The organism is Lacimicrobium alkaliphilum (assembly GCF_002591895.1).
In the GTDB taxonomy this organism is placed as follows: Bacteria; Pseudomonadota; Gammaproteobacteria; order Enterobacterales; family Alteromonadaceae; genus Lacimicrobium; species Lacimicrobium alkaliphilum.
Genome location: NZ_NISX01000009.1, coordinates 57,672 through 173,014, shown reverse-complemented (window position 1 = coordinate 173,014; position 115,343 = coordinate 57,672). Strand labels below are relative to the sequence as shown.

Genomic DNA, 115,343 nt, shown 5'->3' with positions numbered 1-115,343 from the left:
TTTACCTTTTTTGCTGACTATCTGAAATTGCGTCTGGGACTGGACTTTGCTCGTGCCAATGAACTGGAGATTATCGACGGTCGATTGACAGGCCGCGTACAGGGCGAGATCGTCGATGCAACAGTGAAAGCGCAGACACTGGAGGAATTGGCGCAGCGTTTCGGTATTGATAAGCAACAGACGGTCGCCATGGGTGATGGAGCCAATGACCTTAAAATGATGGCACAGGCTGGTTTGGGAGTGGCCTATAAAGCGAAACCTGTGGTGTTAGGTCAGGCTGACGCCGCGATACGTTTTGCGGGTCTGGATGAATTGTTATATTTGCTTGATGATTAAGCAATGTTAGTGTGAATTCAGTTTCTATCAAATCTCTGTACCTGCCGGGTGATAATCATCGCCTGCATCTGTGCCAGCTAAGCGGCCCGGAGTCGAATGGCCAGGCGGTGCTGATGATCCATGGCTCCATGGAAAATGGGCGAATATTTTACAATCATAAGGGTAAAGGGTTCGGCAGTTTTCTGGCTCGTCAGGGCTTCGATGTTTACGTGTTGGATCTTCGTGGACGAGGCTTGAGCGAGCCAGTCATTGGCAAAGGCCATAAGCATGGCCAACATGAATCGATTTGTGAAGATATTCCCCGGGCTATGGCATGGGTAAAATCGCGTACTGAAAAGCCTTTTCATTGTGTAGCGCACTCCTGGGGAGGCGTGATGCTGATGGCGTGCCTTATCCGTCAGCCGCATTGGATTGAGCAGATTGGCAGGCAACTGCTGATTGGCAGCAAACGCACCATCCGTATACACAATCCTGAGCGGTGGTTGAAAATCGACCTGTTCTGGTATCGGCTGGCGCCATTGATCGCACGGCTAAAGGGCTACCTGCCGGTTAAAGCCTTAGGCATAGGAGCTGACAACGAGACGCGGAGTAATCTCAGTGATATTTCTCATTGGGTCAGGTGTGACCAATGGAAAGATCGGTACGATGAGTTTGACTATCACCAGGCCGCACAATCACTGACATTACCGCCAACCTGGTTTATTACAGGTAAAAATGATCAGGCTCTGGGTCACTATCAGGACATGTGTGATTTTGTCCGTGAGCTGGATATGCAGGAGCAGCCCTGTGGCTTAATAGGCAGAAAAACCCGATATCGGCATGATTATGGCCATATCGATATATTAACCCATGAAGATGGCCCACAGGATCACTTCCCTGTACTCAGTCGCTGGTTACACTCTGGTGCGCTGCCTGAGGTTCAGCGGTAGCCCCGGAATGTTGAGCTTTGAGGGAAAGAGGGTATAAACCGTAACGATAGATAGCTTCGCTTGTAACATCTATAATATCTGCCACCGCAGCAATCGCCCACAGTTGTTCTTCGAGCATTTTAGCTTTGTGTACCGCATAGGTGCCTACATAATTCAGTTCAGCGTTGAGTAAGGAGATATCCGGACGGCCTGTGCGCGTAAGGTATAGTCGTATTGCCAGAAATTTCCCCTTGTTGAGTGCATCCCGAATAAACTGGCGTCTTTGCGTATCGTCTCTGAATTGCTGCGCGACTCTGACCTGAATTGCCTTATGAATACTCTCTTGTGAGGGATCAAAGGCGATAAAAAGCTCAAAGCCGGCGGGTTTGTTGTGTGGTCTGAGATGTTTTACGGCCTGTTCTATAAAGCCTTTTCCTTCAACCAACACACTATATAAAGAATACAGGTTTAACTTATGTTGCTCGGCCAGATGAGTAAATAGCGTGTACAGCGAATGATGTGGGCTTGGACAGGTTGTACCTTGCGGTGTTAACTCTATGCCGTCTTTGCGGATAAAAATTGCCATATTGAGGATGTTGGCTGCATAAATATTGCGCAGTGCCTCACCAATGCCCGCCATATCTCGGTCTTCACCCTTACTGCGTAATTTGCGTCTGTTGCTGCGGATCAGGTCATCGAAGAATTTTTTCGCCGTTTCTTCCTGTTCTGCCAGTTTAAGGTGGATCACCTTGGCATCATCACTTATACGCACCACTTCATAGTTGATCCTGCTCAATCCATATTTGTGCATCTGTTTCTGCAGTTTAGGAAACAACAATTGCATCTCTTCACCCATTGCCAGTGGAAAAGGGTTCTGCATTTCTACTTTCAGGCCAGAGGGAGATAAGTCTTCGGTGACGCCGTTTAAGCGCAGTTCTTCAAAACTGAGGGTAACCGGGCTGCGCAGCATAAATCGGGTTTCCCGTCTGAGTTCCTGATAACGAAAGCGATACGGCGTGATTTCAGCAGGATGGCGGTTGCGTGGGTGGCAGAAGACCTGCAGGCCGGATAACTGACCTTTGGCCAGCTTCCGCCGCTGATAGGCCAGAGTGTTCCACTCATTACTGATGTCGGTGAGAAGGGCAATATGCGTCAGGGTTTTCAGTTTTGACATCAGCCTTGCCGAGGGTGGCATATTCATGCGGCGGATTTGATCATTGACAGTATCTGGCAGTGAAAGGGGCGTGTGACACTGTTGTGGGTGCATATCCGTCAGCTGCAGCTTATATACCCGCCAGCTGGCCTTCCGGGAACCATACGCCAGATAGGCCTCTTTAATCTTAGGGTGGGTTTCTAATTCTTCCAGTGTGGCGCTGTAAAAATAAACCCGTCCTTCGGTAGTATGGGTAAACACATACAGGTAAGTGCTTTGTTGTCCCTGAGGCTTTTCCAGTAACCTTTGCAGTCGTTGCCTTGTGAACAGGTAGCCCATGCGTAATGCACCGGTCTCGTCATTCCAGAATTGAATGCTGTCTTTATTACAATCGTTGCTGATCAGGTATCTGGGCGTTAGTTTGTCTTCGTTTTTCTCAATGAACACCGGAACCGAGGTGATATGAGGAATATAGTATTGCTCATATCCTTTGACCATAATGGCCTCGATGGTGTTATCCATATTGACCTTGTAGCGCCTTTTATTGCCCTGAATAAAGCTCTCCAGAAATGAATCAAAGGCCTGTTGTTCTTTATCATAAAGGCGCTTCAGACAAACTCGCTGTTCTTCCCGGCTGCGGTCCACATCTGTCACCAGATAATTGACACTTTCACCACGATGCAGGTCGTATTCTGCTTCAAGTCCCCGGAAATGGAGTTTTAGTTTGTCACCGGGTTTGAGGAGGTGACGTTTACTGACTTTGACCTTTAGCCCACTAATGGAAATATCAACACTCGTGGCATGAATGGACTCATTCAGTTCGGTAAAAGCTTCTACAGGCACCACAAAATTCATTCGTTCTTCACGGCGTTGGTGAACCCCGGAAAAACTGATAATTGGCGCCTGATACTGTTTTTCCGGTGGCAGGGCAGGATCTGCGTCCGGTGCCACCCGTTTTTCCCGTCCCTTCTGATGCATCACCCGAAAATTATTCTCGGTGTTGGTGACAGCCTCATAGACGCCGATGGAATAGCCTCCAAAGCTGCGAACCTGGCGTTCAAAGACCTCAATGGCGACATCATCGAGGAAGTGAGTGATGCCTTCATGTTCGTAGGGGTGGCATTTGCCATCCACCATGCCACGCAGATCTATGGCTCGTTTACTGGGTTTTGACTGACGTTTGAGTTCCATCTTCAGCAGAAAGCGCTTGGATTTAGGGACCGAAGCAGCCACCTGAGACAATATCTGATTGAAAGCCGGCTCTTTTACCACAGGCTTTAGTTGTTCGATGATGTCCTGATATTGCTCTAGTCCCTGACTCATGCTCTGACGACCTGCACTTATTGTTCAATATAATCTGTTATCGGTGTTTACGGGTATTTCTTGCGCCGTTAACGGCGCGATGCTGGTTATTGTTGCAGATTCCGTGCCGTCTGTCCCGCTGGTGATCAACAAGATATACTGTCCTTTTGGATAACCAGAATGGAAAATTTCAGTGGCGAAACGAAAAAGTGCCTTTGTCTGTAATGACTGCGGTTCGGAATACCCCCGTTGGCAGGGCCAGTGTAACGATTGTGGCGCCTGGAACAGTATCTCTGAAATTCTGTTGTCTTCAGGCCACGATAGTCATGAAGCCCGCCGTCGTGGTTATACCGGGCTGGTGACGGCAGAAGTGCAAACATTGGAGAACATTGACCTGCAGGCGTTACCCAGGTTTTCCTCTGGCTTTAAGGAGCTGGACCGGGTTTTAGGCGGCGGTGTTGTGCCGGGATCGGCTATTTTGATCGGTGGTTCTCCCGGAGCCGGCAAGAGTACGTTACTGTTGCAGACTATGTGTAAACTCGCCACCAGCCGGGAGGCGCTCTATGTCACCGGCGAAGAGTCTCTCCAGCAAGTGGCACTGCGCGCGAATCGATTAGGGCTGCCGACGGATAAACTTAAATTGCTGGCCGAAACCAGTATTGAAACAATCTGCGATCTGGCCTTGAAACATAAACCAGAATTGATGGTTATTGATTCTATTCAGGTGATGCACCTTTTGGATATTCAATCTGCACCGGGTAGTGTGTCTCAGGTGCGCGAGGGGGCCGCATATCTGACCCGTTTCGCTAAACAGCATCATATCGCCATGTTGATGGTGGGGCATGTTACTAAAGATGGCTCATTGGCCGGCCCCAAGGTTCTTGAGCACTGTATTGACTGTTCGATGATGCTGGAAGGCGACGGTGACAGCCGTTTTCGCGTGCTCAGAGGGCAGAAAAACCGTTTCGGTGCGGTGAATGAACTGGGGGTGTTTGCAATGACTGACAAAGGCCTGAAGGAAGTCAGTAACCCCTCTGCCATTTTCCTCAGCCGCGAAGATGAACCCTCGCCCGGAAGTCTGGTGATGGTTGTCTGGGAGGGAACACGGCCACTGTTGGTAGAGGTGCAGGCACTGGTTGATTACTCTCAGATGGCTAATCCAAGGCGTCTGGCGGTGGGGCTGGAACAAAACCGTCTGGCTATGCTACTGGCGGTATTACACCGTCATGGCAATGTGCAGATGAATGATCAGGATGTCTTTGTTAACGTAGTAGGCGGCGTCAAAGTTGCCGAGACCAGTGCTGATCTGGCGTTACTGCTGGCGATGATATCCAGTTTCCGTAATCAGGCGCTGCCCAGAGAACTGATTGTATTTGGTGAAGTGGGGCTGGCAGGTGAAATCCGTCCGGTACCTAACGGTGTTGAGCGTTTAAGTGAGGCGGCCAAACACGGCTTTACCCGCGCCATCGTACCCAGTGCTAATCAGCCCAAGCAGTCGATACCGGGAATGAGTGTGATAGGTGTAAAGCGTTTGTCTGAAGCATTGGAGGCGATTTAAAGACAAGTTATCAGGCCTCAGTTGTCAGTATTCAGAGGTAGGCGTATGGATGCGCACCGTCATCCTGACGAAAGTCAGGACCTCTTTCTAACAGCTGTGCCGTTGGTATTAATTATTCGAAGGAGAGGCCAGTTTTTCCAGTTCTCTTTTAAGCAGGGTGTCATCACCAACATTCAGTTCGATCAGGCGACGCAGTCTCGAAGCACTGTCAATATCCAGCATAGTGATTTTAACACCCACTTGCCGGTCATCCTGATGCTTGATCTCACCCTCCATCATCAGGCTGCTGCTGATCCCGGGCAGAGAAGCAACCAATAATACAGATTGATTCTGGTCTGCACAGAAGTCTTCCGGGGCTTCGATTAATACCCCTTTAAGAGAAATATCCAGCAGCCGGCACTGCCATCTCTGGGAGCCTTGCCGGGCTTCCACCGGAGCCGAGAAAGTGATGCGGGTAAACTGACGACGATTTTCTGTATTCATGCGTTAAGCATAGCCTTGTTAGTCAGAAAGTCATACTTTTAATCAGAGCTAATTGTATGATTTCCAGTCAGAATTAGGTAGATGTATTGTATATGGTGCCAACATGTTACGAATCAATCCCGGAGGAGCCCTATGGCCGCAGAAAGACAACTGGTGACGTTAATCAGGCAGATGCAACCGGTGCTCGATTCCCGAACTTTTGTATTTGCCTGCCTGGGAAACGACGGCGTTATACCAGCCGGGCTTAAGCCGCAGATGTTGTTCCGGGAACAGGAAGGACCAACACTGATTACTGAGTTGCGAGAAGCACAGGAACATGGTCTTCGTTATGACTTTGTCAGCCGGATGATTACCCTGAATATCCACTCGGCACTTGATGCTGTCGGCTTTCTGGCATGCATTACCTCTCACCTGGCCAGATCAGATATGGGCGTAAATCCGGTATCTGGATTCTTTCACGATCACTTATTTGTACCTGCAGACAAGGCAGACCTGGCCATGCAGGCACTGGCAGAACTGATTAGTCAACAAACTGACTGAATGAGTTGCCCGGATAACGCCAAGCGACATCCACTGCAAAAAAACTTTCAACCACGAAAAACACGAAAGGCACGAAAAAAGCCATTTACCACAGAGGCACAGAGGGCACAGAGAGGTATAAGGGATTAAACTCTTGATGCCTCTGTGTTCTCCGTGTCTCTGTGGTTAAATTCAGGTACTAAATACTCACTCTGCGATACTGGCGATATTGTGGCGTCCAGAAATTGGCTTCAATTTTGCTACGAAGCATTTCATCGGACATCTCTAGTGCCAGTCCTTGTTCCTGAGCAACTTTACCCACTTCAAAGGCAATATCTTTGCTCAGTTTAAACAATTCTGTCAGTGGGGGCAGCAGCCCTCCCTTGCCGGTGTTAGCCAGTGGTGATGCTGCCGCCAGAGTGGTGCTGGCGGCCATCAGCATTTCATCTGTGATCAACCTTGCTTTGGTGGCGACCACGCCAAGACCAATGCCGGGAAAGATATAACTGTTGTTGCACTGGGTGATGGGGTAGGTTTTACCTTGATATTTCACCGCTTCAAATGGGCTGCCTGTGGCGATGATCACTTCGCCCTCTGTCCACTCGAATACCTGCTCAGGTCTTACTTCTACTTGTCTGGACGGATTGCTTAAAGGGAAGACAATGGGCAGCTCGCAGTGTTGCTTCATGGTTCTGATCACCTGCTCGGTGAACAGTCCGTTCTGGCCCGATACGCCAATTAAAATATCGGGGGTGGCGCAGTGGATCACATCCAGCAAGGAAGCAAATTCACCACTGAAACTCCAGCCACTGATACTGTCTTTGGGCTGACATAATGCCTGCTGAAAATCCCGTAGCCCTTCCATGCCATCCGTCAGCAGGCCATATCTGTCAACCATATATACCTGCCCCCTGGCCTGCTTATCCTCAAGACCTTCGGCGCACATTTGTTGAACGACCTGTTCGGCGATGCCGCAGCCCGCAGATCCAGCACCTACAAACACGACTTTTTGCTCTGACAGTTTTGCACCTTTGGTGCGACATGCGGCCAGCAGGGTACCAACCGTTACAGCGGCGGTACCCTGGATATCATCATTAAAACAACGCACCTGATGACGATAGCGATTCAGAAGAGGGGTGGCATTTTGCTGCGCAAAATCTTCAAACTGGATCATGGCATCGGGCCAACGCCGCTGTACTGCGCGGATGAACTCTTCCACAAAAGCATCATATTCCTGTTGTCCTATACGTTTGTGGCGCGCACCCATGTACATGGGATCATTCAGTAGTTTTTCGTTGTTGGTACCCACATCAAGCATTACCGGTAATGTATAAGCAGGGCTGATACCTCCACAAGCGGTATAGAGTGAGAGTTTGCCGATAGGGATGCCCATTCCGCCAATCCCCTGATCGCCCAGTCCAAGAATGCGCTCGCCGTCGGTTACCACGATAACCTTAACCTTTCCTTTGGTGGCGTTATGCAGGATATCGTCGATATGTTCGCGCTCAGCATAAGAGATGAACAGGCCCCGGGAACTGCGATAAATATCAGAAAATTGTTCACAGGCATCACCCACTGTCGGGGTGTAGATGATAGGCATCATCTCTTCAATATGTTCCTGTACCAGACGATGGAAGAGCGTTTCGTTATTGTCCTGAATGGCACGCAGATAAATATGTTTGTTGATCGGCGTATCAAAGCTTGAGTACTGCATATAAGCACGGCTTACCTGTTCTTCAATACTTTCATAACGAGGCGGTAACAAACCGTTCAGATTAAAAGCCTTGCGTTCATCAGCGCTGAACGCACTGCCTTTATTCAGCAAAGGCGTTTCCAGCAATGAAGGGCCGGCATGGGGAATATACAAAGGGCGTTTTTTTGTTGTCATTGCTTTGAGCCTGCAGATTCAGGAAACTATGGGTGACGATCATCCCTGAAACAGTGGTCGATTTCCAGCACTGGCGACGCACAAAGGTTGTTATTTTTTTACCTTTGCATTTAAACCTTAGTGTAAATGTTGACGACTAACCTACAAAGAACAGAAAAACGAGGCATCTGTAAGTGACGAGATGCCCGGATAACTACAACAGGAATCACTTTCATTGCAAGCACATGGACAACTGATCGAGGCTGGCGAGCAGTTTATTGATAAAGCCGAGCGAGCAACCATTGATGCGGTTAAAGCCGGTGATAAACAGGCTTTCCATAAACTTTATGAAAAGCATGTGGGGCGTGTTTATGCTTTGTGCCTGCGTCTGTGCGGCGATAAGTCACTGGCAGAGGATGCGACGCAGGAGGTGTTTATCCAACTCTGGCGCAAAATCGATAATTATGCCGGTCAGAGCAAATTCACTACATGGCTTCACGGAGTGACATCCAATGTGTGTATTTCCTATATGCGTAAGCAAAAAAGCTGGATAAAGCGACTGTTCAGCCAGGATGAAACCGAACTGGCACAGCAACATGCTGAGCCACAAAGTGACTGGGATCTGGATAAGTACATTCAGCGGTTACCTGAGCGCGCAAGGCAGGTCTTTGTGCTGCATTCCATTGAGGGTTACCGGCATGAAGAGATTGCCGGCATGTTGAATATGGCCGTGGGCTCGAGTAAGGCCCAGTTACATCGTGCCAAACAATTGCTCAAGGAGTGGATTGAAAATGTCTGATCATGATTTTGAATCGAAGTTACAGCAGGGGCTTAATGCACTGCCCAAAGAAAGTGCTCCTGAACGCGATCTCTGGCCCGGTATTGAGCATGCGCTGAATGCAGGGCAAGGCTCACACACGAGCTGGCGTAAGGTGTCCGGTCTGGCGGCGTCGGTAATGCTGGTTGGGCTGCTGGGTTGGTTGTCTCTGAGCCATTGGCAGCAGAGCCACGGTGAGCAGCAATTAGCGACGTTGATGACTACACAGCATCAGCAACAGAAAAACGCCTTATTGGCGACGTATGCAGAACAGCCGGCGCTGACGGATAACTGGCAACAACAACTGGCGGAGCTGGATGAGGCGGCAGGCGCTATAAGAATGGCTCTGGAGCAGGATCCACAGAATATGGCGCTGCTTAAAATGTTGCAGCAGGTACATCAGCAACAAATTGATTTAATTGAACGGGTACATGCACCGAAATATCAGCAGATTTGAGATTTGACGGAGAAATACGATGAAAACTAACATCTTACTGGGTATTGCGCTGCTGTTCACAGCAAACCTTATGGCCTCAGAGACAGTGGATAAACTCCTTGCGGCGGAGTTGAATGGTCGGGTCAGCATTGAACATCATTCCGGTAAGGCGGTGATTCGTACCTGGGACAAACCTGAGGTTAAAGTCACCGGCACACTGGATAGCCGTGCCGAAGGGTTTGTGTTTAAAGGTAAGGGTAATGAGATTCATATTGAAGTAGAAATGCCACGTAGTTATAGCAATGACAGGGATTGGCTGGATTGGGATAAGCAGGAGGATGACCTGGAGATCTACCTGCCAGCAGGTAGTTTTGTGGAGTATGAAAATATCAACGCCGATCTGGATGCCAGGGGCATTCTTGGCGGAGCAGACCTGAGTTCGGTAAACGGTAATATCCGGGTGCAGGATTTACAGGGCAGGATCCGTATCAGTACAGTCAACGGTGAAATACAAAGCGATAACTTAAACGGTGATATTAATCTCGATACGGTTAACGGCAAGATTCGGGACAGGGGGTCGCGCGGCGATGAAATTGTCTATGAATCTGTTAACGGCGATATCTACGCCGACACTCAGGTGCCCAGAGTGAAACTCGAGACAGTAAATGCCGAAAGTGAACTGAGAATGGGTCATACAGAGCAGTTGCGGGTGAGTAATGTTAATGGCGATACCCGTGTCAAATTAGACCTGGCGGAAAAAGGTGAGGTCAATGCCAGCAGTGTCAGTGGCAGTATTGAATTGCGTTTTCAGCACGGCGTTTCTGCGCGTTTTGATATCGAAGGTCACGCTGGTGGCCGATTACGCAATAAGCTGACTGATGACAAACCCGGCAAAGCCAAATATGGCCCCTCCCGCTGGCTTAAATTTAGCACTGAGAAAGGCAGTGGGCGAGTCAGTGTTTCAACGGTAAGCGGCACGGTGCTGTTAGGAAATAACTGAGCAGGCTTTTATGGCGGGTAGTATGTACTGCCCGCCACCGTTCGGTGAATAATGCGATGTTACGCTTTAACCTCGGGGCCGAATCACGCATAATATCAGCTCGTTATATTCAGGAATTCAGCCAGTGAAAGTGGTCTCTCACAAAGAGCGAGACAGTAAAGTCGAGAAGCTCAAGATCCCGCCTCATTCGATGGAGGCCGAGCAGTCGGTGATTGGCAGCATGCTCATCGCGCCGGATTGCTGGGACAGGGTGGCTGAAATCCTGCTTGAGAAAGATTTTTACAATCGTGCTCACCAAACCATTTTTAAATCCATCCTGAAATTACTTTCTGACAGCCAGCCAGTGGACCTGGTCACGGTGTCTGATTTGCTTGAGCAGATGGATGAGCTGGACACTGCTGGTGGCTTTGCCTATTTGGGTGAACTGGCCAAAAATACCCCCAGCGCAGCTAACGTAGTGGCTTATGCCAGAATCATTAAAGAGCGGGCTATCCTGCGAGAGTTGATTGGTGTGGCCCATGAAATTGCTGAAACGGGCTACAACCCGGAAGGGCGTTCCAGCGGGGATGTGCTGGATATGGCCGAAAGCCGGGTGTTTGAAATAGCTGAACAGCGAGCGGGTAACAGTGAAGGGCCGCAGAATATCGAGACGGTAATGACCCATACCGTCGATCGTCTTGAAGCCTTGCTAAAATCAGGCAAAGAAGTGACCGGTGTTTCTACCGGATTTAAGGATTTGGATAAGAAAACCAGCGGCCTGCAACCGTCGGATCTGATTATTGTGGCGGCTCGTCCGTCTATGGGTAAAACCACCTTCGCTATGAATTTGTGCGAGAACGCGATGTTGCTGGAAGATAAGCCGGTACTGGTGTTCAGCCTTGAAATGCCCGCAGAGCAGCTGATGATGCGTATTCTGGCTTCATTGAGCCGGGTTGATCAGACGAAGATCCGTACTGCGCAACTGGATGATGAAGACTGGGCCCGGATCTCCAATACCATGGCTATGCTCAAGGAAAAAGACAACCTGTTTATTGATGACGCCTCCGGGCTTACGCCAATGGAAGTACGCACCCGAGCCCGCAAACTGGCCCGTGAGCGTGGCGGAATTTCGATGATTATGGTGGATTATCTGCAATTGATGCAGGTGCCGGGTCTGAGTGAAAACCGTACCCTGGAAATTGCCGAGATTTCACGTTCTTTAAAATCCCTGGCTAAAGAGCTCAATGTGCCTGTGGTTGCGCTGTCCCAGCTGAACCGGAGTCTGGAACAGCGGGCCGATAAAAGGCCGGTTAATTCGGATCTGCGTGAGTCCGGCTCGATCGAGCAGGATGCCGACTTAATCATGTTTATCTACCGCGACGAGGTGTATAACGAGAACAGTCAGGAAAAAGGTATTGCCGAAATCATTATCGGTAAGCAGCGGAATGGTCCTATTGGCACGTCACGGCTGACCTTTCAGGGCCACTTCTCACGTTTTGATAACTATGCCGGTCCGGCCATCGCCGACGAATACTAAAAGCAAACCACAAAAAGACATCCTCACCGCTGAGTCGCGGAGGGCGCAGAGGATGGAAGGGTTCACTATCTCCGCGGCTCTGCGGTAAATTTACCATTATCAAATGTCACCNGAGGGCGCAGAGGATGGAAGGGTTCACTATCTCCGCGGCTCTGCGGTAAATTTACCATTATCAAATGTCACCGGATGCCCGATAACGGCACTCGGGCATGACTGGTTGTCGCTCCCAAAGACTGTTGTTGGAATCAGTGACTGTGCAATAACACCAGCAGAGCACCATTGCCGCCCCACTCCAGAGTGGCCTGATGAAATGCCAGCACGTCAGGATGCTGCATCAGCCAGTTCGGCACATGGCGTTTAAGCACATGGCCGCCCAGACCATGTACAATACAGACACAACTGCAGTGCTGTTTGCGTGCAGAATACAAAAGGGCTGAAATTTCCAGTTTGGCCTCTTCCCGTTTCAGTCCATGGAGGTCGAGGATCAGATCGGGTGGGTAGTCTCCCCGGCGCAGCCGTTTAACTTCATGATTGTCGACCCCGGGTCTGACATATTTCACCGGTAAATTGGGGTCGAACCAGGCTTCAAAACCATCTGAGAACTGAAAGCTGGCGGCCGCCTGACGGGCAGCCCGTTGCTCAGGCCCATGCTGGTTAGTCCTATTTGATCTAACCTCTTGGGTTTTCTTCTTGCTGGCCGGTGGCAGAGGCTGTATTTTGTCCTGCTTTATGGGCTTCACCTTACCAATATGCTGGCGGAACAGGGTGATATCGTCATCAGCCAGGGGGGACTTTTTCGGCATGATGATCAGGACCTGAACACGGTATATGCAGGGGGCGTGCACAAAGTGGAATTCAACAACCCCTGTGGGGCGTTGCTTTGATGTGTTGTTGCCTGAACGCATTTGCAAGCCACCGTCGTGCAAACGAGTTTCTGAATTACCACTGAACTGGCCATATATTCTGTGTTTAGGTATTCGTATCGGGTAAACTTGCGCCTATGATAACAAACTCTCGGGAACTTGAATGCAAAGCATGACAGAACATGATGAGACAGAGCAGGCAGTGCGGGATCTGCGCACCCTGCTGGATCTGATGCGCTGGTGCGCCAGTCAGTTTAATCAGGCCGGATTGTATTATGGCCATGGTACTGACAATCCATGGGACGAGTCGGTCAGCCTGGTATTGCAAAGCCTGCATCTGCCCCATGACAGTCCGCAGGAGTTGTTCGCTGCGCGACTGACACAGAACGAAAAGACACAGATCGTCAGTCTCGCCCGGCGTCGTGTTAACGAGCGGGTGCCACTGGCCTACCTGACTCATCAAAGCTGGTTTGCCGGTTTGCCTTTTTATGTGGATGAGAGGGTGCTTGTGCCACGTTCGCCCTTTGCCGAGTTGATTCAAGGCCATTTTGCCCCTTATCTGGATTTTGAACCTGACACCATATTAGACATGTGTACCGGCAGTGGCTGTATCGCTATAGCTGCGGCGAATGCTTATATAGACGCCGAGGTGGATGCCGTTGATATCAGCCCGGATGCGCTGGCTGTGGCGGAGATCAATATTCAGGATCACGAACTCAACGATCGGGTTTTTCCTATACAGTCTGATTTGTTTGAGAACTTAAGTGGCCAGTGTTATGACCTGATCATTGCCAATCCGCCTTACGTGGATGCAGACGACATGGCGGATCTGCCTGAGGAATTTCATCATGAACCTCAGTTAGGGCTGGCCGCCGGTGATGACGGTTTGGATCTGGTACACACTCTGCTCAGACAGGGGCCGGACTTTCTTAGTGAGCGTGGCTGGCTGTTTGTGGAGGTGGGAAATTCAATGGTACATGTGCAACAACAGTATCCGGATCTGCCGCTGGTATGGATCGATTTCGAACAAGGTGGGCATGGTATTTTTGCCATCAGTAATCAGGAGCTCAAAGCCTGGTTAAATAGCAATAATGTAAAGTAATCTCTTAATCAGTTAATAGACGGGAATTATGGCCGGTAATCATTTTGGAAAGCTCTTTACGATCACCACATTTGGTGAAAGTCACGGTATTGCCATCGGCGGAGTGGTAGACGGTTGCCCGCCCGGGCTGGAAATCAGCGAAGCTGATTTACAGACCGACCTGGACAGACGTAAACCGGGTACCTCAAGGTATACCACAGCAAGGCGGGAAGCCGATGAAGTGAAGATACTCTCAGGAGTATTTGAGGGCAAAACGACCGGAACCTCAATTGGTCTGCTGATTGAAAATACCGATCAGCGTTCCAAAGACTACTCTAAAATTAAGGACATCTTTCGCCCTGGTCACGCCGATTACACCTACCAGCAAAAATATGGTTTGCGGGATTACCGTGGCGGCGGCCGCTCCAGTGCACGGGAAACAGCAATTCGGGTAGCTGCCGGTGCCATCGCCAAGAAATATCTTAAAGATCGTCTGGGGATAGAGATTCATGGTTATTTGTCCCAGTTAGGCCCCATCGAGCTAGCAGCTAAAGATCTGTCGATTGTTAATGACAATCCTTTTTTCTGTGCCGATGCGGCAAAGCTCGACGAATTAGACGCCTACATGCGTGAACTGAAGAAAACCGGCGACTCCATCGGCGCAAAAGTATCAGTAAGGGCCAGTGCTGTGCCGGTAGGCCTCGGTGAACCCGTATTTGATCGCCTGGATGCGGATATTGCCCATGCAATGATGGGTATCAATGCGGTCAAAGGGGTGGAAATCGGTGATGGTTTTGCCGTGGTTAATCAAAAAGGCAGTGAACACCGCGACGCTATGACCCCCCGGGGATTCAAATCGAACCGCAGTGGTGGTGTGCTGGGCGGTATTTCCAGTGGTCAGGATATTGTTGCCCATCTGGCTTTAAAACCCACATCCAGTATCAGTGTGCCCGGTGAATCGGTGGATATCCATGGTCACAGCGCAGAAGTGGTTACCAAGGGCCGTCATGATCCCTGCGTGGGGATCAGGGCCGTGCCGATTGCTGAGGCTATGCTGGCTCTGGTTTTGATGGATCATTTCCTTCGTCATCGCGGCCAGAATGCTGATGTATCCAGTCCGACACCGGTATTACCCGCTTCAGATTGAGACCCGATATTGCGGCGGTTACAATAGCCGTTTTTGTACTTCATCCACCGTCTCTGAGCTGAACCACCGGGCACAAAGGGCCTCATCAGCTATGCGGTGATGGGTGTCGCTGATGTGACAGAATCAGACAAGAAATAAGGGCAGGGCTTGGCAGTAAAACATCGTTATCAGGATCTTATCCGCCTTTTTGACGGCCAGTTTGCCGCCAGCCATAACACCAGACTACTGAAAGGTGATGATGAGCCTGTTTATCTGCCGGCTGATGAGAGAGTTTCATATCATCGTATTGTTTTTGCCCATGGGTTTTATGCCAGTGCCCTGCATGAAATTGCCCACTGGTGTATTGCCGGCCGCGACAGACGCTTGCTCGAAGATTACGGATACTGGTATTGCCCTGATGGTCGCACTGCAGAGCAGCAGGCTGCATTTGAGCGCGCAGAGGTAAAACCACAGGCAATCGAATGGGCGTTTTGTGTGGCCTCAGCCAAAGGTTTCAGAGTGAGCACGGATAATCTTAACGGGGTGGAGCCCGACAGGGTGGCATTTGGCAACAAGGTTCGGGCTCAGGTTTTGGTGTATCTGGAGCGGGGTTTTCCAAAACGGGCTGGTCAGTTTATTACTGCGTTGCAGGGCTTGTATGATACTCCGGCCCTCAGTCCTGCGAATTTTATCTCTGAGGTCAGTAACGATGTTTAAGCTTGGATTGATCATTAATCCTTATGCCGGTATTGGCGGGGCGTTGGCTTTAAAAGGCAGTGATGGCCCTGAAATCAGACAAAAAGCTCTGGACATGGGCGCCAGACAACTGGCTCCTGAGCGCACAGCGCAGGCGTTGGAGTTATTAAAGCCTTATCAGTCACAGATGAAAATTATTACAGCTGCCGGCGAGATGGGCGAAGACCTGTCGCGACAGATGGGGTTTGATACCGAAGTTTGTTATCGGCCTCCTGCACAGACAGAAGCGGAGGATACTGAGCATACAGCCCGTGAATTGCTAAAACACAACGTGGATCTGTTGTTGTTTGCTGGTGGTGATGGTACCGCGCGCAACATCTGTGCAGTCGTGGATGAGAGCCTTCCGGTACTGGGGATCCCGGCCGGTTGTAAAATCCATTCAGGGGTGTATTGCGTAACCCCTAAAGCTGCCGGTCGGGTGGTGGAAAAGCTGGTTAAAGGTGAGCTGGTCAGCTTGCATCAGGCTGAAGTAATGGATATCGATGAACAGGGGTTCCGCCAGGGCGTAGTTAAAGCCAGGCGTTTTGGTGAGATGCAGGTACCCGCTGAGCTACAGTACGTACAGGCAGTAAAAATGGGCGGTCGTGAATCAGAAGAACTGGTGTTAGATGATATTGCTGCCCATGTTATTGAGCAGATGGACGATGAAATCTATTTGATGGGGTCGGGTTCTACGGTGGCAGCGGTGATGGAGTCCATGGGCCTGGAGAATACACTGTTGGGGGTGGATCTGGTGCAACACCAACAACTGTTGCTGAGTGACGCTACTGCTGAGCAGCTGTTGGAAGCTATAAAAGGCAAGCCAGCGAGGCTGATCATCACCCTGATCGGCGGGCAGGGTCATATATTTGGTCGGGGCAATCAACAACTCAGCAGCGAAGTGATAAGGGCCATTGGTAAAGAAAACATTTTACTGGTGGCGACGAAATCAAAACTGAATGCACTCAATGGCCGACCACTGATTACGGATACCGGGGATCATCTTCTGGACGAGGCGCTTTGTGGCCTGATGCAGGTGATCACCGGTTATCACGATCAGGTGCTCTATCCAGTGCAGATACCACAATAAGCAACACAGAGAAGGAATAAGCAGGAAAGCAGTAATGACAGAAGAACAGTTTGTGCAACATATTGAAGAGATTGAACAACATTTTCATCAAACCATCGCACAGGGGTCAGAGCAGGAGTTATTTATTTCCAGTTATCTGAATGGCCACTTTGATTTGATGGTATCCCGGGCATTGAACATGGGAATTTACAATACCGAAGCGCTGGATCAGGCAATACGACAAAGTCTGCAAAAGGCCTTTGATAACAGTGAACTGGAACCCGATGACCAGCAGCAGGTGATCACTTTGTGGCAGCGCCTGTCTGACAAATAAGGTTCCGGTGTAGCCGGTTAAATCCGGCACTGACCGTTCCTGTTTGTCTCAATACCTTAAATGGGTATCTGATGTAGTTGTTGCCCCAGCATCTCTGCGGTAACCAGCGTGACGCCTTTTTCTGTAACTCTGAAGCCCCGGGCCAGGTCCTCTTCTTTGTTAACCCCCACCTGCGTGTTAGGCGGGATATGCGTGCCGCGGTCGATGATTGCTTTGCGGATATGACAATGCCGGCCAATATCAGCCTCTGGCAGGATGACTGAATCTTCTACCAGCGAATATGAGTGCACATTGACATCGGAAAACAGCAATGAGCGGTTCAACCGTGCACCGGAGATGACACAGCCACCAGAGACCATTGAATCGGTAGCCATACCCACCCGCTCGGCCTCGTTGATCACAAATTTGGCAGGAGGTTGTTGTACCTGATAGGTCATAATCGGCCAGTTATCATCATACAGATTGAGCTCGGGTACCACGGAGATAAGCTCCATATTGGCTTCCCAGAAGGAATCCAGCGTACCCACATCACGCCAATACGCGCGTTTGCCCGTTGTATCTCTGAACGGGAAGGCATGTACCTGACAACTCTCGATAATGGCGGGAATAATATTCTTGCCAAAATCATGTTCTGAATTCGGATCCTTGGCATCACGCACCAGTTGCTCAATAAGAAATTCGGTGTTAAATACATAATTTCCCATGGACGCCAGTGTTTGCGTCGGATCATGGGGTAATGGTGTCGGATGAGCGGGCTTTTCATCAAAACGGCGTATACGGAATTGCTCATCCACTGTCATTACCCCAAAAGCGCCAGCCGCTTCTTCTACCGGCACCTCCATGCAGGAAACGGTCATATCTGCACCGGATTCCACGTGATAGGCGAGCATTTCACCATAATCCATTTTGTAGACATGGTCACCGGAGAGTACCAGAATGTATTTAGGCGCCTGGGCGCGGATAATATCAAGATTCTGAAAAATGGCGTCAGCGGTGCCTTCATACCAGGCTTCCGACGTACGTTGAGAGGCCGGCAAAACATCGACAAATTCACCCATATTCGTATTCAGGTGTGACCAGCCACGCATCAGATGTTTGATTAACGAATGTGCTTTGTACTGAGTTGCGACGCCAATTTTTTTAATCCCGGAGTTGATGCAGTTAGACAAGGGAAAATCGATTATCCGGAACTTGCCGCCGAAGTGCACCGAAGGTTTGGCTCGCCATTCCGTTAACTCGTGAAGTCGCGAGCCCTTACCTCCGGCCAGAATCAAGGCGTAGGTGTCACGGGTAAGACGGCTGATAAAACGCTGATTGTTGTCCGGCATGGTGAAGTTCCTTATTGTGACATTGTTCTACCATTACCAATAAAAAACCGGGCGGGCAAGGAGAATAGTCAACGAAGGTTGTTTTGTCGCTTACCAGTCGAATTGGTGCATTTATTGCAGTGTTCACACCGAACTAAACTTTTAGTCGGAACCTGCGTTATGAAACACTTTGGTTGTCTTATTGCGGCGCTTGCCCTGGTGGCCTGCAGCGCAAAAGTCCCTCCCCGGCAGATTGATGAGCTGGGAAACATTGAACTGCATACCTTTGAGCTTGCACAAGAGTTGTTTGAAAATTTTGAATCCAAATATGCTGCAGCCCACAACTTTAGTTATGCTGTGGCGACCTTTGTACCCGTTGCGGGACTTAAATACCAACCTCGTCAGCAGCATCCATTGATGTTGTTGGGGCATCAGCTTGAGCAGGGTATGATCACCGAAGCCAGTCGGCGTGGTTATAAGCCTCAGGATTTTAAGGTCACCAACGATATAATTGTAGAGCAACAGGCGGACAGAGTGTTGTCGCGTAATGTTGAGCATTTATCTTCCACTCAACGGGTCGATTTTTACATCAGTGGCACCATAGTGGAACAGGCGTCCGGGGCCATTGTAAACGCCCGGATTATTCAGGTGGACAGCAAGGCTGTGGTAGCCGCAGCGACCAAGTTCTTCCCTGAAAATTTGTTCTGGCGTGAGCAAAACGTCACAACCCGCAATGGGATGTTATACCGCCAGGATGCACCGGAGTAATATGATGAACAGAATTACAGTCCTTTTTTCCGTCACTGTGCTGCTATCAGGTTGCGCAAGCTGGTTAGATCAAACTCAGTCGGCACAACAGACGAATACGCCGACTTCCGAACAGGGTCAGCAGGTTAATATTCGCACCTATCAGGGGCCGGAAATGACCCGCAGTGTCGATAAGGATCCTTCATCGTCTCTTTTTGTACGCGAAAGTCAGCCAGGTCTGGACCCCTTCGGTGCCATCAGTGGTGGAGGTTATGCCAACCGGGGGGCACTCTATCAAAGTAAGCCATTGGTTAAACATATTGGTGCCTATGTACAAAATATGACCCAGGATTTGATTTCAAATATGGAGTATCTGTCAGATACAACGCCGGTGGGTATTACGCACTTTGCGTTACTGGACAGTGACCTGCAGCAAACCAATCTGCTTGGTTATCAACTGGCTGAGTCTTTTATTCATGAATTGCATAAATTTCGTATTCCGGTGATCGATTACAAATCTACGGAGTTTATTCGCGTCACGGAACAGGGAGATTTTATTCTGTCGCGGGATTACCTTGAGCTGAAAGAAAAAGCTCCACTGGAATATGTGCTGACCGGAACGCTGTCTAAACATCAGGGAGGCTACCTGGTGAATGCCCGTATTCTTGGAATGCAATCTAAAGCTGTAGTGGCCAGCGCACAGTCGTTGATTCCCTTTTATGTGGTTGATGCATTACTGCCTTCTGATCAGCAATTAACAGATGGTGTGAAGCTGAGACAGGGAGAATAGCTGCGTTACCTTTATCTGTCACCGGGGATAAGCTGGCAGAAAAATGATCGTTAAACTGTTTGACGCATTTCTTTCCGCCACATGAGCCTACCCAGGCTGGCGTATCAGCTCCCGGATTAAAAAACGATTAGGGTTTAATGCGGCCAATGTGCGGCTATCCAGCGGCATCGGCTTGCCGCTGAGCTGGCAAGCCAGAGCCTCTGCCAATATTGGTGCAGTGCACAACCCCCTGGATCCCAGTCCACAAAAAACAAACAAGCCTGGTAAATCTTCAGGCGGTGGATATCTGCTATCTTTATGCCCCTTGCGCAGTTCGGCATAAGATTGACGCTGAGCATTGAAATCCGCTATCGCGCCCATGATCGGAAGATGATCCGGTGTACTCAATCGTATAGATGCCCTGCCATGTTGTATGCCAGTGAGCTGTTGTATCCAGTCACACTCACTCAGGGCTTTGTAATGTGTATTCAGGTTTTGCCGCTTTTCTTCCTCCCGGTAATCCGTATTCAGGTCATTTTTTACATAGGTGGAGCCCAATGCATGATGACCATTCAAGGCCGGTGTCAGATAACCTTTATGGCATAGTACGGTCTTCAGTTCATCAAGGGGAGGCTGAGAAGGAACCGCTTCCACCTGGCCCCGCACAGGTCGCAGAGGAAGCTCTGACAACAGATTGTTGGTGATACTTTGGGCTCCGGTGGCCAGTACCACGCACTCTGACTGGTTTCCGGTGCAGTCCTGCCACTGCAAATACCACTGGCCTTTTTGCCGGGTTACAGAATTCAGTCGCTTTTCAGTATGTATCTGCAGTTTATTGCCACAGGCTTTAAGTAATGTCTGAATCAGACCCTGGGGGTTAATCCAGCCACCTTTGGGTATAAAGAGTCCTGGATAAGTTATAGGCAGGCCGGCGATATCGCTGGCTTCACTGGCGCTGACCGGGCGAATTAATGAGTCTGGCCAATGGTGTCTGGCTGCCAGCTTCTCCAGCCTGGCTTGCTCTTTAGGGTTAAACCCTAGCTGTAGCACACCACAAAACTGATGGGCAAAATCATCGGTTTTGGCCAGGTATCGGTAGAGCCGCTGTGCATAGCCAAAAGCCTGAGCCATAAAATGGCTACTGATATTACCCTCGGTATGCAACTGCGGATAAAAGCCCCCTTGCGGATTACCTGAGGCGTCGCCGGCGAGACGCTCGGTATACAGGGAAACCCGATAGCCCTGGTGACACAATGCATAACAAAGGTTGGCTCCTGCCAGGCCACCACCTACCACGGCTATTTCCTGTGTCTGAAAAGCTCTGCGCTGATACCAGGGCTTGAAAATATCCGGTGCTGGCTTGTGGTTCAATCTGCCTGCGAGCATATCTCGTTTACGGCCAAAGCCAGGGCATTTTCTGACGTCAAATCCAGCTTGTTGCAGACCTCGTCGTACGGCTCCTGCTGCGGTAAATGTGGCGAAAGTACATCCTGGTTTAGCCAGACGCACCATCTGCCGATACAGCTTGTCTGTCCACATGTCCGGGTTCTTGCTCGGGGCGAAACCATCTAAAAACCAGGCGTCGGCCAACCCGGTTTCGGGGCAGTACATATCCGGTAATACGTCTTCAATATCACCGAAATGCAAATCCAGTATCAGCTGGTACTCCCCGGTGTTAAAAACCAAACGATGGCAGCCGGGAGTGAGGTCCGGATAATGCTCAGTTAATTGCTGGCTGAATCGTGCAAGTTGCGGCCATTGCGCCAGGGCCTGTTGCAGGTCGTGTCTGGATAGCGGGTATTTCTCTGTTGAGATAAAGTGTAAGCGCCCGGGGCCCCGTTGTTGCTGGTGACGCAAGCCATCCAGAGCCTGCCAGCAGGTAAGAAAGTTCAGCCCGGTGCCAAAACCGGTTTCCAATACAGTAAAATCGTCATCATCCTGTAACAGACGAAAGCGTCCGGGCATGTCATTTTGGAGCAGAAACACATATTGAGTTTCTTCCAGGCCGTTATAGTCGGAAAAGTAGACATCACCAAAGGCCTCTGCCACCGGGGTTCCGTTGTCGTTATAACTAATTTGTGCGTTTTTAATGGTCATTTAGGCTGACAATTGTGCGTCAAAGGGCGTATTTTATAGTAGTTGAACACGGAATGATAAAGGCAACGATGCAGGTCTGATTCTGAAGTCACTATGATTGAAAGAGCAGACCACTTTGCACGCCAAAATCATTACCATAAGGGCAATTTTTTAAACGCTAAGGTGAAAGCATGAAAAGAGCGGTGATTACAGGACTGGGGATTGTTTCCAGTATTGGTAACGACAAAGATCAGGTTCTGCAGTCCCTGCGCGAGGGAAAAAGCGGTATTCGCTACTCCCAGCAGTTTGCCGATATGGGCTTGCGCAGCCAGGTATGGGGAAATATTGAACTGGATGTAAAAGAACATATCGATCGTAAAGCATTACGCTTTATGGGCGAGGCGGCAGCCTATTCTTATATTGCTATGCAACAGGCCATCGAGGATGCCGGCATTGGCGAAGAGCTGGTGTCTAATGTGCGTACCGGGCTGGTGGCCGGCTCTGGTGGCGCATCATCGAAAAATCAGGTGGAAGCGGCAGACGTCCTTCGTGCCAAAGGTGTTAAACGGGTAGGGCCGTATATGGTGCCACGTACCATGAGCAGCACCGTATCGGCGTGTCTGGCAACTCCGTTTAAGATCAAAGGCATTAATTATTCTATTTCTTCTGCCTGCGCCACCAGTGCTCATTGTATTGGTCATGCGCTGGAGCAGATCCAGCTTGGCAAACAGGATATGGTCTTTGCCGGTGGCGGTGAAGAAGTGGACTGGACCCTGGCCATGCAATTCGACGGAATGGGCGCCTTGTCGACTCGTTATAACGATTCTCCGGATAAAGCGTCGAGAACCTATGATGCCGATCGTGACGGTTTTGTGATCTCTGGTGGCGGCGGCATGGTGATTGTCGAGGAGCTGGAACATGCTCTTGCCCGTGGTGCTAAGATCTATGCTGAAATTATTGGCTACGGCGCTACGTCGGATGGCTATGATATGGTTGCTCCGTCTGGTGAAGGGGCTGTGCGCTGTATGCAACAAGCCATGGAAGGGGTTGAGGATAAGATCGATTATCTCAATACCCACGGTACTTCTACGCCAGTGGGCGATGTCAAAGAGCTGGAAGCGATTCAGCAGGTTTTCGGCGGAAAATCGCCGGCCATAAGCGCCACTAAGGCGATGACCGGCCATGCGCTGGGTGCTGCAGGTGTGCATGAAGCTATTTACAGTATGTTAATGATGGAAAATGGTTTTATTGCGCCTTCGGTAAATGTGCAGAACCTGGATGAAAAAGCAGCAGGGCTGGATATTGTGACTCAGGCCAAAGATGCCCGTATAAACACGGTAATGTCTAACAGCTTTGGCTTTGGTGGCACCAATGCTACGCTGGTAATGCGCCGCTTCGAGAAGTAACTATTCGTTTCTGACCTCTGCCATCGCCAAACCAGCGATGGCAGTGCTGTCTTGCTGTTTGTATATCTGATTATCCTTTTTTATTCTGTTTTTTGTGAACCCGGATACGTTTTTAGCAACGCTGTGCCTGCCAGCGATATAGCAATACCCTTTATGCGAAAGAGCCTTAACGAGCCGGCAACAGCTTTGCCGTTTATCCCAACATGAATTGAAATGCCAGGTATTCAGACCGCCCCTGTTATTGGTGGTCAATACTGTCGATTGGCCTGAAAGGGTATGACGCCCGGCGGGCCCGTTAAATAATGCGACAGAGTAAAGTTGTTAACGGGTAAGTAGTGCTATCAGCTATAGTGAGTGTACCGAACTCTTTCCCCGAGTCAGTATGTCCAAAGTGTATGGTTGTCACTCCGCTGATATTCAGGGTGCTAAACAGTTAACGGTGGATGCGGTTACAGGCATCACCGATATCGTGGAGGCGATGCACCAAACCATTCTCAGTGGCGGCAGAATATCTGGCAGGCCCGGTCACATCCGCGCCCGGGGTATCACGGGCGGGGTGTATAGAAGTGTTCGCAACATTACCCGGTGGGTCGGTAATGGCCTGGATGTACCTCTGATTGCGCTTGCAGGTGTGCTGAAAGAGACGGAATCTTCGCCGCGCCGTGATGTGCTGCTGTCGGCATTAAACGGGGTGCTCGGAGATTACTTGCATGCCAGCAATAATCCGCTGGCTATTTCCATGCAGTTTCGCAGTCAGGGCAAACCTCTGAGCGATAAGCAACTTGCTGAATTCATCCGCCGGAGCAACGGCCGGTTGGCGATCATGATCCATGGTTCGAGCATGAGTGATCTGCAGTGGCACCGCAGGGGGCACAACCATGGCTCACCAGTTAAGTCAGGGGGGACAAGAGCCGGTAATGAGCCCGGTTGCTATATAACGCGGGCCAGTGTTCGGGAGCATTAAATGGGCAGGAATATCATTTCTGCGTGCTGCCATTTTCTGTTGTTGTAGCAGGAACATAGACAGTTCAGGGTTTATCTGCTAGAGTACGCGCTCATTTTTGGGTGCCCTTCGGTCGGCACTCCTGTCTTGTGAATCTTTCCCGCAGACACCTGAATCTCCTGCCTCGGACCGTATCCATGTCACAGACATGAACAGGCAGGTCAAGGATATTATCTCAATGCTATTTAACGAACTCGGCCTTTCGGCTGAACTTTTGCGTGCCGTTTCCGAACAAGGTTATACCCAGCCTACGCCTATTCAGGCTAAAGCCATTCCTGAAATACTCAAAGGTGTCGATGTGCTGGCTGGCGCGCAAACCGGTACCGGTAAAACCGCCGGATTTACCCTGCCATTACTGCATCGACTGAGCGAAACTGCGCCTAAAGGCGGACATCGCCCTGTGCGGGCGCTGGTTTTAACTCCAACCCGTGAACTTGCCGCTCAGGTCAGTGAGAGTGTGCGCGCCTATGGTAAGAATCTGCCACTGAGAAGTGCCGTTATCTTTGGTGGTGTCAGCATTAATCCGCAAATATCTGCGCTGCGTCGCGGTGTGGACATTCTGGTGGCTACACCGGGCAGACTACTTGATCATGTGAGCCAGAAAACGCTGGACTTGTCAAAAGTAGAAATTCTGGTTCTGGATGAAGCGGATCGTATGCTCGATATGGGCTTTATTCATGATATTAAAAAGGTGCTGGCCCTGTTGCCCAAAGCACGTCAGAACCTGCTGTTTTCGGCCACCTTTTCTGATGAAATTAAACGTCTTTCTGACGGTTTGCTAAATAAACCGGTATTGATCGAAGTGGCACGTCGTAATACCGCATCGGAAACGGTGGAACAGGTTATTCACCCGGTGGACAAAGGTAATAAGCGCAAACTGTTATCTTATTTGATCGGCTCTGAAAACTGGCAGCAGGTGCTGGTGTTTACCCGTACCAAACACGGGGCCAATCGCCTGGCTCAGCAACTGGACAAAGATGGTCTCAGTTCGGCAGCTATTCATGGCAATAAGAGTCAGGGCGCCCGCACCCGGGCATTGGCCGACTTTAAATCCGGCAAAGTGCGCGTACTGGTGGCTACAGATATTGCTGCCAGAGGACTGGATATCGATCAGTTACCTCATGTGGTGAACTATGAACTGCCTAATGTGCCGGAAGATTATGTGCACCGTATTGGTCGTACCGGTCGTGCCGGGAATGAAGGTAAGGCCGTGTCTCTGCTGAGTCTGGATGAAAACAAATTGATCCGGGACATTGAGCGTCTGCTTAAACGTCAGCTCCCCAGAGAAGTGGTAGCCGGCTTTGAACCCGATCCTAATGCCAAACCAGAGCCCGAGGTAACCCGCTCTCGCGGCAATCAGGGGCGTAACCGAAATGGTGGCAGAGCCAGTTCCGGCCGTGGCAACGGCAACAGTCCTTATGCTGGCAATGGTCGTGGCCGCAATACTTCCAGACATAGCCGCAGTGCCAACGCTTAGTTAAGCCAGGAAAAATCTTGCCGGGCATTATCTGCCCGGCAACGCCAACTCCCCTGATAATGACTTTGCCTGCGTAGTACATATAAGGCAAAATACGCCGCCCTATTTCCCAAATAAAACTGAAATGAATATTTACTGCGAAGACAGCCTGCTCTATGCCAGAGAGTTTTTCTGTGACTGGGGGGAAGTGCGTCTGTTTAGCGGGCGAACCGTGAAACCTGATGACATTCAGGATGCCGATATTTTGCTGGTGCGCTCAACAACGCAGGTCAATCAGTCTCTGATTGGCGAGTGTAAACAATTGCAGTTTGTAGGCACCGGCACCGCGGGTTTTAATCACCTGGATACGGCATATCTGACAATTCGTGAGCTGCCCTGGTGTGCAGCCCCGGGGTGCAATGCGTTGGCAGTAGCTGAATATGTTGTCAGTGCTTTGTTTTCGCTGGCTGATGAGCAGAACTGGGAACTCAGCGAGAAAACTGTCGGTATTGTCGGTGCGGGCAACGTGGGCACGGCACTTAGCGGCAAACTGGAAGCGTTGGGGATCGAATATCTGTTATGTGATCCGCCGCTGGCTGAGTCTGATGATCCCAGAGACTTTGTGGGCATGCCAGATATTATGGCCTGTGACATTATCAGTTTGCATGTGCCGCTTATTGAATCAGACCCATTTCCAACTATGCATCTGTTTGATGAGCCTTTGCTGGCCAGTCTTGATCCGCAACAGGTACTGATCAACGCCTGCCGTGGGGAAGTGATTAATAACCGGGCATTGCTGGAACTGTGTCGAGACGGATCTTTTCCGATGCTGGTGATGGATGTGTGGGAACATGAACCGGATATCTGCACTGAACTGGTACCTTATACCCAACTCGCTACCGCACATATCGCAGGCCATACGCTTGAGGGGAAAGCCCGGGGTACAGAAATGCTTTATCAACATCTGGCGATGTTGCTGAATAAACCGGTGGCGCATAAACTGGCTGACTTTCTGCCATCGCCTGATGTGGCTGAACTGACACCGGACACTACGCTGGCATCTCAACAGGCGCTGAGTGGACTGGTATTTTCCGTTTACGATATTCGTCGCGATGACGCCCATTTCCGGGCAAACGTTGACTCATCAGAGCAGTTTGAATATACCCGCAAGCACTATGCTATAAGAAGAGAATTTGCTTCAGCTTCAGTTAGCACTGGAAATTCATCGATGACAAAGGCAATCTTAGGCCTCGGATTTTCTGTTAACCCCGCAAAAGGAGAATGACCCGCATGTCCCGTGCTTTTGATGTTGCCGTTTTAGGTGCCACTGGTTTGGTTGGCCAACATATGATTGAAATTCTTGAACAAAGAGATTTTCCAATCAATACACTGTATCCTCTGGCGAGTGCGCGCTCTGCCGGTGGTACGGTGAGTTTCAAGGGCAAAGATGTGCAGGTACAGGATGCTGAGACCTTTGACTGGTCGCAGGTACAGCTTGGCTTTTTTTCTGCTGGTGGCAGTGTTTCTGCGAAATATGCGCCTCTGGCAGCTGAAGCCGGTTGTGTGGTGATCGACAATACCTCTCAGTATCGGTATGAGCCGGATATTCCGCTGGTTGTGCCTGAGGTGAATGCCCACGCCCTGGCGGATTTTCGTAATCGCAATATTATCGCAAATCCTAACTGCTCGACTATTCAGATGCTGGTGGCACTGAAGCCGATTCAGGACGCCGTAGGAATTGACCGTATTAATGTGTCCACTTATCAGTCTGTCTCTGGTGCCGGAAAAACGGCGATGGAAGAGTTGGCACGCCAAACAGCCGACTTGCTAAGTTCTAAAGAAATTACGCCCAGTGCCTTCAGTCGCCAGATTGCTTTTAATGCGATTCCGCAGATTGATGTATTTATGGATAATGACTACACCAAAGAAGAAATGAAGATGCACTGGGAAACCCAGAAGATTATGGGTGATGAGGGGATTCGTGTAAATGCCACTGCTGTCCGGGTGCCAGTGTTCTATGGTCATGGTGAAGCCATCCATCTGGAAACCCGCCAGCCTATTGATATTGAAGAGGTTAAAAACCTGCTGGAGAATTCCCCCGGAATTGTGCTGATGCGCGAGCCTGCTGATTTCCCTACCCAGGTGGGCAATGCCAGCGGTAAAGACGAGGTTTTTGTTGGGCGGGTCCGCCGCGATCTGTCACACCCCAACGGCATTAACTTGTGGGTGGTATCGGACAATGTACGCAAAGGAGCCGCTACGAACAGTGTCCAGATTGCTGAAGTATTGATTCGCGATTATATGTGATCAGTACAACTCACAATCAGCCCGGCGAATGCCGGGCTTTTTTATGTCAGCCGTTCAATGAAAACTTATAATGGCCGATATGCTGGATAACAGGATTTTAACTAATCAATACCCTTGGCTTTATGGATCAGCTAAACCATCTGGTTTATAGTTCCTGTTGGAACGCTATTTGCTGGGTATTGTGAGATAGTCAGGGGAATGTCAGAATCCACAGAAGAAGTATTCGGTACTGGCTTACTTATATAAATTTATAACTGACAAGCCTGGTGACAGGTTTGATTTTCTTTTTCCGGGGCGACAAGGACATCTATGAGAATGCGACAATTGCTGATAGTAGGTTTGGCATGTTACTTGTCGTCTAGCATCCTGTGGGCTTCAGATTTTCAACAGGTCCAGATAAAAGGGCCCAAAGATTCAACCCGGCAATACTCCGGAGTGGAATATGGCCCCATTGAATCCAGTGATACGCTCTGGAGTATCGCCCGCCGTTATCGCCAGAATAATGATCTGAGTATCTATCAGGTGATGGCTGCTATCTACGAATTGAATCCCGGCGCATTTGAGCAACAAAATCTCAATCTTATGGTTGATGGTTCAATGCTTAAACTACCCAGCGAAGCCTATATCCAACGATTTGATCCCGCCGAGGCACAACGTCGCGCAGAAGATGATGAGCGACGCTGGCGTGATGCCAGAGGTAGTGCGGGAGCAGGGAGTACGATAAAGCCGGCCAAACAGGTCGCCAGTACTGATGATTTATCTGCTGCCCGACAGGCGCTGGAAGCGAAACTTACCAACCTGGACCAGCAAAACCGAAATGAATTTGAGCAGCTCAGGCGGCAAATTTCAGCCTCAATTGAATCTGTGCAGGCCTTGCTGGATGACAACGAGCGGGTATATGGACGCCTGGATGCGGTCAATGAGGATATTGAAGAGCTGCGCAACCGTATAGGGCAGGAAGGGGAAATACAGCAGCAAATGGGCCAGTTACTGGCTCTGCAGAATGAGCTGTTGGCACGATCTGAGCAGCAACAGGCGCGGGAACAACAACAGGCCTGGTATGAGCATACAGCACTGAAAATAACTGCGGGGGTCATCCCGTCACTGTTATTACTCGGCGGCTTGTTTATGTGGCTAAGACGCCGACAGTCAGCTCCGGCCTCAGAGCCTGCTGAAGTGAAAAAGGTGGAAACTCCGGCACCTGCTGCACAAGACAATGAAATGGATGACCTCTCCGATGCCCTGACCGACGAGATGTCAGATGATTTTGACGAGCCTGAACAAGACGATGATGATGATCTGTTTGGCGAGGAGCTACTTGATGATGTTCTTACTGATGAGTTGGAAGAGTCGCTGGATGCGGCACTGGAAGATGAATTAGAAAACTTCGACGACTTATCTGATGAAATGCTGGTGCCTGAAGATAAGGAACAACAAGACGCCAGGGAAGACGAGACGGATGACCAGGACGCTCTGAAACAGGATGAACTTGACGACTTGTTTGCTGAGGACAGCGATGAGGATGCCATTGATCTTTCAGAGCTGGATGATGATGAGGAAGACGCCTCTGCCCAAAGCGGGCAAACTCAATCCGAAAGTCAGGACGATGCTGAGCCAGCAGAGGAAGAGGCTGACCTTGATGCGGGCAACGTCAGTGGCGATGAAGATGAAAAACCGGAAATCAGCATTGATGAGTTGCTCGATGAGCCCGTGTCAAAACAGACAGATGAGCCTGAGGATTTTGTTGATAAGCTGGATAAGTCTGAGCAACTCAGTGATGAGCTGGTGGGTGAACTGGATCAGGAAATCACAGCAAAAAATCAGCAGTTGGATCAGCTTACCGATGATCTGCTGGGTGAGCTCGAGCAAGCCGATACAATGCAGGATGAGCTTTCTGACGAGTTGATCGAAGAACTGGATGAAGAAGATCAAGCCCCGCAGCAGCAGGAAGATAGCGATCCTCAGGATAGCATTTCCGATGAACTGCTTGAAGAGCTGGAAGGGGAGAATGTCGAGGATGATTCGGCCTCTTCGGATGCTCAGGATGATCTGAGTGATGAGCTTCTCGATGAACTTGTGGCTGAGGGCAGTATCGATGATGCAGGTGAAGAGCAAGACGAGGCCGATCTTCAGTCTGAGGAAAAAAGTGACAGCCAAGATGCTGCGTCAAAGCCAGATGATGTGGTGAAGGAGCAGGAACCTGTTGAGAAGACTGAGCAGGCCGGAGCTGATAAACAGCAGCAAAGTGAAACAGACAACGGCGATCAGGCTGATGAGGACAGTGACGCTTCTCAGCAGGAACTCGACGCCATGCTCGAAGCGGAATTTGAGCAGAATCAGGAAGAGTTGACTGAGCAGTCCGTCGATGAATTTGATGGGCTTGAGCAATCCTCAGATCAGGATCAGAGCCCAGGTAAGCCGGCTGCCGATGAAGCCGATTCTGATGTCGACACAGCTCAGCACGACAGCAACAGTGATCAGCAAGAAAAGCAGCAGGTCGATGATGAGCTGGAGAAAGAGCTTAATGAGTTACCTGATCTTGGGGACTGGCTGGAAAACCACGAGCAGGGCAAACAGGATAAAGAGCAAGGCGATGATGAGTTGCTTGATGAACTCGAGTCTTCAGATTTCGACGAAATGCTTGAGTCCATGGAGCAGGAAGACGATCAGGAATCAGACCTCGATATTGAAACTCTGCTGAACGAGCAACTGGCTGAACCAGAAGAGCCTAAGCCTCTGGCCGATACAGAAGATGATTTTCTGGATATTGACGCACTGTTGAATGAGAGTGTAGAAGCCGAAGAAGAGGATAATGAGGAAAAGCCGCTGAATCTTGATGCAGCGATGGACGGCTATGCCACTGCCACTGCCGATGAGGATGAGGGAAATGTGGATGTGGACAATGACAACGGCATGGGAGCCAAACTGGACCTGGCCCGTGCGTATCTTGAAATGGATGACAATGAATCTGCTGTAGAGCTGCTGCAACAAGTTGCAGAAAAAGGCGATGAAGAGCAGCAGGAAGAAGCCAAAGGCATACTGGATAAACTGCTGTAATTATCTTCACTGCCAACCGCAAAAAGTCCAAAAGAGCATTTCACCACAGAGACACGGAGAACACAGAAAGAGCAATATCCTGTAGATACCAATTTATTGGACTGCCCCAGGTTAGTTGTTGAATAAATTCGACAACTCCTCGTCTTTACTGTTAATTATGGCATTAAAATTAAACTTGATCTCGCAGAGGCGCTGAGACGGAGGGCTTTATAACCCAAACCCTTTATTTCTCTGCGTCTTTGCGCCTCTGCGAGAGGCTATTTTTAAGTTCGTGAGTTTAGTTGTTTAAAAGCTTTTGACCACGAAAAACACGAAAAAGGTCAAAGTGTTTAACCATTTAAACGCTCTGTTTTCTCCGTGCCTGCGTGGTGAATCTTTAATAGCGGCCTCTCGCATCCTTTTCTGCTTTGGGTATAATCCCACGCAAATTGAATATCAAAGCAGAGCAGCATGCGCATTGCCTTAGGCGTCGAGTACGACGGTTCCGGTTATTATGGCTGGCAGCGGCAACGGGAAGTAAACAGTATTCAGCAGGAGCTGGAAACGGCCCTGAGCCGGATTGCCGATGAAACCATTGAATTACAGTGTGCCGGTCGCACCGACGCGGGCGTGCATGCTACTGGTCAGGTCGTGCACTTCGATGTAGACGCTGAGCGGCCGATACGGGCCTGGACAATGGGAATGAATGCCAATTTGCCGGATAATATTGCGGTAAAATGGGCACAGGAGGTGACAGAAGATTTTCACGCCCGCTTTTCCGCCACGGCCAGACGATACCGATATATTATTTACAATCATGCCCACCGGCCGGGTATTCTGCGTCAGGGAGTAACCCATTATCACCGGCCGCTGGACGTTGACAGGATGCAGCAAGCAGCAAAGTGCTTATCCGGTGAACATGATTTTAGTGCGTTCAGAGCGTCTATCTGTCAGTCTAAATCTCCGTTTCGTCGTGTCAGTCATGTACAAATCTGGCGTCAGGGAGATTACGTGATATTGGAAATCAAGGCGAATGCCTTTTTACATCACATGGTGCGAAATATCACAGGTTCACTGCTGGAAATCGGCAGCTCCCGTAAACCCGTTGAATGGATGGGACAGTTGCTCGAGGGCAAAGACAGGTCAAAAGCGGCAGCGACAGCCAAACCAAATGGCTTATATCTTGTTGAGGTAACTTATCCGGCAACGTTTGAGTTGCCTGATCAGCCGCCTGGTCCGTTATTTCTGCAAGACTGCTAAGACCAGTTTTTTTTCGGTTTACGGCGGATTTATGCTTTAATGGCGCCAATTTGGCGTACAGTCTGTATATAGCAAAAACTACCTGCCGCCGGGTAATCAGTGCTAAATTTAATTTTTTACAGCATTTGAAGGGTCTCCATGAGCTGGATTCAGAAAATACTACCTCGTACCCAGTCGTCATCCGGAAAAGCGAATGTGCCGGAGGGTGTCTGGACCCAATGTAATCAGTGTGGTGCTACGCTTTATCGTCAGGAGCTGGAGCGACAGCTGGAAGTGTGTCCCAAATGTGACAACCACATGCGTATCAGTGCACGCGCCCGTATCAATAGCTTTCTCGATCAGGGCGAACGTGAAGAGCTGGGAGCAGAACTCGAACCTCAGGATATACTGAAATTCAGAGATTCCAAAAAGTATAAAGACAGAATCACTGCGGCGCAGAAGAGCACCAATGAAAAAGACGCTCTGGTAGTGGTCAAGGGAAAACTCAATGGCATGCCCGTAGTGGTGGCGTCCTTTGAGTTTGCCTTTATGGGCGGTTCAATGGCTTCTGTCGTGGGAGCCCGGTTTGTCAAAGCGGTGGAATGCTGTATCGAACATAATATGCCGTTGGTATGCTTTTCTACCAGTGGAGGTGCCCGCATGCAGGAAGCATTGCTGTCGCTGATGCAAATGGCGAAAACCAGTGCGGCATTAGCCAGGCTAAGTGAAAAAGGTTTGCCTTATATTTCAGTACTGACAGACCCAACCATGGGCGGGGTGTCTGCCAGTCTGGCCATGCTGGGTGACGTTAATGTGGCGGAACCTAAGGCTCTGATCGGTTTTGCCGGCCCCAGAGTGATCGAGCAAACGGTACGTGAGACCTTGCCTCCAGGCTTTCAGCGTAGTGAATTTCTGCTCGAAAAAGGGGCTATCGATATGATTGTCGATCGTCGCCAGATGCGCGAGAAACTGTATAGCGTATTGAGCAAGCTGCATCACCAGCATCACTGAGCATGAGCCCATCAGCACCGAATCAGCCGCAGGATCTTCGCGGCTGGTTAACTTACCTTGAGTCTATACATCCTTCCTCTATTGATATGGGGCTGGAGCGCATCCGTCTGGTCTTCGACCGTCTGGCTCTGGATTTCAATCAAACACATATCATCACGGTGGCAGGAACAAATGGCAAAGGCACCACCTGCGCCATGATAGAGCAGGGACTGTTACTGGCCGGAAAATCAACGGCTGTGTACAGTTCACCGCATTTGCTGGATTATCGGGAACGGGTCAGAATTAATAATGCATTGCTCAGTGAGCAAGACCATTGTCTGGCTTTTGCCCGGGTAGAGCAGGCCAGAGGCGATATCAGTCTGACGTATTTTGAGTTTGGCACACTGGCAGCCCTGGTGCTGATTGCGCAATCCCGGCCAGACTATGTGATTCTCGAAGTGGGTCTTGGGGGAAGACTGGATGCGGTCAATATCCTCGATGCCGGAATAGCTGTGATTACTACCATAGGGCTGGATCATCAGGATTATCTGGGTACCGACAGAGAACAGATCGGTGCAGAGAAGGCCGGTATATTACGTCAGGGTTGTGCGGTCGTGATTGGTGAACCAGACCCTCCTCAATCGCTTATCAATGCCGTTGACACGGCTTCGGCAAGGGCGTTTTGGCAGGGCCGGGAATTTTCTTTTCAGATTAACAACAGCGAGTTTGTATGGTGCTCTGATAAAAGGGTAAAGCTGACGGCTTCAATACCCGCAATTCCGCCTGCCAATGCGGCTACAGCACTTCAGGTTCTTGAATTAACCGGGCTGATAGATAATATTGACCTGCCACATCTATTGGCACAGATCAGTTTGCCGGGACGCTGTCAGTTGTTCGCCAGCAGACCGGATGTCCTGTTAGACGTTGCCCATAACCCACAGGCCGTGGCTTTTTTGTGTCAGCAGATCAAGCTACGAAACTGGAAGCGATTGCATCTGGTAGTAGGGATGCTGGCTGACAAAGATATTCAGGGCTGTCTTGAACTGCTTACGGACTTTAATCCGCAGTGGTATCTGGCTGATTTGAGTGGGCCCCGTGCCGCTAAGGCTGAAAAACTTGCCAGTTGTCTTGTGGAGCAACACAATGTATCGACTTATAAGAGTGTGCGCAGAGCGTATCAGCAGGCACGATCTAACGCCGCTGAAGATGACATGATACTGGTATTCGGGTCGTTTCTGACCCTGGCTGAAGTAATGGAGTCGGATGAATGACCGATAGTAAGGAACAAACAACGCAGCGAGGCGGTTCCGCCTTTCAGAACCGGCTTGTGGGGACAGTTATTCTGGTCGCGTTGGCGGTGATTTTTCTGCCAGACATTTTCGATGGCGAAAAGGTCTCTCATCAGGATACCTTTGTGGAACTACCGGAACGACCTGATGCTATGGAGGTTGAGGAACCAGGTTCCTTTCCCCGGGACGAAGTTGCTGGCAGGGTCAGTCGCAAAGTAGAGATTGTCGATGAGGTTGCTCTGGATGATCCTCCCACTGCCGGTGAGCAAGTCGTTGCGCAGCACCAGCCCGAATCTCAGGAGGGAGATCCTCAACAAACGGCCGATCCGGATAGTGCCAGACAAGGAGATTATCCCGTTAAAGATGAGCTTGCGACCGGGCAGGGGGGCTGGGTTATTCAGCTGGGCAGTTTTCGGCATGAAAAAAACGTGGCCGAGTTGATGGCTAAGCTTGAAAATGGTGGTTACCGGGCTTTCAATCGCAAGGTTCAGACCAGTTCCGGTACCCTGACAAAAGTCTTTGTAGGCCCCGATTTGCAGAAAGAGGCATTGCAGCGGCGTTTGTCAGACCTTAATACGCTGACCGGATTAAGAGGCAAAATTACCGCCTTTGAGGTAGATTAGAGAAGCTTCGTTTTTGATCGCGGATAATTGAGATTTTACCGTGGCCTTTTGTTAGAATGCGCCCGGCAATTTTCAATCGAAATACGGCATGAATTGGATCGACTACTGCATTCTCGGCATTATCGCCCTCTCTACTCTGATCAGTCTGGTCAGAGGTTTCGTCAAAGAAGCCATTTCTCTCGCAGTCTGGTTTGCTGCGTTTTTTATCGCCAGTCAGTTTTATCTTGATTTGGGCAGTTATCTGACAAGTTTCTCCGACCCCATGATCCGCAGCGCTGTAGCGATTGCCATACTTTTTGTGGTGACCCTGGTGTTGGGCGGGCTACTTAACTATGTGGTTGGGCAGATGGTGCAATATACAGGTTTATCCGGCACAGACAGAGCATTGGGTGCAGTATTTGGATTATTACGCGGAGTGCTGATTGTCAGTGCACTGCTGTTCTTTATGGACGCCTTTACGGCATTCCCTGATTCAACATGGTGGCAGCAGTCTTTGTTGATCCCGGAATTCAGGGTAGTAATAGAGTGGTTCTTCGAGTATCTCCAGAACCATTCCAGTTTTTTAAACTCTGAAGAGTCTGCAACGGCTCTTTAACTGATAGGTAATTTGCATGTGTGGTATCCTTGGTATCGTAGGTAAAGGCCCGGTAAATCAGGCTTTGTATGATGGTTTAACCGTTTTACAGCATAGAGGACAGGACGCCGCGGGTATTGTCACTGTAGACAATGGCATGTTTCATCTGCGTAAAGCGAATGGCCTGGTGCGAGACGTGTTCCACAGTCGCCATATGCAGCGCCTGACCGGTAACTTTGGCATCGGCCATGCCCGTTATCCAACTGCAGGAACCTCAAGCTCTGCAGAAGCGCAGCCGTTTTATGTGAATTCGCCTTTTGGTATTGCCTTTGCTCACAATGGCAACCTGACCAACGCGCATGAGCTTTCTGAGGAAGTTTTTCGTATTGCACGGCGTCATATCAATACCACTTCAGATTCAGAGCTGCTACTCAATATTTTCGCCCATGAACTGCAATCCATCGCAGGTCTGACGCTCCAGCCAGATGATGTCTTTGAGGCGATCAGTCGGGTGCATAAAAAAATTAAAGGCGCTTACGCCGTTGTGGCCGCTATCATTGGCCATGGTATGGTTGCGTTCCGTGACCCTCACGGTATTCGACCGTTGGCGCTGGGCAAACGCCAGACCGAATCAGGTGATGAGTATATGGTGGCATCGGAGAGTGTGGCTCTGGATGTGGTTGGATTCAGTTTTGTGCGCGATGTGGCACCAGGTGAAGCGATATATGTGACCGAAGATGGAAAACTACACACCAGACAATGTGTTGAAACGCCATCGCATTCGCCGTGTATCTTTGAATTTGTTTATTTCTCACGCCCGGACTCTTTTATTGATGGTATCTCGGTGTATGCTTCCAGGGTGAATATGGGGCGTAAGCTGGGGCAGAAAATAGCTCGTGAATGGGCCGATCTGGATATCGATGTGGTGATCCCTATCCCGGAAACCTCCAATGATATCGCCTTGCAAATCGCCCAGGAGTTGAATCTGCCTTACCGTCAGGGGTTTGTTAAAAACCGTTATATTGGCCGTACTTTTATCATGCCTGGTCAGACCCAGCGCAGAAAGTCGGTGCGACGTAAGCTCAACGCCATTTCTTCAGAATTCGCCGGTAAAAATGTACTGTTAGTAGATGACTCTATTGTGCGGGGAACTACCTCAGAACAGATTATTACCATGGCCAGAGAGTCTGGAGCCAGACGGGTATACTTTGCGTCTGCGGCCCCGGAGATTCGCTTCCCTAATGTATATGGAATTGACATGCCCTCAGTCAATGAACTGATTGCCTATGGCCGGGAAATTGACGAGATTTGTGAGTTGATTAAAGCCGACGGCCTGATTTTCCAGGATATCGAAGATTTAGTGGAAGCAGTCAGAGAAGAGAATCCTAAGATTACCCGTTTTGAAACCTCGGTATTTGACGGTAGCTATATTACCGGTGATGTGGATCAGGAGTACCTGAACAGACTGGATATGTTGCGCAGTGACAATGCCAAACAGATTCCGCAAATGGAGCTGTGCAATCTGGAAATGCACAATATGGACTCGGACTAAAAACGAAAAAATCGCCAGGAGCGATTTTTAACGCCAGTAGTTTAATGGTGGCCCGCAGGGCGCAGGACAGGGATAGTCCGGAGTAAAAGCACGAAATTTTTACCGCCGTTAATACCTCTGTGTTCTCCGTGCCTCTGTGGTTAGTTTTGTCTTTGTGTGTTGTTGGCGGGAATCCCCGTATTTCTTCCAACAAAAAGGCCAGTCTCAGACTGGCCTTTTCAGTAAGATGTTGACCGCTATCCGGCCATATATTGTGGCCCGATACCCATACTCCAGAGGATCACCGAGGCGGCCATAATCACCACCAATAACACGAGGCCACAGGTGACCACCGAGCTGGCGTAAATAAAGCCTTTTTCTTCGGGTATATGCATAATGATGGGCGTACCTGAATAGAGCAGATACACTGAATAGGTCAAGCCTGCCAGCCCCACCAGCATCACAAACCAGAGTACCGGGTACAGTGCCGCAAAACCCACCATAAACAGCGGTGTGGCCGTGTACGCGGCCAATTCCAGTGATTGGGTAAAAGTCGGTTTGGCATCAAAGGTGGTGGCCATCCATTGAATCAGATAGGCCAGCGCCACAACTCCGGCGATCAGGGCAAAGTACATGGCGATGCTCATCATCATGGCACTTTCATGGGTCAGCTTGATCAGATCGCCGACGCCAATACTCCAACCCAGGTGGGCCGCAGAGTAGTAGCTGGTTAATGACGGGATCAGAGCAATAATCAGAATATGTGTCAGGCTATGAGACAGGCTCTCATGGCGCTTTTCAATATCCTGCCATTCTTCTTTGGGGTGGGCATACAGGCCCCACAGGTGGTTTAGTATCATAGTTACCTCTCAAGCGCAGACAGCTGTTTTTAGTTAGCTTGTGCATCAGCACAAGGTTAATAAAATGATACATCAATAACAATAAATTAACACGAGTTTTTGTGTTCGGTCCTGTCTGCGATAAATACGTATCCTGATGCTTTACCCTTGCTGTAGGAAGAGAGATCAGTGTTGGTGATTCTCTGCCTGTAAGGCCCGCCCGTGCTGATCATAAAAACCACTGGCACCTTTTTCTAAGAAGCCCTGATTTATCATTTTGGTCAGGAAAGGATCGGTATGATCATCGCCAATATCGGCAAAATCTGTACTCAGATAGTGGTCGCGTGATGCAAAGAAGGCAGCGATTTTCTCTGGATCAGTATGGGACGTTTTCAGTGTCCAGGTTTCTTCTCTGTCGGCACCTTTTAGTCTGAAGCGTTCGAGCAGTTTCAGTTGTGGCAACCAGGTTAATGAAATCTGTGCGTTTTTGTCATACTGATAATGCTCCTTTATGCCGCAGTCAGTAGTTTGCGAACCGGTTTTGGTGGCGTGTTGCAGCAGGCTGTCTGATATCAGCTGAACGCGATGAGACCAGTCGGTATGACCAGCCTGGCCTGATATGTCGCCTGGCTGATATTCAATGGCACGCTGATGTGCATCAAAATACCGTGTTTTCTTGATAATGCCAGGTTTAGCGGACTCCCAGATTTCGGTAATTTGGGTCTGAGGGTAATAATGAGCAACCTGTTGTCCCTGTCTGACCAGAATCAGCGATGTGCGGGTAGTATTGTCGGTGCGGAGCGTTGTTTCAATCTCGTACTCGGCGTAAACAGTGTTGCTGTTAAGGTTGCAGGTTTCGGCGTCTGACTCTTGGACAAAACCGAGGGTAAGCAGGGTAAAAATGATCAGGTATCGCATATTGTTCTCTTTGATAGTGTGGGCCAGATTAGCCGGGGCCGGAGCCTCAAAGGCTCCTTTCCCGGTGGCAATGGTATTACTTCAGAGCGTTGCTGGCCTGGCCATTCAGATCGGCTGTAAGGTCAAGAATATGATAAATCACATTTTGCTCATTGGTACCATTGACCAGATGGGCACCCGGCCCTTTGGCGTAGATACCCACGTCTTCACCTGAATGGGTTTCAGAGCTTAAAGGAATCAGGGCCTCCTGGTGGTAACCTGGAGTGGTGGTGTCTATATCCGTCAGGTCCTTGCGACCAGCATCCACAGGATAGGCATATCCCTGATCCGCATCGGTCTCGGCACCCAGGTTTCGGTATCCTAACCCATTGGTATAACCCAGAGTGGTATAGGGCAGATCATCTGCCGCCATTGCCGGGCTGTCCTGGCCAATATTTACCACCTTGCCCAGAATCGGGTTGCCACGCTTTGGATAACCGGCGATGGTAAACACATGGCCATGGTCCGCGGTGACAATAATCAGGGTGTCTTCATCATTGCTCAGTTCGTCTGCTACTCTCACCGCCTTGGCCAGTTCAATGGTATCGGTCAGGGCGTTATAGGCATTTCCGGCATGATGGGCATGGTCGATGCGGCCTGACTCGATCATCAGGAAATACCCTTTATTGTTATTATCAAGAATTTTAATCGCCTTTTCGGTCATTTCCGAGAGTGAAGGTTCTCCGGCGATATCATTGCCGCGATCGGCTTCGTACTGCATATGGGACTCATTGAACAGCGCCAGTACCCGTTCTGTTGTCTCGGTATCGATGCCATCAAAACCGGTTTTGTCGTAGACATATCGCCCTTGTGGGTAGAGGGATTGCCATTCTGCAGTCAGATTCCGGTTGTCAGTGCGGTCGCCCTCAACAGCGCTGACGGCATCGGGGCTGTTAAAAGCCATATCTTTAGGCAGGAAGTGGCGGCGGCCGCCACCCATGGTCACCTCAATACCGTCGATATCAATGCCATCAAACCTGGCCTTGAGGTTGTTCTCAAAATGAATCAGCTGTTCGGCAATGTCCTTACAGCCGCCATCAACGGCCTCAGCAGGCATATCAGAGATATCTTCCCAATTACGGTCTGCCGACTTTGCATAAGTCGCAGCCGGAGTGGCGTGGGTGATACGGGCAGTACTGATAACTCCCGTTGATTTGCCCGCTATTTCTGCCAGCTCCAGTGCGGTTACCAGTTCATTGCCGGCGGCACTGCTGCAATCACCACGTGCAATATCCTCGTCGACGCCGATAACACCCACATCGGTTTTTACACCACTCATCATCGCGGTCATGGTACCGGCTGAGTCGGGAGTTTGTGCATCGGTATTGTAGGTTTTCGCCAGCCCGGCGAACGGGAACTGATCAAAGCTCAGTGCATGCTCTTCTCCTGCTTTGCCCTGAAGCTGCCCTTCCAGTATTCTGGCAGCGGTAACCGTTGAAATGCCCATGCCATCTCCGACAAAAAGAATCACATTCTTTGCTTTTCCTTTCAGTGAGGTCAGGGTTTTTTGCAGGTTTTGCTGATTCGTCAGCTTCTCGGTTGTTACCTGACTCTCTCTGCTGCCAGTGGCATCCAGCCAGTTTTGCTTATTCAGTTGTATTTGTGAGGAGGCCTGTGAGAACCAGTCGTTATTGACACTGGTCAGCAATTCTGAGGCTGACAGGCCTGAAACACCCGGTGCACAAACATAGCTGGTATCTGTGACTTCGTCTTCTTCGAGACTACCATTACCATTTCCGTCTATGCCGCTTTGCAGTTTCACGCCACTGTTGGGACAATTGTTGTCACCTTTGGGTAAGTCTGACTGCACGGTAAGGCTGTTTAATCCGTCACTACCGGCACTGCCTGCTGGTCCCTGCTGACCATCGTCACCTTCGAGCATACAACCCGAAAGGCCTAAGATAGCGGTAGTGATCATGCTTAATTTTAAAAGGTTCATCAGAAAATCTCCGCTTATTCTTCTATCAGGCCCAGAGCCTGGTTAATCAAATGAAAGACGAGGTGCTGTTCCATCACGCCTTGTATCAGCTGACTGCCCGGACCTGTACCGTGCAGGGCTATGTCTTCGCCTGAATGAGTCTCTGAGCTTAAAGGTATCAGCGCCTCCTGATGATATCCGGCAGTGGTGGTGTCCACGTTGCTGATATCCATTCGTCCGGCAGCAATATCCATGGCATAGGCTGCATCGGAGTCTGTTTGTTGCCCCAGATCCTGAAACCCGCGTCCATTGGTGTATCCAAGAGTGGTGTAAGGCATACCGTCTGCAGCCATGGCCGGTTCTTCGCTGCCAACATTGACCACTTTGCCAAGAATGGGATTGCCCCGTTTGGGATAGCCGGCAATAGTGAAAACATGACCATGATCAGCGGTAACCAGTATCAGGGTTTCCTCCGGGTTGGTGTTTTCATAGGCAGTTTTGACGGCCTGTTCCAGTGCCAATGTGTCGGCTAAGGCACCATGGGCATTGCCAGCATGATGGGCATGATCGATGCGACCCGATTCTACCATCAGAAAAAAGCCCTTCTGGTTCTGCTCAAGTACCTGTAACGCTTTTTCCGTCATCTGTGCAATGGATGGTTCACCGGCGATATCATTGCCGCGGTCGGCTTCATATTGCATATGGGACTCGTTGAACAAACCGAGGATCTTTGTTGTTGCCGAGGGGTCTATCGCATCAAAACCGGCCTGATCAAAAACATACTGACCTTCAGGGTAGTATTCCTGCCAGGTTGCGGTGAGATCACGTTCATCGGTGCGATCTCCTTCTACTTCACTGACCGCATCCGGGCTGTTAAACGCCGCATCTTTAGGCAAAAAGTGACGACGGCCACCCCCCATGGTGACCTCGATACCATCGACATCGACCCCGCTATAGCGTTGCTCCAGAATGTGTTCGAAATCGATCAACTGGCGCGCAATATCGACACAGCCGCCTGTCACCGCTTCTTCGGGCATATCTGAATTGTCCTCCCAGTTGCGGTCCGCGGATTTAGCATAGGTTGCCGCCGGGGTGGCGTGAGTAATACGGGCGGTGGAAATGATACCCGTTGACAGGCCTTTGATTTCTGCCAGTTCAAGTGCGGTCACCACCTCATTACCAGCCACAGACGAGCAGTCACCGCGCACAACGTCTTCGTCCACGCCGATGACGCCAGCGTCTGTTTTAAGACCTGACATCATCGCGGTCATGGTGCCAGCTGAGTCGGGCGTCTGAGCATCGACATTGTAGGTCTTTACCAGTGCGGTATGCGGAAAACGTTCAAATGACAGGTATTCCTCTTCACCCGGGTTACCGGCCAACTGACCTTTAAATATTCTTGAAGCCGTGAGCGTTGACACTCCCATTCCATCGCCGACAAATAAAATGACATTTTTCGCTTTGAAGCTGTTGCTGACCTGCAGCTTCTTTTCAACATTCTCACGTGCGTCTGTATACCAGGGGCTATTTTCCTGAGCGGCTGGAAGCACATTTGCCTGCAGTCCCCCTGAAACAGCCAGTGCTATCGCACTTAACGCAATTTTCCAATTAGAGTTCATCGTGGTTTCCTTTAGTATCTACTGCCCGACGTGGGTACAGAACAGCCGCCTCTGTATTTATGAACGAGGTGTTTTGCCGGCGCTCTGCAAACCGAAATGGGGCCGTTAATGGCCGATAGTCAGACTAGGAGTGAAAGATGACGAAACCATGAACAAATTAAGGCAAAAGGATTAACTTTTTATGATGTTATGTTGTAACATACCCTTTTGTTTTTGTTAGTAAAATTGTGTTTTTTAGCATCTGCAGCCGAGGTTTTTTTCGCGATAATCTGTGCGGGTTGGTATAAGTCGTTGAGGCAACAGCCCGCTCAATCAGGCTGAAATCCAAGGGGGGCTGAGATAGAATCAGCCTATAACTGATATGAATAAGTGAACCAGGATTTTATGCTCCAACCCGGATGTCAGCCACTATTATCTCCAATACGTCAATTTCTGCATTGTGCCACGCCGCAAGCCTGGATAGAACAGGCAACCCACCCGGTGCATCTTTCCACAATACTCATAGACCACGCTAATTGTGAGCTTAAAGCGGCGCAAACCGCCATGTGGCTGATGCGTACCTATGCCGTCGATCATGCCGGCAGTGAAGCATTGCTGGCCTGGCTTAAACCTTATGAGGATTATGTATACCGGGGCATTGGCACTGCTGACTTTGCAAGAGTACGCTTATCGAAAAAATTGATCGGTAACTCGGATTTTGAATTAGGGGATGAGCTGATCGACAAGATGGTATTGTTGATCAAAGAAGAGTTGCATCACTTCCAGCAAGTGCTTGAAATACTCGCAGAGTACAATATCGACTATGTGAACCTTAGTGCATCTCGTTATGCCAGAGGAATGATGCAGAAGGTGCGCAGCCATGAACCGGCGAAACTGGTGGATAAACTCATCTGTGGCGCCTATATTGAAGCCCGCTCCTGCGAGCGCTTTGCCGCTTTGGTGCCATTCGTAGATAAAACTCTTGGGGAGTTTTACTTGTCTTTACTGCGTTCCGAGGCCCGGCATTTTCAGGACTATCTGAGTCTGGCAGAGAAGGTCTCAGGCGGGAATATTAGTGAGCGGGTGCAGTTATTTGGAGAAACAGAAGCACAGCTGATTTTAAGCCCGGATCCACAACTGCGTTTTCACAGCGGTGTGCCCGACGGCGTCTGACGTTTCCCTGAATACCGGCGGTGATGCTCACCACCGGTAAGGTGAGACCGTGTTATGATTTAACGGGAGATCAGCGCAAGCTCAGCATCACGATTCAGCACTACCCACCATCTGTTACCATAGGTCGTATCCAAACCAACCAGAGGGGTATCCCCGCAGCCGTCTGGCCTGGCTGGCGGTGCAGAGAGTAAATCATCGGTCCAGCCCATCTCTACAATGCACTCTTCTGGTGTCAGGGCCTGCCAGTCTCCTTCAGCGGAGCGCGAGGCCAGGATCAGGTCTTGCGGCTCGAGCGCCTCCGGGCCGGTAAACTGAATGGCATAACTATCCGCTTGCGCATCGCTTATATCCCAGCTCTGAGTGGCCGCTTGCGGTAGCTGAACCGGCGCTTTGGCATTTCCATCGGTTTGTGACATGGGCAGGCCGTTGTCCTGCTGAATATCCTTACGCCCGCCATATGCGCCCTGATAGATACCGGTCTGATTCTGGGTGCCGCTGACAATCAGAATATCTGTCTGAGTCTGCTCTGTGCTCTGTAGCCAGCTCAGCGTAACATGCTCTTTAAGATCGATCGTCGTCTCGGGGATCAGCAGTTCGTCGTTTTCATAATCCGGAACCACTCTCAACGGGCTGTTAAGGTTTGGGTTCCAGCGCTCATGGGGAATATACAGCCACTGATAGGCCAGGCGCATCAGATCATTTAAGCTCTCGGCGCGGCTGATTCCGGGGGTGAAACCCATGTCTCGGGTGCGGCTATCTGTGCGGTTAAAGGTATTATTGATTCCGCCTGCAAGCCTTGCGAAGGACCCGTCATCGGCATAGCAATCGTTACTCATATATTGGTTCTGGAACACCAGTACTGGGCGAGTTTCATCCAGTACAGAGTTGGGATAAACCATGGTCTCACAGCGGTTAAGGCTGCGCGAGAATTTGTCCATCAGATGCCACTGTGCGTCAAATGCAAATTCCGGCGCATTGCTTTTAGCACGGTGCTCTGCGTAATAAGACTGATAGTCAATGCGAGGGCCATTAAAGGTTAAGATTGATGAATTCACATCAAAATGATCGGAGCCGTTACCTTCGCTGTAGGTGGCGTTTTTCTGTGACACGATCATCTGTACCAGTTCCCGTTCACCATAACGGAACTCATAACCTTTGTAGGAGGCATTACCGGCCATGATCTGGGTGTATGCGCCCATGCGGTAGTTACCGCCAGTAGGCGTTGCGCTGGAAGGGAGGGTTTGCAGGGTGGTTTTGGCGGTTACCAGAGAGCGTTGGTACTGATGTTCGTGACCCTGCACATAGATCACGTCGTGATCTGAGAAGAATTTACGGATCTCAGGCTGAACATCATAGACCCAGCCATCATCCTTGGTGCCGTCCACGATTTGTTCTCTGGTCTGACCATATTTGGCACCAATCAGTCCGTCATGGCTGGCGACAACAATGTGTTCAATCTCTTCTTCCATGGACGATACGGTGTCCTTAATCCACTGAAAAGCCAGCGGCAGGTTGTAGTAGGCGAGGCCAAAAATCAGTACGTTATCCCTCACGATGTAATAGTTCACCCACTCTGAGCCGGGCATATGCACCGCATCCTCGGGGATGTATTGCTTCATGGTATCGATCCATTCAACAGCGTAGGCAAAACTGTGTTCGTGGTTGCCCATTACCGGTAAAAACTCAATTCCCTGATCCTGATACTGGGAAGCAATAGAGGTCCATTCTGAAAATTCCAGAGTACTGCCATGGTCGGTGAGATCGCCCAGCGCGATGACCAGATCAACTTCAGCTGCCGCCTGATGCTTAAGCACTTCACGCATCGGATGCATTGCAACATGGGCCTGTCCTTGTGCATCCGTTCCGCCCTGAGTATCAGGTAGCAAGCCTATTTTCAGTGGCGAAGCGACAGGCGCAGGAGCCGGTGACGGAGTTTCTGCCGATGGGGGAGGAGGATTCTGAGGCTGAAGTGTGTCTGAATCCGATCCTCCACAGCCAGTGATAATAGTGCTTATTATGGTAGCGAGCAGGCAAGCTCGTCTGTATCGCAGTTTGTTTGTATTCTCTGACATCCTTTGTGGACTCCGGTTGGTTACAAGGTAGCCCACAGTTAATCAGCCATTAATGAATAATTAATTTACTGAAGAAGAAATATTTATGAAATTTTTATGTCGAGGGGGACTGTTAAAAGGAATAATTCTGGCATACAGGGACATAAACAACAGCGGCGGCTCAGGGTGGAAAACCAGCCCTTTGGGCATCGCATCTTCAGGCAGTGTGATGCGTTTCAGGCGTTGATGGGTGCTGCCGTCAGACAACTCTAAAAGGATTTTGCGTGTAGCTGCATGCCATCTGCTCTGACTTCCAGCACGCTGCTCTGGCTGTACCAGTCACCCAGTACAATACGCTGCGCCTGTTTGCCACCAAGCTGAAACTTATGTATTGCAGGCCTGTGAGTATGGCCGTGGATCAGTTTGCTGACACCGGCCTCTGTCATCACTCTGTCGACCTCTGAAGAAGTCACATCCATAATCTGTTCGCTGCTGTTTTTCTGATGTAAAGCACTGGTTTTTCTGGCGTTTTTCGCCACTTTTCGGCGATACCACAGCGGTAATGCAAGCATTAGATTAGGCCACCACCAACCGCGGGATTTTTTACGAAAGGCCATGTATTTATGGTCCCGTGTACAGAGGCTGTCACCATGCATAATCAGCACTTTTTCTCCGTACAAATCTATGACCATCTGTTCGGGCAACAGCTGAATGCCGGTCTGATGGGCAAACTTTTTGCCAACCAGAAAGTCACGGTTGCCGTGAATAAAATAAACCGGTACGCCACTTTCTGTAAGTCGCCGGAAAGCCTGTTTTATATGCTGATTAAACGCGCTGGTATCATCATCACCGATCCAGGCCTCAAAAAGATCTCCCAATACATACAGAGCCGCAGCATTCTGTGCCTGTTCAGACATAAAAGCGTCAAATGCCGCGGTGATATCGGGTCTGTCTTCACTCAGATGCAGGTCAGCGACAAACAGGGTTGGTTGCATCAGGGGGTTATTCGTTGATCTCAACAGATTGGATGACCACCTCTTCGAGGGGAACATCCTGATGCATACCGGCGTTACCCGTATCTACTTTGCGAATTTTCTCTGCCACATCCATGCCATTACTGACTTCCGCAAATACACAATAGCCCCAGCCATCCATGCTCTCACTGCGAAAATTAAGAAAGTTGTTATCTGCAATATTAATAAAGAACTGACAGGTAGCAGAATGAGGGTCATTGGTGCGGGCCATTGCCACGGTACCCTTATTATTGGCAACACCGTTATTGGCTTCATTCTGAATCGGTGCTTTAGTTTCTTTCTGACGCATACCGCTTTCCATGCCGCCGCCCTGGATCATAAAACCGTCAATCACACGGTGGAAAATGGTGTTGTCGTAAAAGCCTTCACGAGCATATTCCAGAAAGTTTTCTACCGTCGCTGGTGCTTTATCGGCCAGCATCGTCAGTTCAATGGGACCGTAGTTAGTGTTAAGTGTTACCTTCATGGTGAAGTCCTGATTGTGAAAAAATAGGGTGAAAGAGCACCATATGGTTTAAAAAACGAACACCAGAGCTGCCTGAAAAAATCTCAATCAAGGCGTGGTTGTGCAGGAATAGCGACACTATTTTAAGCAACCAGAACGCAGTGTGGGGCTTTTTCAGGCGCTCCCGAAGGGCGAGTCCCAAAAAACGCGCATCCGGCGGCAAATTTTCTTGATTTAGGCCCACTAAACCTTCAAAAATTTGCCTTGCCTGCGCCCTTTTTGAACTCTCGCTGGTGTTGTTTATTTAAACCATATGATGCTCTATTGTATCCCAAAGGGCGGTCTCAGGAAACTTATCCTGAAGTCTTATCGGAAACTACAGGTGCAGCCAATCGGCCCTTAGGGTAAAATTCGCGCCTTAATCACCTTATATATGATTTATTCTCAAGGATTTAACTATGCTGCACATCTACAACACTCTGACCCGCCGAAAGGAGCGCTTTAAACCTTTGCAGGAAGGCAAGGTTGGGTTATATGTGTGCGGTATAACAGTATATGACCTGTGCCATATGGGCCATGCCCGTACTTATCTGAGTTTTGATATGATGGTGCGGTACCTGCGACATGCAGGCTATGAAGTGAATTATGTGCGCAATATCACCGATGTGGACGACAAGATAATCAGGCGGGCACAGGAGAATCAGGAAGCCTTTACCACTCTGATTGACCGTACTATTGCCGATATGCATCAGGATTTTGATGCCATTGGTTTGCTACCGGCGGATATCGAGCCCCGTGTGACCACGCATATGGATGAGATCATTGAGGTGATCCGGCGTCTGGTGGAAAAACGCCATGCCTATCAGGCCAATAGTGGTGATGTGCTGTTTGATGTCAGTACTTTCGAGCGCTACGGCAAACTCAGTGGCCAGGATCTGGAGCAGTTGCAGGCAGGCTCCCGGGTGGAAGTCAGTACCGATAAGACCGATCCGCTGGACTTTGTGCTGTGGAAATCCGCCAAGCCCGGTGAGCCAAGCTGGGATTCTCCCTGGGGCAAGGGTCGGCCGGGCTGGCATATTGAATGTTCGGCGATGAACCACAAACATCTTGGGGCGCATTTTGATATTCATGGTGGTGGCTCCGATTTAATTTTTCCTCATCACGAAAATGAAGTGGCTCAGTCCTGCTGTGCATTTGATACGCCCTATGTGAACTATTGGGTACACACCGGTATGGTGCAGGTCAACGAAGAGAAAATGTCCAAGTCACTGGGCAATTTCTTTACCCTGCGCGATGTGCTCAAAGAGTACGATGCCGAAACATTGCGTTATTTTCTGCTCAGTGCTCATTATCGCAGTCAGTTAAATTACTCTGAGGAGAATATCCATCAGGCCAGAGCCTCACTGGAACGCTTATATACGGCACTGCGGGGCGTTGCCCCGGATAACAGTGTCGATGCTGATTATGGTGGTTATCAGGCACGCTTTAATCAGGCCATGGATGATGATTTTAATACCCCTGAAGCCTACTCAGTACTGTTTGATCTGGCCCGGGATATTAATAAAGCCGGAGCTGGTGAAGCGGCTAAGCTGGCGGCAGTACTAATCTGCCTCGGCGGTGTGCTGGGGTTGTTGCAGCAATCATCGGAGCAATTTCTGCAGGGAGCGGGTGGCGATGACCAGGCTGATGTGGCCGAGATTGAGCGTCTGATACAGGTTCGCGCCGATGCCCGTAAAAACAAAGACTGGGCGGCAGCCGATGCGGCCCGTGATGCTCTTACGGCCATGGGTATTGAACTGGAAGACGGCCCGCAAGGCACTAGCTGGCGCCGTAAGTAACTCGGCTCACGAACTAAAAGCATGACTAACCACAGAGGGCACGGAGGATGGAAGGGTTAAACGCTTTGCTCCTTTTCGTGTTTTTCATGCCTTTCGTGATCAAAAGCTTTTAAACCACCACAGGACCAAAGTGTCGGGAACACGTGGAACAGCCGAAGGCTGGCTTGCGTAGCGCAGGACAGAACGAAGTAAAAGCACGAACCCGGTTGAGAAATACAAGACTAACGACAGAGGCGCAGAGATTACGGAGGTATTAACGATTTAATCCCCTTTACCTCTCTGTGTTCTCTGTGCCTCTGTGGTGAAAATTCTTTTATTTACAATTACTTGCCCGGTGTCAGGCGCAATATCTGGCCGTCGGGATGATCGGTGAGCAGATAAACGGCGCCGTCCGGACCCTGGCGCACATCACGCACACGCTGACCGATGTCGATACGTTCCTCATGGGTGACTTTATTATCGTCACTCAGTTCCAGCCTGACTAACTGGCGAAATTTCAGTGAGCCCACTAACAGATTGCCCTGCCAGTCGCTGAAAGCCCGGGCAGTATAAAAGGCCATCCCGCTGGGAGCGATAGAAGGCACCCAGTAGTGAAGTGGTTGCTCCATACCGGCCTGTTCAGTGTCGCCGATTTCACCGCCACCGTATTCTTCGCCATAGGTGATCTCAGGCCAGCCGTAGTTCTTTGTGGCTTCGGCAATATTGATTTCATCACCGCCCTGAGGGCCGTGTTCATGGGTCCATAGTTCGCCAGTTTGCGGATGCAGCGCCGCACCCTGAATATTGCGATGCCCATAGGACCAGATATCCGATAACACGTTGTCATCTTTTGTATAAGGATTATCAGCAGGCACCTTGCCGTTGGGCAGCACACGTACGACTTTGCCGTAGTGAACATCCAGTTGTTGTGCGCCATGGCGTTGCGAGCCGCGATCGCCCAGAGTGATAAACAGAGCCCCCTCGCGGTCAAATACAAGACGACTGCCGAAATGATGGCCGGTATCGATTTTAGGTCTGGCACTGAAAATGATCTGCACTTCGCTCAGGCCATTTTCTTCCAGAATGGCGCTGGCAACAGCGGTACTGCTCTTCTGCGTACCGGAAACCGGCTCACTGAAACTAAAATAGACCCGCTGGTTCTCGCTGAACATAGGATCAATCGCGACGTCGAGTAAGCCGCCCTGGTTTTTTACCAGAACCTCGGGAAGTCCGCTTAAGGGGGCTGATTTATTGCCATCAGTATCGACAATTCTGAGCTTGCCGGTACGCTCAGTAACCAGCATACGGCCATCGGGTAGAAAAGCCATGCCCCAGGGATGTTGCAATCCTGAGGTGACGACTTCGACCTCAATAGCGGCTTTTTCACTGTCAATATTTTCAGGCGTGCTGGCACAGGCCGCCGAACTAAGGCAAAGAGTCAGGCTGGCAAAGAGTAAGGCAAATTTACGGGGCATCATCTTTCCTTCGGGTTAGTAGTAAACCACTAATGCTAGCCGAAAAAGTGAAGTTTTTCCTGCACTTGAGCGAATTTTAACGCCGTTTGAGCGGATTTATGAATGGTATCCGGGTTCAGAGATTAAAGCTGAATTTGAGCAGACTCAGAACAATCAATGAATAGAGGGCGGAAACCGGCAGACCGATACGCACAAAGTGGGAAAGCCGATAGTTGGCGGCACTGAACACCAAAAGGTTGGTCTGATAACCCCAGGGAGAGATAAAGCTGGCACTGGCGGCGAATGCTACTGCCAGTGCGAAGGGAAGTACCGGCGCATCTAACATCTGTACCAGGCCCCAGGCAAAGGGAAACATCAGAGCAGCGGCGGCATTATTTGTCACCAGTTCAGTAAGCAGCAGGGTCAGCAGATAGATCACTACCAGGGCTACGAAGGGGCTGCTTCCCTCGAGCATGGGGAAAACCAGCTCATTGATGCTGGCAATAAGACCCGATTGTTCCAGTGCAACGGCCAGCCCCAACGCTCCCACTATTACCATGATCAGATTAACCGGCAAGTGGCGTTTCAATTCTGCGCCATTGGTGATGCCGCTCAGCACCAGCAAAGCCAGCAGAAAAACCAGTCCGGTTGCAAGAGGGACGATATTGGTGGCACTGAGTATTACCGTTAACAGGAATCCACCCAGGGTCAGGCGTTCCTGAATCGGGCTGAGTTTCTTTGGCAGGCTGTGCTCAGTGAGTATAAAGAAATTCTTCGACAGGTTGTTGCGCGAGTCAAAATCGGGACCAACAGCCAAAAGCAGATTATCACCGGATTGCAGTCTGATATCACCGAGTTTGCCTGACAGACTTTCACCGTCACGGCGAATGGCCACTACGGCGGCATCGAACATAGCGCGAAATCCGATTTCTTTGAGTGTCTTATCAATCAGCTTGGCGCGATTTGATATCACGACTTCAGTCAGGTTCTCTCTGAGCAGGCCATTGGTTTCGGCAAACAGGGTGAGGCCAGGTATATGACTGAGGCTGTCTACCCGTTTCACGTTGCCGCTGAAAATGAGTTTATCTCCGCCTTCGATGACGATTTCCGGCGTAACCGGTGACAGCAGGTGGCCCTGACGGATAATCTCAGCCAGATAGAGTTCAGGCAAATTGCGTAAATGGTTTTCTTCGATGCTCTTGCCGATCAATGGTGAATCAGCATCCACCTTGGCCTCGATAAAGTACTCTTTGTAGTCAGCCTGTTTGATTTTGATATTGGGTAGTAAAGGCGACATCAGAAACAGCAATAAGCCGCAGGACAGACCCGCAACCAGGCCATAGAGGGTGAAATCCAGAAAGGCAAAACCAGGGTGGCCCTGCTCCACTAAAAAGCTGTCTACAATCAGATTAGTAGAGGTACCTATCAGGGTTACAGTGCCGCCTAGAATGGCCGAGTAGGAAAGCGGAATCAGGAGCTTGGAAGCCGGATGGTGCTGATTCTGGGTGACAGGGCTGATCAGGCTGGCAACAATGGCGGTGTTATTCAACAATGCCGAGCTTGAGAAGGTTAATCCGAACAGGCGCCAGTAGCTTTTGGTATAACTGGCGCTGATAAGCTTTCTGCCCAGTAACTTCAGTAATGAGGTCTTGTCGATAGCATTGCTGATCAGCAGTAACAGTACCAGTGTGATCAATCCCTGATTGGTTAACCCATGAGACAGCTCCAACAACGATAACTGACCGCTGCCGAGCAATGCCAGCATGGCCATAGAAAAGATCGCGGATGGGCGCTTATCGGTAAAAATAAGCGCCGCGATGGTGACAACAAAAATCCCTGCAACCAGAATCTGGTTTATGTCCATCTAATTCAACTCAGAGTTTGCTGATATCCAGCGCCTGCCAATGAGGGAAATGTTTACGTACCAGGGCGTTAAATTCCAGTTCGAATTCGGAATAAGCCTGGTTATTTTCCTTCTCTGCGGATTTGTCGGCGTCGATAATCATACCCGCACCAACGGTACCATTGGTCAGGCGGTCGATAATAATAAACGCTCCGGTTTTGCGGTTTCGCTGGTATGGGTCGCAGGCGACAGGCTGCGTCAGTTTGATGCTGCCAACAGCTATTTCATTCAGATTCAGATGCAGCAGATCCTTTTTCTCCATGGTGTTGACGTCTATACGGTAGTCAAGACGCTGTACAGAGCCGGAAACGGATTTAGTTGCAAATTTGAACTCATATTGTTTATTTGGCATCAGTGGATCTTCTGCCATCCACACCAAATGCGTCTTGTAAGCAGCGCTGTGCAGCGGCTGATTATCGCTTTTAACAATCATATCGCCGCGGGAAATATCGATTTCATCATTCAGGGTCAGAGTCACAGCTTGCGGCGCGTACCCGATTTCCTGTTCACCTTCAAAGGTGACAATTTGTTTCACTGATGAAGTCTTACCCGAGGGCAGTGCGGTAACTTTGTCACCTGGTTGGATCTGGCCGGAAACAATCGTACCGGCAAAGCCGCGGAAATTAAGATCCGGGCGATTTACATACTGTACCGGGAAGCGAAAATCCCGCTGTGTCTCGTCTTTGCTGACTTCAATATTTTCCAGCAGCTGCATCAGAGTTTCACCCTGATACCAGGGCATGCTGTCGCTGCGGTTAACCACATTGTCGCCTTTGAGTGCCGAGATAGGCACAAAGCGAATATCAGGGATATTCAGCTGTTTGGAAAATTGCAGATAGTCTTCACGGATCTTGTCAAACACGCTCTGGTCATAGTCCATCAGATCCATTTTATTAATCGCCACAATCACATGTTTGATACCCAGCAAAGAGGCCAGGAACGAGTGGCGGCGGGTTTGTACCTTAACACCACCTCTGGCGTCCACCATCACAATGGCGAGTTCACAGGTGGAGGCGCCTGTTACCATATTACGGGTGTACTGCTCATGGCCAGGGGTATCGGCGATAATAAACTTGCGTTTGTCCGTGGAGAAGTAGCGATAGGCCACATCGATAGTGATGCCTTGTTCACGTTCAGATTGCAGACCATCTACCAACAGTGCCAGATCCACTTCTTCACCTGTGGTGCCGACTTTCTTGCTGTCTTTACTGATGGCAGCAAGCTGGTCTTCATAAATCATTTTTGAATCATGCAACAGTCGACCGATCAGCGTACTTTTGCCGTCATCGACACTTCCGCAGGTTAAAAACCGAACCAGGTCTTTGCGTTCGTGTTGTTCAAGATAACTGAGAATGTCCTTTTCGAGGAGATCATTTTGGCTATTCATGTTAACAGCTCACTAGAAAATAAGGGTTTAACAGGGATTCTTTCTGGTTATAGCGCAGCGGTTTTTGTTGTTCACTAAGGGGCTTCTGTTCCTCAAGCTCGCAGACCGTGCCACCGGCGGCATTGACAACAGCATGCGCCGCTGCCGTATCCCACTCACTGGTGGGGCCGAGGCGTGGGTACAGATGGGCTTTGCCTTCTGCCACCAGGCACAGTTTCAAAGAACTGCCCATGGCCACCAATTCTGTGTCACCCGGCAATTGGTCAAGCAGGGCCTGAATCTGCGGGCTCTGATGCGAACGGCTGCCAACCACTTTCCAGATTTCGTCGTTCTGGTGAATTGCTGGCCTAAGTTCCGTCATTTCTCCGGCTTTACTGACCCGTGCAAATTCACCAACCGCGCCAACATAGGTCGTATTCAGGGCTGGTGCGAATACCACCCCAAGAACCGGTTCGCCGTCTTCAATCAGCGCAATATTGACGGTAAATTCACCATTTTTCTTAATAAATTCTTTGGTGCCATCCAGAGGATCCACAAGCCAGTATTGTTGCCACTGACTACGCTCCTGCCAGGCAATATCGGCAGATTCTTCAGACAATACGGGCAAATCCGAAATGGCTTTTAACCCGTCGACAATAATATGATGTGCAGCCAGGTCCGCTTCGGTGAGGGGGCTGTTATCCTGTTTGTCCGTCACTTCGAAATCCCGGGCATAGATATCCATGATGGCCTTGCCCGCCTGATGGGCGATTTGAGTAAGCTGTTCAGCCAGTTGTGCTCTGCTCATTACAGATAACCCTTTTCGGTCAGTGCTGCAATCAGCTTGTCGGCCGATTGCTCAGGTGTTTCACCTTCCTCGAAGTTCAGATGCACTTCCGGAGATTCAGGGGTTTCATAAGCAGAATCTATGCCGGTAAAGTGTTTGATATCACCTTGCCGGGCCTTTTGGTACAAGCCCTTAGGATCGCGCTGTTCACACACCTCCAGAGGTGTGTCTACAAAGACTTCAATAAATTCTCCCGGCTCAAGCATGTTGCGGCAGAACTTTCTGTCTGTTTTAAACGGTGAAATAAACGCGGTGATAACAATCAGGCCGGCATCAACAAACAGCCTGGCTACCTCACTGATACGGCGGATATTCTCGACTCTGTCTTTATCGGCAAAGCCGAGATCACCACACAGGCCATGGCGAACATTGTCGCCATCAAGCAGGTACGTGTGCTTGCCCGACGCAGTGAGTTTTTGTTCCAGCACATTGGCAATGGTGGATTTACCGGAGCCGCTTAAGCCGGTAAGCCAGATTACTGCAGGCTTTTGACCTTTTTGGTGTGCACGATCGGTTTTATTGGTTTTATGTTCATGCCAGACGATATTGTCACTCATCAGAAATATCCTTCCATTTTCTTTTTCTCCATTGAGCCGGCGCTGTCATGATCGATTACCCGGCCCTGACGCTCTGACGTCTTGGTCAGTAACATTTCCTGAATGACATCAGGCAGGGTGGCGGCATTGGATTGCACTGCACCGGTCAACGGATAGCACCCCAAAGTACGGAACCTGACCGATTCCATTTTTGGTTTCTCGCCGTCCTGAAGGGGCATACGATCGTCATCCACCATGATCAGTGTGCCATCACGCTCTACTACAGGACGTGGTTTGGCCAGATACAATGAAGGAATGTCGATATTTTCCAGGTAGATATATTGCCAGATATCCAGTTCTGTCCAGTTGGACAGCGGAAATACCCTGATACTCTCGCCCTTGTTCACTTTGGCGTTATAAATATTCCAAAGTTCAGGGCGCTGGTTCTTGGGATCCCAGCGGTGATTTTCATCACGAAAAGAATATACTCGTTCTTTAGCCCGGGATTTTTCTTCATCGCGGCGGGCACCACCGAATGCAGCATCAAACTGAAATTTATTCAGCGCTTTTTTCAATGCCTGGGTTTTCATAATATCAGTGTGTTTGGCACTGCCATGGCTAAAGGGACCGACTCCCATATCAATACCTTCCTGATTCTTATACACAATCAGATCCAGTTTATGCTCTTTAGCCATACGGTCACGAAACTCAATCATTTCGCGAAATTTCCAGGTGGTATCCACATGTAATAAGGGGAAAGGAATACGGCCGGGTGCAAAGGCTTTACGAGCCAGATGCAGTAACACAGAGGAATCCTTGCCAACGGAATACAGCATCACCGGGTTGTCGAACTCAGCCGCGACTTCACGGAAAATATGAATACTTTCAGCCTCAAGCTGCTTGAGATGGGTTACGGTTGGAATATTAGCGTCCATGGTATTGATCAGACCTGTTAAAGTTGTCGGAATTGGTATTATGCAAATGCGTTCTATGCATAGAACAATACCATGTTCGGACAGATTTTGGCTATGCGAGATCGCTATAACAAATAGCAAACAGCCTTAATGATATCCCTTTTTACGGTACTTTTGGACAGGCGAATGCGGGTATCAAGGATGGCGGATGCACCTGTCAGCCAGCAGTTTCTCTTAACGTGGCCCAGCGCACCGCCTGAAGATAATGACGGGTCACTTTGTCAATGCCAAATTCCATTTTGCTGCACTGGTTTTTCGCTGCGCTCCAGTCAGCCTGCTCAAAGGCTTCAATCAGCCGCAAGTATTGTGCAAGTCTGCCTTGATCATTGATCAGCGCGTCTTTGATCACCTGAGAAATAGGGAGGTTGTCGAGTAACTCCGCCAACGGCGCATCCAGCATCCCTTCGAGCAGTGACAATAATCCGGTCAGAAACGCGGCACTCTCGGTGGCCTGTTCACCGGGCATCGTAGAGAGTAATTCACAAAAGCGCGCCCTTACCAGAGACATTACGGTGAGTGCGGGAGGTTTTCTGTCTGCAAACTGGGCGGTAAAAAGTACCGATACAAAACGGCGTAGCTCCTGCAAGCCCAATAACACAATGGCTTGCTTAATATTAGATATCTCACTACGGCGTTTGAAAATGGGCGATTGGGCGTACCTCAGCAACTTTACCGAAAGATGAACATCTCCCTGAAACACCTCGGTAATGGCGGGAATATCCGGCTCAGGTTCTGCCAGTGCATTCATCAGCCGCGCTACGGTTAACTGCGATGGGTCCAGTGTGCGGCTTCTCATCACCTCAGGTTTACTAAAAAAGTAGCCCTGAAAATATTCAAAACCCAGCTCCATGGCCTGATGATATTCGGCATGGGTTTCCACTTTCTCAGCCAGTAACTTGATGTGCGGAAAATCTTTAATGGCGTCTTTAATCAGGCGAATTTCGTCAATCTGAGTAACCTGATAATCAATCTTAATAATATCGGTATAAGGGTAAAAATGTTTCCATACACCTTTATGTTCGTAATCATCTAAGGCGATGGTGTAGCCAAGTTCTTTCAGTTCCCGACAGGCTTCGAGCAATTTTCTGGAGGGCGTCACCGTTTCCAGTATCTCTACTACCACAAATTCTTTTGGCAATAGCATCGGGTAGCCATTGAGCAGAGATTCCTGAGTAAAGTTAATAAAAGCGAGTTTGTCTTCAGTCAGTTTATCCATCCCAAGGTTAAACTGCAGACCTTCTATCATTTTAGACGTGGCTTGTTCATCACAGACGTCCGGGAACACATTTTCAAGACTGTCCCTGAATAGTAGCTCGTAGGCTACCAACTGCTTTTCCCTGTCTAGTATGGGTTGACGAGCTGCGAAAAACGCCATGATTGATGTATTCCCCGAATATAACGCTACCACTATGCTAGTAGATTGATGCTGAGGATACCAGAACCAATTTTTCTGGTTGTAACAATTTGATTTCAATAAAAAATACCGGCTAATGCCGGTATTTTTTATCTACATATGGCTAAGCTTCAGAGTCAGCTTAATTCGGCTTTCAGTCTGGCTTCCATTTTCTCATGGGTGTTTTGCAACGCTTCACTGGGTGGTGCAGTAAGATGACTAACGATGAAAATCGTCAGCGTACAAAGAATAAAGCCAGGTACAATCTCATAGATTACGCTGCTCAGGCTTTCGCCCCCGATAGTGACCGGCGCGTATATCCAGAATAATACGGTTGCTGCACCGACCAGCATACCCGAAAGAGCACCTGTGCGGTTCATACGCTTCCAGAACAGACTGACAATAATCACCGGTCCAAAGGCTGCACCAAAACCAGCCCAGGCATTACTGACCAGATTCAGTACGCTGTTCTGTGGATTCCAGGCCAGGGCAATCGCCACAAGAGCCACCACCAGTACTGAAATTCTGCCTACCAATACGAGCTCTTTGTCGCCAGCATCACGGCGCAGAAAGGCTTTATAAAAATCTTCAGTCAGTGAACTGGATGTCACCAGTAACTGGGATGAAATGGTACTCATAATCGCAGCCAGAATTGCCGCCAGAAGGAAACCACCAATCATAGGATGGAAAAGGAACTGTGAGAAAATGATAAAGATAGTTTCCGCATCATCCAGTTTCATTTTGGTTTCTTCCACATAGGCAATGCCGACAAACCCGGTGGCCAGCGCGCCTATTATCGAAACAATCATCCAGCTCATACCAATACGGCGGGCAGTTTTAATCGCTTTGACAGAACGAATCGCCATAAAGCGCACAATAATATGTGGCTGGCCAAAGTAGCCCAGTCCCCAGGCCAGCAGAGATATCACACCTAATGCGGATAGAGCCTCACCCGTTGCGCCATTAACAAAGAGCTTGAGCATATCGGGATTGATATCATTCACTGCGGTACTGACTTCTCCCACGCCACCGAGGTGATTAAAGGCAACAATGGGCACCATCACCAATGATACAAACATAATACAGCCCTGCACAAAGTCGGTCATACTCACGGCGAGAAATCCGCCAAACAGCGTATAAGCGGCGACGACGCCAGCCGTAACAAACAACCCGGTGCTGTAGTCCATACCAAAAGAGCTGTCGAACAGTTTACCGCCGGCCACCAGGCTGGCAGACGTATAAAGGGTGAAGAATATAATGATTACCAGCGATGAAAAAATACGCAGATAACGTCCTTTGTCTTCGAATCGGTTTGCGAAGTAGTCAGGAATGGTAATAGAGTCATTGGCCACTTCCGTATATACCCGTAATCGCGGTGCGACTATCAGATAGTTCATAAAGGCACCAATCACCAGCCCTACCGCAATCCAGCTCTGAGAGATCCCGGCCAGGTACATGGCACCCGGTAAGCCCATCAGCATCCAGCCACTCATATCCGAAGCGCCAGCCGACAGTGCGGTGACACCGGGGCCTAACTTCCTGCCGCCGAGCATATAGCCGGAGACATCGGAGGTGGATGTGCGATAAGCGTATAAGCCTATGCCTAGCATGGCGATAAAATAAAGCGCGAGCGAGATTAGCGTACCTGTTTCAATATACGTACCAGTTTCCACAAAACTCTCCTGTGATTGTTTTGACTGAACAGAACACAACAAAAAACGTAAAAATTAGAAAATTCAGTCAATTAACGTACCATGCTATCAAGATGTTAACCCTTTCTCCAGAGGCTACATGGATCTGCATATACATTGGTGTAACTTTGAACAGCTGGATAACCTGAGATTGCAGTCAATCTGGGCACTGCGTCAGCAGGTCTTTATCATTGAACAGCAAAGTATTTATGCTGATATTGATGGGGTGGATCAGCGGGCATGGCACTTACTGCTGGAGCAAAATAATCAACTGGTCGGCTATGCCAGGTTACTGGACGATTCCATTCACGACTGTTATCGGTTTCAGCGTATTGTGCTGTCTGAGCAGGCACGAGGGCAAGGGTTAGGCAGAATCCTGATGGAACAACTCATCGAAAAAGCCCGGGGAGCCGGACAGTATAAATCGCTCAGGCTCAGTGCTCAGGTTCATCTGCAGAATTTTTATCGACAATGGAAATTTGTACCGCAGGGAGCAGAGTATGATGATGGCGGCATAATGCATATTGATATGCAGCGACTACAGAATCAGGAGTTAGGACAATGATCAAATTACTTTTCACCTTGATTGCCGTTTTGGGCACCGGTGCGGTTCATGCCCAGTATTTTCCGGCATCAGGAGAATGGCAGAGCAAAGCTGCAGCCGAGCTGGGTTTTGAAACTGATAAGCTGGAAAAAGCGGTAAAATTTGCCAGAGAAAATGAATACTCTGGCAGCCGGGATTTACGGATTGCAATTCTCAGGGGGTTTGAGCGCGAGCCTTTTCATACCCTGCTTGGTCCGGTGAAGCCACGCGGCGGGCCAGCGGGGATGGTGGTTAAAAATGGTTACATTGCCGCTCAGTGGGGAGACCTTAACCGGGTCGACATGACTTTCAGTGTAACGAAAAGCTATTTGTCTTCTGTGGCTGGCGTCGCTGTTGATCAGGGGCTGATTGGCAGCACTGAGGACAAGGTGGCAGATACAGTCTGGGATGGCACGTTTGCAGGTGACCACAATAGTCAGATCCGCTGGCGGCATTTGCTTGATCAGTCATCGGACTGGTCAGGCACGCTGTTCGGTATTAAAGATTGGGCCGACAGGCCACCTCAGCATGGCGGCCTGGATGAGTGGAAGTTTCGCACTCTGAATACCCCCGGAACCGTCATGGAATATAATGATGTACGGGTAAACCTGTTGGCGTACTCGTTGTTACAGGTGTTCCGTCAACCGCTGCCACAGGTTCTTAAACAGCATATTATGGATCCTATTGGCGCTTCTCCCACCTGGAGGTGGTTTGGTTATGAGGATGCCTGGGTGACAGTGGATGGACTGAAAATGAAGTCTGTCACCGGGGGAGGTCATTCTGGTGGTGGAATATTCATTTCGACACTGGACCAGGCCCGCTTTGGCCTGATGGTATTGCGTAATGGCCGTTGGAAAAACAGACAAATTCTGTCAAAAAACTGGTTGCAGAAGGCGACAGCCCCGTCGCCGGCCAATGCCAGCTATGGGTTTATGTGGTGGCTGAATCAGGGCGAACGGAAATGGCAAAATGTGGATGACAGCTCAATATTTTATGCCGCAGGATTTGGTGGTAATTTTATTGTTGTGGATAAAGCACAGGAACTGATGATCGTTACCCGCTGGCTTGAGCCTTCTCAGATTGGAGAAATGGTAAGACTGGTCAGAGATAGCCTGCAACAGTGATTTGGTCATGTTGCAGGCTGTTGTTGGCGTTACTTTGAGTCAATCAGCTGCAATAACTCGGTTGTTTTTTGCTGCAGTAATGCTTTATCCGCTCTGGTTTCCACATTCAGCCGGATTACCGGCTCGGTGTTGGACTTTCTGAGGTTAAAACGCCAGTTGTCAAACTCCAGCCCGATGCCATCGGTATTGTCCCGGCGATTGGCCAGGGGCTGATAGGTTTTCAGGATCCTGGCCAGGGTGGCGTCGGCGTCATCGACGATCCGGTTTATTTCCCCTGAGGAAGGAAACGCAGCGATGCGCTCAGACACAAGCTGAGAAAGGGGTTTACCACTGTTGGATAACAATTCGGCCACCAACAGCCAGGGGATCATGCCGGAATCACAATACGCAAAATCACGAAAATAGTGATGAGCGCTCATTTCACCGCCATACACCGCATCTTCCTTGCGCATTCTTTCTTTTATGAAGGCGTGTCCGGTTTTACTCATCACCGGGCGTCCCCCGGCATTCAGGATGACATCTTCTGTGTTCCAGTAGACTCTGGGATCAAAGATAACAGCGGCGCCGGGGTTTTTAGTTAAAAACGCCTGTGCCAGCAGACCGACGATATAATAACCTTCAATAAAATCCCCTTGTTCATCAAACAGAAAACAACGATCAAAATCGCCGTCCCAGGCGATGCCCATATCCGCCTGATGCCCGATTACTGCCTCCCGGGTCTGATGGCGACACTCAGGTAGAAGCGGATTGGGGATGCCGTTGGGAAAGGTACCATCACCCTGATGATTCACTTTAATAAACTCAATCTTCACGCCTTTACCATGTAAAGCCTTTTCGATGGCATCTATGGCGTGGCCGGCAGCCCCGTTACCGGCATTAACTACCAGCTTCAGCGGCTTTAGCTGACCGGGGTCAATATAGCCAAGCATGTGCTCGGTATAAGCCTCCAGAACAGACTGGTTATGATAGCGGTCCGTGGCGAATAACGCCTGTTTGTTCACCAGACCCTGACCCTTGGCGAACTCGCCTTGCATCTGTTTTTTTGCGTAAGCTGCCAGAGATACGGCCACGTCCTGTTCGTCATAACTCTCAGCCAGCGATTTCACCTTATCAAGGCCCGTGTCGCCACTGATCGGCCGGGAACCCTCCCTGACCAGCTTAAGACCGTTGTAATCAATAGGATTGTGGCTGGCTGTGACCTGAATACCACCGCTTTGATTCAGATAGCTGGTAGCAAAGTAGATTTCTTCAGTGCCCGTCATGCCGAGATCGGTGACGGCAGCGCCGCCATCAATCAAACCCGCACTTAAGGCAAGTTTGAGTGGTTCAGAGGTCAGACGGATATCGGCACCTACCACCACTTCTTTGGCCTCAAGATGTTCGGCAAAAGCCCTGCCAATGCGATAGGCAACGGCTTCATTTAATTGCTCACCCAGCTGTCCGCGAATATCATAGGCTTTAAAGCAGCTTAACTTCATTGGTATTTCACCTTAGTTTTTAACCCGGCCATAACGATCTGAAAAACGCACTATATCGTCTTCACCCACATAGGCACCGGATTGCACTTCGATAAGCTCCAGTGGAATTTTGCCTGGGTTTTCAAGGCTATGGGTGGTACCTATAGGGATATAAGTGGATTCGTTTTCGGTAAGCAGAAAGGTTTTATCATCACAGCTCACCCTGGCGGTACCGGTAACCACAATCCAGTGTTCGGCACGATGATGGTGCATTTGCAGGGAAAGTTTTTCACCGGGTTTGACTTTGATGCGCTTTACCTGAAAACGTTCCGCCTGATCCAGTGAGTCATAGCTCCCCCAGGGGCGGAAAACTTCGCGGTGAAATTCATACTCAGGACGTTTGGCGGCTTTGAGTTTATCTACCACTTTCTTAATATCCTGCACGCTGTTTTTATGCGCTACCAGCATGGCGTCCTTAGTTTCAATGACAATCACATCGTCCAGACCAATGACTGACACCAGCCGCTGTTCTGCGTTGACATAACTGTTATTGACCTGCTCCAGAATCACATCGCCGCGCACAACGTTGCCCTGTGCGTCTTTAGGTAAAACCTCCCACAGGGATGACCAACTGCCAACATCACTCCAGCCGGCATCCAGCGGTACCACGGCTGCGGCGTCGGTTTTCTCCATTACCGCGTAGTCAATAGAGTCAGAGGGGCACTGAGAAAAGCTCTCAATGTTGATCCTGACAAAGTCCATGTCCTGCTGTTCTGATTCAATAGCCGCTTTGCAGTTCTGATAGATTTCAGGGGCAAACTTCTGTAACTCCTGCAGATAACGACTGGCCTTAAACATAAACATTCCGCTGTTCCACAGATATCCGCCATCCTGCAAATAGGCTTGTGCTGTTTCCAGGTCGGGCTTCTCCACGAATTCAGAAACACTGAATGCTTCGACGGAACCGGTAATCGGATCGCCCTGGCGTATATAACCATACCCGGTATGGGGAGAGGAGGGGACAATACCAAAAGTAACCAGCTTATCCTGCAGCGCCAGTTGCTCTGCATTGACAATGGCCTGATGAAAAGCCGTAACATTTTCAATCAGGTGATCTGCAGCCAGTACCAGCAATACTGGATCCTGACCTTTTTGTATGGCGTGCAGTGCAGCAAGAGCAATGGCCGGGGCCGTGTTTTTACCCATGGGCTCAAGCAGGATACCATCGTGCTCAATACCTGACTGCAGAACCTGTTCGGCCACAATAAAGCGATGGGCTTCGTTGCAGACAAACACAGGTGCTTCGCTGTCCAGGCCATCAAGCCGGCACAGGGTCTCCTGCAACATGCTGTGTTCGTTGGTTAATGGTAAAAATTGTTTAGGGAAGGCGGCTCGGGATTTGGGCCAAAGACGGCTGCCAACGCCACCGGCCATAATAATAGGCTTCATAAGGATCGTCCTGACTGATATTTTATTATCTGCCAAGCATACCATTTCAATTCACAGCAAGGTATAGGGGGATTAACTCTGTTGGCACGGATAGCGGTACGTCCCTGTACCGATATTGACTGGTTGTACTCAGTTAACGCTGACTTTACCGCGAAGAGCTTGCAGGGACTTTTTACCCACACCCTGAATTTTGATCAGATCGTCAATCGAGTGGAAACCGCCGTTACTATCCCGGTACTGAATAATTGCCTCGGCCTTTTTCTTGCCTATTCCGGGTAAAGACATCAGCTGTTTAGCTGACGCGGTATTAAGATTAATTACCGCTTTTTCCATTGCCACTTTTTCCTTACTTACATCCTTTGTTGATGCCAGAGTCTGCAAAGGGGCAATCAGACCCAACATCACTACACCCCATATAAACCATTTCATATATTTCTCCTTTACCTTGTTTTTCCTTAGGGGGGACGCTAAGCGTCATTGTTACCGCGTCATTGTACTTTCGGGTAGCAATTATTGCGGCAATGATTAGTGTAGAAGAAAATTGATTTTTTTGAGGATTTGCGAATAAAAAAGGCCGGCAGGAACCGGCCTGAATTCCTGACGGATATTACAGGCGTTCAAGAACGGCCTGGGTGAAATCGGTGGTGCCATGATTACCACCCAGATCCCGTGTGGTACGATCACCGGACTCGATAACCTCTTTAATGGCCAGGCGGATTCTATCCGCCTTGTCAGCCATGCCTAGGTGTTCGAGCATCTGGATTGCGGCGAGGATGACAGAGGTAGGGTTGGCAAGGTTCTTACCGGCTATATCCGGAGCTGAGCCATGCACGGCTTCAAAAATAGCGCAGTTATCGCCGATATTGGCGCCAGGGGCCATACCCAGACCACCGACAAGACCAGCACACAGATCAGAAATAATGTCACCGAACAGGTTTGTGGTCACAATCACATCGAACTGGTGTGGATTCATAACCAGTTGCATGCAGGTGTTGTCGACGATCATTTCTGTCGACTCTATCTGTGGATATCGCTCAGCCACCTCTCTGGCAACTTTCAAAAAGAGTCCGGAGGTAGACTTGAGTATATTTGCCTTGTGTACAGCGGTGACTTTCTTGCGCCCTTCTTTCAGCGCCATTTCGTAGGCGAAGGTCAGAATGCGCTCGGCACCTTCGCGGGTGATTTTGCTCATGGCTTCAGCTTCGTTACCATCCTGAGAGACTTTTTGCCCCAGACCCGAGTACATACCCTGGGTATTCTCTCTCACGGTAATGATATCGATATCTTCGTAACGCGCCTTGGTGCCCTTGAAAGATAATACAGGCCGGACGTTGGCGAAGAGATTGAATTGTTTGCGCAGACTGACATTAATGGAAGTGAAGCCTTCACCCACAGGTGTCGTCAGTGGTCCTTTTAGCGTAATACGGTTTTTAGCGATAAGATCCAACGTCTGCTGGGGCAGTAATTCACCATGATTTTCCAGCGCCATAAGACCGGCATCGGCGAAATCATAAGCGAAATCACAGCCCGCCTTGTCGAGAATTTGCAAGGTGGCATTGACAATATCGGGTCCGATACCATCGCCACGGATTACCGTTATGCGCTGTTGAGTCATGGAGAGTTCCTCTGTCTGTCGTTTTTTAATCGGGAGGCCCTGATTTACAGGGTGCTAACGGGCGCGATTTATAGCATTAAATGGTGCTATCTTCCAGTAAAAACGCGAATTCTGCGGGGAATCACTATTATTCTAATGGCCAGTAACACTGGCTGTTTTCAAACACTTCTATAATCACATCCCTGATATCTTGCGGCTGCAATTGAAGGTATTGAAGTGCCTGTTCCCGATACTGTCTATTGACCAGCTGTTCTGGTTCGTCAGCGAAGTAAATCTGGCGACAAATCATTAATGACAGACCCAATAGCGTTGCCAGGGTCTTACTCATTCCACTCAGTTCCGAGTCTTCGGGGAGCTGATGATGGCAGCGAATGGCCTCAAGACTGAGTCTGTCCTGTTGCCAGGACCTGGCCAGCGTCATACTTTGTTGTGCCCTGGATGACGTCGCCGGCAGGGTAAAAAGACTATCCAGTGAAAACAGCTCGAGACCGCGTTTTGGAAGCCTGACCCGGCGTTTGAGGGCTGAACTGATAAACAGTCCGGCGCAAAAAAAATACCCCAGGGTGACCAGAGATTCATTCTGTATTCTCGACTGCCTTTCGCCCAGTGCTTCAAGAATATGACCCAGCAAGACACACAATTGCAATATATGCTGCTGCAGCGGGAAGTACTGCTGATTCAGCCGGTTCAGCAAGGCTTGTTGTACCAGTATACTACTGGTGCGTTCAAAGCCCTGGAACAATAGCGCATGCTTCACTTCTTCCATTTGCAGATTCATGCGAGAGCGATGGCTGGCAGTGTATTTCAGCTGTCTGGCGAGAAACCCTTCAGCCGCGATATGGGCACTGATGTTATCCACCTCCGGCTCCTCTTGCCTGAGCAGGTCCTGGATAGCCAGTAATTTAGCCGGCGGCTTACTCAATATCTGTCTGGCTGGGGGCGCTGACAAAGATGCTTCAGCTTCCTGGTGCAATCTCTGCCAGTCTTTATCCCACAGAGTGTCCAGCAATGACAGGTTTTCTACCTGCAATGCTGAACATGGCTGAACAGGTTCAGCTACTGCAATTTGTTCAGTGTACTGATTAAACGTCCGGCTATGGGGCTGTAAGCCCTTGATCAGGTAAGTATCACGTGTTTTTGATAACAGTATGGCTTTCGTGTTGTCTTGCCGTTGAATTATGCTGCCCGGCGGAATAAGTCCCAAAATCGGCAGCAATGGCTCCAGCATCCCATAGCAACCCGGTGGTATCTGCTTTGTTAATCTTCGCAGTGAGTGGTGCCATTGTTGCGAAGCGGGGCGTTTTTCAGCGGCTATACTCACTTGTGCCACCACCATCAATAATAATTGTGGGTGACTTAATCGTGCAAAGCGCCGATAAAAACCGGCTTTCTGGCGAAGCGGCAGTAAACGCGAGACCGGGATCAGACTATGGGCCCAGACTTGCTGGTCAAGACGCTTAATTTGTCGGATAAAAGTGTCGCTGTTCAGTGGCCAGCTATACACATCCAGCGTCATTGCCGCACATATCAGCCCACTACTGCTTTGTGGATGCCAACGGTGGCAATGGCTGAACAGCAATGCCAGTAGCATGCGCTTCAGACGCAAATTCTGGCTGTCTGTGTAGCTGGTGAAAATAAGCTGTGCCTGTGCCATACAGGGGGCGGGAGCTTGCTCAAAACATGCCTGTAGGTGTCGGGTCAGACTGAAACAATGGGAGATGATCACAGCAGAGCTGTCGCTACTTTGAATAAGCTCTTCCAATTCAGCCAGCCCAGCCAACAGTCGGCTGAATTCTTCAGAGAGGGACTCACTCACTGCCGCTCTGTGTATTGCTGATAGGTGCCGTCGCCCCAGGCGATAAGAACGTCATTTTCAAACAACAAGGGGGTACATTCATTCATCGTCGTTATGCCATCAGATTCCATATGCTGGGTTCGGTAAAACATGATTTGAATTTGTTGATCCTGAATCTGCTTCGCTTCACTGATATCCGGGGCGCCCATCAGCTCTATGATTTGTTGCCTGCTTGTACCCAGCTCCAGTTTTCCCATCTGTACTTTGTTGTACTGCTCTCTGTCCCGCCAGTCCATTGAGTCCGGATCGTCCGGGTAAAACACTAACACCAGAGCTGCGAAAATAAGGTAGATCCCAAAGCCTATGGCGGCGCGTTTGATAAATTTATTATTCATTTTTAATCAATTACTCTTAGGCGTGAAAACTGCAAACGGCCAGTTCCCAGACTGTTTTTTTAAACATAGAATATCATGGACACCACTTAGCAGCGATGATGCCTTCTGCCCCTATTATTTTACCAGCTTATAACATGGGTCGTAGCGTTTCCCGGGCAACTTCATACGATTCTGCGCGACAAAAGATTCGAGCATCGTGTCCAGCAACTCCATCAACCTGGCGTCACCATTAATCGTGAAGGGGCCTTTTTTCCTGATTTGTTCAATGCCCTCCGCTTTAACATTCCCTGCCACGATACCCGAAAATGCCCGTCGCAATGAAGCTGCCAAGTCGGCTTTTGGCTGCTCAAGATGCAGATTAAGCTGCTCCATATTTTCATGGCTGGGAGAGAAGGGCGACTGAAAATCCTGATCAATTCTGAGCGACCAGTTAAATTGGTATGAGTCGCCTCTTTGACGACGATATTCAGTGACCTGGGGCTGGTTTTCCCGAACTAATCTGGCCACTTCTGATGCATCATCAACGATGATGGTATACAGGTTCTGGGCGGTCCTGCCCAGTGTTGCACCAATAAACTCATCGATGGTATTAAAATAATCTTCACTTTCTTTAGGCCCTGTCAGGATCACAGGCAGTACCTGCTCGCGATTCTGTTCACTCAGCATAATACCAAGCAAATACAGTAATTCTTCTGCGGTACCCACACCACCCGGAAAAATGACAATGGCATGAGCGGTTCGGACAAACGATTCCAGTCGTTTCTCGATATCTGGCATGATAACCAGTTCATTAACAATTGGATTCGGTGGTTCGGCTGCAATAATGCTGGGTTCGGAAATACCCAGATATCGGCCATGCCGATAGCGTTGCTTGGCATGGCCTATAGTGGCACCTTTCATCGGCCCCTTCATAGCGCCGGGCCCGCAGCCAGTACAGATATTCATTTCCCTTAAGCCAAGCTGGTAACCAACCTCTTTGGTATATTTGTACTCAATCTCACCAATAGAGTGACCACCCCAGCATACGACCATATTTGGGTCACCCGCTGCCTGAATGGCATTGGCATTGCGCAACATATCGAACACCATATGAGTGATATGGGTAGATTCGGATTGATCGACAAACAGGTTGCCTTCATATCTGGCCCCCATATGCAGCATATCTCTGAGTACGGCGAACAGATGCTCATGAACCCCCTTGATCAGCTTGTTGTCTACAAAGGCAAGCTCAGGCGGATTGACAAGCTCTATCTTGACACCGCGCTCACGCCGCAGCAGGTTGACTTCAAAATCTTCGTAGGGGGAAAAGATATTCTCATAATTATCTTCCTGGGCGCCGCTGTTCAGCACGGCCAGGCAACAGTTACGGAACAGGCGATAGAGTTCACTGGAAGTGGACTTTTTCAGACGATCCACTTCAAGTTGTGAAAGCAGGTTCATTGAACCGATGGGGTTAAGTTGCACTGTTCTTTTCATTTTTTTCCTTGGTCAATCACGCTACGATTTCTGCCCTGAGTCTTAGCGGTATACAGAGCTCTATCGGCGCGTTCAAATACACGGTGCACATCGTCACCTTCAATGAAACTGGCGGCACCAATTGAAACCGTAATCTTGACACTCTGTTGTTTAAACCTGAAGGGGATTTTGGCAATTTGTAAACGTACTTTTTCCAGCGCAGCTTCTAGTTCACCCTCTGACGTTTGCGGAAAAAGCAGTACAAATTCCTCACCACCCCAGCGAGCGAGAAAGTCTGTTGAACGCAAACATTTACTCATTTGCTGTGCGATGACCTGCAAGGTTTTATCACCGGCTGCATGGCCATAATTATCATTTATGGTTTTGAAGTGATCAACATCTACCAGTGCCATACTCAGCTCGGTACCATAACGACGCCAGCGGCGGTATTCTAATTCAATTCTGTCGTTATAGGCGCTGCGATTTGGGATCTGGGTTAACTCGTCGTGGTGGCTGCGGTATTTTTGCTGCAATAAACGTTGTTTATACTCTGAGGTTTCCTGTTCCAGATGGCTTAACTGATCTCTCATTTCGTTGAGCAGTTTCATCAGCACTCGCTGCTCGTCCTGATCCGCTTTCTCCCGCGTATCGATGGTGGCTGCAATTTTTGCCAGATATTCACCAGCCTGCTTACGCAGTAACTTGATATTCTCGGCTTCATCGATGGCGACTTCGATATTCAGAACCTGCTGTTTTAACTGTGCCGTGTTGTCGGTTTTAAGTTGGAACGTTGACTCACTTTTCTCGATCGAGTGGGTAACAGACTGGCTGACTTTGTCCAATGTACTGTGAAGGCTGGAAACAAATCGTTCAGCATGTTTTCGCTCATGAATGACCTCACGCAGGATCGTGCGGATGATAATCAGACAACATTCAAGTAGCTGTTCATGATCCAGGCCTTTGGCTAACTGATCACGGACTTTCTTCAACTGAGGATCTTCTTTTGCACTGGTAGTAAGCTGTGAGACCAACTCTCTCAGCTCGTCTGTGATCTCTTTGTGTAGCACCAGGGTGGCGTTCTGAAGTGGAAGGCTTTCTCCGGGCGGGGGCTCTGCTTTGCGGGCCTGAAAATTGATCAGCGCCTTTTGAAATAACTCCAGGGCTTTCTCAAAATGAGGCAATGAAGTGAAAACCGAAGCCTGGCTCTGGCGAACCTGGCGTAAAAACGCCTGAGCATCTTCTTTTAGCGCTTCAGGCAGGCCATTGTTTTCCTGCAGTGACTGAATGGCATTTTCAATAAGATTATGTGATTTTTGATTCTGCAGTCTGACCTGGTCGCTGTTTTCCATCAACAACGCCGTCAGTTTACCTACGCTGACTTCTGCCAGGGTAAAATTAATTTTACCACCTAAATGTCCCCTGAGGGTTTGCAACTCCTTGTCCAGTGCCGGTACAGCGCCTTCGTAAAACTTACTCAATCTGAGGATAAACTGAGACAGTGTATCGATTTGATGCTTGAAGCTGCGCAGTACTTTCTGCTGGTTTTGGTTAGTCAAATCCAGCTTTGTATTTGTTACCTGTGACCCATTATCCATTTTCTGTTTCACCCAGGATCAGACTGCAGTTCCACCCAGTATAATAGTTAATAAGTTAGTTAAGAATATTTTTTTATAACAATATGTTAGCGAAAATATGAAGCGCGTCGCTACAAAGGGCTATTGATGTGATTGTCTTATGGGGCTGCTGAAAAATAAAAAGACGGTCATACCGTCTTTTTAATGCTGACTTTTATTATCAATTTACATACCTGTTAATCGTCATTCAGAGGACGTTTAACCAGATAATAAGGCAGTCTTTCAGGTGCAGGGTGTAACATGTGATGTCCATCAGTTGTAAAACCGCCGTTATTTTATTCAATTCTCAAAATAATGAAAGGGGATTTGTAGTGTTTCTGTTTTCTTTTCAGTTTTTTCGCGCTTTCTTACTGCCTCAATAGTCGCTCAAATTTTGGCTGTTGCTCAAAATTACTGCGAAAGGGGCTGATGTCAAGCCCGCCTCTTCTGGTGTACCTGGCGTAAACGCTGAGTTTATCGGGATGGCACTGGTTTAGAATGTCACAGAAAATCCGCTCAACACATTGCTCGTGAAATTCGTTATGCTGCCTGAAAGTAATCAGGTATCTCAACAGGCTCTCTGGCAAAATCTCGCGGCCATGATAGTGAATGTTGACACTGCCCCAGTCTGGCTGTTGCGTAATCAGGCAATTGGACTTGAGCAGGTGACTGATATGGTGGCGCTTAACTACTGTATGACCACATTTCAGAATGTCTGACTGGGGTTGGTATTGTGTGACTTCAATATCGAGATTATCCAGCAGTTCACCTTCACCCGGGTGAACCTGAAACGCTTTTCTGTCGTCCAGAGAAAAAAGTTTTACTTCAACACTGGTACCGGCGCAACGGCTCAGATCCTGGTGCAGGATATTGCGCAATTGTTCTGCGTTATCCACTTTCCACTGATTAAAACTGTTCAGGTAGAGTTTAAAGGATTTTGACTCGATGAGATTGGGGCTGTCAGCTGGCACGATAGCCTGTAACACGGCAACACAGGGTTTGCCTTTTGGATTGAGCCAGGAAAGTTCATATCCATTCCAGATATCCACACCGGAAAAAGGCTGCTGTTCGACGATTCCCAGATCTTTCCGGTTCAGACTGCGTGGAACGGGCTGCAGCAGTTCAGGGCTGTATTGATCGATGTATTGTGAAGCTTTACCCAGACTAAGATGTGCAAGAGAAGCCGGTGTGTTTGAGTCGCGCATAAATTACCCTGAGATTTGGAGATGGTATAATGTCAGAAAATTCTATTATATCGCGTAATAAGGTTGCAGATGAATAACAGTATGTCGCAAAGCCTGGATGATTTTATAAGAGGGTTTACAGAAGCCTATAAACACCAGGGCCGGGCTTTATTAACACAATGGGATGCGAGCTGGCCGTCGGAGTGCGAAACCGGTGATGTAAATCCTGACGGAATGATTCAGTGGAGGCCTTGTAAACGCCGGGAAAAAGGGGATTTCGGCGACACGGAACGTGCTCTGGATATGGTCTTTCATGATGATATCAAAACCTTCTATGGGCGATACTGGAGCGAAGGGCTTGACGCCAGTACACAAAGGGGGGAGTTGCAGTTACTGCAGGCCTGGAATCAGGATGATTTTGAGCGTCTGTTGCAAAACCTGGTGGGTCATGTGTTGATGAAAAGACGCCTGAAACAAGCGGAGACATTGTTTTTTGCGGTAACCGATGACGACGACTTTATTATCAGCCTGGACAACGCATCCGGAAAGGTGATGCTTGAACAGGTTGGTCTGGAGCCTGAAGAAATATTGGCAGAAAGTCTGGCCGAATTTCTGGCCGAATTAACACCAGTCGTTCAGCCTGAGTAAGGAGGCTGTTTTAATTCTGTTAAGACCTGCTGTAACAATTTTTCCATTTTTTCCACCCGGGACTCCAGTCTTGTCAGTCTTTGTTCTGCGGACAGCACATTAGGTGCTACGGGAGCAGCGTTGGTGTGTACAATATTTGGGTCTTTTCTCCATTTCTGCAACACCGCGAGGATATCCGGTAGCGGCAATGGGTGACTGGCCTGGCTCTTGATTAATGCCACCGAGGGGGTTTTCCCCGATTTTGCCAGTGACTGGCACAGTGACAAAATGTAGTGGTGATGCTGCATGGTGGTGTTGGTCTCTTGCTGGTATTGCTAAAAACTGGTCAGATTGGCTATTTTATCACGAACATCGAGTGATAATTTTTTATTAAGTCTATATTTTTCAATCGGTTACCTTTTGGCCTTAAATTTGCTAAATCTGTGCAGGCACATTCAGGGGCACATCGCTTAAGCGCAATCCCCCCTTTTCAGTTAAGAGGTACACATGAAAAAAACAATAGCGGCACTGTCAGTATTAACGGTTTTCACCTTAAGTGGCTGCGTGATTTCCGTAGGCGGTGATGATCACCATGATGGGAACTGGCAGAAAAAGGAAGCAAAAAATCGTCGTATGGTGGCACAGCTCAAGCCAGGGCTGGGTTTCGATCACGTTTCGTCTCAGTTTGGTTCCCCTGATTTCAGTGAATTTCATCAGAATGATGCCGGGAGTTACCAGGTATTGTTTTACCGTACCCATAGAAACGAGGGTGACGGTGTAACAACAATGGATGAGTGTACACCGCTTGTATTTAAAGACGCTGAGCTGATTGGATGGGGCCAGAGTGCTTATGCAGCGATAAAATAATCAGGGCAGCATAGCCGTTTTAATATAGTCAATGGCTGGGATGCCTTATCTCAGCCTGCTATTCAACTGATCGATAATTTCAGCCCAATCGGCGTCTTCCTGCAAGGCACCGCGCAATAAATTGGCCTGAGATGCATTCCAGAATGGTGCATCCTCCAGTTTCGTTTTACTGCCCAGCCCCTGATGCGTGTTAATAAACTGATCAATGGCCCTCTCATCATCTTTGAGTCCCAGCTGATTGAATAAGTCCTTCAGTGTGGGGGTACCGATATTCATATTTCACCCATTTCTTAACAAGCGTTTAACAATGGCGGCCGCTTGAGTTATTCTTTACCGTTACAGACATACAATAACTATAGACAACTCTCTCGGACTTTTTGCATGAATACAGCTCCTTTGAACCCGGATGATATTAAAGCCGTTTACCTGCGTGAAGAAGATCTGGTGGTCGCTTCATCGATTTTGTATCAGGCTTATCATGATGACCCTCTGTTTGTGGAGATTTTTAAAGCAGAAGAAGAAGGATACGAATCAAGGTTGCGCAGCGCAATCCGTGAAGAACTGATTACTTTCTGGCAGGCTCGTCAGCCAATGATTGGACTCTTCGAGGGGCAGCGGTTGCTCGCTGTGGCGTGTGTTCTGCGTCCGGATGCAGGCTTTGGACCGGGTCGTTTCTGGCACTGGCGATTAAAGATGTTGCTTACCGCCGGGCTATTCGGAACCCGGCAGATGGTGGAAAAAGAGCAAAAGGTTAAAGACAATGTGCCCGCAAGGTGTTACCACATTCTTTCTTTTATCGGAGTGCATCCGGATCATCAGCATCGTGGTTTAGGCCATCTGCTAATGGGCGCGGTCGACACCCTGGTTAGTGAAGAGCCCCGCAGTGAAGGCGTTGCCGTACTGGTTACCTTGCCCAAATGTCTGAGCTTTTTCGAACACGGTCAGTATCATCATCTGAGCGAACTTAAGGTGGGGCGTATTAGCGGCCAGCTGATGTTCCGGAACGCCACTCAAAAAGCGTAAGAATAAGGCCTTACGCTTTGTACGAAATATCTTACATTTCTGTAGGAAAATCTGACTTTATGCATCGGTATAAAGACCTACAGAGTCATCTAAAGCACTGATAAATAAAGTCTAATTTCCCCCTCCTCCGACCCGGTGTACTTTTCCATCCGAAAAGTTTTTTGTAGGTCTATGGTAAACGTCGCCCTTTGCTATATCTTTATCCCTGTCACAAGGAAACACGATGGGTCATGGACGCATTCGATGGACAACTTCAGGATGAAGAATTTCGGCATTGAGGATGGCCGATAACAAGGGAAAACGGAAAGGGAACGGTTCAGGAGGAACCCCTCAGTCAGGATGATTGAGAAGATAAGGAGAGGACAACAAAAGGATTTGAAACAAGGACTGATACAGCAATGGTATGCATTATAGGGAAGTAATCATCGGTAGAGGCGCGACTTTTTAGTCGCGCCTTTATTTTATGTCCAGGGATGGACGGTATGCCGGGGTTGCAGGGAGCGTTCCCCGGCGATGTTCAGGGATGGACGGGCAGATGATTACTCCTGCATAACCTGCACTTCTGTCATCCTTGGCAGTCGTATGCCGGGGTTGCAGGGAGCGTTCCCCGGCGATGTTCAGGGATGGACGGGCAGATGATTACTCCTGCATAACCTGCACTTCTGTCATCCTTGGCAATAGTATGTCGGAGTTGCTGGAGGCATTCCCAGGCGTCGCCGATATTACTCTCTCAGTCTGCAGTGCTCTTGGCGATACTAAATTCTATAGGGCGGCAGCGTTGTTTGGGTGACATAAAGACCACGCATGGTTAACAGTCCCTGGTAGGCATCTTCCCCATTACCGGAAAACTCGAAGTTAAACTCTGTGTACCAGTCCAGCTTGCCCCGGTAGCTATTGATGCGGGTTTTCCGTCTGGATACCGAGATCAGCTGCAATCCTTGTTTTTTACAGTAATGATTCAGATAGTCACTTGCTCTTTCACTGATGGCGCGGATCCGCCAGAACTGCCAGCCAATCATAATCACCAGCAATATCAGTATCAGTTCAAATAATGTCATCGGCCCTGCTCACTGAATAGCGCCCCAATGGCTTTAAGTAGCAGCTGGCTTTTATCCGGGCTTCGCAGTAAACCCAGCATTTGTTCCCGTAATAATGGGATTCGGACCAGGTCGGCAAAAATGGCACTGAACAGCTCTGGTGCCTGCTTTGCCAGGGTCTCCATATAGGTCATGAACAAGGTTTTTTCCGTCAGGCGGTGCCAGTGTCTGCCACTGATGGTGACCAGTAAATTTGTATTCAGAGTCGACTGGCCGAGCACTTGAATAATAAGCTCCGATACGCGCTGATTCTCTTTACTGCGGGATAATGCCCGCATCCCGCTTATTTGCACTTCTGGTTGATGGGTTGTGGCTATCCATTCCATCACTTTGTGACTAAAAGCTGACGAGGGTTGTTGATTTTCCATGGCTTCGCACAGGGGGTGCCTGACTTCTTCAGCCAACAGCATAAAGCCGTTCAATACTGCTTGTTCCACATTGGCATCATCCATCGCCGCAGCCACATCGCTGATGCCTTGCAAGGGGAGCTCGCTCCACTCCATATCCTGTGGCGCGCGTATGTAAGCGAGAGCCTTTTCAAAATGCGGGCTGGGTGGCATTCCCAGATGTTTTTTTACCAGGCTGTTGAAGGCCGCCATTTGTTGTTGTGGTGGTACAAAACTGTAGGGATGATCCGGCGGCTCTTGTAAAGGCTCACCTTTTGCCTGCCTAGCCAGGGCGTCGAGCAGAATACGCAGAAAGTGATCTCTTGGGCCTGCAATCAGCTTGCTCTGTTCATCCAGCGGAAACTTCAGAAACCAGATAAAGTATTCAGGATCTGAATTGTCGGCAATGGCATGTTGCCCGGGCACGGCCTGCCAGAACAGTACGCCAAGCCACGCGGCCCCAAGCCGGGGAGCGGGGTAAGGTAACCGACCATTTTCAATATCCAGAAATTGCTGCGCCGATAAGGCCTCTATACCCCGGCTCATATCAAAAACCTGATATTGGCTGTTGGCGTGTAGCAGAAATTCACTAATAGTACTGATGTTTGACATGTTATCCTTGGCGTTTCGTATTCATGGGTTTCGCGCCGCAGCATTATACCCTGAGAAGCAGTAACAGGCATCCTATGTCGACAGACAGTAATAAGCACAACCAGACATTTCTGTTACTCAGCCGACTAAGGCTGAGCTTAGAGCAACAGCAAATGTGGCAACGTGAAGCACCGTCAGCCACTGCGCTTGCCAGTGCACAACCCTTTTGCTGTGATACGCTGAAATATGAACAGTGGTTACAGTTTGTGTTTATTCCCCGCATGCAAGCTTTGTGTCGGCATCGGCAACCTCTGCCCGGGCATATGAGTTTGCTGCCCATGGCGGAACAGGCCTGGCCAGAAAAAACACAGCATCATGAGTTAATGCAAATTCTGCATGATTTCGATCAGTTGTATTCTCAGGAGCCCTGAATGTTGCCAGTTCTTTATCAGGATGAGCATATCGTTGCGGTACATAAACCGGCCGGATTGCTGGTCCATCGAAGCCTTATTGATAAGTATGAGACCCGCTTTGCGATGCAGATGGTGCGTGATCAGTTAGACCAGCATGTATTTACCGTTCACCGGCTGGATAAACCCACCTCCGGGGTATTGTTGTTTGCGCTGAGTCGTGATGTGGCAAGACGACTTAATCCGATGTTTGCCGAGGGGCAAGTCGCAAAAACATATCGGGCGATTGTCAGAGGCTTCAGCCCGGTAAGTGGCCGCATTGAGCATGCGCTTAAGGAAAAACTCGATGCCATAGTGGATAAAAAAGCGCGTACAGATAAAGGCCCGCAACCTGCTACCAGTGAATACAATACCCTGGCACGATTCGAACTGCCGTTTGCAGTGCGCCCTTATAAGAGCGCCCGTTACTCGCTGGTGGAGTTGTATCCTCATACCGGCCGCAAACATCAGTTGCGCCGGCATATGGCCCATATTAATCACCCCATTGTTGGGGATGCGAATCATGGTGACGGTAAACATAATGCCATGTTACGAAATCAGTTTGATTTTCAGGGGCTGGCGTTGACTGCATGTCAGATAGCGTTCAACCATCCTGTAAGCGGGCAAAAATTAGTGATCAAATCAGAGTCTGAGCCACGTATGCAAAGACTGTTAACCTTTTGGCGAGAAAATAACTGGGAGTGTAAATGTCCGGAGTAAGCATTTTTTATGGCAGTGTGTATGGCAACGCTGAGCAGTTGGCAGAAGATGTGAAGGCAGAGTTAGAACAACTGGGCGTAAAGGCTGAGTTGTTTGATGACCCAAAACTGGACGATGTGCAGATGGCCGATGAACTTTTGTTTATCAGTTCCACCACCGGGCAAGGAGATGTACCACCGAATCTGGAAGGGCTGATTCTGGATATGGAGTCACGCTTTCCTTTACTGGATGGTCGCCCCTTTGCGGTTGTGGCACTGGGTGACAGCAGTTACGGCGAATCCTACTGCGGTGCTGGCCGACATATCTATGGGTTACTGGAAGAGCTACAGGGCAGCCCAAAAACCTCGCTATTTGAAGTAGATGCCTGTGAAACCCTTGAACCACAGGAAGAAGTACTGCCCTGGGTTAAGCAGTTGTATTCATAATATTTGCAATGAATACCAACGCTGACAGAGTAGGGCATACAAGATTCGAACTTGTTTCAATCCACGCCCCTGCGTGAGGGGCGACCCAGAGCCGCGTTTAAACAACTTGATAATGATGTTTCAATCCACGCCCCTGCGTGAGGGGCGACGGCTAACTTGCGTTCCAGCTCCTGAACCTGCAGAGTTTCAATCCACGCCCCTGCGTGAGGGGCGACACCGGCAGCGTCAACCATGTCGTTCTGGCGCTGTTTCAATCCACGCCCCTGCGTGAGGGGCGACTTCGACTGTTGTAGAGGTGTTGGCTCCTATGCTTGTTTCAATCCACGCCCCTGCGTGAGGGGCGACAGGTGACCAAAAGCTACCTGGCCGATATGGACAGTTTCAATCCACGCCCCTGCGTGAGGGGCGACGTTCTAATCATCTCAATCTGAGCCTGTTTTATCTGTTTCAATCCACGCCCCTGCGTGAGGGGCGACGTGCTAGAATTGAAAGTCCGCCGCCGCCTATTAGTGTTTCAATCCACGCCCCTGCGTGAGGGGCGACAATGATCGCAATTCTTGCATTGATACATATCAGGGTTTCAATCCACGCCCCTGCGTGAGGGGCGACGTCATTTCTGCTTAAAATATATTGTACAGAAGCGGTTTCAATCCACGCCCCTGCGTGAGGGGCGACTAAACCCTTGCTGTTTAAACCACCAGCGCAACCCGTTTCAATCCACGCCCCTGCGTGAGGGGCGACTTTGCTGTGAGTGCTGAGGCTACAACTCCAGCAGGTTTCAATCCACGCCCCTGCGTGAGGGGCGACTACAAAGACGGCGATCACATGCTGCTACACATGGTTTCAATCCACGCCCCTGCGTGAGGGGCGACCAATAAAATCATTGCACAACAAGCTGATTGTTTGTTTCAATCCACGCCCCTGCGTGAGGGGCGACGAAATTACCAAACTCGTCGCGCTCTTTAATGCTGTTTCAATCCACGCCCCTGCGTGAGGGGCGACTCTGCACCGTTATCGGGTGAGTGCTGATTACAAAGTTTCAATCCACGCCCCTGCGTGAGGGGCGACCTGCAGTTCTGACCTTGGATCAAATCAACGATCTGTTTCAATCCACGCCCCTGCGTGAGGGGCGACGAAGAGCAGTTAGCGGCACTTGCAAGGCAAGAAGTTTCAATCCACGCCCCTGCGTGATGGGCGACTCGCAATGATTTACTCCTGCCATGATAAATGTCGTTTCAATCCACGCCCCTGCGTGAGGGGCGACTATCCAGACTGTCGGAGTGGTGGTCAGGGACTTTGGTTTCAATCCACGCCCCTGCGTGAGGGGCGACAAGACGGGCGGCACCAGGTAGCCCAGGTTGACCAGTTTCAATCCACGCCCCTGCGTGAGGGGCGACTAGGCGGCGGCAATGTAACCGGCTCAACGATACTGTTTCAATCCACGCCCCTGCGTGAGGGGCGACTTGATACCTCTATCATGACCATGGATGAGGCGATGTTTCAATCCACGCCCCTGCGTGAGGGGCGACTCAGGCTGCGATTGATGATTTGGTGCAGGAAATGGTTTCAATCCACGCCCCTGCGTGAGGGGCGACTAGGGGAAACGATATAATGTCAGCGTATGACACTGTTTCAATCCACGCCCCTGCGTGAGGGGCGACCTATGCGGATTTGAATTTACCGAAGACGCAGAAGTTTCAATCCACGCCCCTGCGTGAGGGGCGACTCGCAATGATTTACTCCTGCCATGATAAATGTCGTTTCAATCCACGCCCCTGCGTGAGGGGCGACTATCCAGACTGTCGGAGTGGTGGTCAGGGACTTGAGTTTCAATCCACGCCCCTGCGTGAGGGGCGACTGTGACCATTGCCGCAACAGTGAACCCTGTAGCTGTTTCAATCCACGCCCCTGCGTGAGGGGCGACCTTACTCCTTGGTAAAATTTGCGCGGTCTTCAATGTTTCAATCCACGCCCCTGCGTGAGGGGCGACGCGGGTATCTTTGAGCATGGGCGCATTCTCTTGTTGTTTCAATCCACGCCCCTGCGTGAGGGGCGACGCATAACCTGTTGAGTCAAAAGTAGCCGGTTCTGTTTCAATCCACGCCCCTGCGTGAGGGGCGACCGATCAGGTGTATTTCATTGCCTATTCGCTGATAGTTTCAATCCACGCCCCTGCGTGAGGGGCGACGCCATTTCAGGGAATATTTCCTCTGTCATCCAGTGTTTCAATCCACGCCCCTGCGTGAGGGGCGACCGGCTGCTTCAATCGTTGGATCTGTTACCATTGGTTTCAATCCACGCCCCTGCGTGAGGGGCGACGCAGAACGACGGAATCTTCCAGCCTGATAGCGTGGTTTCAATCCACGCCCCTGCGTGAGGGGCGACGATTTAGCAGGTGAGCAGGCGAGCACCGAAGAAAGTTTCAATCCACGCCCCTGCGTGAGGGGCGACTTTAGCCCGGCGTGATTGATGGGCGCTTTCTTGCTGTTTCAATCCACGCCCCTGCGTGAGGGGCGACAATTGATGCAGTCGCCGGGCAGGTTGATGCAGACGTTTCAATCCACGCCCCTGCGTGAGGGGCGACTTTCATACGTTGGGAAACAGAAGATAAGCGACACAGTTTCAATCCACGCCCCTGCGTGAGGGGCGACCCTCAAGTGGGAAATCCAAAACCAAAACTGAGGTGTTTCAATCCACGCCCCTGCGTGAGGGGCGACCCGGGCAAGATTTGGAACTTGGCATTTCCGGCGGTTTCAATCCACGCCCCTGCGTGAGGGGCGACGACCGCGCACGCATCGAGGTGCTGCGATGAGCCAGTTTCAATCCACGCCCCTGCGTGAGGGGCGACAACCGGCAACCTGGTGTATGACTCCGGCGCGCTGGTTTCAATCCACGCCCCTGCGTGAGGGGCGACGTAGTCATTTGCGTTCTCCGCGATGTGAATTAAAGTTTCAATCCACGCCCCTGCGTGAGGGGCGACTGCTCTGAATCGCCCGGCGTACAGTTATTGACAGTTTCAATCCACGCCCCTGCGTGAGGGGCGACAATAGCAAACGACCATGCCAACAACGAAAACTGTAGTTTCAATCCACGCCCCTGCGTGAGGGGCGACTTCTTTGTCCTTCGATTGCTTTGCCTAACCGTCTGTTTCAATCCACGCCCCTGCGTGAGGGGCGACTTCGATTCGAGCAGCTCATCACGCTTCATCACCAGTTTCAATCCACGCCCCTGCGTGAGGGGCGACAGGTGAAACGCTGCCTGATGTGCAGGATCAGATTGTTTCAATCCACGCCCCTGCGTGAGGGGCGACCCACATCAGCGAAGCAGAGTGGCCCATCTTCACAGTTTCAATCCACGCCCCTGCGTGAGGGGCGACCTGGCAAGGTCGAACTCAATAACCGATACGCCCTGTTTCAATCCACGCCCCTGCGTGAGGGGCGACAGCCGCCCATGCTGCAGCAAACCAGTTACCCTTGTTTCAATCCACGCCCCTGCGTGAGGGGCGACCCACATCAGCGAAGCAGAGTGGCCCATCTTCACAGTTTCAATCCACGCCCCTGCGTGAGGGGCGACTCAGATACCCACCTTGCCGCTGGCATATAGCCAGGTTTCAATCCACGCCCCTGCGTGAGGGGCGACCTGGCAAGGTCGAACTCAATAACCGATACGCCCTGTTTCAATCCACGCCCCTGCGTGAGGGGCGACAGCCGCCCATGCTGCAGCAAACCAGTTACCCTGGTTTCAATCCACGCCCCTGCGTGAGGGGCGACTAGGGGAAACGATATAATGTCAGCGTATGACACTGTTTCAATCCACGCCCCTGCGTGAGGGGCGACAAATGCGGATTTGAATTTACCGAAGACGCAGAAGTTTCAATCCACGCCCCTGCGTGAGGGGCGACGCCCTAGCAAGCGCGGCTTTTTCGCCTTTCATCTTGTTTCAATCCACGCCCCTGCGTGAGGGGCGACATCCCGGCTAAATTTCGGCACGGTGACTGCTCCAGTTTCAATCCACGCCCCTGCGTGAGGGGCGACGCTAACGGCGAAACTGTTATAATCACAGCACACGTTTCAATCCACGCCCCTGCGTGAGGGGCGACAAACGGCATTCTTTCAATCTGGTGTAATTGCACAGTTTCAATCCACGCCCCTGCGTGAGGGGCGACAAGCGCCAACGCATAACCCAAAAGGGGTAGACGGTTTCAATCCACGCCCCTGCGTGAGGGGCGACGTCTTGCTGGTAACCGCTGAAACCAGGGGTGAAGTTTCAATCCACGCCCCTGCGTGAGGGGCGACAAGGAATACAAAGCTGGTAAAGACCTATTAGCAGTTTCAATCCACGCCCCTGCGTGAGGGGCGACTGAAAGCTGGAAAGGTCAGGACGGAGAGATTTCTGTTTCAATCCACGCCCCTGCGTGAGGGGCGACAAGTTAAAAATGGTACTTCTTAACGCCCACCACGGGTTTCAATCCACGCCCCTGCGTGAGGGGCGACTCTACTATTACGGACAACGGCGGGGTTAATTTGGTTTCAATCCACGCCCCTGCGTGAGGGGCGACCTTGGGGTGCGCGGTAAACACCGCATGTAAAAAAGTTTCAATCCACGCCCCTGCGTGAGGGGCGACTCTAATGGAGATGAAAATAGTTAGCAAGGCAAAGTTTCAATCCACGCCCCTGCGTGAGGGGCGACGTTGCATATAGCAACCAAAAGGTAATCATCATGGTTTCAATCCACGCCCCTGCGTGAGGGGCGACGGTCAGGGCTGCGCCGACGCAACGCAGGGTATTGTTTCAATCCACGCCCCTGCGTGAGGGGCGACGCTCTTACATGGATGTAGGATGCTATGTGGTTTTGTGTTTCAATCCACGCCCCTGCGTGAGGGGCGACGTGCTGATACCGTTGTTGTTGCGTATGTCATCAAGGTTTCAATCCACGCCCCTGCGTGAGGGGCGACGTAACATAACGCCCCTCTATGTGCCATGGTGTTAGTTTCAATCCACGCCCCTGCGTGAGGGGCGACCCAAAAGGATGAAACCATGAAACCCATAAGAGTGTTTCAATCCACGCCCCTGCGTGAGGGGCGACTAGTTTTAGCCCGGTTCGCCGGGCATTTTTTTAAGGTTTCAATCCACGCCCCTGCGTGAGGGGCGACTTTCATAATAGAGTTTATTGGCACCGGATTCAGCAGTTTCAATCCACGCCCCTGCGTGAGGGGCGACGAACAATGTAGTAATTGCGCCGATAACGGGCCAGTTTCAATCCACGCCCCTGCGTGAGGGGCGACAGAGCCCGCAGACTTGGCAGCCCAGTGCAAAGATGTTTCAATCCACGCCCCTGCGTGAGGGGCGACAGGCGTTGAAACACTTCTGTTTGAGCGCAAAAAGTTTCAATCCACGCCCCTGCGTGAGGGGCGACGCCTTGCGCGCTGAGATTGAGCAAAAGGTGGTGTTTCAATCCACGCCCCTGCGTGAGGGGCGACAGTTTAGTCCGCAGGCCGCGTTGGCAAAGGGCTAAACAGAGTGATTTCGCTAACCTTTTAGCAAAACCACGTCATAGAACACTAACCCACTACAGGAATATGTTCAATGCCAGCCTGCGCAGGCTATTCAGGCGATCGCTAATCTACCGGGTTTTTAAAGAGCACTAAGGGTTAGCGTTACAGAATAATAACGTCTTTGAACAGATCAAAACTGGGTTTGGCGCCATGATGTTCAATCTTTTTCTGCCCATTTTTGCCTAGCTTATAAAAGCGTAAGCTGTCTACTTCTTTGTCATATACATTAAAAAGCTGTTGCTTGAATTTTATCCACTGCGCCGGATCAACATCACATTCAAACACAGAGTATTGCACTCGGATACCGTAATCCTGGCAGATCTTTGCTATTTGCCTGAGCCGACGTTTGCCGTTTTCGCTGTCAAAAGACACATCATAAGTCACTAATACCAGCATAGCTCTCTCCTTATCGCGCTAAAAAAGGCGGGTAATGTTGCAGATCACCACGCAGGTGTCTGGCCAGCAACATAGACTGAATATGTGGAAGCAGGCCTATCTCCACTTTTTCATTCAGAAAAGGATGATGAATCGTTTCCTGCTTTCGTTGCTGCAATGCCGTAAACAGAGTTTTTCTGGCGCCTTCCTTTAATCTGACAGCACCACTGACATCTGTTTCAAAATCCGTATGTTTGATCTGCTGCCGATTGATCAGACTAAGTGCCAATCTGTCAGCAATATAGGCTCTGAATTCCTCCAGAATATCCTGTGCCAGGCTGTCACGCCCCGGCCTGTCTGCATGAAGAAAGCCAACCTGAGGATCTAACCCGACAGCATGCAGTGCGCCGCTGATATCTCTGCCTATAACGCTGTAAATCAGTGACAATAACGCATTGACGGGATCTTTAGGTGGTCTTCTGGAACGCCCGTTAAAACGAAACTGTGACCGTAGTTCAGGTTTGATTAAATGCTGAAAAACGCTGAAATATCGGGCTGCCGCATCACCTTCTATGCCCCTGATACTATCGAGCGACGAGGCATTTCTGGCTTGCTCCAGAGAAAACTTCATGGCACTGGCTGCTTCTGTTAATACAGGGTTCTGGCCATGATTGCGCAGATGACGAAGTAGTAAGCCCCGACAATTCTGAATCTTTGCCGCAATAATATTACGGGCGATCGGTACAGGTGCATTATCACTGGTTCTGAACTGAGCCCGGCGAAGCAAAACATTGCCGGATTTTCTTCCCTGAATTCTGGCCTGATAGCGGCCAAATAAATCAAAATAGGCCAGGTTCACATCGTTCTCGGCGCAGTGGGCCATCAGCCCTGCCGATACGCGAGTCTGGCCAAAACAGTAAATGCTGGAAATAGTATGGACAGGAACCTTCAGTAAGGTTTCCTTTTCATGCTTGATGACAATAGCTTCCCTCTCTTTGTGGGCATAGAGCTTGTCTTTGGTGAGATACAGGCAGTTCTGGAGTTTTTTCATGGTGCGTCCTGCTCCGGGGTAAAGAGTTTGGCTACGTACTTAGCGCTGTTATCTTTTGCGACCAGCTGTGGGTTGCAAATATCAATCAAGGAGCACGCCTGGCACTTTTTCTCGTAAATGGGCTTAGGTAATTCGCCGCTTTGGAATATCGCCCTGACCTTATCTATTACTTCCAGTGTTTGCTGGCGCAGCAAGCCGTCCAGCTCAACGGCTTCACGCCTGCGGGTTTGCCAGTACCAGAGGTAACCGGTAGTAATTTTCTGGTTTGTCATTTCCTCCAGACACAGCGCCTGGGCACAGAGTTGGACTTTGTCCCAATTTCCGGGTTTGGCTTTGCCCTTTTTATATTCCACTGGTGTTAACTGGCCGCTGCTGAGATCTTTTTCGACTAGATCCAATTTACCCGTCAGCCCCAGTTTTTCTGCGCAAACCATGACTGAACGTTCATAGCGAACTCCATTGCGGCTCTCCGGCTCACCGCTATCCACTCTCTGATGCAACAGATTTCCCTTTGCCGTGAGATAATTATCTGCCCACACCTGTTCGTTATGAATCAGAGCACACTGGCGTGGGCAAAACGCATAATGTTGCAGAGCGGAAAGGGGGATTAGTTTGATATCATCCATGACTCAACCAGCGTTTTCAGGCGGCATTTTCATCCAGCCGTCTGACCGGTGGGTGCTCGTGCTGCATGGCCTGAGCTACATCATAATTGGCTTGCATAGTCAGCCAGGCACGAGCAGTGCTGACACCGGCTCGCTCTAAACGCACTGCAAGATCCGGGCTGACAGCAGCGCGCCCGTTCAACACACGGGACAATGCCACTCGTGACATACCCAAGCGCTCTGCGGCTTCTTTTACCGATAGTCCGAGTGGTGTCAGCACATCTTCTTTCAATAGTTCACCCGGGTGGGGTGGATTATGCAACATACAGCCCCCTAGTGATAATCCTGATAATCGACCAATTCAACATCGGCACCGGTAAATCGGAAGGTTACCCGCCAGTTGCCATTGATCCAGACAGACCAATGGCCTTTGAGGTTGCCCTTCAGCGGATGCAACTTAAACCCGGGCAGATTCAAGTCTGCCGGGCTAGCCGCGGCATCCAGCAACAACAATACACGACGCAGTTTAGGAGCATGCGCCGCCTGTATGCCTCGGGTGGAGCCGCTCTGATAGAACTTTTCCAGGCCTTTGTGCCGGAATCCGATAATCATGGTAGATTATAGATCGTATCGCGCTGCGATACAAAACTTGTCGGTAATCATGAACAATACACGCTAATTAGCCAACTTTCCTATTTAAAGTAACACCTTGAGGCCACAGATGGTCATCAATGCTGACAGAATAATCGGTAAAATTCCGAGCCGGGCCTTCACACTGCTTGGATACTTTTATTCGCTCAAATAAGCTATGAGCAGGGGCATTTCCCAGCTTACTGTCGTGCTGAAACACATACAGGCCTCGAGCTGTCATTTCGCCTCTAGCAGCGGATCGGTCGTGCTCAAACATATTTCCTAAGGACTCCCATAGCAGCTCTAAATCTTCCTCGTTAAAACCTGTTTGTGCTGCTAAATGAGCCGAAACAAAACCATGGGCAATATATAAACCGTAGGGAACAGTGAACTTCCTGCCCATAGTGCGGTTGTCACCTTTTTGCTTTTCAGCTTCTCCTTCAGTCGCAACTGCCATTCGGGTTATGGTGTGTTCAGAGACGACAATAGGATCCACAGAACGAGAAAATGTGAGTTGTACAGGTCCCCTAACCTGACCGGCATTTTCACCTGTGGACATAACAGCCCCAAATGTGCGGATATCAAAATAGTTGGAGCACATCCACTCTCTAGCTGCCTTTGTTTTTTCACCTTTTTCTGATGCTCTTACCTGATCCTGTTGATGGGCCTCTCCAATAAGATTATTGAGAATGGCTTTTTCACGAATAAATATTTTATTTTTTTCTGTACCACCCTGCGTCAACTCGACAAAATTGCGAACCTTTCGTTTTACACAAACATCAGTTACCAAGCCACAACCAGTTTCTGCATCTATCCTTGGTAGATTTCCTGCATCTGGGTCGCCATTCGGGTTGCCATCTTTTACATCAAATAAAAATAAAAAATCGTAACGGTGTTGAAGTGTCATGCTTATTCTCCTTGCTCAGTTTTTTTGTAGAAATCTTGTTTCTGATGGTAGTACCCCAATGCAAAAAGCCCTTGGTGTTCAAGATTAAGATGGCTCGGGAAATCCAGGATTTTTTCCATAATCGTCCCGATTCGCTTTTCGGCACTGACTTTAAAAGCCGGTTTCTCCAGTTTCTTGAGGTGATGAGTAGACAATCTCATCAGAGTGCCAAATACAGATTTTGGTGTACAACTGGCACTGCTGTAATAGCGATCGCGTATGGTAGCGTTCAAACTTGGGTTAGCGTCTTCCTGTAATTTTTCCAGAACTGCAAAAAGCCGTCCCAAGTTATATCCAATTCTTTCCTCTTGATGATTAAGTGACACAGTCACCTCCTGTTGTTGCGAATAACGACGATATTGACGGTTTAGATAAGCTTTCAAAAGGCTGGCTCTTAAGTAACCAGTTTGATGTTTGAAACTTCCTTGCTCGGCTTTGATACGTTGCAACAGGGCATTCAGCAACGATGCTGGTAATGGTAAACCTGCTAAAATGCTTCTGGCGGTTTCACTAATCAGCACTGGCGAGAGATTTTTATCTTCTCCACGCAAAGCGCAGCTTCTCAGTAACCATTTCAAGACAGGGCGTCCATAATGGGATACACCATCCATTTCAAGATCACTGAACCATTGGCCAAACCTTTCGGCAAACTCTGCGACAGTCCCTTTTTCCCAAAGCTTCACCGATATGCGTGCAGAATTTGGAGCTAATCCCAGCACGTAAAAATCCTGTTCTGCATCCCTTTCGGTATATGAACCATTATGAATGGTGCTGTAAAGGTTACGAATAGCCTCGCTTCCCTTCTCAGGATCATCCGCACTATCGGTAAAAAAGAAGCATATATTTTCTTCCAGCGGCGTTGGTGAGGCAGACCAGCAACAATATTTAGTGTCGCCTATAACGAATTTCGATGGCGAGCGATTGGAAAGCAAGAAGGACAACGCCGTGGTGTATTTGAATACGGATTCTTTACCTGCCGGAAAGTTAAATCCTTTATCTTTGCCGTAAGAGTTATATGCGCTCTCATTTATGGCTGCAAATGGTGCAGGTTTCGCATTTACTCCAGAAACTTGGTTGTGCAGCCTTACTACCTGAGTATCCTGTCCGGTAACTAGGCAAATGCCCTTATGAAAGTCACCATCAGTAGGTGGCTTTGACTTTACCCACTCCTGGATTGCCGAATATTGACAAATCAGCGCTTTTTCCCCGGCAATCTTAAATGTCAGATTGCATCCCTTAATTTTTAATACTTCCTGATACGCTACATGGGCCTTAACAGCTGTAATCTGCTCGTCGTTATTTAAGAATCGAAGAACTGAGTTTAATGCCGGTTCATCCACTTTTTCGTTGAGCGAAGACACCGATTGTTTGAATGCTTCAAACTGATTAGCAGCCATCTCAATGTCTTTATCTGAAGGCGGTTTGTCTGGTTTATCCAGCTTAGGCTGGTTGAGTAGGTAGCCATAATGATCCCAAAGACAGTTCACCGTTTTATAAGATTTGGCCCCAGACCTTCCCTCCGCCTTGGGAACTAAAAAAGGATGGCCTCGTAGCTTTTTGCCATCATGTTCTCGGGTATCTTCAAGATTGATAAATTTTCCGTCAGCATTGATGACTATCAAAAAAGGGATTTCTTTTTCCTCAAAACCTAGCGGTGCGAGAGCCTTCTCCTTAAATGTATTTTTTCTGTCGTAATAGTCACAAAGGGCTTGCAGGATCATCGACGCACCTCCTGTGAATCCCGATGGGGGATATTGATTATGCCTTCCTCCATCACAGCGTTAAAAAACATCGGCGTGGGCGAGTTACTGTTAAAATCCATGTCATAAAGCATCCATCCTAATTGAGCAGAGCTTTCAATTGGTGCAGGTTCTGTGTCAGGATCTTCGATTAACCTGAAAGCACAGCTAAACTCCCGACACCCAAGATAAGGCTGGTTGATACATTGACCTTTGCTTGCACGCCTCTTAAACATTTCAGAAAACTTGGTGTAGCTTTCTCCACTGCCAGCTTGCTGGGTGAGGGAAAAATCAGCATAGATCCGATAAGCAACATCTCGTAGAAACAATCCTGCTCGCTGTTGCCGATCTTCATCAACATATAGAGAGGGGAGTTCACCCCCGTTCATTGCTTTTTTGATGTTGCCAGTTGGAATAACAGAAGCGACCTCATTACGTCGCAGATTGACCCAACGTATAGGCTTCAACACTTCAATTTTATCTACTTGCCAACTAATAGCGGGTTTCCACAAAATGGCTTCAAACACGCTGCGGACGCTGGATGGAGTAATAACGTCATAACTGACGCGTTCTACCTTCATTTCAGGCCTGGTAAAACAAGCGTAGTCCCCTTTTATTTCCAAACAAAATGTCATGCTTACTCCTTGTTAAATTATAAACTTTTCTACGTCCGACAGTTCGTCGGGCAATGTCAAGCCAAATTGCGGGTCATAACATCCTTCTCCCGCAACGAATAGGCCAGCCTGCACAAATAAGCTCCCCTGTTTCTCTAACTTGATTGCATAGGCTTCCGGCACCGAAATGGTAAAGCGCTGCAATTTCCGATAGATCCACTTTGTGTCCGGCATGGAATCTAAAGTTTGGAGCCATTGACCAACGGGAGATTCATCCAGACCAGGGGGAATATATGGCACAACAATGGATACGCCATTGTTGTCAATCAGTCGAAACTTTTCTGCCGCTGTTCTAAAGTCAATTTTCAGCTTGCCGTTAAGGTTCTGTGCTGTTAACAATTGAGTTATTTGGTGTTTATCCTGGCTGCCTTTCTCATTTAATTGGCTGAAATATAGCCGAAAATTCTGCGGTGAAAGTGGGTCATTTAACATCTCTGCCGCCAACATTGATTCGGTGGTATCCTCTGCTTGGCGCAGAAAACCAGGTGGACATTGGTTTACAGGACGGAATACAACCACTCGCCCCCTAGAAGACATCATTCCTTCTCTATTGCAACGACCAGCCGACTGCGCAATCGAGTCAAGCCCTGCCATAGCTCGATATACGACGGGAAAATCTACATCGACTCCAGCTTCGATCAGTTGTGTACTTATCAGCCTCAATGGACGTTTATCTCCTTTTCGACGTTTTGCTAATCTATTAACAACATCTTCGATCACGTCTGAGCGGTGCTCTGCACACATCTGAGCAGACAAATGCACTTTGTTGCCATCATCCCTCAAATGAGCAAATAACTCTTTGCAATTCCTGCGAGTATTCACAATGACTAAAACGCTTTCTTCACTATCCAACTCACTAGCCAATTCTTGCCAACTTTTCTTCTCGGCGGCAGGCGGAGGCATTTCTACTGTCACTCTTTTTAGTTTCTTTGAGAGCGATACAGGATCGTCAACTATCTCCCTCACATTGCTCAGACCTGAGAGAAGAAGCCGTCCAAAGCTGTCAGACTGATGACTCAGTTCAGGCTGTGTAGCCGTGCATAGCACCCAGGTAACACCAAAGTGATCAGCAAGCTGTTGCATGACCCTAGTGATAGGATCATGAAAATCTCTTGGTAGTTGCTGTGCCTCATCCAGAATGATAACGCTGTTAGCAATATTGTGTAACTTTCGGCAACGGCTGGTGCGCGAGGCATGTAATGACTCAAATAATTGTACGTTGGTTGTAACAATAAGCGGAGCATCCCAATTTTCCGCTTTTAACCGGTTTCGGGCTGATTCTTTGCCAGATTGGATATCCAGATTTGAATGGTGTTCCAACACAGCATTATCACCAAGAATCTCTTTAAAAACCTTGGCATTTTGTTCAATGATACTTGTGAACGGAATGGCATAAATGATCCGGTCTTTTCCATGTTTTTTTGCATGTTGTAAAGCAAAAGCGAGGCTGGATAGTGTTTTGCCACCTCCTGTAGGTACCGTCAGGCTGTATATTCCACTTTCTCTCTCTGAGGCTCGAATGCACTGATCATATATCTGGTTACGTATTGCAGTTATTTCCCTCCCGTCAGGTGCCTTTCGCAAGCCTTCCATATAAGAAAAAAATCGATTCGCCAAAGCGTGCTGAGACAACAGTGTTTTTCTTGCTGAACTTTTGTCTGGCGACATAAAGCTTTCGGTGTCGAGAAAATCAGCATCAACAAGGGTGGAAAACAACATTCTCATCCACAGCGCTATCTTCCCGGAATCTCGGATAAATTCAGGTGGCTGCATTGGCTTATGTTGAAGGATATCTTCAGGGACTGGTGCCGCCAAAGAGCTTTCATATTCATCACTACATTCATTTAGTCTAAAGGACAGACTTCCCTTACCACCATCCCAATCAGGTAACCCCGCATGATGTCCTGCGATTAAGTAAGCGAGGATATGGCCAGGAATTCCACCAATTTTTTCTACAGCATATTTAGCGCCCGCGGTGGAATGGGGTGAGCGTTTGGGGTGCTTTTCAGACTCTACATGGGCATTTTCCTTCTCAACTCCCACAGCTTTTCTGATATATGTTTGAAATCTTTGTTGATATTTTCCCATATCATGCCAAAGCCCTGCCTGAAACGCCCAGTCCCTGCCAAATTGACTAGCGAATTCTCCGGCCAGCTTGGATACTTTGCGCAAGTGATCTTCAAGTAAGTGACTTTCAACATTCTGGTCATCGGTAAATCTGATGTGAGCAACGTATTCTTCTAAGGGCATGTCTATTAACCACTAAGCTATATTGTGCTTATTTGCATCAAAGGGCTTGAAATCCAGTATCGTATTGCCAGAAATATTTGTTTCCCAGCTAAACAAATCCACTCCACACCCAGTACAACACCAGGCTCTTGCGAATTAGCCTTCGTGCGCGCTGGTTATGTCACAGCCGCCGATGGCGATTTTCCCTTCTGCGAGATCCTGTTCTATGCCGGGGTAATCCACCATGCCATACAGGTATTTGGCGATCTGCTTTGCGCCGCACCTGGGGCATTTGAGTGGTTTGCGCTGGTAAACCCATTTTTCCTGTTGTTTGCGGGCCATGTGCTGCCTGTCAGTCTCGTCGTTGTGTTTTGTCAGTGTTGGCGTTTGCATGTTGTCTGGCAATCCCTGAAATAAAACCAGTTAACTTTGTTGGCAGGTTTCTGCCTTTAAGGGTTGTCGCTGTTGTTGTTGTTGGGCTGAAGCCCAACCTACAGCCCAACCTGAAGCCCAAGCTACAGGGTGGTGCTTCCCGTATCGGTGATATATCGGCCATCACGAAGCCAGCATATTCATTATCAAGTTGATCATGGTTTCTTTTTGTTCGGCTTTTGACTCAGCCACTAACAGTGTCAGGGCGGCCAGACCCGTGTCGTTAATGCAGGGCTGATTATTGGTATTGATTAACCGGTTGTTGCGCTGCAGAAAGTCCACAAATAAAAACGCACCACTGCGTTTGTTGCCATCGGTAAAAGGATGATTCTTCACTATAAAATACAGCAGATGAGCGGCTTTACTCTCTATGGTCGGGTAGGCGGGGGCGCCGAATACTGTCTGGTTAAGGCTGTAGCCCTTTTCAAGATATTCGCGCAGGCGTTGGGTAGCCCATATGCGGAACTGGGTACCCTTTTTTGAGTTAACGCGGTAGCCAACGGATATGGCCATATCCAGATTATAATGGTCTATTTCCCGTTGTACCCGTCTTTTACCTTCCTGGCGAACTATCCGGAATTTCCGGATAGTTGCCTGTGATGGTATAAGTTCTTGTTCTTTAAATATATTCTTGATGTGTTCGTTGATGGTCCGCAAGTCTTTACCGAAAAGCTCCGCCATTTGCGCCTGACTCAGCCACAGGCTTTCGCCATCGAAGCGCACTTCGATGCTGGCCTGCCCATCCTTGCTTTCAAATATCTCAATCTGTTGTTCGCTCATTCGGTTATTCCTCCCAGACTCCGTTCAGGCTTTGTCTGTTAACAGTGTTGCCCTTCATTTGTCTGCCTGCAATCCCTGAAATAAAACCAGTTAACTTTGTTGGCAGGTTTCTGTCTTTAAGGGTTGTCGCTTTTGTTGTTGGGCTGAAGCCCAACCTACAGCCCAACCTACAGCCCAACCTGTAGCCCAATTTACAGCCGCAACCTGTAGCCCAATCTACAGCCGCAACCTGCGGCTTTGTGCTGGCAGGTGATTGTTGTGTTCATCAGTTGTCAAACAGCCAGGGTTTTATGTCGCTTAAGTTGTCTAGTATCAGTTGTTGGGCCTCGGGGCTGCCTGCCAGAAATTTGGGGTTGATCTGCATTTCCTGTAACAGGTACTGAGCCAGCGCGGCGCGGGTGGTGAGGGTCAGGCAGCCGTTTTGCATCTGGTAATCCTGCTCGATGATTTGCTGCTGTGCAGGCTTAAGTCTGGGGTCCGGTTTAAAAATCAGTTCTACCTGGGTATTCCAGCCGGGGTCATCCTGCTGGCTGTGAGTGGCGGGGCCGGAGAGTTCAGGCTCGCCGCGAAAGCGGCTCAGTACGAAATCGCGGAATGCGTTGTGGGTTTCATCATAAGCGCGCAGGTGCCAGCGCAAACCGGTTTTAACAAAGGTATGAGGCTGAATTACCCGGCCGATATCATCCGGCGTACTCATCGACACATAACCGATCTCTACCCGCTGTCTCTTTTGCATGGCGCTGATCAGGGCGCGCATGATTTTTGGCGCCACCTGGCGTTTTGGCAGACTCAGGCTGGCGTTGGTCAGTGGGGTGTTGGTGGGGTTGGCGGTGGTGATGTTGTCTGTGTTGCCGCTCTGGTTCAGCCAGTCAAGGTACTCACTGACATCGCCGCTGATTAAGTGTTGCTGAAAATTCCTGCCCGGCAAAAAGGCTTTTTGGTGAGTGTCGTAATAAAGATTGGCAGGATAGCGGGTTTTATACTGGTCGATATATTTTTGCGCCTGCTGGCGGCTGAAGCGGAAGGTGTCGCGCAGATCACTGCTGTTAACATGGCCCTGCCACCAGGCCAGCAGTTCAATCAGCCACAGGTGTTTTTCCCTGGTGTTGCCATTATGCTCCTGCACAGGCTTATCCTTTTTGAGCTGCTCTTTGGTGGCAGCATTATTATTAGTGTTTTATCCACCTTACCCAATGGCTGCGGGTTGTGAAAGGGGTTTTTGTGTTATTCGGCGGGCAGAGCAGGGGATTGGTCGTGAAGTTCAGAACAGATCACTGTGGGAGCCAATTCTGGCAAGCTGTAGCCGATTCTGATCTATTCGGTATATCAGTACCAAATCCGGTTTTATATGACAATCTCTGAATTCATGCCAGTTGCCGGTCAGGGGATGATCTTTATACCTGGTATGGAGAGCCTCTCCTCGCTGAAGCGTTTTGATCACATTGCCTACTTCAAGCACATCAGAAATTGGCATTTTGATGACTTTTTTGAAATCCTTTTTAAATTGCGAAGAGTACTCAAGGCGATACATAAAGCTGCTAGCCTTGTTCGAGATCAGTCATCATACTTTCAACAGATTCTGCTTTATGTCCATGCCCTTCAGCAAGCTGCTTCATTGCGGCCTGAGTGGTGACATTGGGCTGGCGAACTTTCAGCTCAAAAGGAATGCCACCATGGTTAATCACGGCGCGGGCAAAAAGCTTGATGGCCTGAGACGGGCTTAAGCCCACTTGATCGCATATTGTGGTGAACTCCACTTTAGTATCATGATCAATTCGGGTACTGAGCATCTCACTTTTCATTAGCACACCTTTTGTATTTCATTTGGGTATTTATGTTGTACATTGTATCACAAATGTCGTTATATCATACAGCGATGAGGTGCGACAAAAATATCTCTCCGTGCTACGTGAGACATCGGGTTTACTGTGTGAAACGTCTGCTATTCATAAGGACTTAAGTGGCAGGAATAAGCGCCGGGCGTTTGAACTCAGAGGCGAGATGCCGAATTGCTGATAAAACGCCTGCGCCTGCTGATCAATGGCGTCGACAACCATTGCATAAATGGCAATTTCATTGCTGATGGCCAGGGTTCGCGTGATGGCATCCACCAGCAGCATTTTACCCACACCATGACGTTGGGCCGCTTTATTGACCGCTAATCTGCCCAGAAGAGCAGCAGGAACAGGGTGGCGGGGGAGTTTGTGAGCGAGATTTGCAGGCAACTGGCTTAATTCAACAGACAGGGTTGAGAGGGTATAGTAGCCCACAATAGTATCCGGCTGAGACACTGTTGTTGCGACGAAGACTCTGCTGATATGGCGTTTAATGTCCTGGCGGGCCTGTTTCTGAATATAGTTATCCAGTGAGGGGTCGCCACAATGAAATCCTGTCCTGTTGTGATTTTTTTGCAGTGGCCTTATGAGCAGCTTTGTATGGTCATTCATTCTCCACAGACACGCTGCTCATGTTCTTCAATGGCGTCAATCAGCTTTTTGTTAAAGCGAACAGGCTTCGCCAGTGCATCGTAAAAGGCCTCGGAGTCTTGTTGATTCAAACGCATCATCTCGTGTTCTCTGATGGTTTCTTCGGCCTGTGCCAGGGCACTGGTCAGAATAAAATTGCTGACAGTTTTTCCTTCAAAGCTCGCGGCACGCTCTAGCGCGTTTTTGGCACTGTGTTTCAGGCGAAGATTAATTCGCTCTTGTTTGGTATCTGTGGCTGCACTCATAATCAATCAAGACCCTGCTTGATGGGATAAACAGATAATGTACGTGAAAATTGTACAGTGACATTAAAAATGAGATCTGACAACCGCGCCTCTAAAGGGATGTGACACTAATACTGAGATCCGAGTATGCATTTTGTGTCATTCAAACTGAGATTTTTGCGTTGTTGTGACGCAGAAAGTGAGATTTAAATAATTGATATTTATGATTTTATCAGTATTTTTAAATAGTATTACAGACTGTCAGGATGGTGGTCCTGCGCCGACTGTAGCCCAGACTAGTCAATAAGATAGCGTTGGCTCTGCGGCTAAGACGCTGATCTGAACTCCCTTGAACATTTTTTTTGTAAACGGCGTCGCTCGGTTCTGTCGATTGATGTTATTCTGCTCATAATCAGTGTGGTTCTCGATGATTTCTTTTTGGCGATTGATCTGATCGCAGAAATCACACTGAGTTCCCTTCCTTGGGTAATCGATAGTCAGGAACAGCTATTTGGGCAAGGACTGCTTGTGGGTATTTTTGCGGTAAAACAACTGCCCTTTCCCGGCTCACTGTTAACATCAATACTACCTCCAAGTATTCCAGTTACTATGTTGAACGTTATATGCAAACCCAGGCCGGACCCTCCCTGGCCTAATCTAGTGGTATAAAATGGATCAAAAATTTGCTTTTGCAACTCAGGTGGAATACCGTAACCTTCATCAATTACACTCAATGAAATCCAGCCATCTGGCTCATTGGTAGCGACGATCCGGATACTTTTATCTTCATCCTCTTTAAACGCATGTATAACTGCATTGCTGATAAGATTTATCAGCACCTGAGAAAGTGGTCCAGGGTAACTGTCAAGGTGCAGGTCCTCCGGTACATCTATTTCAAGATTGCAGGAGCTGCGTCGCAGTGTTGGGCGTATTGAGAGGTTTACTTCTTCCACTATCTCGCTGAGGTAAAATTCGCGCCTATGGGCGCTTGTCTGATCTACTGCCAGTTGTTTAAAAGCAACTATCAATTCAGCAGCTTTGGACATGTTACGCTCTATAATTTGCCCCCCCTCACGGACACGCCTGACAAAGTCATCTAGGTCCTTTCGGGTGATTTTTCTAGCGACCATCTCAGAGAAACGGTTTTCTGCCTCTAGTATTACAGTCGAGGATGTCAGCGCGTTTCCTATTGGTGTGTTCAGCTCATGAGCGACGCCAGAGACTAGAGTGCCCAACGAGGACAACTTTTCGCTCTGCACTAATTCATCCTTCGCTTGCTCAAGGTGTTTTAGCGCCGATGATAGTTCTTCTGTTCGCTTCATTACCCGTTTCTCAAGAATCGCGTTCTGATAGTCGATTTCTTCAATTTTCTGCTTTTGCTCACTGATTTCCAGTCTTCGTTTATATATGATCAAAAACAAGACTAATATCGGTATTGAGAAAAGCAGAAACAAGCCTGAAAGCCGCCAGAAACCACTCCATAACTTCTCGGTCACATGAGTCATATAAACTCCCGTGCCAATAATCCAATTCCACGGCTCAAAGACTATAACCCGGGACATTTTTGGTGCAGGCAAGGTGTTTTCTATCATGGGAAGGCTATCAGGAAGTTCCCACACATAGGTGACTGTAGCGCGCTTGCTATCCTTGGTACGCTCATTCATATGTTGAAACAGGGGGGTACCTTCAGGATCTTTAAAATCATAATAATTGACTTTGAAACGTTCCTCATCTGGCAATGAAGGATCCATGATCAACATACCATCACGCCGGTATACGAAAATATACTCATTACCTTCGTAACGGATCTGATCAAGTCTGGCTATAGCATACAGCTTAGCTTCCTGCTCACTGAGCTCTTTGTTTTGATATTTATGGTATGCGTCAGACACAAATCCTAAAGCAACATCATTTATTGCATCTAGCTTCTTCCTTTCACTTTCATTCAGTTCACTCCACATGTTAAAAAATAAAAACACCAGCATGGCTACAATACCCAAGCCTGTCGAGGCGAGCAAAAACCACAATCTCTTGCTTATAGAAAGTTTGCGAGCACTGCTCATTTTTTGAACCCTCTTCTGCACTACAGACTTACAAGCTGAAGCTAACCAGAACTTTCGAACAAATTAACGGGAACAGCTTTCTTATCAGTTAATAACATCAGTGTTTTTCAACACACTTTCGATTCCCGCGAAAGTTTGCTTTTCACCTGCCAACCACATTGTCTATCTGAACTTGGGCTCTAATAAAAAGACTAGTCGGCTCAACTTGACTAGTACTTATAATCTTTAACTAAACCATCAAGTTGAGCCGCTAGTTCTGTCAATTTTTGAGTCGCATCGCTGGCCTGGCGAGTCCCTTGACTGGTTTGCTCAGTAATCTCTGCAATCTGAAAGATATTCTGGTTGATTGTTTCAGACACACTGGTTTGTTCTTCTGCTGCACTTGCAATCTGAGCATTCATACTGTTTATGGTATTTACTGCCTGTTCAATACTGACCAGAGCCTCGTCAACCAGGCGTGCTTCTCCAACCGTCGCCAGGCTCCTTTCACTTATGGCGTCGATAACGGTCACAGCCTTCTGGGCTCTTTGCTGCAAGCTTTCAATCATCGCCTGAATCTCTTGTGTACTCTTCTGGGTTCGACTGGCCAAAGTCCGTACTTCATCGGCAACCACTGCAAAACCGCGACCAGCCTCACCAGCCCGGGCAGCTTCGATCGCAGCGTTTAAAGCGAGTAGATTTGTCTGCTCCGCGATGCCACGAATCACATCTAGTACACTGCCAATATTTTCGGAATCCTTACCTAGATTCTCGATAACAATGACGCCTTCGCTCACTTGTTCCGATAGGCCTCCGATCACTTCAATTGCTTTATTCAAAACATTCTTTGAGTCAACGACCTGGTGCTCTGCCTGACCTGCGGCGTTAGATGCTTTACTGGCACTCGAGGCCACTTCCTGGGCCGTTGCAGTCATCTGATTCATGGCTGTTGCAACCTGATCGGTTTCCTGTTGTTGCCTGTCAACACCGGTCTCTGACTCTTTCATAATGCCATTAAGTTGAAGCACCGATTGGTTCATCGTTGTGGTTGAACCGCTGACTTGCTCTACTAAGTCACGTACCTGATTAGCAAAAGCATTAAAAGCCTGAGCAAGTTGAGCAAGCTCATCTTTACCATCAACCTTCAGCCTTCGGGTCAGGTCACCATCACCATCGGCAATGTTCTTCATCGCGGCAATAGAGGCTTTCAGAGGAGTAACAACGCTGTTGACAATGACAAAAAACAAAATCAGCACAGGTATTGAGAAAAGCAAAATCAGCCCTGAGATACGCCAGAAGAGACTCCACACCTGGTCAGACACATGATTCATGTACACGCCCGTGCCAATAATCCAGTTCCACTGATCAAAAGCTACAACACGAGACATTTTCGGGGCTATTTTTGAGCTGTCCGGGAGTTCCCAAACGTAATTAACGGTAGCGCGTTTACTGTCTTGGGTACGCTCAATCATATGTTGGAATAGGGGAGTGCCTTCAGGATCCTCAAAATCATAAAAATTGGCTTTGAACCGATCTTTAGTAGGCAAAGACGGGTCCATTATCAGCATGCCGTCTCGCCCATAGACAAAAATATACTCGCTTCCTTCATAACGGATCTGTTCTAGTTTATCAATTGCATGCTGCATCGCCTCTTGTTTGCTTAGTGCGCCTTTTTGATACTCTCTATAGGCGGCATCCACAAAGCCCATTGCAACATCATTGATTGCATCCAGCTTTTTCATCTCTCCTTGAATAAGCTGTGCTCGCAGGCTGATCAGCATGAATACCACCATTGCCAGGATTCCAAGAATAGCTATGGTGATGATCCCCCACAATCGAGCACTTATAGAGATGTTTTTTATGAACTTCATTTATCGGATCCTCTTCAGGCAAATAGGGGCACATTAGTATGTTTTCTAACTCTTCGTATCAGCCAACGTTTTACGTTCATCAATGAAACGTTAGCGAGTCGAAAAAACTGATAACTAACTTCATACTAGTTACTTAAATAGCATATGTCCTTGTTAATTTAGTGTTTTGTTGCGTATTTCGGTAAAAACGGTCAGTCATTTCAGCCATTTTTCAAGGCCGTTTTCGACCGGTGCATGCAGCTCAAAGCTATTTATTAATGATATTGCTCTCAAAGTCTGAGGTCCATCTTTGGCGAAGTACTCAGGAGCTGGAGTAACTAATAGTTGATACTATAGCCAGCCATCGCAGAGCATAACCGGCCACTGCAAAAGCTCTGCTAATGATGCCAGCCAGTCTGCGTCAGGTTGTAATTCTTTTTGCACAATCTTCCGGCAAATTCATTTAGACGTCTAGACGTAAAGATGTTGACATTTCTCTTTTAGTTGGCAAGATCGGTGGTGGTGAGTATCGCCACAGTCAGATCTTTTCTCAGGAGAGAGCCCATGCCTATTTGTATACCCGGTGAGTTGCCGGCGCAGGATGTTCTAAGCGAAGAGAATATCTTCGTGATGGAGAGCAATCGTGCCGTCAATCAGGATATTCGTCCTTTGCAGGTCGGGATACTCAATCTGATGCCGAACAAGATAGAAACTGAAGTACAGTTATTGCGGTTGTTATCTAACACACCGTTGCAGATCAGTGTGGATTTGATTCGTATTGATACCGAAGCCCCTAAAAATACGCCCAAGGCTCATATGGATGCGTTTTATCATCAGTTCGAAGATGTCGTGAACAAAAAGTATGATGGTCTGATTGTCACCGGTGCGCCCCTGGCGATGCTGGATTATGAGCAGGTAAAATATTGGGACAAAATGCAGGTAGTGATGGACTGGGCCCGACGTCATGTGCAGTCCACCCTGTTTCTTTGCTGGGCGGCTCATGCCGCGGTATATCATTATTTCGGGCTGAACCGTTTTCTGCGTGAAAGCAAACTTTCCGGCGTGTATGCCCATCAGGTAAAACAAGAGCATGATGAACTGCTACGCGGCTTCGATCCGATATTTAACGCGCCTCATTCCCGTTTCGGTGAGGTGGCGCTGGATGATTACGACAGTCAGCCGGAACTGGATATTCTGGCCAGCTCCGAGCAGGCCGGGGCCTATATCGTTGCCAGCAAAGACAAGCGCATGGTTTTTGTCACGGGCCATCCGGAATATGATTCTGATACCCTGGCGCAGGAATATTACCGTGATTTAAAAGCCGGGATTAAGCCCGAGCTGCCAGACAACTACTTTCTCAATGATGATCCGGCGCAGCCACCGGTGATGAGCTGGCGCTCTCACGGTAGCCTGTTGTTTACCAACTGGCTGAATTATTATGTGTACCAGATTACCCCTTACAACCTGTCAGATATAGCCTGATAGCCATTTGAATAGGAAGGTTTTTTTGACTGATTCAAGTATTTTCACCCGGGCCCTCAAGCAGAGAATTCTGATTCTCGATGGCGCCATGGGCACCATGATCCAGCGCCGCAAGCTCGAAGAGGATGATTATCGGGGCGAACGTTTTTCCGACTGGCACAGTGATATTAAAGGTAATAATGACTTGCTGGTGTTGACGCAGCCGGATTTGATCCGCGATATCCATGGCCAGAATCTGGCCGCCGGAGCGGATATCATCGAAACCAATACCTTTAATGCGACGTCTATTGCCATGGCCGATTACGACATGCAATCACTGGTACATGAGATCAATGTGGCCGCAGCCCAGCTGGCCTGCGAAGCAGCACAGCAGTACAGTACAGCCGATAAGCCCCGTTTTGTGGCCGGGGTACTGGGGCCGACGAACCGAACGGCGTCGATATCGCCTGATGTCAATGATCCGGGTAAGCGTAATGTCAATTTTGATTCACTGGTTGAAGCCTATGAAGAGGCCTGTGATGGCTTGATGGAAGGCGGCGCCGATCTAATTCTGGTGGAAACAATATTCGATACTCTCAATGCCAAGGCAGCCCTGTTTGCCATTGAAAATACCTTCGACAAACGCTGCCACCGCCTGCCAGTAATGATTTCCGGTACCATCACCGATGCTTCCGGGCGTACCTTGTCCGGGCAGACCGCTGAAGCGTTTTATTACTCATTGCGGCATGTTAAACCTGTATCTTTTGGCCTCAACTGCGCGTTAGGGCCGGATTTACTGCGCCAATATGTAAAAGAAATCAGTGACATCGCCGAATGTGCGGTATCGGCGCATCCCAACGCAGGCTTGCCTAATGAATTTGGTGAATACGATATGGAAGGGGACGAAATGGCCGTGCATATCCGAGAATGGGCGGAGTCAGGGTTGCTTAATATTGTAGGTGGGTGTTGCGGTACTAGCCCGGAGCATATCAAAGCGATTGCCGACGCCGTTGAAGGATTGCCGCCAAGAAAGCCGGCACAACCTGAAGTAAAACTGCGTTTGTCCGGTCTGGAGCCATTCGTACATTGATAAACAGTTAGTGCCCGTCCATAAATGGCCTTTTGGCCCGTGCTCTGTGTTGGAAGTGCTCATGTATGTTTTATACACTGCGCCCTCCCGCCTTGATCACGGGCCAAAATTCGCATTTCTGACCTGGGCACAGTAATTTCGGGATATAAGGTAGTTATGACAAATCTTGCAAGCGCCAGCTTTATCAATATCGGCGAGCGCACCAATGTCACCGGTTCAGCTAAGTTCAAACGGCTGATCATGGACGAAGATTACGAAACGGCCCTGGATGTGGCCCGCCAGCAGGTAGAAAACGGCGCCCAGATCATCGATATCAATATGGATGAGGCGATGCTGGACTCAGAAGCAGCGATGGTACGGTTTTTAAACCTGATTGCCTCGGAGCCCGATATTTCCAGGGTACCGGTGATGATTGACTCCTCCAAGTGGACAGTGATCGAAGCCGGGCTTAAATGTGTTCAAGGTAAGGCCATTGTTAACTCCATCAGCCTTAAAGAAGGTGAAGAGCAATTTTTGCATCAGGCCAGCCTGCTTAAACGCTATGGTGCCGCGACTGTGGTGATGGCGTTTGATGAAAAGGGCCAGGCGGATACCGAAGATCGGAAATTTGAGATATGCCAGCGCAGCTATCGTTTACTGACTGAGAAAATCGGCTTCCCTGCTGAAGATATTATCTTCGATCCGAATATTTTTGCCGTAGCTACCGGCATTGAAGAGCACAACAATTATGCGGTGGATTTTATCAATGCCACGCGCAGAATTAAGCAACATCTTCCTTATGCTCATGTCTCCGGTGGGCTGTCGAATATTTCCTTCTCTTTTCGTGGTAATAACCCGGTGCGCGAGGCCATGCACTCCGTGTTTTTGTATTATGCGATCAAGGCGGGGATGGATATGGCCATTGTCAATGCCGGTCAACTGGCAGTGTATGACGATATTCCTGATGAACTGCGTGAAGCGGTTGAGGATGTGATTCTCAACCGTACTCCCGAGGGTACCGACAGACTGCTGGAACTGGCGCCTAAATATCAGGGTGATGGCAAGGAAGTTGTCAAAGAAACTCAGGAGTGGCGGCAGTGGCCGGTGAAAAAGCGCCTCGAACATGCTCTTGTTAAGGGCATTATGGACTTTATCATTGAAGATACCGAATCCGCACGCCAGGAAGCGGATCTGCCTTTGCACGTGATTGAAGGTCCGTTGATGGATGGCATGAATGTGGTGGGGGATCTGTTCGGCGAAGGCAAGATGTTTCTGCCCCAGGTGGTTAAATCGGCGCGGGTGATGAAAAAAGCCGTGGCTTATCTGCAACCCTATATCGAACGGGAAAAATCCGAGGGCAGCAGCAATGGTAAAATTCTGCTCGCTACGGTTAAAGGCGATGTGCATGATATCGGTAAGAATATTGTGGGGGTGGTGCTGCAGTGTAATAACTTTGAAGTGATCGACATGGGCGTGATGGTGCCCTGCGAAAAAATCCTGCAGACCGCAGTGGATGAAGGTGCACAGATGATTGGTCTGTCGGGACTGATCACGCCATCACTGGATGAAATGGTACATGTGGCGAAAGAGATGGAACGCAAGGGATTTGAATTGCCATTATTGATTGGCGGCGCTACCACATCCAAGGCCCATACGGCCGTGAAGATCGAACAAAACTACCACGGCCCTGTAGTCTATGTACCCAATGCCTCAAGAGCCGTGGGAGTGTGCCAGAAGCTTATCTCCAAAACAGATCGTGAGGGCTATGTTGCGCAGTTAAGTACTGAATACGATAAGGTACGCGAGCAACATGCCCGTAAAAAACCGCGCACAAAACCCGTAACCTTAGACGCTGCCAGAGCCAATGCTTTTGTGCCGGACTTCAGTCATTACCAGCCGAAAACGCCGAACCAGTTAGGTGTGCAGGCGGTGGAAGCGGATATAACCACCTTGCGTGAATACATAGACTGGACACCGTTTTTCTTAACCTGGTCACTGGCAGGTAAATATCCACGTATTTTTGATGATGAAATAGTGGGGGAGGAGGCGAAGAAGGTGTTTGCCGATGCCAATGCCATGCTCGATGACTTTCAGCAATCCGGTGACTTAAAGGCCAAAGGAGTGGTGGGGCTTTTCCCCGCTAATCGTGTTGGCGATGATGTGGAGATCTACAGTGATGATACGCGTAAATCGTTGCTCACCACTGCATGCCATCTGCGGCAGCAGACCGAAAAAAGAGATTTTCCAAACTATTGTTTAAGTGATTTTGTTGCCAGTAAGGAGTCCGGCATAGCCGACTATACAGGCGCCTTTGCAGTGACCGCCGGAATAGGTGAAGAAGAACTTGCAGAAGCTCACAAACAAAACGGCGATGACTATAACGCGATTATGGTTAAAGCGGTGGCGGATAGACTGGCGGAGGCGTTTGCCGAGTATTTGCATGAAACTGTGCGCAAAACATTGTGGGGATATGCCGCTGATGAGCAGCTGGATAACGCATCTCTGATCCGCGAAAAGTATCAGGGTATTCGCCCGGCTCCCGGCTATGCCGCCTGCCCTGAACATACCGAGAAACAGAAGATCTGGGATTTACTCGAAGCAGAAAAGCACACAGGTATGACATTGACCGAAAGCTACGCGATGTGGCCGGGAGCTTCTGTTTCTGGCTGGTATTTTGCTCACCCTGACAGCAAATACTTTGCTGTGGCGCAGATTCAGCGTGATCAGCTTGAAGACTACGCGACGCGAAAAGCCTGGAGTGTAGAAAAAGCCGAAAAATGGCTGGCACCGAATCTGGGGTAGTTTTTTTAACCACGGAATAAACTAAAGTAAAAATTCATCGCAGAGCCGCAGAGTTTGCAAATAAAACGGAGAGGCTTGCTCTGTAGCCCTCTGCGATCTTTGCGCCTCAGCGAGATCAACAAATAAAAGCCCGGGATCTCGCAGGGGCGCAGGGCTCGCAGGGAAAATACAGAGGGAGCTTCTCGGGGCTGCGGTTAATCTTGTCTCTCTCAAAGGTCACTGGATGCCCGATAACAACACTCGGGCATGACTGGCTGTCGTTCCCGTAGCCGTTGGCGGGAATCCAGTGCCTTATTATTTTTACCACATACCTTTGAACGAAACTGCTGTGTAGCCCTCTTCGCGCCTTTGCGCCTCAGCGAGATCAACAAATAAAAAGCCTGTGATCTTGCAGGGGCGCAGGGGAAACTCTGAGGTATGTAACGTTCCCCCCTTTAAACCTCTGTTCGCTCCGAGCCCTTGTGGTTATTTGTGTCTTTGGTTTACATCGAAGCGGGTTTACCGTTAGGCTGGCGTTTTGCGACAACTCAATATTCCCATGAGCAAACCCTTTAGCCAGGCCTGTGAAAATAACCAACAGCCGATTCTGGATGTGCTGAAAACGGCCTTTGCCGATACCAGATCGGTGCTGGAAATTGGCAGTGGTACCGGTCAGCATGCCGTGTTCCTTGCCGCCAATCTGCCGCATCTTCGCTGGCAGACCAGCGATATGCCAGTGCATCATCCGGGCATTAATGCCTGGATTGATGAATTTCCCTCGCCTGATTTAATCCGCCCTTTAAGCTTTACTGTTGGTGAAGACTGCTGGCCAGAGTCTAAATTTGATGGCGTGTTTACCGCCAATACCACCCATATTATGCAGGTTGACGAGGCCAGGCTGATGATGCAGCTGGTGGCCGACAACCTGCCTTCAGGCGGTGTGTTTTGCCAATACGGGCCCTTTAATATTAATGGGCAATATACCAGCGACAGTAACCAGGCTTTTGACCAGAGTCTTAAAAGCCGCGGCTGCGGTGGTATACGTGATATTTCGGAACTGCGGAGCTGGGCTGAGGGACGAGGGCTGGTGCTCAGTCGTCGTTATCAGTTACCGGCCAATAACCAGTTGCTTGAGTGGCGCAAGCGCTGAGCTGACTTCTGACACTATCTCCGTCATCCAGTCCCCCCTTGTCACCGGCCCCCCGTCATCCTGACGAAAGTCAGGATCTTGTAAGGCCAGCCGTGCAGCCAGGGATAAACTATTCAGCCGTCTGACAAAGGTACCGGGTCAAGCCCAGCAACCTTTGAATTAGCAATGTGCTAACCAATCACTTCTTGTAATCAAAGGTGCTGGATAAATCCGGCACGACGGAGTCAGAGGTATCAGCTTTGCCGGAAAGGCAACAAGGATTCGGCCTGCTCTTTGTAGCTGCGGATATGTACGGCCTCTTGCTGCAGAAAGTCAGCCACCGCCTGGTGAAACTCAGGCCGGGCCAGCCAGTGACCGGAATAACAGTACACCGGCTCAAAGCCTCGTTGGATCTTGTGCTCGCCCTGAGTACCGGGATTAAAATGCTGAAGAGCGTTTTTAATGCAAAACTCGATTCCCTGATAGTAACAAACTTCAAAGTGCAGCCCGTCGACCGGCTCCAGCGCACCCCAGTAGCGGCCATACAGGCTTTGACTATCAAACAGCAGCAGTGCTGACGCGAGCAACTTATTATTCTGAGTTGCCTGTATCAGCAATAAGTTGCCTGCCATTTTTTGTCTCAGCGCTTCGAAAAACGCCGGCGTCAGATAACCATTGTGACCGGAGCGTTTTAAATACGTTTGCTGATAGCACCGGTAAAAATTGAGCATATCCTGCTTACAGATCTCTTCACCCACAAGGTGTTGGTAGCGGATACCGGCCTGTTCGAGACGAGCCCTTTCTTTGTTCAGATTTTTGCGTTTGCGCGAGCTAAAGGTGTCTGTAAAATCTTCAAAACACTGGTAGCCGCGATTAAACCAGTGAAATTGCACCGAGGTGCGGTGTAACCATTTTTGTTCAACAAGGTGTGTATTGGTGTCTGTATCGGTAAATAACAGATGCGCAGAAGACAACTCTCGTTGCAGGCAATGTTGCTTTATTTGCTTGATCACAGAAGGCCACAGCTGTGACGTCAGTGTTTTGTCACACAATAGCCTCGGCCCGGTGACAGGGGTAAAAGGAATGGCACTGACCAGTTTAGGGTAATAGTGCAGGCCATGACGTTGATAGGCTTCAGCCCAGGCAAAATCAAACACATATTCGCCGTAACTGTGCGTTTTCTGATAAAGGGGCATGGCGGCAATCAGCACGCCACCGCTATAAACTGCCAGGTGGCAGGGTTGCCAACCGTGGTGTTGTGCCACACAATCTGTGTGCTCGAGGGTGTGGAGAAAATCATAGTCTAAAAAGGGGCCGCAACCTGCGGCCAGGTGATCCCATTGCTGGCGATCAAGGTCGCTGATGGCGTCAACAAAAATAAATTCCAGATCCATAGGGCATAAAATGGGGAAACTCAGAGAGGCAATATGACAGAAGCCGATAAGAAGATCATCCGCGAATGCCTGACAAATTTGCTTAGTCGGCGGGAGCATAGTCAGTCAGAGTTGCTGATGAAATTACAGGCGCGGGATCTGGATCCCAGACTCAGCCGTCAGTTGGTTGAGGAGTTTGCTGAACGTGGCTGGCAGTCCGATGCCCGTTTTGCGGCCAGTTTTGCTCGTCAGCGCTTTGCTAAAGGGCAGGGAGAAATGCGTATTCGCGCAGAGCTGCGTCAGCGCCAGGTAACCGACAATCTGATTGAGCTGGCGCTGGTGGAACTGGAGGCGGACTGGTTTGAAGCAGCAAAGGCCTTGTACCAGAGAAAATACACAAAACCCGTGACTGACTTCAGAGAACGACAAAAACGCGCCAGACACCTTCAGTACAAGGGCTTTACTCAGGAACAAATCCGTTACGCTATGAGCCGGGAAACAGACCGTTAAGGGTAATTTTTAGTGGTTGTATGGGCGCCTGGCGTTCAACGGCTTGAAAGTGTCAGGTTGATCCTCTGAGACAGCTGGTTTAAAGCTGTTTTTGCACCTGACACAGAGCAAGTTTTCATGCTATTGTCAGGCTCCCTGAGTGATTTTTTCCATTTATATACCCAGGTGACTTTTTACTGTTAATGCCGCTTATCCGGGATAATCAATGACTATTAGTACCGCTGAAATTCGAAGCAAATTTTTTAACTATTTTATTGGCCACGGACACCAACTGGTGCCCAGCAGTTCACTGGTGCCGGCAGATGATCCGACGCTGTTGTTTACCAATGCAGGGATGAATCAGTTCAAGGATCTGCTGCTGGGTGCAGAAAAACGCAGTTATAACCGGGCGGTATCTTCTCAGCGCTGCGTTCGGGCAGGCGGCAAGCACAACGATCTGGAAAATGTAGGATATACGGCGCGCCACCATACATTTTTTGAAATGCTGGGTAATTTCAGTTTTGGTGATTACTTCAAAAAGGAAGCGATTAATTTTGCCTGGAACTTTCTCACCAAAGAACTGAAGTTACCGGCACAGAAACTGCTGGTAACCATTTACGCAGAAGATGATGAAGCCTTTGACATCTGGTCACAACACATCGGTGTACCGGCGGAAAAAATCATCCGTATCAGCACGTCCGATAACTTCTGGTCGATGGGTGATACCGGGCCCTGTGGACCCTGCTCAGAGATATTTTATGATCACGGCGAGCATATCTGGGGTGGACCACCGGGCACGCCTGAAGAAGACGGTGACCGCTTTATCGAAATCTGGAATCTGGTGTTTATGCAGTATAACCGCCAGGCCGACGGTACGTTGCAACCCCTGCCTCAGCAATCCATCGATACCGGCATGGGGCTGGAGCGTATTTCTGCGATTATGCAGGATGTGCACAGCAACTATGAAATTGATCTGTTCCAGGCGCTGATTAAGGCGACGGCAGAGATCACCGGGGCCAGTGACCTTGAAGATAAGTCTTTGCGGGTAGTGGCTGATCACATTCGCTCCTGCAGCTTTTTGATTGCAGATGGCGTATTGCCCTCCAATGAAGGCCGCGGCTACGTGCTAAGGCGCATTATTCGTCGCGCAGTTCGACACGGCTATAAGCTCGGCGCAGGGGATGTATTCTTTTACAGGCTGGTGAGTGCGCTGATCGAACAGATGGGTGAGGCGTATCCCGAACTGAAAACACAGCAAAGCACCATAGAGCGTGTGTTGAAAGTTGAAGAGGAACAGTTTTCAAGAACGCTCGAGCGGGGCATGCAGATATTACATGAGGCCCTTGAAGAGCTTGGCGACAAAACGATTCCCGGCGACGTGGTGTTTAAACTCTATGATACTTATGGTTTCCCGGCCGATCTGACCAATGATGTGGCACGAGAGAAGGGTTTTGCTATTGATGAGGCCGGTTTCGATGCGGCCATGGCGCAGCAGCGAAAAAGAGCCCAGAAAGCCAGCAACTTCGGCGTGGATTACAATAGCCAGCTCAGCAGCGATAATACGTCTGAGTTTACCGGTTATGAACAGGACAGCGGCGAAGCCAGAGTTTTGGAGTTGTTTAGTACTGACAATAAAGTGCAGGAGCTGAAAAGCGGTGAGCAGGGCATGGTCATACTCGACAGCACGCCTTTTTATGCCGAGGCGGGTGGCCAGGTGGGCGATACCGGTTATCTCAGGTTTGCCGGTGGTGGTTTTACCATAACGGATACCATCAAACTGGGTAACGCCATTGCTCATAAAGGTACAGCGGAGGCCAGCCTGAAGGTTGGTGAACAGGTCAGCTTACAAATTGACGCGCAGCGTCGCCAGGCAATTAAGCTCAATCATAGTGCCACCCACTTATTACATGCTGCCCTTAAGAATGTTTTGGGAGAGCATGTAAACCAGAAAGGCTCTCTGGTAGAGCCGGAACGTTTACGTTTTGACTTTTCTCACTTTGAGCCGGTTACCTCTGAACAACTATGCGAAATAGAAGCGTTGGTCAATCAGCAGATCCGCCAGAATCATTCCCTGGCTACGAAACTGATGGGGTTGGAAGAGGCGAAGTCAGCAGGTGCTGAGGCCCTGTTTGGGGAAAAGTATGAGGATCAGGTCAGGGTTGTATCCATGGGCGATTTTTCTATGGAGCTGTGTGGCGGTACCCATGTCAGACAGACAGGGGATATCGGGCTGTTTCGTATCGTCAGTGAAGGGGGCATTGCATCAGGTGTACGCCGAATTGAGGCGGTGACAGGTGCTGAAGCCCTCAAATTTTCCCAGCAGCAGAGTCAAATGTTGAATGGGATGGCTGCTCAGGTGAAGAGTGATTGGCACAAGTTGCCAGAGCGTATTGGCCAACTTTTGGAACAGTCTAAAAGCCTTGAAAAAGAAGTTCAGCAGCTTAAACAGAAAATCGCCAGTCAGGCGGGATCCGATTTATTGTCTGATGCGTATGAAATAAATAATGTCAAAGTGCTGTCTGCTAAGTTAGAAGGGGTGGAGCCCAGGTCTCTGCGCGAATTAACTGACACCCTGAAAAACAAGATAGGCTCTGGCATTCTGGTTCTGGCGGTAGCGGGTGACAATAAAGTCAGTCTGATCGCCGGTGTTACCAATGATCTGACCCAAAAAGTAAAAGCGGGTGAATTGGTTAACTTTGTTGCCCAACAGGTTGGTGGTAAAGGTGGTGGCCGGGCGGATATGGCCCAGGCAGGCGGTAGCCAGCCGGAAAATCTCGACCAGGCACTGGCATCAGTATCGACATGGCTACAGGATAAGCTATAATCCGCCGCTAAATCCGAGGCCGGTTTTTGAGGTGACAACAAGAACAGGGCGGCCGCAGTGTTAAATGTTTGAGTTATCAAGCTTTTACGCTAGGTTTAAGTAGGGACATAAATTTGGACTAACGGAACAGGAGCAAGAGAATGCTTATATTGACCCGTCGTGTGGGCGAGACATTGATGATTGGTGACGAAGTCACCGTAACCGTCCTGGGTGTTAAAGGAAACCAGGTGCGTATTGGTGTGAACGCACCCAAAGAAGTATCTGTGCACAGAGAAGAGATTTATATGCGTATACAGGCAGAGAAAAATGCAGATTTTTCTCCTCAGGAAGATGAAGATTCCGAGCGCGACTGATATGCAGAGTGACATAAAAGGCCGGTAAAAACCGGCCTTTTTATTGCCTGTTATGGCGCTGTGATAACAGGGAATCGTCATAAAAAGACAGCATTTGTGTAAAATTTGACTGAATCGTTCGAAATGCCAACAACCGGCAGTGGTGGAGCTAAAAAAGGTTTGACTCCGACACAGCGAGTCATTAAACTTCCGCCCCACATTTAGGAGAGATGGCCGAGTGGCTGAAGGCGCTCCCCTGCTAAGGGAGTATAGGGTTTGTAGCCCTATCGAGGGTTCGAATCCCTCTCTCTCCGCCATTATTTTCCGGCTCGTCTGAAAGCGACCGGTTAAAGAATAAAACAGAGTTTCAGGACGCATAGCTCAGCTGGATAGAGTACTCGGCTACGAACCGAGCGGTCGGAGGTTCGAATCCTCCTGCGTCCGCCATATAAACGAAAAAAGCCCCGATGTAGTTTATCGGGGCTTTTTTCGTTTATGCGTGGCCCAATGGGGTGAGAATCTCCTCAGGTTCGACTAATTTGCCGGGAGCAAATTAGAACGCGCGCAGTTCAGCGCGGCCCGCAGGGCGAAGGGCAGGGACAGCCCGGAGTAATCCTCCTGCAAGCAAATTCAGCTTAGAAGCCGACGGCCATGCTTAGTTTGCATGGGCTTTTTCGTTTATGCGCGGCCTAATGGGATGAGAACCTCCTCGGGTTCGACCATTTTGTCAGGAACAAAATGGAACAGCCGAAGGCTGGCCCCGAAGGGGTGAAGGCGGAATCTTTAGGCGCCCAGCGCCGCCCGCCTGAACGCGAGGTCGTGGATGACCGAGCTGGGGGCCGATCATCAGGGATGTGTTTGCTCGATTGCCTGGCTGGACTTGAAGTCATAGGTTCTGGCCCGGAGTAATCCTCCTGCAGCAAATTCAGCTTCGAAGCCGACGCCCATGCGTAGTTTGCATGGGCTTTTTTTGTTCGCCTCATCCCTGAGGCTCACCCGCTTCGCGGGCCAGCTGAAGCTGTTCTGCAATACTTGGTGAACGCGCGAAACGCGGCCCGAAGGGGGAAGGCGGAATCTTCAGGCTCACCGCACCGCGCCACCCGCTTGAACGCGAGGTTGTGGATGACCGAGCTGGTGGCCGATCATCAGGGGTGTGTTTACTCCATTTCTTGATTGGGCTCAAAGCTAAAAGATATGAGCCAGGAGTAATCCTCTCCTGTCAGAGAAGACCTCAGTTAACCAACTAACTCATTGACCCGATTGGTTTAAACTATTTTCAAATGTGGAATCATAAACCGTTTTCTTTTACTCTGTCTCCCTTGTCAGCACAGCGATGAATAACAATGAATAACTGTGATCACAAAAACAAAAAGGCGTTATTGCCATGACGGATGCCAAAGGGTGGGACAGCTACTGGCAGTCTCAGCAAAACACTCAGGCTCTGGCCGTCCAGACCGGTTATACCGATCCTCTAGAGCAGCATTGGCAGGCTTTTTTCAATCGCGTCCTCTGCCAGTACACCTCTCCTGTATTACTGGAGTTAGCCTGCGGCAACGGTGCCGTTATCAATTCATTGCTTCGTGAATCTAAAGACTCCGTTAGTGTGGTGGGCCTTGACATTTCTGTTCATGGGATTGCTAGTTTGCTCCGCAACCATCCGCAATGCAGTGGCGTGGTTGCCAGTGCCAGTGCTTTACCTTTTCAGCAACAAGGTTTCGATATGGTGGTCAGTCAGTTCGGTGCTGAATATGCAGGTAGCGGGGCCCTGTTGCAGGCACTGCCTCTGCTCAAAGCACAGGGGATAATGGCTGCAGTGGTACATTTTCAGGGCAGCGATATTTATGAGGTCAGCGAGCATGCTTGTAAGGTACTTGGGGAACTCGAACAGCAGCAAATATTATCAGAAGCAAAAAAGGCGTTACTGACAGCTATCGGCTGTAAAGTCGGAAATATTTCCAGAGATGTGTTCCGTCAGGCGGATATGGCTTTTGCGCCAGTTGTGAAGTCTTTTGAGCGCATTATCAGAGCTTGCAGACATCATGATCTGGCGAATAAGCTTAAACGTCTGCACGGTGATATTGCCCGTATATATAAGTTCCCGGACAGGTATCAGCAACAAGAAGTTGCTCAGTGGTTTGATGGATTAGTTGAAAACTTTTCTGCTTACCACAGCAGAATGAATGCATTAGTTGATGCTGCTCTGAGCGAAGAACAACTGGCAGATCTAAAGCAAGAAATTACGGATTCAGACTGTAACGTCATGACCTGGCAGCCGTTGATAATGAATCAGTTTGATTTCGGCTGGCAGATGACCTGCCAGCGTATTGTGTGAGTTGGGTGTTTGTTGTCCGGTTTTATTGACCGCGTGTATTCAGCTGATTGCACAAGGTACGCTTGAGCCAGAAATCGACGCTGAGATAGCGTCCACCGCCCATAAACATCAGTGCCAGCAACATCACAAAATAGGTAACAGCAAACTCGATGCCGTTATTCAGTACCACAAATTTACCACTGGCGTTGAGCCACTCGTAGTTCCCGTACTCCTTTAAAATGCTGTTGGCGGCGTCCAGTTTTTCGGCAGATGCCATTACACTCTCATTCAGCAACAGAGTACCGTCGGCAAGCCAGCTGGATGTATCGGCAATGGCAGGCCAGCCATTTGACCAGTGCACCGAGAAAGTGGCCACCAGCATGGTTACCATCAACGGAATCGTTACCAGTCGGGTCATCAATCCCAGCAACAGCAGTATGCCGCCGAATAACTCTGCGGCTATGGCCAGGCTTGCCATCAGCGCCGGAAAGGGTAACCCCAGCCCCCAGTCGGGATTGCCAAACCAGGCTGCGGTATCCGCAAAGCTGCTGTATTTATTCCAGCCCGCCTGAATCATGACTGGCGCCAGATAGAGTCTTATTAACAGTGACGGAATACCATTAAATTGCTGAAGTTTATCCAGTGTTCTGAGGTAGAGTTTAGCGAGTGCTGATAGCATTATTTTTCTCCGCAAGCTTGTTTAGGTACCAGACACGATAATCAGAGAATTTCTTTCAGTTTCAGAAAAATGAAAGGACTTCATATCAATCCGGGTCAAATAAACTAGTAAGGGACCAGGGCCAGAAATAATGCAGACTAAAAACAAACAGTTGATGCGCAAAGCACGGCTGGTATATCTGATGATTATTATAGTGGGAGTCATTCTTAGTCTGTTGGTCTACAGCACCGCATCTTCTGTACAGAAAACTTCCGCAGAACTGGTGGAAAGACGCTTACCGGATTTGGTTGAATTACGTGATATCGCATTGCTGGTGAGTGAGCAGGAGCGGCTATTATATGAATATTACGCCACCACCGATGAACTGCTGTATCAGCAGGCACACCGTTATCAGTTTAAAGAGCTGAAACAACGATTGTCGGCTTTTATTGCTACTATGGATGCAGATATGCCCCGTTCCCCACTGATGTCAGAGCTTAACAGCATCGAGCGGCTAAGTGAGGCATTGTATGCGAACCTTTCAACGCCACCTGCTGACTGGGATCTCTCCAGAGAGCAACTCTATCAGCTCAGTGAGCTGAGACGGGAAATGTTGCCGCAATTAAACCAGTTGCAACAACATATTAATCAGAAAGTCGAACTGGGGTATCAGACCACCACAAAGCAGCTTAAGAGCACAGTCTGGACCGTCATACTGTTCAGTCTGGGGATGGCCATATTCAGTTTCTTTCTGGGGCGATATGCCCGCAACTATATCCGCCTCAGTACCGACAATGAACGCCTGGCTATGTTTCCCCGTCGCAATCCTAATCCGGTGCTCAGTCTCGATGGTGAGGGGCAGATTGAGTATTTCAATCCGGCCGCCCAACGTCTTCTCGGTTATCTTGGGTTGTCAGTTGAACAACCTTCTGCCTTGTTGCCGGAATCTGTGTCCGCGGCTTTTGCGGGTATCCGGGGCACGGGCCATCATG

The 115,343-nt window shown here is 49.3% G+C and carries 100 protein-coding genes, 2 tRNA genes and 1 CRISPR repeat array (2 of these 103 cut by a window edge); of the genes, 48 read left to right on the top strand and 54 right to left on the bottom strand.

What is annotated here, in order from left to right; translation table 11 throughout:
- Window positions 1-336, top strand: partial view of a phosphoserine phosphatase SerB gene (gene serB / locus CDA54_RS10645; protein ID WP_229748128.1) — the 3' end only. Its footprint begins 738 nt before the window's first position; only the last 336 of its 1,074 coding nucleotides appear in the window; its start codon lies beyond the left edge, outside the window; its stop codon occupies window positions 334-336.
- 11 nt (window positions 337-347) lie between these two features.
- A complete protein-coding gene (locus CDA54_RS10640) occupies window positions 348-1,265 on the top strand; it encodes an alpha/beta fold hydrolase (RefSeq protein WP_099034987.1) in 918 nt (305 codons plus the stop codon).
- On the opposite strand, the gene CDA54_RS10635 is transcribed toward CDA54_RS10640, so the two are convergent.
- Entirely contained in the window at window positions 1,219-3,720 is a 2,502-nt protein-coding gene (locus CDA54_RS10635) for a PilZ domain-containing protein (protein ID WP_099034986.1), read from the bottom strand. The genes CDA54_RS10640 and CDA54_RS10635 overlap by 47 nt on opposite strands.
- A 172-nt stretch (window positions 3,721-3,892) precedes the next feature.
- Between CDA54_RS10635 and radA the strand changes: the two genes are divergently transcribed.
- Window positions 3,893-5,257: a DNA repair protein RadA gene (gene radA, locus CDA54_RS10630; protein ID WP_099034985.1), complete on the top strand. Its 1,365-nt coding sequence runs from the start codon at window positions 3,893-3,895 to the stop codon at window positions 5,255-5,257.
- 108 nt (window positions 5,258-5,365) lie between these two features.
- Here the strand turns inward: radA and CDA54_RS10625 are convergent, their stop codons facing one another.
- Window positions 5,366-5,740, bottom strand: a complete 375-nt coding sequence (locus CDA54_RS10625; RefSeq protein WP_099034984.1) for a PilZ domain-containing protein — start codon at window positions 5,738-5,740, stop codon at window positions 5,366-5,368.
- Window positions 5,741-5,872: 132 nt separating this feature from the next.
- Here CDA54_RS10625 and CDA54_RS10620 point away from each other — a divergent pair, with 132 nt between their 5' ends.
- Complete coding sequence (locus CDA54_RS10620) at window positions 5,873-6,280, top strand: ACT domain-containing protein (RefSeq protein WP_099034983.1); 408 nt, start codon at window positions 5,873-5,875, stop codon at window positions 6,278-6,280.
- 178 nt (window positions 6,281-6,458) lie between these two features.
- Here CDA54_RS10620 and CDA54_RS10615 read toward each other — a convergent pair whose 3' ends face one another.
- Window positions 6,459-8,147 (bottom strand): NAD-dependent malic enzyme, encoded by a 1,689-nt coding sequence (locus CDA54_RS10615; protein WP_099034982.1) that lies wholly within the window; start codon window positions 8,145-8,147, stop codon window positions 6,459-6,461.
- A gap of 214 nt (window positions 8,148-8,361) precedes the next feature.
- Here CDA54_RS10615 and CDA54_RS10610 point away from each other — a divergent pair, with 214 nt between their 5' ends.
- The 4 genes from CDA54_RS10610 to dnaB all read left to right on the top strand — a co-directional run bounded on the left by CDA54_RS10610 (window position 8,362) and on the right by dnaB (window position 11,895).
- Window positions 8,362-8,925 carry an RNA polymerase sigma factor gene (locus CDA54_RS10610; RefSeq protein ID WP_099034981.1) on the top strand — a complete coding sequence of 188 codons (564 nt, stop codon included), beginning with the start codon at window positions 8,362-8,364 and terminating at the stop codon, window positions 8,923-8,925.
- The gene (locus CDA54_RS10605; protein ID WP_099034980.1) at window positions 8,918-9,400 is read left to right on the top strand and encodes a hypothetical protein; all 483 of its coding nucleotides are present in this window, start codon (window positions 8,918-8,920) and stop codon (window positions 9,398-9,400) included. Before CDA54_RS10610 ends, CDA54_RS10605 begins: the two co-directional genes overlap by 8 nt.
- Window positions 9,401-9,419: 19 nt before the next feature.
- A complete protein-coding gene (locus CDA54_RS10600; protein WP_099034979.1) occupies window positions 9,420-10,379 on the top strand; it encodes a DUF4097 family beta strand repeat-containing protein in 960 nt (319 codons plus the stop codon).
- Between the two features lie 124 nt (window positions 10,380-10,503).
- On the top strand, window positions 10,504-11,895 hold the full coding sequence (dnaB, locus tag CDA54_RS10595; RefSeq protein ID WP_099034978.1) for a replicative DNA helicase: 1,392 nt from the start codon (window positions 10,504-10,506) through the stop codon (window positions 11,893-11,895).
- A 245-nt stretch (window positions 11,896-12,140) separates the two neighbouring features.
- On the opposite strand, the gene smrB is transcribed toward dnaB, so the two are convergent.
- Window positions 12,141-12,698: an endonuclease SmrB gene (gene smrB, locus CDA54_RS10590; RefSeq protein ID WP_099035014.1), complete on the bottom strand. Its 558-nt coding sequence runs from the start codon at window positions 12,696-12,698 to the stop codon at window positions 12,141-12,143.
- 232 nt (window positions 12,699-12,930) lie between these two features.
- Between smrB and prmB the strand changes: the two genes are divergently transcribed.
- The 5 genes from prmB to CDA54_RS10565 all read left to right on the top strand — a co-directional run bounded on the left by prmB (window position 12,931) and on the right by CDA54_RS10565 (window position 17,103).
- Entirely contained in the window at window positions 12,931-13,860 is a 930-nt protein-coding gene (prmB, locus tag CDA54_RS10585) for a 50S ribosomal protein L3 N(5)-glutamine methyltransferase (RefSeq protein ID WP_373286090.1), read from the top strand.
- A gap of 28 nt (window positions 13,861-13,888) precedes the next feature.
- A complete protein-coding gene (gene aroC / locus CDA54_RS10580) occupies window positions 13,889-14,986 on the top strand; it encodes a chorismate synthase (RefSeq protein ID WP_099034976.1) in 1,098 nt (365 codons plus the stop codon).
- Window positions 14,987-15,133: 147 nt separating this feature from the next.
- Window positions 15,134-15,682, top strand: a complete 549-nt coding sequence (locus CDA54_RS10575; RefSeq protein ID WP_099034975.1) for an elongation factor P hydroxylase — start codon at window positions 15,134-15,136, stop codon at window positions 15,680-15,682.
- Window positions 15,675-16,790 (top strand): ATP-NAD kinase family protein, encoded by a 1,116-nt coding sequence (locus CDA54_RS10570; protein ID WP_099034974.1) that lies wholly within the window; start codon window positions 15,675-15,677, stop codon window positions 16,788-16,790. Before CDA54_RS10575 ends, CDA54_RS10570 begins: the two co-directional genes overlap by 8 nt.
- A gap of 34 nt (window positions 16,791-16,824) precedes the next feature.
- Window positions 16,825-17,103, top strand: coding sequence for a YfcL family protein (locus CDA54_RS10565; protein WP_099034973.1), 279 nt, complete (start codon window positions 16,825-16,827; stop codon window positions 17,101-17,103).
- A gap of 56 nt (window positions 17,104-17,159) precedes the next feature.
- Here CDA54_RS10565 and glgC read toward each other — a convergent pair whose 3' ends face one another.
- Window positions 17,160-18,431: a glucose-1-phosphate adenylyltransferase gene (gene glgC / locus CDA54_RS10560; protein ID WP_099034972.1), complete on the bottom strand. Its 1,272-nt coding sequence runs from the start codon at window positions 18,429-18,431 to the stop codon at window positions 17,160-17,162.
- Window positions 18,432-18,590: 159 nt separating this feature from the next.
- On the opposite strand from glgC, the gene CDA54_RS10555 reads away from it, so the two are divergent.
- Window positions 18,591-19,178, top strand: a complete 588-nt coding sequence (locus tag CDA54_RS10555) for a FlgO family outer membrane protein (protein ID WP_099034971.1) — start codon at window positions 18,591-18,593, stop codon at window positions 19,176-19,178.
- A gap of 4 nt (window positions 19,179-19,182) precedes the next feature.
- Window positions 19,183-19,947, top strand: a complete 765-nt coding sequence (locus CDA54_RS10550) for a FlgO family outer membrane protein (RefSeq protein WP_099035013.1) — start codon at window positions 19,183-19,185, stop codon at window positions 19,945-19,947.
- An 87-nt stretch (window positions 19,948-20,034) separates the two neighbouring features.
- Here the strand turns inward: CDA54_RS10550 and mnmC are convergent, their stop codons facing one another.
- A complete protein-coding gene (gene mnmC, locus CDA54_RS10545) occupies window positions 20,035-22,023 on the bottom strand; it encodes a bifunctional tRNA (5-methylaminomethyl-2-thiouridine)(34)-methyltransferase MnmC2/FAD-dependent 5-carboxymethylaminomethyl-2-thiouridine(34) oxidoreductase MnmC1 (RefSeq protein ID WP_099034970.1) in 1,989 nt (662 codons plus the stop codon).
- A 170-nt stretch (window positions 22,024-22,193) separates the two neighbouring features.
- Between mnmC and fabB the strand changes: the two genes are divergently transcribed.
- The 12 genes from fabB (at window position 22,194) to purF (ending at window position 37,477) form a co-directional block, all read left to right on the top strand.
- Complete coding sequence (gene fabB / locus CDA54_RS10540) at window positions 22,194-23,408, top strand: beta-ketoacyl-ACP synthase I (protein ID WP_099034969.1); 1,215 nt, start codon at window positions 22,194-22,196, stop codon at window positions 23,406-23,408.
- Between the two features lie 382 nt (window positions 23,409-23,790).
- A complete protein-coding gene (locus tag CDA54_RS10530; RefSeq protein WP_099034967.1) occupies window positions 23,791-24,372 on the top strand; it encodes a hypothetical protein in 582 nt (193 codons plus the stop codon).
- A 217-nt stretch (window positions 24,373-24,589) separates the two neighbouring features.
- Window positions 24,590-25,888 (top strand): DEAD/DEAH box helicase, encoded by a 1,299-nt coding sequence (locus CDA54_RS10525; protein WP_099034966.1) that lies wholly within the window; start codon window positions 24,590-24,592, stop codon window positions 25,886-25,888.
- Window positions 25,889-26,012: 124 nt separating this feature from the next.
- Entirely contained in the window at window positions 26,013-27,152 is a 1,140-nt protein-coding gene (locus CDA54_RS10520) for a 4-phosphoerythronate dehydrogenase (RefSeq protein ID WP_099034965.1), read from the top strand.
- Between the two features lie 5 nt (window positions 27,153-27,157).
- On the top strand, window positions 27,158-28,174 hold the full coding sequence (locus tag CDA54_RS10515) for an aspartate-semialdehyde dehydrogenase (protein WP_099035012.1): 1,017 nt from the start codon (window positions 27,158-27,160) through the stop codon (window positions 28,172-28,174).
- A gap of 309 nt (window positions 28,175-28,483) precedes the next feature.
- Complete coding sequence (locus tag CDA54_RS10510) at window positions 28,484-31,231, top strand: FimV/HubP family polar landmark protein (RefSeq protein ID WP_099034964.1); 2,748 nt, start codon at window positions 28,484-28,486, stop codon at window positions 31,229-31,231.
- Window positions 31,232-31,681: 450 nt separating this feature from the next.
- Complete coding sequence (truA, locus tag CDA54_RS10505; protein WP_099034963.1) at window positions 31,682-32,470, top strand: tRNA pseudouridine(38-40) synthase TruA; 789 nt, start codon at window positions 31,682-31,684, stop codon at window positions 32,468-32,470.
- A gap of 138 nt (window positions 32,471-32,608) precedes the next feature.
- On the top strand, window positions 32,609-33,460 hold the full coding sequence (gene accD, locus CDA54_RS10500) for an acetyl-CoA carboxylase, carboxyltransferase subunit beta (RefSeq protein ID WP_099034962.1): 852 nt from the start codon (window positions 32,609-32,611) through the stop codon (window positions 33,458-33,460).
- A 2-nt stretch (window positions 33,461-33,462) separates the two neighbouring features.
- The gene (folC, locus tag CDA54_RS10495) at window positions 33,463-34,710 is read left to right on the top strand and encodes a bifunctional tetrahydrofolate synthase/dihydrofolate synthase (RefSeq protein WP_099034961.1); all 1,248 of its coding nucleotides are present in this window, start codon (window positions 33,463-33,465) and stop codon (window positions 34,708-34,710) included.
- Window positions 34,707-35,351 (top strand): SPOR domain-containing protein, encoded by a 645-nt coding sequence (locus CDA54_RS10490; protein ID WP_099034960.1) that lies wholly within the window; start codon window positions 34,707-34,709, stop codon window positions 35,349-35,351. The genes folC and CDA54_RS10490 overlap by 4 nt, the downstream gene beginning before the upstream one ends.
- Window positions 35,352-35,439: 88 nt before the next feature.
- The gene (locus tag CDA54_RS10485; RefSeq protein ID WP_099034959.1) at window positions 35,440-35,946 is read left to right on the top strand and encodes a CvpA family protein; all 507 of its coding nucleotides are present in this window, start codon (window positions 35,440-35,442) and stop codon (window positions 35,944-35,946) included.
- Between the two features lie 16 nt (window positions 35,947-35,962).
- Complete coding sequence (gene purF, locus CDA54_RS10480; protein ID WP_099034958.1) at window positions 35,963-37,477, top strand: amidophosphoribosyltransferase; 1,515 nt, start codon at window positions 35,963-35,965, stop codon at window positions 37,475-37,477.
- 236 nt (window positions 37,478-37,713) lie between these two features.
- On the opposite strand, the gene CDA54_RS10475 is transcribed toward purF, so the two are convergent.
- From CDA54_RS10475 to CDA54_RS10460, 4 genes are all read right to left on the bottom strand, one after another.
- Complete coding sequence (locus CDA54_RS10475; protein WP_099034957.1) at window positions 37,714-38,316, bottom strand: Yip1 family protein; 603 nt, start codon at window positions 38,314-38,316, stop codon at window positions 37,714-37,716.
- 165 nt (window positions 38,317-38,481) lie between these two features.
- The gene (locus CDA54_RS10470) at window positions 38,482-39,213 is read right to left on the bottom strand and encodes a hypothetical protein (RefSeq protein ID WP_099034956.1); all 732 of its coding nucleotides are present in this window, start codon (window positions 39,211-39,213) and stop codon (window positions 38,482-38,484) included.
- A 76-nt stretch (window positions 39,214-39,289) separates the two neighbouring features.
- Window positions 39,290-41,191, bottom strand: coding sequence for an alkaline phosphatase (locus CDA54_RS10465; RefSeq protein WP_099034955.1), 1,902 nt, complete (start codon window positions 41,189-41,191; stop codon window positions 39,290-39,292).
- Between the two features lie 14 nt (window positions 41,192-41,205).
- A complete protein-coding gene (locus CDA54_RS10460; protein ID WP_099034954.1) occupies window positions 41,206-42,789 on the bottom strand; it encodes an alkaline phosphatase in 1,584 nt (527 codons plus the stop codon).
- 384 nt (window positions 42,790-43,173) lie between these two features.
- Here CDA54_RS10460 and miaE point away from each other — a divergent pair, with 384 nt between their 5' ends.
- Complete coding sequence (gene miaE, locus CDA54_RS10455; protein ID WP_099034953.1) at window positions 43,174-43,941, top strand: tRNA isopentenyl-2-thiomethyl-A-37 hydroxylase MiaE; 768 nt, start codon at window positions 43,174-43,176, stop codon at window positions 43,939-43,941.
- 59 nt (window positions 43,942-44,000) lie between these two features.
- Here the strand turns inward: miaE and CDA54_RS10450 are convergent, their stop codons facing one another.
- From CDA54_RS10450 to CDA54_RS10435, 3 genes are all read right to left on the bottom strand, one after another.
- Window positions 44,001-45,827 carry a metallophosphoesterase family protein gene (locus CDA54_RS10450; protein ID WP_229748126.1) on the bottom strand — a complete coding sequence of 609 codons (1,827 nt, stop codon included), beginning with the start codon at window positions 45,825-45,827 and terminating at the stop codon, window positions 44,001-44,003.
- A 434-nt stretch (window positions 45,828-46,261) separates the two neighbouring features.
- Window positions 46,262-46,987, bottom strand: a complete 726-nt coding sequence (lpxH, locus tag CDA54_RS10440; RefSeq protein ID WP_099034950.1) for a UDP-2,3-diacylglucosamine diphosphatase — start codon at window positions 46,985-46,987, stop codon at window positions 46,262-46,264.
- 7 nt (window positions 46,988-46,994) lie between these two features.
- Window positions 46,995-47,492 carry a peptidylprolyl isomerase gene (locus CDA54_RS10435; RefSeq protein ID WP_099034949.1) on the bottom strand — a complete coding sequence of 166 codons (498 nt, stop codon included), beginning with the start codon at window positions 47,490-47,492 and terminating at the stop codon, window positions 46,995-46,997.
- Between the two features lie 437 nt (window positions 47,493-47,929).
- Between CDA54_RS10435 and cysS the strand changes: the two genes are divergently transcribed.
- Window positions 47,930-49,309, top strand: a complete 1,380-nt coding sequence (gene cysS, locus CDA54_RS10430; RefSeq protein ID WP_099034948.1) for a cysteine--tRNA ligase — start codon at window positions 47,930-47,932, stop codon at window positions 49,307-49,309.
- A 323-nt stretch (window positions 49,310-49,632) separates the two neighbouring features.
- Here the strand turns inward: cysS and CDA54_RS10425 are convergent, their stop codons facing one another.
- The 8 genes from CDA54_RS10425 to putP all read right to left on the bottom strand — a co-directional run bounded on the left by CDA54_RS10425 (window position 49,633) and on the right by putP (window position 59,416).
- On the bottom strand, window positions 49,633-50,763 hold the full coding sequence (locus CDA54_RS10425) for a PQQ-dependent sugar dehydrogenase (protein WP_099034947.1): 1,131 nt from the start codon (window positions 50,761-50,763) through the stop codon (window positions 49,633-49,635).
- A 115-nt stretch (window positions 50,764-50,878) separates the two neighbouring features.
- Entirely contained in the window at window positions 50,879-52,606 is a 1,728-nt protein-coding gene (locus CDA54_RS10420; protein WP_099034946.1) for an SLC13 family permease, read from the bottom strand.
- Between the two features lie 10 nt (window positions 52,607-52,616).
- The gene (cysN, locus tag CDA54_RS10415; protein WP_099034945.1) at window positions 52,617-54,032 is read right to left on the bottom strand and encodes a sulfate adenylyltransferase subunit CysN; all 1,416 of its coding nucleotides are present in this window, start codon (window positions 54,030-54,032) and stop codon (window positions 52,617-52,619) included.
- Between the two features lies 1 nt (window position 54,033).
- Window positions 54,034-54,819, bottom strand: coding sequence for a 3'(2'),5'-bisphosphate nucleotidase CysQ (gene cysQ / locus CDA54_RS10410; RefSeq protein ID WP_099034944.1), 786 nt, complete (start codon window positions 54,817-54,819; stop codon window positions 54,034-54,036).
- Entirely contained in the window at window positions 54,819-55,415 is a 597-nt protein-coding gene (gene cysC / locus CDA54_RS10405) for an adenylyl-sulfate kinase (RefSeq protein ID WP_099034943.1), read from the bottom strand. Before cysC ends, cysQ begins: the two co-directional genes overlap by 1 nt.
- Window positions 55,415-56,329 carry a sulfate adenylyltransferase subunit CysD gene (gene cysD, locus CDA54_RS10400; protein WP_099034942.1) on the bottom strand — a complete coding sequence of 305 codons (915 nt, stop codon included), beginning with the start codon at window positions 56,327-56,329 and terminating at the stop codon, window positions 55,415-55,417. The genes cysC and cysD overlap by 1 nt, the downstream gene beginning before the upstream one ends.
- A gap of 196 nt (window positions 56,330-56,525) precedes the next feature.
- Window positions 56,526-57,743: an EAL and HDOD domain-containing protein gene (locus CDA54_RS10395; RefSeq protein ID WP_099034941.1), complete on the bottom strand. Its 1,218-nt coding sequence runs from the start codon at window positions 57,741-57,743 to the stop codon at window positions 56,526-56,528.
- Window positions 57,744-57,898: 155 nt separating this feature from the next.
- A complete protein-coding gene (gene putP / locus CDA54_RS10390; RefSeq protein WP_099035011.1) occupies window positions 57,899-59,416 on the bottom strand; it encodes a sodium/proline symporter PutP in 1,518 nt (505 codons plus the stop codon).
- 136 nt (window positions 59,417-59,552) lie between these two features.
- Here putP and CDA54_RS10385 point away from each other — a divergent pair, with 136 nt between their 5' ends.
- Complete coding sequence (locus CDA54_RS10385) at window positions 59,553-60,017, top strand: GNAT family N-acetyltransferase (RefSeq protein ID WP_099034940.1); 465 nt, start codon at window positions 59,553-59,555, stop codon at window positions 60,015-60,017.
- Window positions 60,014-61,159, top strand: a complete 1,146-nt coding sequence (locus CDA54_RS10380; protein ID WP_099034939.1) for a serine hydrolase domain-containing protein — start codon at window positions 60,014-60,016, stop codon at window positions 61,157-61,159. The genes CDA54_RS10385 and CDA54_RS10380 overlap by 4 nt, the downstream gene beginning before the upstream one ends.
- A gap of 29 nt (window positions 61,160-61,188) precedes the next feature.
- Here CDA54_RS10380 and CDA54_RS10375 read toward each other — a convergent pair whose 3' ends face one another.
- The 9 genes from CDA54_RS10375 to queF form a co-directional block, all read right to left on the bottom strand.
- The gene (locus CDA54_RS10375) at window positions 61,189-62,637 is read right to left on the bottom strand and encodes a phosphohexomutase domain-containing protein (RefSeq protein ID WP_099034938.1); all 1,449 of its coding nucleotides are present in this window, start codon (window positions 62,635-62,637) and stop codon (window positions 61,189-61,191) included.
- A gap of 12 nt (window positions 62,638-62,649) precedes the next feature.
- Window positions 62,650-64,065 (bottom strand): mannose-1-phosphate guanylyltransferase/mannose-6-phosphate isomerase, encoded by a 1,416-nt coding sequence (locus CDA54_RS10370; RefSeq protein ID WP_099034937.1) that lies wholly within the window; start codon window positions 64,063-64,065, stop codon window positions 62,650-62,652.
- Between the two features lie 129 nt (window positions 64,066-64,194).
- Window positions 64,195-64,494, bottom strand: coding sequence for a ComEA family DNA-binding protein (locus CDA54_RS10365; protein ID WP_099034936.1), 300 nt, complete (start codon window positions 64,492-64,494; stop codon window positions 64,195-64,197).
- Window positions 64,495-64,672: 178 nt separating this feature from the next.
- Window positions 64,673-65,680, bottom strand: a complete 1,008-nt coding sequence (locus tag CDA54_RS10360) for an isocitrate dehydrogenase (RefSeq protein ID WP_099034935.1) — start codon at window positions 65,678-65,680, stop codon at window positions 64,673-64,675.
- A gap of 127 nt (window positions 65,681-65,807) precedes the next feature.
- Complete coding sequence (locus tag CDA54_RS10355; protein ID WP_099034934.1) at window positions 65,808-67,496, bottom strand: HDOD domain-containing protein; 1,689 nt, start codon at window positions 67,494-67,496, stop codon at window positions 65,808-65,810.
- Complete coding sequence (locus CDA54_RS10350) at window positions 67,493-67,870, bottom strand: DUF3192 domain-containing protein (protein WP_099034933.1); 378 nt, start codon at window positions 67,868-67,870, stop codon at window positions 67,493-67,495. The genes CDA54_RS10355 and CDA54_RS10350 overlap by 4 nt, the downstream gene beginning before the upstream one ends.
- 114 nt (window positions 67,871-67,984) lie before the next feature.
- Complete coding sequence (gene ppnN, locus CDA54_RS10345; protein ID WP_099034932.1) at window positions 67,985-69,346, bottom strand: nucleotide 5'-monophosphate nucleosidase PpnN; 1,362 nt, start codon at window positions 69,344-69,346, stop codon at window positions 67,985-67,987.
- A complete protein-coding gene (locus tag CDA54_RS10340) occupies window positions 69,343-70,920 on the bottom strand; it encodes a GGDEF domain-containing protein (protein ID WP_099034931.1) in 1,578 nt (525 codons plus the stop codon). The genes ppnN and CDA54_RS10340 overlap by 4 nt, the downstream gene beginning before the upstream one ends.
- Window positions 70,921-71,306: 386 nt before the next feature.
- The gene (queF, locus tag CDA54_RS10335; RefSeq protein ID WP_099034930.1) at window positions 71,307-72,143 is read right to left on the bottom strand and encodes an NADPH-dependent 7-cyano-7-deazaguanine reductase QueF; all 837 of its coding nucleotides are present in this window, start codon (window positions 72,141-72,143) and stop codon (window positions 71,307-71,309) included.
- A gap of 69 nt (window positions 72,144-72,212) precedes the next feature.
- On the opposite strand from queF, the gene syd reads away from it, so the two are divergent.
- Window positions 72,213-72,770 (top strand): SecY-interacting protein, encoded by a 558-nt coding sequence (syd, locus tag CDA54_RS10330; protein WP_180237186.1) that lies wholly within the window; start codon window positions 72,213-72,215, stop codon window positions 72,768-72,770.
- Here syd and CDA54_RS10325 read toward each other — a convergent pair.
- Window positions 72,758-73,057, bottom strand: a complete 300-nt coding sequence (locus tag CDA54_RS10325) for a hypothetical protein (protein ID WP_099034928.1) — start codon at window positions 73,055-73,057, stop codon at window positions 72,758-72,760. The two genes, syd and CDA54_RS10325, sit on opposite strands and share 13 nt — an antisense overlap.
- Window positions 73,058-73,256: 199 nt before the next feature.
- Between CDA54_RS10325 and CDA54_RS10320 the strand changes: the two genes are divergently transcribed.
- Window positions 73,257-73,616, top strand: a complete 360-nt coding sequence (locus CDA54_RS10320; RefSeq protein ID WP_099034927.1) for a DUF3192 domain-containing protein — start codon at window positions 73,257-73,259, stop codon at window positions 73,614-73,616.
- 45 nt (window positions 73,617-73,661) lie between these two features.
- Here the strand turns inward: CDA54_RS10320 and CDA54_RS10315 are convergent, their stop codons facing one another.
- Window positions 73,662-73,892, bottom strand: coding sequence for a DUF2789 domain-containing protein (locus tag CDA54_RS10315; RefSeq protein WP_099034926.1), 231 nt, complete (start codon window positions 73,890-73,892; stop codon window positions 73,662-73,664).
- Window positions 73,893-73,997: 105 nt separating this feature from the next.
- Between CDA54_RS10315 and CDA54_RS10310 the strand changes: the two genes are divergently transcribed.
- The gene (locus tag CDA54_RS10310) at window positions 73,998-74,639 is read left to right on the top strand and encodes a GNAT family N-acetyltransferase (RefSeq protein WP_099034925.1); all 642 of its coding nucleotides are present in this window, start codon (window positions 73,998-74,000) and stop codon (window positions 74,637-74,639) included.
- 755 nt (window positions 74,640-75,394) lie between these two features.
- Here the strand turns inward: CDA54_RS10310 and CDA54_RS10305 are convergent.
- Together CDA54_RS10305 and CDA54_RS10300 are read right to left on the bottom strand one after the other, a co-directional pair.
- Entirely contained in the window at window positions 75,395-75,697 is a 303-nt protein-coding gene (locus CDA54_RS10305; RefSeq protein ID WP_099034924.1) for a DUF3301 domain-containing protein, read from the bottom strand.
- Window positions 75,694-76,734 (bottom strand): DUF3549 family protein, encoded by a 1,041-nt coding sequence (locus CDA54_RS10300; protein WP_099034923.1) that lies wholly within the window; start codon window positions 76,732-76,734, stop codon window positions 75,694-75,696. The genes CDA54_RS10305 and CDA54_RS10300 overlap by 4 nt, the downstream gene beginning before the upstream one ends.
- A 74-nt stretch (window positions 76,735-76,808) precedes the next feature.
- Between CDA54_RS10300 and CDA54_RS10295 the strand changes: the two genes are divergently transcribed.
- Genes CDA54_RS10295 through CDA54_RS10285 form a run of 3 tightly spaced genes read left to right on the top strand, consistent with a single transcriptional unit; the run spans window position 76,809 to window position 78,307 of the window.
- Window positions 76,809-77,144, top strand: a complete 336-nt coding sequence (locus CDA54_RS10295; RefSeq protein ID WP_099034922.1) for a YqcC family protein — start codon at window positions 76,809-76,811, stop codon at window positions 77,142-77,144.
- On the top strand, window positions 77,145-77,882 hold the full coding sequence (locus CDA54_RS10290; RefSeq protein ID WP_099034921.1) for a pseudouridine synthase: 738 nt from the start codon (window positions 77,145-77,147) through the stop codon (window positions 77,880-77,882).
- Window positions 77,870-78,307 (top strand): flavodoxin domain-containing protein, encoded by a 438-nt coding sequence (locus CDA54_RS10285; protein WP_099034920.1) that lies wholly within the window; start codon window positions 77,870-77,872, stop codon window positions 78,305-78,307. The genes CDA54_RS10290 and CDA54_RS10285 overlap by 13 nt, the downstream gene beginning before the upstream one ends.
- Window positions 78,308-78,360: 53 nt before the next feature.
- Window positions 78,361-83,786: direct repeats of the CRISPR family, unit length 32 nt; unit sequence GTTTCAATCCACGCCCCTGCGTGAGGGGCGAC.
- A gap of 177 nt (window positions 83,787-83,963) precedes the next feature.
- Here the strand turns inward: CDA54_RS10285 and cas2 are convergent.
- From cas2 to CDA54_RS10195, 18 genes are all read right to left on the bottom strand, one after another.
- Complete coding sequence (cas2, locus tag CDA54_RS10280; RefSeq protein ID WP_099034919.1) at window positions 83,964-84,257, bottom strand: CRISPR-associated endonuclease Cas2; 294 nt, start codon at window positions 84,255-84,257, stop codon at window positions 83,964-83,966.
- A gap of 10 nt (window positions 84,258-84,267) precedes the next feature.
- A complete protein-coding gene (gene cas1c / locus CDA54_RS10275) occupies window positions 84,268-85,287 on the bottom strand; it encodes a type I-C CRISPR-associated endonuclease Cas1c (protein WP_099034918.1) in 1,020 nt (339 codons plus the stop codon).
- Window positions 85,284-85,913, bottom strand: coding sequence for a CRISPR-associated protein Cas4 (gene cas4, locus CDA54_RS10270; RefSeq protein WP_099034917.1), 630 nt, complete (start codon window positions 85,911-85,913; stop codon window positions 85,284-85,286). Before cas4 ends, cas1c begins: the two co-directional genes overlap by 4 nt.
- Before the next feature lie 16 nt (window positions 85,914-85,929).
- The gene (locus CDA54_RS10265; protein WP_099034916.1) at window positions 85,930-86,217 is read right to left on the bottom strand and encodes a HigA family addiction module antitoxin; all 288 of its coding nucleotides are present in this window, start codon (window positions 86,215-86,217) and stop codon (window positions 85,930-85,932) included.
- 8 nt (window positions 86,218-86,225) lie between these two features.
- Window positions 86,226-86,504: a type II toxin-antitoxin system RelE/ParE family toxin gene (locus CDA54_RS10260; RefSeq protein ID WP_099034915.1), complete on the bottom strand. Its 279-nt coding sequence runs from the start codon at window positions 86,502-86,504 to the stop codon at window positions 86,226-86,228.
- Between the two features lie 67 nt (window positions 86,505-86,571).
- A complete protein-coding gene (gene cas7c / locus CDA54_RS10255) occupies window positions 86,572-87,429 on the bottom strand; it encodes a type I-C CRISPR-associated protein Cas7/Csd2 (RefSeq protein WP_099034914.1) in 858 nt (285 codons plus the stop codon).
- A 2-nt stretch (window positions 87,430-87,431) separates the two neighbouring features.
- A complete protein-coding gene (gene cas8c / locus CDA54_RS10250; protein ID WP_099034913.1) occupies window positions 87,432-89,189 on the bottom strand; it encodes a type I-C CRISPR-associated protein Cas8c/Csd1 in 1,758 nt (585 codons plus the stop codon).
- Complete coding sequence (cas5c, locus tag CDA54_RS10245) at window positions 89,186-89,842, bottom strand: type I-C CRISPR-associated protein Cas5c (RefSeq protein WP_099034912.1); 657 nt, start codon at window positions 89,840-89,842, stop codon at window positions 89,186-89,188. The genes cas8c and cas5c overlap by 4 nt, the downstream gene beginning before the upstream one ends.
- 12 nt (window positions 89,843-89,854) lie before the next feature.
- The gene (locus CDA54_RS10240; protein ID WP_099034911.1) at window positions 89,855-92,131 is read right to left on the bottom strand and encodes a CRISPR-associated helicase/endonuclease Cas3; all 2,277 of its coding nucleotides are present in this window, start codon (window positions 92,129-92,131) and stop codon (window positions 89,855-89,857) included.
- A gap of 135 nt (window positions 92,132-92,266) precedes the next feature.
- Window positions 92,267-92,503 carry a hypothetical protein gene (locus tag CDA54_RS10235; protein ID WP_099034910.1) on the bottom strand — a complete coding sequence of 79 codons (237 nt, stop codon included), beginning with the start codon at window positions 92,501-92,503 and terminating at the stop codon, window positions 92,267-92,269.
- 162 nt (window positions 92,504-92,665) lie between these two features.
- Window positions 92,666-93,322, bottom strand: coding sequence for a virulence RhuM family protein/type II toxin-antitoxin system death-on-curing family toxin (locus tag CDA54_RS10230; protein ID WP_099034909.1), 657 nt, complete (start codon window positions 93,320-93,322; stop codon window positions 92,666-92,668).
- Between the two features lie 265 nt (window positions 93,323-93,587).
- A complete protein-coding gene (locus CDA54_RS10225) occupies window positions 93,588-94,448 on the bottom strand; it encodes a BrxR family helix-turn-helix transcriptional regulator (protein ID WP_099034908.1) in 861 nt (286 codons plus the stop codon).
- Window positions 94,449-94,583: 135 nt separating this feature from the next.
- Window positions 94,584-94,853 carry a type II toxin-antitoxin system YafQ family toxin gene (locus CDA54_RS10220; RefSeq protein WP_099034907.1) on the bottom strand — a complete coding sequence of 90 codons (270 nt, stop codon included), beginning with the start codon at window positions 94,851-94,853 and terminating at the stop codon, window positions 94,584-94,586.
- Window positions 94,854-94,860: 7 nt separating this feature from the next.
- Window positions 94,861-95,124 carry a type II toxin-antitoxin system RelB/DinJ family antitoxin gene (locus CDA54_RS10215; RefSeq protein WP_099034906.1) on the bottom strand — a complete coding sequence of 88 codons (264 nt, stop codon included), beginning with the start codon at window positions 95,122-95,124 and terminating at the stop codon, window positions 94,861-94,863.
- A gap of 144 nt (window positions 95,125-95,268) precedes the next feature.
- The gene (locus CDA54_RS10210) at window positions 95,269-95,769 is read right to left on the bottom strand and encodes a GNAT family N-acetyltransferase (protein WP_099034905.1); all 501 of its coding nucleotides are present in this window, start codon (window positions 95,767-95,769) and stop codon (window positions 95,269-95,271) included.
- Window positions 95,766-96,053: a type II toxin-antitoxin system TacA family antitoxin gene (locus tag CDA54_RS10205; protein WP_099034904.1), complete on the bottom strand. Its 288-nt coding sequence runs from the start codon at window positions 96,051-96,053 to the stop codon at window positions 95,766-95,768. The genes CDA54_RS10210 and CDA54_RS10205 overlap by 4 nt, the downstream gene beginning before the upstream one ends.
- Window positions 96,054-96,529: 476 nt before the next feature.
- On the bottom strand, window positions 96,530-98,095 hold the full coding sequence (locus tag CDA54_RS10200; RefSeq protein WP_099034903.1) for a cache domain-containing protein: 1,566 nt from the start codon (window positions 98,093-98,095) through the stop codon (window positions 96,530-96,532).
- 209 nt (window positions 98,096-98,304) lie between these two features.
- Window positions 98,305-99,945, bottom strand: a complete 1,641-nt coding sequence (locus CDA54_RS10195; protein ID WP_099034902.1) for a methyl-accepting chemotaxis protein — start codon at window positions 99,943-99,945, stop codon at window positions 98,305-98,307.
- A gap of 543 nt (window positions 99,946-100,488) precedes the next feature.
- On the opposite strand from CDA54_RS10195, the gene metA reads away from it, so the two are divergent.
- From metA to CDA54_RS10175, 4 genes are all read left to right on the top strand, one after another.
- A complete protein-coding gene (gene metA, locus CDA54_RS10190; RefSeq protein ID WP_099034901.1) occupies window positions 100,489-101,406 on the top strand; it encodes a homoserine O-acetyltransferase MetA in 918 nt (305 codons plus the stop codon).
- A gap of 25 nt (window positions 101,407-101,431) precedes the next feature.
- Window positions 101,432-102,475, top strand: a complete 1,044-nt coding sequence (locus CDA54_RS10185) for a homocysteine S-methyltransferase family protein (RefSeq protein WP_229748124.1) — start codon at window positions 101,432-101,434, stop codon at window positions 102,473-102,475.
- Between the two features lie 156 nt (window positions 102,476-102,631).
- Window positions 102,632-105,256: a methionine synthase gene (metH, locus tag CDA54_RS10180; protein WP_099034900.1), complete on the top strand. Its 2,625-nt coding sequence runs from the start codon at window positions 102,632-102,634 to the stop codon at window positions 105,254-105,256.
- A 538-nt stretch (window positions 105,257-105,794) separates the two neighbouring features.
- On the top strand, window positions 105,795-106,385 hold the full coding sequence (locus CDA54_RS10175; RefSeq protein ID WP_099034899.1) for a DUF938 domain-containing protein: 591 nt from the start codon (window positions 105,795-105,797) through the stop codon (window positions 106,383-106,385).
- Between the two features lie 233 nt (window positions 106,386-106,618).
- Here the strand turns inward: CDA54_RS10175 and CDA54_RS10170 are convergent, their stop codons facing one another.
- Window positions 106,619-107,758 (bottom strand): GNAT family N-acetyltransferase, encoded by a 1,140-nt coding sequence (locus CDA54_RS10170; protein WP_229748123.1) that lies wholly within the window; start codon window positions 107,756-107,758, stop codon window positions 106,619-106,621.
- Window positions 107,759-107,791: 33 nt separating this feature from the next.
- Between CDA54_RS10170 and CDA54_RS10165 the strand changes: the two genes are divergently transcribed.
- The 6 genes from CDA54_RS10165 to CDA54_RS10140 all read left to right on the top strand — a co-directional run bounded on the left by CDA54_RS10165 (window position 107,792) and on the right by CDA54_RS10140 (window position 113,714).
- Window positions 107,792-108,247, top strand: a complete 456-nt coding sequence (locus CDA54_RS10165; protein ID WP_099034898.1) for a regulatory protein RecX — start codon at window positions 107,792-107,794, stop codon at window positions 108,245-108,247.
- A 205-nt stretch (window positions 108,248-108,452) separates the two neighbouring features.
- On the top strand, window positions 108,453-111,050 hold the full coding sequence (gene alaS, locus CDA54_RS10160; protein WP_099034897.1) for an alanine--tRNA ligase: 2,598 nt from the start codon (window positions 108,453-108,455) through the stop codon (window positions 111,048-111,050).
- Window positions 111,051-111,190: 140 nt separating this feature from the next.
- The gene (gene csrA, locus CDA54_RS10155; RefSeq protein WP_099034896.1) at window positions 111,191-111,403 is read left to right on the top strand and encodes a carbon storage regulator CsrA; all 213 of its coding nucleotides are present in this window, start codon (window positions 111,191-111,193) and stop codon (window positions 111,401-111,403) included.
- Between the two features lie 203 nt (window positions 111,404-111,606).
- Window positions 111,607-111,699: transfer RNA gene (locus tag CDA54_RS10150), tRNA-Ser, on the top strand.
- Between the two features lie 53 nt (window positions 111,700-111,752).
- A tRNA-Arg gene (locus CDA54_RS10145) sits at window positions 111,753-111,829 on the top strand.
- A gap of 937 nt (window positions 111,830-112,766) precedes the next feature.
- Window positions 112,767-113,714 carry a class I SAM-dependent methyltransferase gene (locus CDA54_RS10140; RefSeq protein ID WP_099034895.1) on the top strand — a complete coding sequence of 316 codons (948 nt, stop codon included), beginning with the start codon at window positions 112,767-112,769 and terminating at the stop codon, window positions 113,712-113,714.
- A 22-nt stretch (window positions 113,715-113,736) separates the two neighbouring features.
- On the opposite strand, the gene CDA54_RS10135 is transcribed toward CDA54_RS10140, so the two are convergent.
- The gene (locus tag CDA54_RS10135) at window positions 113,737-114,372 is read right to left on the bottom strand and encodes an HvfX family Cu-binding RiPP maturation protein (protein ID WP_099034894.1); all 636 of its coding nucleotides are present in this window, start codon (window positions 114,370-114,372) and stop codon (window positions 113,737-113,739) included.
- Between the two features lie 130 nt (window positions 114,373-114,502).
- On the opposite strand from CDA54_RS10135, the gene CDA54_RS10130 reads away from it, so the two are divergent.
- Window positions 114,503-115,343: the start of a putative bifunctional diguanylate cyclase/phosphodiesterase gene (locus CDA54_RS10130; RefSeq protein WP_099034893.1), read on the top strand. The gene runs 1,439 nt beyond the window's last position; only the first 841 of its 2,280 coding nucleotides appear in the window; the start codon lies at window positions 114,503-114,505; its stop codon lies beyond the right edge, outside the window.

Coding starts and splice junctions, on each gene's coding strand:
- CDA54_RS10165 (WP_099034898.1), top strand. CDS start 107,792: ATGACAGAAGCCGATAAGAAGATCATCCGCGAATGCCTGACAAATTTG.
- cysD (WP_099034942.1), bottom strand. CDS start 56,329: ATGGACGCTAATATTCCAACCGTAACCCATCTCAAGCAGCTTGAGGCT.
- cas4 (WP_099034917.1), bottom strand. CDS start 85,913: ATGGATGATATCAAACTAATCCCCCTTTCCGCTCTGCAACATTATGCG.
- metA (WP_099034901.1), top strand. CDS start 100,489: ATGCCTATTTGTATACCCGGTGAGTTGCCGGCGCAGGATGTTCTAAGC.
- CDA54_RS10380 (WP_099034939.1), top strand. CDS start 60,014: ATGATCAAATTACTTTTCACCTTGATTGCCGTTTTGGGCACCGGTGCG.
- CDA54_RS10295 (WP_099034922.1), top strand. CDS start 76,809: ATGTCGACAGACAGTAATAAGCACAACCAGACATTTCTGTTACTCAGC.
- CDA54_RS10305 (WP_099034924.1), bottom strand. CDS start 75,697: ATGACATTATTTGAACTGATACTGATATTGCTGGTGATTATGATTGGC.
- alaS (WP_099034897.1), top strand. CDS start 108,453: ATGACTATTAGTACCGCTGAAATTCGAAGCAAATTTTTTAACTATTTT.
- CDA54_RS10525 (WP_099034966.1), top strand. CDS start 24,590: ATGCTATTTAACGAACTCGGCCTTTCGGCTGAACTTTTGCGTGCCGTT.
- CDA54_RS10485 (WP_099034959.1), top strand. CDS start 35,440: ATGAATTGGATCGACTACTGCATTCTCGGCATTATCGCCCTCTCTACT.
- CDA54_RS10490 (WP_099034960.1), top strand. CDS start 34,707: ATGACCGATAGTAAGGAACAAACAACGCAGCGAGGCGGTTCCGCCTTT.
- CDA54_RS10465 (WP_099034955.1), bottom strand. CDS start 41,191: ATGAACCTTTTAAAATTAAGCATGATCACTACCGCTATCTTAGGCCTT.
- folC (WP_099034961.1), top strand. CDS start 33,463: ATGAGCCCATCAGCACCGAATCAGCCGCAGGATCTTCGCGGCTGGTTA.
- CDA54_RS10605 (WP_099034980.1), top strand. CDS start 8,918: ATGTCTGATCATGATTTTGAATCGAAGTTACAGCAGGGGCTTAATGCA.
- CDA54_RS10220 (WP_099034907.1), bottom strand. CDS start 94,853: ATGTATCGCCTTGAGTACTCTTCGCAATTTAAAAAGGATTTCAAAAAA.
- CDA54_RS10555 (WP_099034971.1), top strand. CDS start 18,591: ATGAAACACTTTGGTTGTCTTATTGCGGCGCTTGCCCTGGTGGCCTGC.
- CDA54_RS10360 (WP_099034935.1), bottom strand. CDS start 65,680: ATGACTCAACAGCGCATAACGGTAATCCGTGGCGATGGTATCGGACCC.
- CDA54_RS10460 (WP_099034954.1), bottom strand. CDS start 42,789: ATGAACTCTAATTGGAAAATTGCGTTAAGTGCGATAGCACTGGCTGTT.
- CDA54_RS10215 (WP_099034906.1), bottom strand. CDS start 95,124: ATGAAAAGTGAGATGCTCAGTACCCGAATTGATCATGATACTAAAGTG.
- CDA54_RS10530 (WP_099034967.1), top strand. CDS start 23,791: ATGTCCAAAGTGTATGGTTGTCACTCCGCTGATATTCAGGGTGCTAAA.
- cas8c (WP_099034913.1), bottom strand. CDS start 89,189: ATGATCCTGCAAGCCCTTTGTGACTATTACGACAGAAAAAATACATTT.
- CDA54_RS10435 (WP_099034949.1), bottom strand. CDS start 47,492: ATGAAGGTAACACTTAACACTAACTACGGTCCCATTGAACTGACGATG.
- CDA54_RS10290 (WP_099034921.1), top strand. CDS start 77,145: ATGTTGCCAGTTCTTTATCAGGATGAGCATATCGTTGCGGTACATAAA.
- CDA54_RS10195 (WP_099034902.1), bottom strand. CDS start 99,945: ATGAAGTTCATAAAAAACATCTCTATAAGTGCTCGATTGTGGGGGATC.
- CDA54_RS10475 (WP_099034957.1), bottom strand. CDS start 38,316: ATGATACTAAACCACCTGTGGGGCCTGTATGCCCACCCCAAAGAAGAA.
- syd (WP_180237186.1), top strand. CDS start 72,213: ATGAATAACAGTATGTCGCAAAGCCTGGATGATTTTATAAGAGGGTTT.
- CDA54_RS10470 (WP_099034956.1), bottom strand. CDS start 39,213: ATGCGATACCTGATCATTTTTACCCTGCTTACCCTCGGTTTTGTCCAA.
- accD (WP_099034962.1), top strand. CDS start 32,609: ATGAGCTGGATTCAGAAAATACTACCTCGTACCCAGTCGTCATCCGGA.
- cas1c (WP_099034918.1), bottom strand. CDS start 85,287: ATGAAAAAACTCCAGAACTGCCTGTATCTCACCAAAGACAAGCTCTAT.
- CDA54_RS10375 (WP_099034938.1), bottom strand. CDS start 62,637: ATGAAGTTAAGCTGCTTTAAAGCCTATGATATTCGCGGACAGCTGGGT.
- CDA54_RS10395 (WP_099034941.1), bottom strand. CDS start 57,743: ATGGCGTTTTTCGCAGCTCGTCAACCCATACTAGACAGGGAAAAGCAG.
- prmB (WP_373286090.1), top strand. CDS start 12,931: ATGACAGAACATGATGAGACAGAGCAGGCAGTGCGGGATCTGCGCACC.
- miaE (WP_099034953.1), top strand. CDS start 43,174: ATGCTCCAACCCGGATGTCAGCCACTATTATCTCCAATACGTCAATTT.
- CDA54_RS10265 (WP_099034916.1), bottom strand. CDS start 86,217: ATGTTGCATAATCCACCCCACCCGGGTGAACTATTGAAAGAAGATGTG.
- cysS (WP_099034948.1), top strand. CDS start 47,930: ATGCTGCACATCTACAACACTCTGACCCGCCGAAAGGAGCGCTTTAAA.
- CDA54_RS10620 (WP_099034983.1), top strand. CDS start 5,873: ATGGCCGCAGAAAGACAACTGGTGACGTTAATCAGGCAGATGCAACCG.
- CDA54_RS10565 (WP_099034973.1), top strand. CDS start 16,825: ATGACAGAAGAACAGTTTGTGCAACATATTGAAGAGATTGAACAACAT.
- smrB (WP_099035014.1), bottom strand. CDS start 12,698: ATGCCGAAAAAGTCCCCCCTGGCTGATGACGATATCACCCTGTTCCGC.
- CDA54_RS10350 (WP_099034933.1), bottom strand. CDS start 67,870: ATGAATAATAAATTTATCAAACGCGCCGCCATAGGCTTTGGGATCTAC.
- CDA54_RS10365 (WP_099034936.1), bottom strand. CDS start 64,494: ATGAAATGGTTTATATGGGGTGTAGTGATGTTGGGTCTGATTGCCCCT.
- CDA54_RS10300 (WP_099034923.1), bottom strand. CDS start 76,734: ATGTCAAACATCAGTACTATTAGTGAATTTCTGCTACACGCCAACAGC.
- ppnN (WP_099034932.1), bottom strand. CDS start 69,346: ATGAAAAGAACAGTGCAACTTAACCCCATCGGTTCAATGAACCTGCTT.
- CDA54_RS10315 (WP_099034926.1), bottom strand. CDS start 73,892: ATGAATATCGGTACCCCCACACTGAAGGACTTATTCAATCAGCTGGGA.
- csrA (WP_099034896.1), top strand. CDS start 111,191: ATGCTTATATTGACCCGTCGTGTGGGCGAGACATTGATGATTGGTGAC.
- aroC (WP_099034976.1), top strand. CDS start 13,889: ATGGCCGGTAATCATTTTGGAAAGCTCTTTACGATCACCACATTTGGT.
- CDA54_RS10135 (WP_099034894.1), bottom strand. CDS start 114,372: ATGCTATCAGCACTCGCTAAACTCTACCTCAGAACACTGGATAAACTT.
- CDA54_RS10320 (WP_099034927.1), top strand. CDS start 73,257: ATGAAAAAAACAATAGCGGCACTGTCAGTATTAACGGTTTTCACCTTA.
- CDA54_RS10385 (WP_099034940.1), top strand. CDS start 59,553: ATGGATCTGCATATACATTGGTGTAACTTTGAACAGCTGGATAACCTG.
- cysC (WP_099034943.1), bottom strand. CDS start 55,415: ATGAGTGACAATATCGTCTGGCATGAACATAAAACCAATAAAACCGAT.
- CDA54_RS10285 (WP_099034920.1), top strand. CDS start 77,870: ATGTCCGGAGTAAGCATTTTTTATGGCAGTGTGTATGGCAACGCTGAG.
- lpxH (WP_099034950.1), bottom strand. CDS start 46,987: ATGCAACCAACCCTGTTTGTCGCTGACCTGCATCTGAGTGAAGACAGA.
- CDA54_RS10175 (WP_099034899.1), top strand. CDS start 105,795: ATGAGCAAACCCTTTAGCCAGGCCTGTGAAAATAACCAACAGCCGATT.
- cysN (WP_099034945.1), bottom strand. CDS start 54,032: ATGAATAGCCAAAATGATCTCCTCGAAAAGGACATTCTCAGTTATCTT.
- CDA54_RS10515 (WP_099035012.1), top strand. CDS start 27,158: ATGTCCCGTGCTTTTGATGTTGCCGTTTTAGGTGCCACTGGTTTGGTT.
- purF (WP_099034958.1), top strand. CDS start 35,963: ATGTGTGGTATCCTTGGTATCGTAGGTAAAGGCCCGGTAAATCAGGCT.
- CDA54_RS10600 (WP_099034979.1), top strand. CDS start 9,420: ATGAAAACTAACATCTTACTGGGTATTGCGCTGCTGTTCACAGCAAAC.
- CDA54_RS10550 (WP_099035013.1), top strand. CDS start 19,183: ATGAACAGAATTACAGTCCTTTTTTCCGTCACTGTGCTGCTATCAGGT.
- CDA54_RS10370 (WP_099034937.1), bottom strand. CDS start 64,065: ATGAAGCCTATTATTATGGCCGGTGGCGTTGGCAGCCGTCTTTGGCCC.
- CDA54_RS10425 (WP_099034947.1), bottom strand. CDS start 50,763: ATGCCCCGTAAATTTGCCTTACTCTTTGCCAGCCTGACTCTTTGCCTT.
- CDA54_RS10615 (WP_099034982.1), bottom strand. CDS start 8,147: ATGACAACAAAAAAACGCCCTTTGTATATTCCCCATGCCGGCCCTTCA.
- cas2 (WP_099034919.1), bottom strand. CDS start 84,257: ATGCTGGTATTAGTGACTTATGATGTGTCTTTTGACAGCGAAAACGGC.
- CDA54_RS10240 (WP_099034911.1), bottom strand. CDS start 92,131: ATGCCCTTAGAAGAATACGTTGCTCACATCAGATTTACCGATGACCAG.
- mnmC (WP_099034970.1), bottom strand. CDS start 22,023: ATGACCATTAAAAACGCACAAATTAGTTATAACGACAACGGAACCCCG.
- truA (WP_099034963.1), top strand. CDS start 31,682: ATGCGCATTGCCTTAGGCGTCGAGTACGACGGTTCCGGTTATTATGGC.
- glgC (WP_099034972.1), bottom strand. CDS start 18,431: ATGCCGGACAACAATCAGCGTTTTATCAGCCGTCTTACCCGTGACACC.
- CDA54_RS10140 (WP_099034895.1), top strand. CDS start 112,767: ATGACGGATGCCAAAGGGTGGGACAGCTACTGGCAGTCTCAGCAAAAC.
- CDA54_RS10340 (WP_099034931.1), bottom strand. CDS start 70,920: ATGGATAATGGGTCACAGGTAACAAATACAAAGCTGGATTTGACTAAC.
- cas5c (WP_099034912.1), bottom strand. CDS start 89,842: ATGACATTTTGTTTGGAAATAAAAGGGGACTACGCTTGTTTTACCAGG.
- CDA54_RS10210 (WP_099034905.1), bottom strand. CDS start 95,769: ATGAATGACCATACAAAGCTGCTCATAAGGCCACTGCAAAAAAATCAC.
- CDA54_RS10420 (WP_099034946.1), bottom strand. CDS start 52,606: ATGGACATAAACCAGATTCTGGTTGCAGGGATTTTTGTTGTCACCATC.
- CDA54_RS10520 (WP_099034965.1), top strand. CDS start 26,013: ATGAATATTTACTGCGAAGACAGCCTGCTCTATGCCAGAGAGTTTTTC.
- CDA54_RS10205 (WP_099034904.1), bottom strand. CDS start 96,053: ATGAGTGCAGCCACAGATACCAAACAAGAGCGAATTAATCTTCGCCTG.
- CDA54_RS10635 (WP_099034986.1), bottom strand. CDS start 3,720: ATGAGTCAGGGACTAGAGCAATATCAGGACATCATCGAACAACTAAAG.
- CDA54_RS10230 (WP_099034909.1), bottom strand. CDS start 93,322: ATGAGCGAACAACAGATTGAGATATTTGAAAGCAAGGATGGGCAGGCC.
- CDA54_RS10510 (WP_099034964.1), top strand. CDS start 28,484: ATGAGAATGCGACAATTGCTGATAGTAGGTTTGGCATGTTACTTGTCG.
- cas7c (WP_099034914.1), bottom strand. CDS start 87,429: ATGACACTTCAACACCGTTACGATTTTTTATTTTTATTTGATGTAAAA.
- queF (WP_099034930.1), bottom strand. CDS start 72,143: ATGCGCGACTCAAACACACCGGCTTCTCTTGCACATCTTAGTCTGGGT.
- cysQ (WP_099034944.1), bottom strand. CDS start 54,819: ATGAGCAGAGCACAACTGGCTGAACAGCTTACTCAAATCGCCCATCAG.
- CDA54_RS10260 (WP_099034915.1), bottom strand. CDS start 86,504: ATGATTATCGGATTCCGGCACAAAGGCCTGGAAAAGTTCTATCAGAGC.
- CDA54_RS10310 (WP_099034925.1), top strand. CDS start 73,998: ATGAATACAGCTCCTTTGAACCCGGATGATATTAAAGCCGTTTACCTG.
- CDA54_RS10570 (WP_099034974.1), top strand. CDS start 15,675: ATGTTTAAGCTTGGATTGATCATTAATCCTTATGCCGGTATTGGCGGG.
- CDA54_RS10170 (WP_229748123.1), bottom strand. CDS start 107,758: ATGGATCTGGAATTTATTTTTGTTGACGCCATCAGCGACCTTGATCGC.
- metH (WP_099034900.1), top strand. CDS start 102,632: ATGACAAATCTTGCAAGCGCCAGCTTTATCAATATCGGCGAGCGCACC.
- CDA54_RS10200 (WP_099034903.1), bottom strand. CDS start 98,095: ATGAGCAGTGCTCGCAAACTTTCTATAAGCAAGAGATTGTGGTTTTTG.
- CDA54_RS10325 (WP_099034928.1), bottom strand. CDS start 73,057: ATGCAGCATCACCACTACATTTTGTCACTGTGCCAGTCACTGGCAAAA.
- CDA54_RS10625 (WP_099034984.1), bottom strand. CDS start 5,740: ATGAATACAGAAAATCGTCGTCAGTTTACCCGCATCACTTTCTCGGCT.
- CDA54_RS10235 (WP_099034910.1), bottom strand. CDS start 92,503: ATGCAAACGCCAACACTGACAAAACACAACGACGAGACTGACAGGCAG.
- fabB (WP_099034969.1), top strand. CDS start 22,194: ATGAAAAGAGCGGTGATTACAGGACTGGGGATTGTTTCCAGTATTGGT.